Consider the following 115343-nt stretch of genomic DNA (forward strand, 5'->3'; position numbering starts at 1 on the left):
ACCAGACAGCAGGTGACGCCCGCTTCGCGCGCCTCCTGAAAGCTGCGTTCCATCGGGTTGATGCCGTCAATCACGCGCAGCTGCGGCGTGATCGGGTCGGTGTCCTCATTTCCGTCCTCCCCTTCGAAACCGAGGGAATCCTCAAACAAGCCCAGATGCGTGTGCGCATCGACAAGCCCCGGCAAAATCCATCCGCCGTGCACGTCTGTGTGCTCGCCCTCCGGCACATTTTTCATCGACCCCATTCCGGAAATCTTTCCATTTTCCACGGAAATATACCCGTTTTCGATGATTTCTCCCTCCATTGGGACAATTTTCGCATTGCAAAGTATCATTGCTTCTCCTCAAAAACAATTGACATTATCTGGGAATCATGGTACGATATGTTCGGTAGCAGGAAACTGCTATCCATGCACCGTTCATATCTTTATCCCCACAATCCATTCACCCTTCGGCTTGCCGAGGGGTATTTTTTTATCTGTACAAAAAAAGCAGACATGACAATGCCGCTTTCCCGAGATTGCTCTTGGAAACGCGACATTGTTGCTTGCTTTGTGTTAATTATTTACGGCGGCGGGAACCGTTCTTCTTATCCGTATTGCGACGCAGATCCGCCATGCGGCTCTCGCTGTCCTGCATAAAGAGCTTGAGCTTATCCTCAAACGAAGCCGGAGCTTCCTTCGCTGCCTGACGCGGTGCATATCCGCCCGGCTGGCGCTGCTGGAACTTTTTGCCGCCGTTGGAGCTGCCGGCGCGGCGCTGATAGCCGCCGGTGCCGTTGCCATTGGAATGCGTTCCATTCTGGTTGCTGCGGCGGAACGAACGCTGTTCGCCGTTGCTGTTCTGACGCGGCTGTGTTCTCTTAATAGACAGGTTTACGCGGCCATTGTCATCAATTGCTATGACCTTAACCTTGACCTCCTGACCCTCTGTCAAATGGTCGCGGATGTCACTGACATATGACTGATCCACTTCAGAAATATGTACCAAACCGCTCTTGCCTTCCGGCAGCGAAACAAACGCGCCAAACTTTGTGATTCCGGTTACCTTGCCGGAAATGATTTCTCCTACGGCCAACTCCATACTTTTAAACTGTGTCCTCCATATACTTTTGGTTACTGCTCTGAGCTGTCAATAAACACACGCTCGCCGGGCGATGCATATCCCAGTACATCACGGGCAATTTTTGCAATAGCCTCGTCGGTCATGCCTTCATCCAGCGACTTTTTCAGATCCTTGTTGACGGTTTCCTCTTGGCTGATCTGATCGTCCAAAGTGCTTACCTGCTCCCGAAGCTCACGGATTTGAATCTGAAGAGAAATCGGCTTGATAATGGCAATCGCTGCAACGAGGACAAAAGCCAGCTTGAGCAGGATGCCGATTTTTTTGTTTTTGGGCTTGTTCATCCAATCCCTCCTTCAATGATTACGCTTACTATTCTATACCACAACCTGCAAAAAGAAAAGATTTATTTTTATTTTTTACGGTTTTTTTGCAAATTTTCTCGCAGCCAGCCGCGTGTGCGCCCATTTATAAAACCGCCGCACGCCGCGCCCGCCGGTCAATTCCCAAAAAATGCCGCCGATTGCCATGACAATCGGCAAAAATCCGCGCATGCGCTGCTGAAAAATGCCGACAGACAGCACAAACAGCACCGCGCAGCATGCCATGGAAAACAATACATCCAAAAGAAACGTCAGTCCGGCGCCGCGCCGGCGCTGACGAAGCAACCAGCACACATCGTACAGCACGCCGAGCACCAGACCGCACGCACAGGCGGCGAAAATTCCATTCAGCTGTGCGCACACCACACTCTCCTCTGCACCGCTCATTGAAACAGCCTGCGCAAAAATCCGCCGGCTGCGCCGCCGTCATCGTACTCCATGCAGTCAATGCGGCCGGAAATGCGCAGCTCACCGGCATCTAAGTTAAGTTGATCCACATGCAGGTCTCCGCCGCGCACGAACAGTGTCCCCTGTTGTGTCACGATGATAATCTGATTTTCGTCAAAATTGGCAACATCGCTGACACCGGAAACTGAAAGCTTCTTTCTGTCCTGCAAAGAAATCCCATGCGGCAAGCTCTGTTTCTCTGTGGTACTGCGCTCCATATGCCTTTCCTCCTGTCTGTATACACAAAAGCCCCCGACATACTGTATGTGTCGAGGGCTTGCAATATACAGAAATTTAGGGAATCTCTCGATACAGCGCCGAAGCATCGTTTTTGAGCACGTGCTCCGCGATGTTGAGAACTTCTACTTTCAGCGTTCTCTGTCCAAAGGTGATTTCAATGACATCACCGACTTTTACCTGATACGACGCCTTTGCCTGCTTTCCGTTGACCAAAATGCGGTCGTTGTCACATGCTTCGTTTGCGATGGTTCTGCGCTTAATCAAGCGGGAAACCTTCAAATATTTGTCCAGTCTCATGCGTTTACTTTCTCCTTTAACTGTTTTGACGGGCGGAACACCGGAATTTTGGCTGCCGGAATGTTAACCTCCCGTTGGTCAATCGGCAAATGTCCCTTTCTTGCGGCGCGATGGCGCAGTTCCATCACACCAAATCCGGCAATGGTTACCTTTTCCTCTTGCGCCAGCGCATCTGCAATGCAGCCAAACACAGCAGCCGTAACCAAACTCACGTCCTTCTTTCGCAGCCCTGTGCGCTCCGTAACGCGATCAATCAACTCGTTCTTGTTCATCTTTTTTACTCTCTTCCCACAGTGCCAGCATTTCGTTAAGCGTCAAATCTCCGACCTGCTTTCCCTGTGCAGCCGCTCCCGCCTCTACATGGGAGAATCGGTGAATAAACTTTTCCGTTGTGTGGTTGAGTGCTTCTTCCGGATCGGTCTTTGCAAATTTTGCCACTTTTACCGCCGCAAACAGCAAATCGCCGATTTCTTCCGGAAAATCACCGTCTCCCTGCTCGGCACGGCGCACTTCGTCCAGCTCTTCCTGCACTTTGTCCAGTGCGTCATCTACGCTTGCCCACTCAAATCCGACCTTTTCCGCCTTCTTCATGACCTTTTCGGCGCGAATCAGCGCCGGAAGCGTCCGCGCCACACTGTCCATCGTATCGGTTACACTGCGCTGGTGTTTTTCCATCTTTTTGAGATCATCCCAGTTGTTCAAAATATCCTGTGTTGAATGGACTTTTACGTCTTTGAACACGTGCGGATGCCGATAAATCATCTTTTTGCAAATGCCGTCAATGACATCATTGATATCAAAATGTCCTTGTTCTTCTTCTATTGTCGTGTGAAAAACCACCTGAAACAGGACATCTCCCAGTTCCTCTTTGAGCAGCTCGACATCTTCATTGTCAATTGCCTCACAGACCTCATATGTCTCCTCAATGAAGTCGCGGCGAATGCTGTGATGATCTTGCTGGCGATCCCACATACAGCCCTCATCGCTGCGCAGAATCCGCATAACCTGCAGCAAATCCTCAAAATGGTACTGTTCTTTATATTCAAAATCCATGAGATATGATTTCCTTTCCGTTCTATCTTTTTTGCCGCAGCACATGTGCGATAAATCCGAGATTCATCAGCAGCAAAATACCATAGCACACCAGCGTTCCAATTGGAAGCGCCAATATATTGACATTCGGCTGTCCTGCCAGATAGCAGCCCACGGCGAATTTTGCCGAACAGGCTGCTGTCATCGCGTAAACCGACAAATCCGGTCTGCCAAATGCCTGTAAAACAGAGACTGTTACCGTTGACAATCCCACCAGCGGCTCTGCGATGCCCAGCAGACGCAGCAGCGGCGTTGCCGTCTGTATTCCGCGCGGATGAGACGCAAACAAAATCTGCAGCAGCGGCTGCGCCAGTACAAACAGCCCGATTCCGCACGGCACACACACAAGCAGCGTCAACCCCATGGACGACCACAGCAGCTGTTTGGTTTGTTTGGTTCTCTCTTTCGCGTGCGCTGCCGAGAGCACAGGCAGCACACTGACGGACACCGCATTGGACAGCGCCTGCGGCAAATTAAACAGCGTCAGCGCCATGCCGGTATACGCACCATATGCCGCGACGATTTCCTGCACAGAAAATCCCGCTGCCGGCAGCCGCCGATATACCACAGCCATATCCAAGAAGCCGGAAATTGTCATCACGGCCGCTCCCAAGGTAACCGGAATCATAAGCTGTACGAGCTTAGAAAAATCGCTCGACTGTTCGGGCGGATGCCGCAGCATATGAATCACACCGCGCCGCACACGCCATACCAGGTACAATACGGCGAGCAATTCGCCGCAGGTCACGCCGAACACGGCACCTGCCGCTGCACCGGTTATACCATAGCCTGCGCGCAGCAGATACCCTGCCGCAGCCAAACCAACGGTCAGCTTGCCCGTTGCCTCTGCAACCTGCGAGACAGCAGTCGGAACCATATTGCCTGTACCTTGATACCAGCCGCGCAAAACAGCCTCTATCGTCACAAGAAACACAGCCGGTGCAATGGTCAGCAGACACGGCACGGCATCGGTCTGTCCAAAGGCGCGGCATACAGTTGGCGCGGCGCCGGCCAATGCCAGAGACAGCAATGCTGACGTCACGGCAAACACATTTCCGGCACGCACGGCAATCGCCTTTGCCTGCTGCCGCCTGCCGAATGCCAGCGCTTCCGATACCAGATGCGCCTCTGCCGCAGGAATTCCTGCGGCAGAGATGACAAACAGCAGAGAGAAAAACTGCATAGCGAATGCAAACAGCCCCATCCCGCTGTCTCCGATGAGATTGGTCAGAGGAATTTTGAACAGTGCACCGAGTATTTTTACAGTGACACTGGAAACCAGCAGTGCGGCAGCACCGCCGACATAGCTTGCCTTGTTCCGTTTCATGCCCGTCCTCCTATGAGAACAGGGTATGAGCGGTTACGCGACGTTAGAAGCGAATGTTATGGTGTGTGCCTTATAATTGTGCGCCGCAATGGCTGCAAAATGCATCGTCTTTCTTGCACTGCTTGCCGCAGTTCGGGCAAAATACCTCGCTGCGTTCCGCGTGAAGCTGTTCCTGCAGTTCGCTGATTTTTTGAAGCTTCTCGTCAATGAGCTGGAGCTTAATTTGCAGCACCGCCGGATCTTCTTCCTTTCCGAGATGCTCGCTGTGCACCATTTTGCCAATTTCTTTGTACAGAATTTCAACTTCCGTGTTGAGATCAAAAATCTGAAGATTCAGTTTGGTTGCGCTGAGGACACTTGCCGCGGTCTTTCCCGCAGCATCCGCAGCCTTTGCCGCGGTCACACCGGTACGGGCAGACAAAATCTCTGCTGACACCTTTGCTTTTTCGAAAAAGTTGTTCTTGTCCATAGAAATGCTCCTCTCTTATCCGATAAACTCATGCATGATAGAATTGTCCGGAATCAGGCTGAAATCAGAAATTTCTTCAAACTGATCCAGCGCCCGTACCAAGTCTTTCAATCCTGCTTCTATCATCTCCTGATGATACGGTGCTGCGTCCAGCTTGAGCTGGTTCATCAAAACGCAGCCCTCATAAGGCAGATAGGTGTTGACGATAAAATCCGCAGACGGAATATACGGCCGAATATACAGCCGCTCTCCGCGCCGCACAGACCGCCACATGTGAATGGTCTCCGGTATCGGCGCATCGCGGAAGTTTTTATCTCGAATCGCTCGACGCACAAACCGCAGCACATGCGGCGCCAAACGCCAGTCGTTTGCGAGCACCAGCTGCGTTCCCACCGCCATATAGACGGCAATAGAGGATTCGCGCACCTTTTCCATCAGCACATCATTGAGCGCGTGAATGCCCTCTATCACGGCAATTTCGCCCTTTTCCAACCGCACTTCCTTGACCTCGTCCGTCCGTATATGACGCATAAAATCATAGGTCGGCACTTCAATCGTCTCGCCGCGCACCAGCGCCGCCAGATGCTCACTCAGCATGGGCAGATCCATACACAGCGGAGATTCCAAATCATCGTGTCCTTCTTCGTCCTTCGGGACAATGTAGCTGCCTCGGCTCAAGTAGTAATCATCCATCGAGATGGCATACGAACAGATGCCCCGACGTTCAATGGCGTCCCGAATGCGGTGGGAGGTTGTGGTTTTGCCGCTGGAAGACGGGCCGTTCAGCAGCAAAATCGTACGGTCATACCGATTTTCACAAATGCAGTCCGCAATGCTCTCGATGACATTGGTATAACTGCGTTCGGATTCCTCGATAAATGCAGCCGGATCGCGCCGACAGCGCTCGTTAATTTCGTTTATCTTGACGTGAAACATGTATCTTTCCTCAGTCGGGCAAAGCAGTGCTGGATTGTGCCCAATTCAAAATTTCCTGCTTACCGGCATTGATTCGCTGTAATGAAACATTATATTCATACGGGTATTTCGGATTGCTGATGCGGCGGATTTTTCTGCCATCGCTACCCAGCAGCTTGGTCACACCGCCTGCGCCGAGCGAAACAATCGTCTGCAGTTCTTCCATCATGTAGACGTTGTACTTGCATTCGTATCCAATTTTGCACCAGCCGACATTTTCAAAACCGCCCGCCATGAACTTCTGCCGATACAAATAGTATGGCACATATCCCGCTGCGGTCAGCTTTTGAGACGCAATTTCCAGCATCTGCCGCACGTCATCCTGCTTTTGCGCATTGTGCGCGCGGTCATGCTGATCCGCGCCGCGCTTTGCCGCCAAGGTGTGCACGGTGATGTTTTCCGGATTCAGCTCCAGCAGCATATCTATCGTGCGAGCAAAGCTTTCCGGCGTGTCTCCGTCCAAGCCCGCAATGGTGTCCATATTGATGGCGGAGAACCCAACTTCCCGCGCTGTTTGATACCGATCCAGCACATCCTGTGCGCTGTGATGGCGTCCGATGCCTTCGAGCACGGCATCATTCATGGACTGCGGGTTGATGGAAATGCGATCCACGCCGTACTTTTTGAGCACGGTCAGTTTTTCGCGCGTAATAGTATCCGGCCGCCCCGCCTCTACGGTAAATTCTTCCAGTGCGTGCAGATCGAACGCCTGATGCACAGTGCGCAGCAGGCGATCCATCTGTTCCGCCGACAGCGTAGTCGGCGTGCCGCCGCCAATATAAATCGTGACAATGCGCAGGCCCGCCTGTTTGAGAATCTCACCCGTGTGCGCAATTTCTCCGCACAGGGTATCCAAATATGCTTCCATCAGCTTGCCGGCCTTTTCAATGGAATGACTGACAAACGAACAATAGCTGCATCGGGACGGGCAAAACGGAATGCCGATATAAATCGAAATATCGTTGTCACGGATTTTTTCCTTCAAATCCATGGCAACGCCTGCCGAGCGAATCGCCAGCGCGCGCCGTGCCGCCGAGACATGATATGTCTCGGTCATAAGCTTCGCTACCTGTGCCGGCGTATAGCCCTGCTCCATAAAACTGCGGGCAAATTTCGCCGGACGCACACCGGTCAGTGAGCCCCACTCCGGTGCTGTATCCAAAAACGGCACGACCGCCTCAAAAATTGCGCTCTTGAGTGCATGAGTGCGGACGCGCTTGGTCTGCTCGGCATCGTCTGAAATCGGTGCACGTTTTTCCGCGCATATCTGTTTCCCGCCGCGCACGCAGCACACGCGAATGCGGTTTTCCGCACCCGCCTGCTCTACAACAACGCCCAGTGCGTCTGCACCCTCCGGTGCAATGTCCGCGCGCTCCGGAATTTCCGTCGGCAGCAGGTTGAACAGCATTTCTCGAATCGGATGGTCGTTTTCCAGACCCTGCATGGTATAAATCATTGATTCACTGCCTCTGCCATATACGGGTTGTGCTGGCGCTCATGCTCCAATGTAGACAGTCCTTCATGCCCCGGCAAAACACGGTAGTCGCCCGGCATGTCGTGTAGTTTCTTGAGCGAACGCAGCATGTCATTCCAGTTTCCGCCCGGCAGATCGGTTCTGCCGCAGTTTTCGCGGAACAGGGTATCTCCGGTGAACAGCACAGCGTCATCCAAACGAATGACACACGAACCCGGCGTATGTCCCGGCGTGCTGTAATATGTCGCCGTCATGCCGCCGAATGTCACGCTGGTGCCTTCTTCCGCCCAAATATCTGCGCCCGGGAAGTCAAAGCGGCGCATAAGCTGTCTGCCATACGCACCAAACGGCGAGAGCGCCGCATTGGCATCCAGCAAATATTCATCCTTCTTGCTCACAACGACTTGTGCGCCGGTGGCACGCTGAATCGCACCGACCGCAAGAATGTGGTCAAAGTGCGCATGCGTCAGCAGGATATATTTTAATTGCACATGATCTTCCTGTATGGTCTGTATGAGCTGCTCGGCACAGTCGCCCGGATCGACAATGGCGCCCTCGTGCGATTTCTCATCCCAGACAAGATAACAGTTGGTGGCGACATCGCCCACCACAAATTGCTTGATTTGCATAACTTTGTTTCCTCTTATTTCTTTCGCATCAGCTCATCCGTATCCAGCGGAATGGTCACCGGACCATCGTTGAGCAGTTCGACCTTCATATCTGCGCCAAATGCGCCGGTCTGTGTCTCAATGCCGAGACCGCGGCAGCAGCTGACGAAATATTCATACAGCTCATTTGCCTGCTCGCCCTTCGCCGCCTTGATAAAGTTGGGTCGCTTGCCCTTTCGGCAGTCTGCATACAGTGTAAATTGGCTGACAACCAGCAATCTGCCGCCGACATCTGCAAGCGCCAGATTCATTTTATCGTTTTCATCGGTAAAGACGCGCAGACCGGCAATCTTTCTCGCCAGATATAACGCTTCTTCCTGCGTGTCCTCCGGAGCAACGCCGAGAAGGACGAGGAATCCGGTTCCAATTTCACCGGATACCTGTCCGTCAATGGTCACCTTTGCGTGTGTCACACGCTGTAATATGGCTTTCATTGTCGCGTTTGTCCTCCTTACATCGTCTGGCGCGTGACGTTGATGACACCGTGCAGACCGCGCAGTTTTTTGGTCAGTGCGTCCAGCTGTGCCAGACCGGTGACGGCAATCACAATGTTGATGATGCCGTATCCTTCAGACAGCGTTTTGCCATTGAAGTCCTTCACGTTGATGTGATTGTTCGCCAGCATTTGCAGCACATCGTTCATCACACCTGTGCGGTCATTGGTAGAAATCTGAATTGCCGTACTGAAGCGTTCCTTGGATTCTACATGGCTCTCATCCCAATAGACGTTTACCCAACGCTTTTTATCCTCCGGATTGGCATTTTTGACGTTGATGCAGTCTTTGCGGTGTACAGAGACACCAAATCCGCGGGTGACATAGCCGATGATATCATCGCCCGGAACCGGCGTACAGCAGCGGGCAAACTTCACCTTACAGTCAACATCGTCCAGACCTTCCACAATGACACCGGAATCCGAGCGTCCATGCGGAACCGGCCGCGCGTTCAGCGGTTTCTGCTTCTCCTCCTGCTTGCGTGCACGAATGACCTCGTCACGCACCTTGTTGAGAACCTTAGTCACCGTGATGCCGCCATAGCCCAGCGCATTGTACATTTCTTCCAGACTCGGATAGCCGAATTTTTCCAGAACTTTTTCCTGAATTTCCGGTTTCTCTATAAAATGGCTGTACAGCAGGCTGGAGCGCAGCTCCCGCTCCAAGTCCGCACGTCCCTGCTCGATGTTTTCTTCTCGGCACTCTTTCTTAAACCATTGCTTGATTTTGCTGCGCGCTTCCGATGTCTTGACAATTTTCAGCCAGTCGCGCTTCGGGCCATGCGTCTCCTTGGAGGTCAGCACTTCGACCACATCGCCGTTTCTCAGCGTATAGTTGATGGGCGCAATGCGGCCGTTGACCTTACATCCGGTCATGCGGTTGCCGACGGCGGAATGAATGCCATAGGCAAAGTCAATCGGTGTAGCACCGAGCGGCAGGCTGACTGCGTCGCCGCGCGGCGTAAAGACAAACACTTCATCCGCAAACAAATCAACCTTGATGTGTTTGATAAAGTCCTCAGCTTCTGTATCCTGCTGTGCCTCCAGCAGCTGCCGAATCCACGCATACGTCTCCTCGCCGCTGCTCTTTTGCAAGTGCTCCTTATACTTCCAATGCGCCGCAATGCCGTATTCTGCCATCTTGTGCATTTCTTCCGTGCGGATTTGTACTTCAAACGGCACACCGGAACGGCCGATAACCGTTGTGTGCAGCGAGCGATAGCCGTTCGGCTTTGGCGTAGAAATATAGTCTTTAAAACGTCCCGGAATCGGTTTGTACAAATCGTGTACATAGCCCAGCACATTGTAACAGTCCGCCACAGACTCTACGATGACACGAACGGCGCAAATGTCATAAATCTCATTGATGCTCTTGTTTTGTTCGAACATCTTGCGATAAATGCTGTAAATATGCTTTACACGGGCAGAAATCGAATTTTTGATGCCGCTCTCGTCCAGCTTTCCATTAATGGTCTTTTTGATGCGGTTGAGCATTTCTTCCAGCTCCGGACGCTGACGCTCCAAACCATCCACAATTTCCTTGTATCCGACCGGATCGAGATATTTCAGCGACAAATCCTCCAGCTCCCATTTGACGCGCTGCATGCCCAAGCGGTGTGCAATCGGCGCATAAATCTCCATAGTCTCCAGAGACTTGGAGCGCTGTTTTTCCACCTTCATGTACTGCATGGTGCGCATATTGTGCAGGCGGTCTGCCAATTTAATCAAAATAACGCGGATATCCTTCGCCATCGCAATCAGCATCTTGCGCAGATCTTCGACCTGCTCCTGTTCCTTGGAATAGTGCAGCCGGCCCAGTCGTGTGACGCCATTGACCAAATCAGCGACCGATTCGCCGAACTGCTCCTTAATCTGGTCATACCCAAATGCGGTGTCCTCAATGCAGTCATGCAGCAGACCTGCACAAATAGAATCGGTATCCAATCCCATCTCTACAATGATTTCCGCAACAGAGACCGGATGAATAATATATGGATCACCATTTTTCCGCTTCTGTCCATCGTGTGCCTTGTTGGCGCACTCATATGCGCGACGAATTTTATTCACATCCGCATTCGGCGTCTGCTTCTGTACACGCTCTAATAAAAAGTCAATCTTGTTTTGAATATCCATATGATCACTCCCCGGTCAGCCCGACTGCTGTTCAGCCGTGCTTTGTCGTTTTCTATGCCGTAGGGTTGCCAATACCACAGACTTCGTGATATCCGCCTTGCCCTGAAACGGTAAAATTCTGATGTATAACAGGTTGTTTTTGAAATGATAATTTAACAACCGACTTTCGGAAAAGACATCCAGACAGACAAACAGCTTGCCGATGTTTATGAGTTGTCTGGACTCATAAGAAATGCGCCGTGATAATGTATTATATGGTGCCGTCAGCTTTTTGTCCTCTGCCTGTGAAATAATATGCCGCCAAACCGCCACAAGATCCGGACGATTCGGGTACAGTTGATTCACCTGACTGTCGGTCAGGCTCTCACCGTTGATGAAATGAGAATACACCGACAGGAAATAATGGTCGCGTTCCAACTCACAATCGCTCAGCCGAATGTCCTTGAGCATCAGCTGAATCGTCTGCTGATTGCGAAAATGATTGATTTCCAAGCTAAATGCCGCGTCCACAATATCGCCCTGTACAACAGGGCATCCGCCGGAGCCGGTGCCAAACAGCATCGCAGTAAATCGGCGATTTCCTTTCACCAAAGACATTTTGAGATGACGGTCGCTGGAAATCGGTGTGATTTCCTCCACGGTCATTTCCCGTATAGCAAAAATCGGCTCTCGATTGCCCATGCCGTACGGCTCCAAAATGCCCAGCTCTCGAATGGACTCCATGGAAATATCATCCGGCGAAATCAGACAATCGATGTTGATTACCGGCATCAAATCTTCTTCTGTGATATTTTTCTTGGCATACGCGCAAATGCTCTGTTTGAACGCCGGCAGCATGTCTCTGGAAATGGTAAGACCGGCTGCCAGTGCATGACCACCGAATTTTTCCAAATACTGCGAGCTGTCTTCCAGCGCTTCAAAGAGGTTGAAGCCGTTCACCGAGCGTCCGGAGCCCTTTCCTTGGTCTCCGTCCAGCGAAATCAGCACCGTCGGACATCCGTATCGGTCTGAAATGCGGGAGGACACAATGCCAATGACACCGTGATGCCAATTCTCGCCCCACAGGACAATCATGCGGTCTTCCTGCGGATCGTATTCCTTTTGCAGTACCTCATATGCCTGCCGCAAAATCTCATTTTCGGCGTTTTGCCGTTCCTTGTTCTGACAGCACAACAAGGCGGCGATTTCCTGTGCATGGCTCGGGCTGTCCGTCAAAAACAGCTGCGCTGCTTCGTCTGCACACCCCATGCGTCCGGCAGCATTGATGCGCGGCGCCAGCGTAAAGCTGACCACAGATGCGGTCATGCGGCGCGTCTCCACGCCTGCCTCCCGCATCAGCATCCGCAGACCCGGATTGTCCGTCTGCTGCAGCAGCAGCAAACCATATGTGACAATCACGCGGTTTTCTCCCTGCAGCCGCATGACATCCGCAATGGTACCGACCGCCACCAAATCCAGATAGGTTGTCACAACCTGTTCCAGATTTTCCGGTCCTTCCAATGCGCAAACCAACTTAAAAACCACGCCGACACCGGCGAGGTCTTTGAACGGATATGTACTGTCTGTCCGCTTCGGGTTGACAACTGCCGCAGCGTCCGGCAAATCGTCCTTACATTCATGATGGTCTGTTACGACAACTTTTAATCCGATTTCGTTGGCATATGCGATTTCCTCTACCGCCGTAATGCCGGAATCCACGGTGATAACCATCGAAACACCGCTGTCCCTGAGCTTCAGCAGAGCGGGTTTATTCAGACCATATCCCTCGCTCAGGCGATCCGGAATATAATACCTGCACGCGGCGCCCCTGCTCTTCAAATACCGAACGAGGACGCAGGTGGATGTGATGCCGTCCACATCATAGTCACCAAACACGGCAATGTGTTCGCCATTTGCAATTGCATTGTCGATCGCCTCCACCGCAGCGTGCATATCAGGCAGTAGGAACGGATCATGCAGCCCAGACAGATCATGAGCCAAAAAAGTCTGTGCTTTTTCCGGCGTGTCCAATCCCCGCGCACACAGCACGGCTGCCGTCAGCGGAGCATATCCGCACGTCTTGGCCAGACTGCGAATTGCGCCAATATTCGGCCGGGCAATGTTCCATTTTTTCGATTTCATTGCAACTCCTCTTTTTATATTTTAATTCAAGTAATAGTATAACAAAAAAACCGTCCGTTCACAAGATTTCCAAAGCAATTCCACCGCCGCTAGGGAAAATTTACCGTTTCTTCATGAACAGCGCATTTTTCCCTCATAAACGCAAAAAGAGAAGCTGATGTGCTGTCAGCTTCTCTTGTATTCATTGTTCTTGGCTGTCAACCAGATATTTTTTCAAATACTGCCCCGTGTATGACTGTTCGCAAGCGGTAATCTGCTCCGGTGTGCCGGTGCAGACGATGCGTCCGCCGCCATCTCCGCCTTCCGGTCCCAAATCTATGATATGGTCTGCGACCTTAATGACATCCAGATTGTGCTCGATAACTACAACCGTGTTGCCAGCATCCACCAGCTTTTGCAGCACATCCAGCAGACGATGCACATCCGCCGTGTGCAGACCGGTTGTCGGCTCATCGAGAATATACATGGTGCGGCCGGTCGACCGTTTGGATAGCTCTGTGGCGAGCTTGACGCGCTGGCTCTCGCCGCCGGACAATGTCGTTGAGGACTGCCCGATCTTGACATAGCCCAGACCAACCTCCTGCAGTGTCAACAGACGGCGGTGAATCTTTGGCACATTTTCAAAAAATACTGCCGCTTCATCCACTGTCATCTCCAGCACATCAGCAATGTTCTTGCCTTTGTAGCGCACTTCCAATGTCTCTCTGTTGTAGCGCTTTCCCTTGCACACTTCACACGGAACATAGATGTCTGGCAGGAAATGCATTTCAATTTTAATCAGGCCGTCACCGGTACACGCTTCACAGCGTCCGCCTTTGACATTGAACGAAAACCGTCCGGGTCCATATGCGCGCATCTTTGCGTCCTGCGTCTGCGCGAACAGCGCGCGAATATCATTGAACAGACCGGTATACGTCGCCGGATTGGAACGCGGTGTGCGACCAATCGGCGACTGATCAATGGCGATGACCTTGTCCAAATGCTCCAGACCAAGGACTTCATCGAAAGCACCCGGCTTGCATTTTGCACGGTTGAGATCTGCCGCCAGCTTTTTATATAAAATCTCATTGACAAAGGAAGATTTGCCGCTGCCCGACACGCCGGTCACGCAGGTAAACGTGCCGAGCGGAATGGTAAACGTCTGATTTTGCAGATTATTGACGCAGCAACCTGTAAAGGTCAACCACTTGCCGTTCCCTATTCTGCGTTGTTTCGGAACCAAAATTCGACGTTTTCCGCTCAAATATTGACCTGTCACAGATTCTTCGCATGCAAGAAGCCCTTGGACGTCTCCGGCATAGACAATGTTGCCGCCATTCGTTCCCGCGCCGGGGCCGACATCGACAATATAGTCCGCTGCCCGTATGGTGTCCTCATCATGCTCCACGACAAGAAGCGTATTTCCCATATCACGCAAACTCTTAAGGGTGGAGAGCAGCTTGTCGTTGTCTCTCTGGTGCAAGCCAATGGACGGCTCATCCAAGATGTACAGCACACCCATGAGCGCCGAACCGATTTGTGTTGCCAGACGAATGCGCTGACTCTCGCCGCCGGACAGCGTTGCCGAAGCGCGCGCCAGCGTCAAATATCCCAATCCGACGTTGTTCAGAAAACCCAGCCGCGCACACGCTTCTTTGACAATGCGCTGTGCAATCCGGTTTTGCTGCTCGGTCAGATGAAGCTGTTCGAAAAATTCCAATCCCTTGCTCACCGGCTTCTCGCAGAATTCCATGATATTGAGTCCGCCAACTGTGACCGCAAGCAGTTCTTTTTTGAGTCTGCGTCCGCCGCATGCCGGACACGGCGTTTCACGCATAGATTCTTCGATTTCTGCCCGCGCCCACTCCGATGTTGTCTCTTTGTATCGCCGTTCCAGATTTGTGATAATGCCTTCAAACGGCTGTTCCATTTTTCCGCCGGAATACCGTGAGACGCGCAGGGTTAATTTTTCTTCTCCTGTGCCGTACAGCAAGGCATGCACCGCTTGTTCCGACATTTTTTCTACCGGCGTGTCCAACGTAAAATTAAACCGCTTTCCCAACGCATCATAGTACATACGCGCGATAGAGCCTGTGTCGCAGTTTGTCCATCCGCTCGCCTGCACGGCTCCCTTGCGCAGCGACAGCTTGCGATTGGGGATAATGCTGTCTGGGTCAATTTTCATCTGTACGCCCAGACCCGTACACACAGGGCACGCACCATATGGGTTGTTGAACGAGAACATGCGCGGCGTCAGTTCTTCAATGGAAATGCCGCAGTCCTCACACGCATAGTTTTGCGAAAATGACAGCGTTTTGCCGCCCACAATCTCCGCCATAACCAAACCGCCGGTTTGTGCGCAGGCGGTTTCTACTGAATCCGTCAAGCGGCTGCGAATGCCGTCTTTGATTACAATGCGGTCGACAACGATTTCAATATTGTGTTTTTTATTCTTTTCCAGTTTAATTTCTTCCGATAAATCATACAAATTGCCGTCCACACGCACGCGCACATAGCCGCTCTTGCGTGCCTCGGTAAAGATTTTCACATGCTCGCCCTTGCGCTGGCGAACAACCGGCGCCAAAATCTGCAGCTTGGTGCGCGGCGGCAACGCGAGCAGTTGGTCAACGATTTGATCTATCGTTTGCTGCTTGATTTCCTTTCCGCATTTTGGGCAGTGCGGCGTACCCACACGCGCCCAAAGCAATCGCAGGTAATCATAGATTTCTGTGACCGTTCCGACCGTGGAGCGCGGATTCTTGCTCGTGGTTTTTTGGTCAATGGAAATCGCCGGAGACAAGCCTTCGATAAAGTCCACATCCGGTTTGTCCATCTGTCCCAAAAACTGCCGCGCGTAGGAGGACAGCGACTCGACATAGCGCCGCTGTCCCTCGGCATAAATTGTGTCAAACGCCAGAGAGGATTTGCCGCTGCCGGACAGTCCGGTTAAAACCACCAGCTTGTCACGCGGAATCCATACCTCAATATTTTTTAAATTGTGCTCTCGCGCACCTTTTACATGAATTGTTTCCTGCATATGCATCTCCCGCATCAACTCTGCGCTTCCAGCTCACGAATCTGATCGCGCAGATCTGCCGCAAGCTCAAATTCCAACATGGTTGCCGCTTCCTTCATCTGCTTCCGCAGGATGGCAATGCGTTGGAGGCGCTGTGTTTTATCCAATTTCTTTTTGCTGAGCACCGCACCGACCTCAGAAGCCGGTGCGGAAATCTCAATGATATCGCGTACTTGCTTGACGATGGTTTTTGGTACAATCCCGTGTTCTTCGTTAAATTTCTGCTGAATTGCACGGCGGCGCTCGGTCTCTCGAATCGCGCGCTCCATAGACGGGGTGCGCGTATCCGCATACAAAATAACTTCACCGTCTGCATTGCGGGCGGCGCGTCCCATCGTCTGTACCAGCGCGGTTTCCGAGCGCAGAAATCCCTCTTTATCTGCATCGAGAATCGCCACCAGAGAAACTTCCGGCAAATCCAAACCCTCGCGCAGCAGATTGATGCCAACCAGCACATCAAAGACACCCAAGCGCAAATCCCGAATGATTTCCATGCGCTGTATCGTTTTGACATCATGATGCAAATATCGCACACGAATGCCCGCGTTTTCCAAATAATCGGTCAAATCTTCTGCCATTTTAACCGTCAGCGTTGTGACCAGTACGCGCTCTTTTCGCACTGTCCGCGCGTTGATTTCTCCAATCAAATCATCAATCTGCCCTTCAATCGGCCGGACAAAAATTTTCGGGTCGAGCAGTCCGGTCGGACGAATGAGCTGTTCCACAATCTGGCTGGAACGACTCTTTTCAAAGTCGGATGGCGTTGCGCTGACGTAAATCACCTGATGGATGCGCTGCTGAAACTCCGCAAAATTGAGCGGCCGATTATCCAGCGCAGACGGCAAGCGGAATCCGTTGTCAATCAAGCTCTTTTTTCGTGCTTGGTCGCCCGCGTACATCGCTCGCACCTGCGGAATCGTCACGTGCGACTCATCAATAATCATCAAAAAATCCTTTGGAAAATAGTCCATCAGCGTATACGGTGCAGACCCCGGTCCTCTGCCGGACAGCACGCGCGAATAGTTCTCAATACCGCTGCAAAAGCCGATTTCTTCCATCATTTCCATATCATAGCGCGTGCGCTGCTCGATGCGCTGGGCTTCGACAAATTTCTCATTTTCCTTGAACCATGCCACGCGCTGTTCCATTTCTTCGCGGATTTCCTGTATCGCTGTCTGCATTTTGTCTTTCGGCGTGACATAGTGCGATGCCGGATAAATCGCCGCGTGCTGTACCTCACGCATGCGTTCGCCGGTCAGCGGATTGATTTCGCTGATTCGCTCAATTTCATCCCCGAAAAATTCCACACGATATGCAAACGAGTCGGTATATACTGGCCAGATTTCCATGGTATCTCCGCGCACGCGGAAGCGATTGCGTTCAAACGCGATGTCATTGCGCTCGTACTGAATTTCTGTCAGCCGCTTCATGAGCGATTCATATGACACTTCCATACCGGGGCGCAGAGAAATGACCATTTTTTTATAATCAATCGGGTCACCCAGCGAGTAAATGCACGAGACCGATGCGACAATAATCACATCGTTTCTCTCTGCCAATGCGGACGTTGCCGAATGCCGCAGCCGCTCGATTTCTTCATTGATCGCAGAATCTTTTTCGATATAGGTATCCGTCGATGCGATGTATGCCTCTGGCTGATAATAGTCATAGTACGAGACAAAAAATTCGACGGCATTATTCGGAAAAAATTCGCGCAGCTCAGAACACAGCTGTGCCGCCAGTGTCTTGTTGTGCGCCAATACCAGCGTCGGCTTCTGTACCTCTTGAATGATATTCGCCATGGTAAACGTCTTGCCGGAACCGGTGACACCGAGCAGCGTCTGTTCTTCAAACCCCAGCTTGATGCCCTGCGCCAGCTTTTGAATGGCTTCCGGCTGGTCTCCCGCCGGTTTGTATTCCGATACTAATTCAAAATGATCCATCATATTCTCCCGCAGTTTGGTCTGTTTTTTTGGTCTGTTTACCCGTACAGTATATCATACACAATAAAAAAAGTACAGAACAAGCCGAACATTTGTTCTGTACTTATCTATTTACTGCGATGCCAAAGAAATCCACCGTTCTTCTGCAATAATAATATGGTCAACCAGACGGACATCAATGTTTTTTAGCATCTCCCGTATGGTCGATGTCTGCACAATGTCCGCCCGTGACGGGCTGCACATGCCGCGCGGATGATTGTGCGCCAAAACAACGTCTGCGGCATTGTATTGCAGCACGCATTGCAGCAGCTTGCGCATATTAATTTTCACTGCGGTCGCACTGCCTTCCGCAATGTCACAAATGCGAATCAGGCGGCATTGATTATCCAGCAAAACCGCGGACAGCTGCTCTCGCGGCCGTCCAATGTAATATTTGACCAGATATTCTGCGACTTTGTCCGTTGAGTCATATATCGTTCCCTGTATCTTCGATGTCTGATAGCGCCGAAACATCGGCGGAAGCAAATGTAAAAATGCCGCTGTTTTTTCGCCCATTCCCTCTACCCGACACAAATCCGGTGTTTCCGCTTCCAATACATTTGCCAGCGAGCCGAACTCATCGAGCAGCCTGTGCGCAAGCGGATTGACGTCTCCGCGCGGCACGGCATAAAACAGAAGCAACTCCAAAACTTCATGATCTGCAAAATTGTCCAATCCATGTTCCAGAAATCGCGTCCTCATGCGTTCGCGGTGCTTTGCATGCTCTCCTCCCGCCATATGCCTTCCCCCTTGTTAAATCCATACACTCCTGAGCCGAGCAACAGCCGGCTCAATATCTTTCTCTGTAATACCGGCGCTGGAGAGATAAAAATCTGTTTTTTCTTTCTCACTGCCGGTAAACTGATACGATGTCATCGGTGTAATATCAACGCCGACAGTTCGCGCCAATCCACACATCGTTTCCGCATCGCCGCAGCCGGTAATCGAGACAACCACATGCAGTCCCGTGTCATTGGGGCGGACGGATGCACGAGAGCCAAAATGTTCTTCAAACGCCTGCATCATGCGTGCGTTTTTGTGCGCATACAGACGGCGCAGCCGGCGAATCTGTTTTTCCAATCGCCCTTCTTCCATAAACCGTGCCATAGTCAGCTGTTCCATTGTGCTGGATGTCTGATTGTACCGTCCGGCAATCGCCTGATATGTGGGCAAAAGCCGCGGCGGGAGAACCGCATAGCTAATGCGGATAGACGGCGGCAGCAATTTGGAAAACGTGCCAAGATAAATCACATGTTCGCCGGAGTCCATCGCGGACAGCGTTGCCAGCGGCTTGCCGGTATATCGAAGCTCGCCATCGTAGTCATCTTCCCAAACAACAGCATCGTTTCGATTCGCCCATGCCAAAAGCTGTGTCCGTTTTTGATGCGTCAGACTTCTTCCGGACGGAAACGAATGCGACGGCGAAATATACAACATATTGGCCTGCGACTGCTCCAGCTTATCCAAATCAATGCCGGATGCACTGCTCGGAATGGAAACCGTATCATACCCGTGGTCTGTAAAAATGCGCCAGCCTTTGCGAAATCCGGGATTTTCAAATGCAATATGCTGCTGCGTCTTATCAAACATCTCACACAGCACGCCGAGCAAGCTTTGAATGCCCGCACTGATCACCACATGCTGCGCTGTGGTATATACACCGCGGCCGGCGGATAAATACTTAGCGATCTGCTCCCGAAGCACCAGTTCCCCTTGATTTTCTCCATAACCAAGAAACGGCGCACTGTCCATCATCACAGAGCGGGACAACTTGCGCCAAATGTCAAAATCAAACAACGCCGGATCCATGCGGTGTCCGGTAAAGTCAAATTCACATGTATGCACAGTTTGTGCGGGAGCAGCGGCCGGTTTAATGGGCTGGCGGTGCGGGACCTCATTGACATAATATCCGCTCTGCGGCACACAGGTAACCATCCCATCCGCACACAAATGCTCATACGCCGTTTCCACCGTCGTGCGGCTCACGGAGCACTCCTGGGTCATCTGCCGAATGGACGGGAGGCGTGTGCCAACCGCCAACCGGCCGGATTCTATTTCCGCCCGCAGCTGATGATACAGCTGTAAATACAATGGTTCACGCATGATATTCCTTTCCTGCGCGCGGCTCGTGCACAAGCTGCGCTGCCTGCTCCAATACCTGCCGACAGTACGCGTCATCTTTGACGTCAGGGTAACGCAGCGTCGGCTTTGGCTCTCCCTCATGGTGACGCAGAGACTTTCCCATCCAAATGACATCCCGCCATTTGCCGAATTTATACATGCTGTTGTGATATGCACCCATGCGTTCAAACCCCATGGACATATGAAATGCCATGCTGCGTGGATTCGGGCATGTCACGCCGACATAAATGCTATAATATCCCTGATACGCCAGCAAATCAAACAATGCCGAATAGAGCGCTGTTGCGATGCCGCGCCGATGAAATCCCATTTTGGTATAGATAGACGTCTCGCACGACCACTGATACGCAGCGCGTGTGCGGTGCGGAGACGCATAGCCGTATCCGACAATCTGTCCGTCTACCACACAGCACAGCCACGGCGTCTTTGCCGTATATGTCCGGATTCTGCCGACAAATTCCTCTAAGCTCGGCGGATCGTATTCGCTGGTAACGGTTGTATGCAATACATACGGCGCATACAACGCCAGCATTTCTTGTGCATCTGCTTGTGTCGCAGGTCGAATCATGACATTTTTCATGACAGAAACATCCTTACCTGAAAATCTGATATATTTTATTATAGCATCAAATGCCCTGCCAGAAAAGGTTTTTATGGAAGGACTTTTTTTCTTTAAAATAAATTGAACACATCCCCCAAACGTTGTATAATAGAAAAAAGGAGGCGTTGTTATGAATAACCAACTGATTGTTACAATCAGCCGACAATTTGGCAGCAGCGGTCACCAGATCGCAGAGATTCTCGCAAAAGAGCTGCACATGCCGCTGTTTGACAAGGATGACATTGCACAGGCAGCCAAAGATTACGGCATGTACACCAAGGTGATGAGCGAAAATGGTTCTTCGCTGACCAACAGCCTTTTGTTCTCTCTCGCCGCAAATATGTATACATTGGGACAAAACGGTCTGTCCTTTGAACAACAAATCTCGATGGCGGAAGAGGAAACCATGCGCAACCTTGCCAAGGAAGGTCCCTGCATCTTTATCGGACGCGCCGCCGATGCTGTTTTTTCAGATTTTCCGAACCGCGTCAGCTTCTTTGTTCACGCGCCGCTGGATTGGCGTGTGCAGCGCATTATGAAGCAGTACGATTTGACGGAATCCAAAGCCAAGTCTATGATTAAGCAGATGGATCGCAAGCGCGCCTCGTACTACTCTGAACGCACGGATAACACATGGGGCGATGCCAAGAGCTATCATATGTCTATTGACAGCAGTGTGCTGGGGCCAAACGGCACCGCACAGCAAATACTCTCATTCCTCCGCGCCCGCACAAGCAAGTAATCCATAAAACCGCAATATACAGACAAACTCCCATGTTCGGATAAAATCGGAACATGGGAGTTGTTTTGTATCAAGACTGTTTTTCCTTGACCCACGCCTGAATCGCAGGCTGCGCGTCGTCTACATGGCTGCCGTGTACGGCCAGCCCCTTCGTCACTGCGGCGCCGGAGCAAATCTGTGCAATGCTGCGTTCGGTATCACACAATCCGCTGCCTTCATGCGTGCAGAATGGATGAATGGTCTTTCCTTCCCACGAAAACGCCTCCAAAAACGTATACACTGCCATTGGCATATCACCGCAGTAGTTTGGATATCCCAGATAAATTTCGTCATAGGCATCCAAATTCTCCGGCAAGTCTTTTACCGCCGGACGCGCCTTGGTTTGGAAATCCTCTCGCGCCTGTGCCACACAGGTTCGATACTCCGCCGCATACGGCTGTACCTGCTGTATGTGGAACAGGTCTGCGCCGATCTCCTTCGCAATTTCTCGCGCTGCGCGCTCGGTATTTCCCACTTCAATGGACCGATATGCGCCGCCAAAGTAATTCTCATCCGCACGCGAATAAAATGCAACCAATGCTTTCATGTATGATACACTCCTTCTGTTATTCTTCCGCCATATCTCGGTACAGGAACGTGACGATTTGTCCGCGCGTGCACGTCATATTCGGAGAGAATGCCGTTTTGCTGGTACCCGCTGTAATGCCCTGTTCCTGTGCCCAAAGGCTGGCTTTATAGAAATAATCGCTGTTTTTGATGTCCGTAAATGGACTTTTTGTGCTGTTAGGCTCCGGCGAACCGTGCATTCTCCAGAGGAATGTCACAACTTGTCCGCGCGTGCACGTTGTGTCCGGCGAAAACGTCGTCTTGGTGGTTCCCGCTGTAATGCCCTGCTCATACGCCCAGCAAACCGCTTTTTCGAACCAGCTTCCCGCCGGAACATCCGTAAACGGAAGCTTTGTGTCCTTCGGTTCCGGACACCCTGCCGCACGCCACAAGAACGCTGCATTTTGCGCACGGGTACAACCGTTGGCAGGAGAGAACGTAGACATCGTTGTGCCTGCTGTGATGTTGTTCTGTACCGCCCAAATAACCGGTTGATAGAAATAATCCTCTGTTTTGATGTCTGTGAAATACATCGCTGTGATGTTAGCGGCCGGATTGGTCTGCCAGTCCGATGGAGAAACCGCCATCGCCTGTTTGGTTGAAACGGTATCCGGCTTCCAAACCAACGTATCATCTGTTTGCGTTTGATACGCCGCAATGGCACCGTCTACGCCTACATCCGTTCCTGTCACTGCGAACACACCGGATTTGAGAGAAATCGCAGCATCCTCTGCATATATCGCATCCGACACACCTTGTATTTTTGAGCTGTCTACGTGCAGCGCAGAGGAAAAGCACTGCACACCGGCGTCCTGCTCTGCTTGTATCGTCACGTTGTTCAGAATAACCGATGTATTTGTCGATGTGTTTTGGTCAGCAATCTCCAATCCGGCGGCATCTTCTCCTGTCGCGCGAATGGTGCCATTTTGAATGGTAATCTCACGGGCGCCTGCCTGCTCTCCCGTTTGAATCAGCAGTCCAACCTGTGCTTCCGCATCGGATGAAATCGTATGTCCGTGCAAATCCAACGTAAAAGACAAATCGGTACTGTCATTTGAGATATACGCCGCGCCTGTATGAACGCCAACCGGATGAGTTTCATTCTTTCCCAGCACATCCGATTGCAGCACAATCGTCTGACCTGATTTTACAACGCACAATGCTGCATTGAGAGAATCATATGTAACCGAACCAATGCTTGCCGCCGGCTCGATGGCACATACGGCTGCCGAAGCGCCGCAGACGATACAGCTCGCGATAGCGGCCGCGGCAGTTTTCTTGATGAATTGTTTCATTGTTTCCTCCTGTCAGCTGACCAATCGAACACCATATTCGTCGTACTCAATCGGAATCAGTTGGTTCATCTCACTATCGTATAGATAGTAAATATCTTTTTGCGCGTTGTATGCGATGGTGCAAAATGTCGTACCGTCTTTGTCTGCAATCGCAGCAAAGAGATATGCCGTACCATCTACGAGTTTTTCGCTCAATTCTGCATGATCCGCCTGATAGTCCGGATACAAACAGCGCGCATATTCCAGCATGGCGTTGCACTGCGCTTCATCCGCATCCACTTGTGCGGTTTCTTCACGCGGCGCAGCGTCTGCGCGGATGGTCTCCGCGTCAGAAGCTGCCTCATTCGTGAAATACTTCTGCTGATATGCCTTTCCGGACGCATCGGTTTCCGCGGAGTCCGTGTCATTCTCTGTGTTCTCTTTCTGCACCTGCGCGGTCTCGCCTGAGCCTTCCGATGCAGACGGCTTAGGCTCTCTGTCCGGCTGCTGCGCTTCCGGAAGCGAAATGGTCTGCTTGCCGCAGCCGCACAGCAGCAACAGCATCAATCCCAGCATTGCCCACCGTTTCATGCCGCATCCCTCCTCAATGATTGGTAATCATGCTCCAAATCGCATTGACAAATTTCGTATGATATCCCTTGTTTACCATGACACTGTGCGAAGTGACATTGCGCGGGAACTCAAACAGGCAAGCGCTATAGCCTTTTTCCTTCGCGTAACGCGTGACATAGCCTCCGCCAAGGCCGCCCGCCGAATTGTTCGGAAAATATTGATGCATCGTTGCATATACAAAACCGGAACCGCTGGTGTTGGTTAAAATCTGCTGTGTCCAACCGTGAACGTCCATATATACGTTGGTCGACGAGCCCTTTTTGTTGTCAATCAGAGATTTCAATGCGCGCGCTTCCTTCGCCATGAGCGGATTTGGACCGGTATAATTGCGCGCACTGGTGTACTGCTTAAATCCGGTCGGGAAACAGCGGTTCATATCCACGCCGCCCTTGACGAGAGAATCCGACGTATTATAGCGGTAGGTGCTGCATCGGCCTGGACCATTGTTTGTCGTGCCGCTGACAATGCCGTCCGGATTGACATATGGAACCACAGTCACAGACCATCCGCGATTGGTAACCGTCGAAGCATTGGCGGACAGCTTTTCCAGCAGCTGCACGGAAACCCGTACCAATTCATAGCCGTCTCGATTCCAATTATCTTCCCAGCCATGGATGGCAAAGTTCAGAACCATATGCTTTGCGCCCGTGCCGACGGTATACGCATTGAGTGCCCGTCCTTCTGCACTTGTTCCGAAGGTCTCTTTGCGCACGTTTGGCAGAGCGATATTGTCCGGCAGAGTTCCGGAGTTTATCGCCGCCTGATAGCTGTAATACACACCGCGCAGGCCATTTGTATTGTACAATCCAGCTTCTCCCGAAGCCATCTTTGCCGCCGCGGTATAGACATACGCGCCGCCGTCCTTGAGGCTGCCGCTGTCCTCATAGGATGTCACGCCAGAACCAACCGTTGCAATCTGACTCCAGCTGCCGCCATCCGCTTTGCGATAAATAATATAGCCATTGGCTTCGGACACGGTATTCCACTGGAACACCAGTCCCTTTTTGCCCATAGCTACGCTTTTCAGGCTCGGCGCCGCCAGTTTGGGAACCACGCTGACCGCTGCACTGAGGTCTCCGATGTACTGAGAACCATCCGGCAGCGTACAATAGGCCGCAACCGCGTAATAGTATCGCTTGCCCGCCGTCAAACCGGAGTCCTGATAGCCGGTATTGTTCTCCCCGACGGAATTGACATATGTCCACGTGCCATTGGCATCTGTCTTTCGATAAATATGATAGCCATTTGCGCCGGACACCTTTGTCCATGACAAAGAAACGCTGGTAGAGGAATTGCTGGATGCCGTGAGCGTCGGTGCCTCCGGAACAGCTCGCCCAACAATGCCCTGCGGATCATATGTGCCATAGAGGCGGTTTCCGTTTTTCTCGCAGCATGCGCGCACCGTGTATGAGTACGCCTTTCCGCACACCACAGAATGATCTACATAACTGGTCGCATACAGACCGGATGTTTCCGCCATACGGCTCCAGTCCTGCTCTCCTTCCGCCTTGCGAAATACCTCATAGCCGGTTGCGCCGCCCACGGCATTCCAAGAAATCGTCAGACTGTTTGGATCGTTGGATGTGGCTGCCCGCATAACCGGTGTTCCAAGTACAGCGACCGTTGTCGCTGTCACTTCTTGGCTGGCAGCTCCCAGTTTTATCGTCCCGTTTGTCTGTGTATACGCGCGAAGCATATACGTGTATTCCGTCTGCATGACCGTTGTTTTGTCGATGTAGCTGGTTTTTTCTGCCTTTTTGACAATGTGCAGCAGCTCCCATGCATCCTGATTTCGACGATAAATGCGATAACCGCTTGCATCCGGCACAGCGTCCCATGTCAGCTGCACTCCGCCGGTCTCCAATGCGGCTGCCTGCACCTGTGCCGGCGCCTGTATCTGTACATCCTGCTGAGCGATGCTCTCCTGTGCCGGTTCTGTCGCATACACAGGCACAGAACCGCACAGGACGGACAGAGACAGTGCGATGCACGCCGTCCATGTTCTCTTTGTTTTCATTGCAATTCCTCCCTTCTGTTTCCTCTAGTATAACATGGTTCCCCGCACTTGGAAACCCAAAATCCCCCTCTCCGGATATCCAAAAAGATATCCGGAGAGGGGGATAAAAAATCTATTTTTATTCCAGTTCAAACGCGCCGGTGTACAGCTGATAATACACGCCCTTTTGCTCGATGAGCTGGTCATGGGTGCCACGCTCAATGATGCGGCCGTGATCCAGTACCATAATCGCTTCACTGTTGCGGACGGTAGACAACCGATGTGCAATGACGAATACCGTTCTGCCCTTCATCAGATTATCCATACCCGCCTGTACCAGAGCCTCGGTTCGCGTGTCGATGGACGAAGTCGCCTCATCCAGAATCATAACCGGAGGGTCCGCCACAGCGGCACGCGCAATGGAAATCAGCTGGCGCTGTCCCTGCGACAACTGCGCGCCGTTGCCGGTCAGCATTGTCTGATAGCCGTCCGGCAGACGCGTGATAAAGCTGTCCGCATTTGCCAGCTTGGCGGCAGCGATACACTCCTCATCTGTTGCGTCCAATCTGCCGTAACGAATGTTGTCCATCACGGTTCCGGTAAACAAATTGACGTCCTGCAGCACTACGCCGAGCGAACGGCGTAAATCCGGCTTGCAAATCTTTTCGATGTTGATGCCGTCATAGCGAATCTTACCGTCCTGAATGTCATAGAACCGGTTAATCAGGTTGGTAATGGTTGTCTTACCTGCGCCGGTCGCGCCGACAAATGCAATCTTCTGTCCCGGCTTTGCATACAGCGTGACATCATGCAGGACGGTCTTATCCGGCGTGTAGCCAAAATTGACATGTTCCAGACGCACATCGCCCGTCAGCTCTCGATACGAAACCGTTCCGTCCGCACTGTGCGGGTGTTTCCACGCCCACATGCCGGTCGGCTTCTCGCACTCGATGATATTGCCGTCTGCATCCTTCTTTGCGTTGACCAGATGCACATAGCCGTGATCTTCTTCTGCCTTTTGATCAATGAGCTCAAACACACGGCCTGCACCTGCCAAGCCCATGGCAACCATAGACACCTGCATGGATGCCTGACCAATGGTCTGCGACAGCTGACGAGTCATGCTGAGGAATGAAATGATAATGCCCAGTGTCATGGTATCTACACCGGTCAAGCTGATGTTCGGCGCATGCAGAATCACCAGCGTGCCGCCGAGCACGGCGAGCAGTACGTACATCAAATTGCCCAGATTGTTCAAAATCGGCATGAGCACATTGCCGTACTGGTTTGCCTTTTCGCCGTCATGAAACAGCTTTTCATTGAGCTTGACAAAGTCCCGCTTGCTCTCTTCCTCATGGCAGAACACCTGTACAACCTTCTGACCGCTCATAATTTCCTCGACAAAGCCCTCCTCTGTCGCCAGAGAACGCTGCTGTGCCATCATATATTTGGCGCTGGCACCGCCGAACTTTTTGGAAATTGTCAGCATGACACCGATAAATACCAAAACGAGAATGGTCATCCACACACTGAAGTACAGCATCATGCCAAGCATGGCGAGAACCGACAGCACCGACTGCGTGAGCATCGGCAGGCTCTGGCCGATCAGCATACGAATCGCATCGGTATCATTGGTGTAGGTACTCATGATGTCACCGTGCGGATGCGTGTCAAAATACGGAATTGGCAGTGTTTCCATGCCATGAAACATGTCATCGCGAAGATGCTTGAGCGTGCCCTGTGTGACCGTCGCCATGATGCGGTTATATGTAAATGCCGCAAGCACGCCGAGCACATAAAATACAGCCATCGTGAGCAGAATATGGACAAGCAGATTTTGTACCGCTCCCATGCCCGAAGAAATACCCGGTACAATGCATTCATCAATCAATCGCTGTAAAAAAACCGTTGCAATGACAGAAGCCACGGCACTGACGATAATGCACAGCATGACGACAATCAACCGCATCCCATAGTGATCAAACAGGTACCGGAACAGTCTGCCAAACGTTCCCTTTTTTGCAGCAGGTCGTTTGTTTTTCTTTGCATGGTTTGCCATGGTTATGCCTCCTCTCTGCTCTTGGTCTGGGAATCGTACACTTCACGGTAAATGCCGCCGCGTGCCACCAGTTCATCATGCGTGCCCCGCTCGACAATGCAGCCGTCCTCCATTACGAAAATCTGGTCTGCGTCCTCTACCGACGAGATGCGCTGTGCAATGATAATCTTGGTAGTGTCCGGAATTTCCTGCCGGAACGCCTGCCGAATCAGCGCATCGGTCTTGGTATCGACAGCGGAAGTCGAGTCATCCAGAATCAAAATCTTTGGCTTTTTGAGCAGCGCACGGGCAATGCACAGCCGCTGTTTCTGACCGCCGGAAACGTTGCTGCCACCGCGTTCAATATACGTGTCATATTTCTGCGGGAACTGCTGAATAAATTCATCCGCCTGTGCCAAGCGGCATACGCGTTCCAGCTCTGCATCGCTGGCGTTTTTATCGCCCCAGCGCAGGTTTTCTTTGATGGTGCCGGAAAACAGGATATTTTTCTGCAGCACCACAGCAACTTCACTGCGCAGCGACTCCAAATCGTATTCGCGCACATCCGCGCCGCCGACGCGGACGCTGCCCTCCGTGGTGTCATACAAACGGGAAATCAGCTGAATCAGCGATGTCTTGGACGAGCCGGTGCCGCCGATAATACCGATGGTTGCACCGGATGGAATATCAAATGTAATATCGGACAGTGCATATTTTTTGCTTTTGTCCGAATAGCGGAAGGACACGTGATCGAAGGAAATGCTGCCGTCGCGCAGGGTCTTTTTGCCGTTTTCCGGATTTTCCAATACACTTTCATGTTTGAGCACTTCGGTGATACGCTGAACCGGTTCTGCCGCCATCATGCACATGACAAATACCATCGAGAACATCATCATGGATGCCAGAATCTGAACGCCATAGTTGATGAGCGAGGAGAGTTCGCCGGTTGTCAGTGCGCTGCCGTGCGAGGAAATAATGATATTGGCGCCAACCAAGCTGACGAGCAGCATGCAAACATAAATACCAAACATCATAATCGGCGCGTTGAGTGCCAGAATCTTTTCTACGTGTGTAAAATCACGGCGCACGGATTCCGACTGTGCATAAAATTTTTCTCGTGCGTAATCCTCTCGAACAAAGGATTTTACCACACGAATGCCCGCGATATTTTCCTGTACCGACTCATTCATGCGGTCATATTTCTTAAAAATCCGTTTGAAAATCGGAAACACATGCCATGCGATGCCGAGCAGTGCGCCGCCGATAATCGGAATCATCGCCAGAAAAATCAGCGAGATGCGCACACTGATGGACATGCCCATGATGACCGAGAAAATCAGCATAAGCGGCGTTCTGACTGCCACACGGATAATCATTTGATAGGCATTTTGTACATTGGTGACGTCCGTGGTCATACGCGTCACCAAGGAAGACGTGGAAAATGTATCAATATCCGCGAAGGAAAAATCTTGAATTTTGAAAAACAAATCCTGCCGCAAATTTTTTGCAAAGCCGCACGACGCGGTTGCCGCATATTTGCCGGCTAATGCACCGCACAGCAGCGACAGCATTGCCATGCATGCCAGTGCAATGCCATACTTGATGATCGGCGCCATGCTGTTGCCTGTCATATTGTCAATCATGCTTGCCATAACGAGCGGAAGCAGACATTCCAGAACCACTTCCAGCGCGACAAACAGCGGAGACAGCAAGGATTCCCGTTTATACTGCCGGATGCTGCCCATTAACATTTTTATCATGAATGCAATCTCCTTTCTATACCGTTCTTTTGGTTACAAAATTTGACTCAGTCGGCTGAGCAAATGCATGAGCTGTTCACGCTCTTGCTGTCCCAGCGCTTGTTCCAGACGCCGTTCTGTTTTTTGGCGCTCTATTTCCAAACTTTCGCGCGTCTGCTGAGCTTTTTTCGTCACGCAAACAATTTTGTTTCTCCGATTGTTCTCATCCACATGCGAAGTCACAAATCCGGATTTTTCCAGGCGCGATACCAAGCCGACGATTGTCGGGTGAGACACATCCAAGTAGATTTCAATTTCTTTCTGCGTCGCACTGCCGCCGCATGCCTGCACAAAGCTCAGCACGTGCACTTGCGAATAGGTCAGCCCATGTTTGCGAAACACGGCGTCTGCGTTCGCCCGCATCTTGTCACTGATCTGCTTGATGAGATAGCCCAAATCATCCGCGTGCAAACCGCAATCGTTCATTACTTCGCCTCCTAACTGTAGTATGCTACACATTTTAGCACAGTAAATTTTTATTGTCAATAGATGTTTTGCATGAGTATGAAAATCCCGCTGTGCTCCAGCGGGATTTTCCATCAAATGAGTTCCGGCAAAATCGAAGTGCCAATTGTATTTTCCGGCATAGTAAGGTCAAAATTGTCCAAAACAGATGCGCCGATTACGGCGAACGTGGGCTTTTCTTTCAGCCTTCTCCCCTCCTGCATGGATGGAGAATGTGCGAGAAATGGCACGCGCTCCCGCGTATGATCCGTACCGGTGTGCGTCGGGTCATTTCCATGATCCGCAGTCAAAATCAGCAAATCTTCCTTGCGCAGCAATGGCAGCAGCTCGCCCAATTTCTTGTCAAACCGTTCTATTTCCTGCGCATAGCCAACGGGATTTCTCCGATGTCCCCACAGTGCGTCAAAATCTACAAGATTGACAAAGCACAAACCTGTGAAGTCGCGCTGCGTCATCGCAATGGTTTGCTCCATACCGTGCACGGAGCTTTTAGACTTCTGCGCTTCGGTGATGCCTTCTCCAACGAAAATATCGTTGATTTTTCCAATGGAAATTACATCAAATCCGGCATCCTTCAGGACATTGAGCGCTGTGCGTCCGGTGGGTTTGACGGCATAATCGTGCCGATTGCTTGTGCGCACAAATTCGCCGCGCTTTTTGCCGACATACGGACGCGCAATGACACGTCCAACTTTCCACTCGTCACGCATCGTAATTTTTCGCGCAATCTCACAGCAGCGATACAGCTCCTGCAAATCAAAGGTCTCCTCATTGCCGCAGATTTGCAGCACAGAATCCGCAGAGGTATACACAATCATATGCCCTGTGGCAATTTCTTCCTCGCCCAGCTCGTCCAAAATAACCGTGCCGCTTGCGCTCTTATTGCCAATGCACTTATGCCCTGTCTGTCTTTCCAATTCTGCAATCAGCTCCGGCGGAAAACCGGTGTCCGTAAATGTTTTAAACGGAACCGTCGTGCGCAAGCCCATCATTTCCCAATGTCCCGTCATCGTGTCCTTGGCACAGCTCGCTTCCCGCAGGGTCGTATACCGCGCGAGCGGATGCTCGACCGGCGCAACCTGCTTGAGCGGATGCAGATTCGCAAGACCCAGTTTTTGCAAATTTGGAATGGTAAATCGCTCAACGGATGCCGAAATATGTCCCAAAGTGTCTGTTCCGGCATCACCATACTGCGCAGCGTCATCCATCGCTCCCGCTCCGAGCGAATCCAATACAACGACAAAAATGCGACGATATTTTTTCATATCATCGTCTCCTTTCTTATTATCGTGTATTCTTATTGATTCTATTATACGCTGTTTGGAACAATTTCTCCAGAGTTATTTGCCTTGTGCCCGAACTTCCCGATAGTCTCCGAGTGTCATAATCGGAATCGTGATAAGAATCAGCGCAAAGCCTGCAAAATCCTGCACAACAAAGCTCGTATGCAGCAAAAACGCGGAGATAATCACGGATGCCACCGGTTCTACGGAGGACAGCACGCCGCCCACCATACTGCCGACAATGCTGCAGCCGGTCTGATACAAATTAAATGCGAGGATTGTGCCGAATACAATCACAACCGCCATGAGCACAAACAGTTTTACATTGTACTGTACCCCCTGCCTTGTCCATGGGCGGAAAATCAGCAGCATCATACCGCCGCCAATCGTCATACCCCAGCCGACAATACTCATGACGTCAAATTTCTGCATTAGGCGGCGCGGACACAGCGTATAAAATGCAAAGCAGACCGCGCTGATGAGTCCCCACGCCAGACCAATCGGCGGCACGGCCAGCGCCGACAAATCGCCGTGCGTCGCACACAGTGTTGCACCGACAGCGACCAAAATCACGCTGGTCAATTCATACAGCTTGGGCAGTCTCCGACTGTGCACAAGCACGAAAAGCAAAATCACAATCGGACTCATGTACGTCATGACCGTTGCAAACGCGACATTGGTGTACTGAATCGCCGCGTAATAGCTGTATTGGCACATTGCCGTGCCAATCAATGCAAATACCAGCAGCGGAAAAATAGAAGCCTTATCCCGCCAAACCGCACCGATTGGCTTGCCGCACAGCTTGGCAATCGCCAGCACCATAAGGCCCGCCAAAAACATGCGAATCGGCACAAGCCAATCCGCATCAACACCGCAGTCGCGGAATAAAATCTGTCCGCAGGCACCTCCTATCGCCCAGCCCAGTCCGCCGCAAATTGTAATGATATACCCCTTTATCAAGTGCGAATGTGTTGCTTTATCCATTTCTTTACCACCTGCTTTTTGTTTTCGAGCCTCATTATAGCACATCAAGCGGCAATGTTCCATGGCATTTTTATCACCACCCCAAACACCTGAATCTTTGCACACCGATGTCTTATCGCGCTGCACTTATTGAACAAAATGTTATTTTTGTTGAATAACAAGCGTACAAAGATAAAACTTGCATATTGTGTAACAATGTTGTATACTATGTATAGTTTAACCCGCATGTTATGAGATAAAATGTGCAATTATTCCAGAAGATGGTTTTGTGTATCAGAAAAGGAGGAGCCTATGAGTTCATTTGAATCCAGAATTGTGAAGTTTCCATCCAAAAAATATGGATCGGTTGTTCCGATGAAAGCAATCCCGGGGCATTTCGTCACCAATCACTCGCACATCAACTACTACATTGATCTGACAACCATGAAATCACGTCTGAGCGAGGTGAAGCAGTGCGCACATGTACTTGCCCAGCAGTACGCACACATACCGGTTCCGATTGACACCATTGTTTGTCTGGACGGCACGGAAATCATCGGCGCATTCATGGCATCCGAGCTGGAAAGCGCCGGCCACACCATCCATAACGCCCATCAATCCATCTACGTCATCACGCCGGAGCGCACAGCAAACAGTCAGCTGTTCTTCCGCGAAAATGTCGAACCGATGGTACGCGGCAAAAACGTGATTCTGCTTCTGGCATCGGTAACAACCGGTATCAGCATCCGCCGCGGCATCGAGTGCATGGGATACTATGGCGGTCTTATCCGCGGCGTTGCCACCCTGTTCAGCGCTGTCGGTCAGATGGACGGCATTGCTGTCAATACCATTTTCACCAAGGAGGATATTCACGGATACGCTTCGTATGACCGCACTACCTGCCCGTTCTGTCAGAAAAACGTTCCGGTTGAAGCCATTGTCAATTCGTTTGGCTACTCAAAGTTATAAGAAAATTCCAAGCAAAAAGACGTCCATTCGGACGTCTTTTTGCTTGGAATTCGCCATGGCATACAGCACTTATTGTTCCCACAAATCCGAGACAAAGTACAGCAGAGCCGCCCACGTATAGACAGAATAAAACATGCCATGCGCGTCGCGTCCCTGTCGCAGAATTTCTTGTGCTTCCGCCTTGCTCAACAGCACAAATCCGTCAAAACACTCGGAGCCAACCGCACCCGCCTGCGTCAGATGCGATAAATCCTCCGGATGCAGCACAGCGCACACCAGCGCGTTGCTCTCGTCCGTCATGCCCGTCGAGCTGAACAGACACGGATTTACAACATGCATGCTGTCATGTTCCTCTATCGTCAATCCGGTCTCCTCCTGAATCTCCCGCGCGGCCGTCTCCAAAAGAGGCTGTTCGGTCTGCTTGTCCTGCGGGTCTATCAGACCTGCGGGCGGACTGAGCAAAAATTGACCGGTCGGATAACGAAATTCGTATGTCAGCAGCAGCTTCGCCTCTTTGTCCGCCTCTTGCAGCACGACAATGCAGGTCACAGCGTCCGGCAGCATGGTCTTGCACAGTTCTTCCGACTGCAGAGCAACCAGATTTTCTTTGCTGCGGCGCGTCGCGTCAAAGTAGTGTTTTCCCGGCGCATATTGCAAGTCAAACACCTTCAAAAACTTGGTTTCCAGCAATGTCTCCGTGGTCTCTTTTGTAATATTCGGTTTTTCCATACACAATACCTCCTGCCTGAATTTCTGTTTTTATTATAGCAGGAATCGCGCTGCCTGTACACGGACAAGTGCAAAAAGCTGCATCCCGCGCGGAACACAGCTTTTTGCATTGTTAAGTGAAATGAGAATAGGAATAGGTATATAAATTATATAGAAATTAGCAGCAATTCATTGTCATCAGCAGTTCACCGGCTTTGACACTGCTGCCCTCTTGGATGAATACTTCTTCGATGTGACCGCTCATGCGCGCAACGACCGAGGTTTCCATCTTCATCGCTTCGACAACGGCGATTACTTGATTTTCTTCTACCATATCGCCCGCCTTGACGTGCACTTTGGTCACCATACCCGGAATAGATGCGCCAATTTGGCCTCTGTCCTTCGGATCTGCCATAATCACGGCATTGGCGGTGGACTCTGCATTTTTGTCTGGCACAGTGACTTCGCGCCGACTGCCGTTCAGCTCAAAAATTACCTGTCTTGTGCCGTCATCGTTGCGGTCTCCAAGCCCCAGATACTTGATAACCAGCGTTTTACCATCTTCAATGTTAATCTGTGTCGTTTCACCGACCTGCATGCCGTAGAAGAATACATGCGAACCCATGCGCATGAGATATCCATATTCGCGGTCATAGTGCCAAAAATCCTCCAGAACCTTCGGATACAGGCAATATGAGATTACATCACGCATATCCGGGTTGGGATGAAATGCCTCAATCTCCTTACGCACCTGTTCAAAGTCAACCGGTTCCAACAGCTCTCCCGGGCGGCAGGTAATCGGCGTTTCCCCCTTCAACACAACGTTTTGAATATCCTCCGGGAATCCGCATGGCGGCTGACCCATCATCCCCTTAAAGTATGAGACCACGGAATCCGGAAACGTCAGTGATTCACCGCGCGCAACGATATTTTCCGGTGTGAGATCGTTCTGTACCATAAAAATAGCCAAATCTCCGACCATCTTGGAGGACGGTGTGACTTTAATCAAATCGCCCAGCATGTCATTGACGGTCTTGTACATCTCTTTGACCTCTTGGAATCGGCTTCCCAATCCCAGAGAAACAACCTGTGGCTCCAAATTCGTGTACTGACCGCCGGGAATCTCATATCGGTAAATATCCGTCACCGGTGTTTTGAGTCCGCGGTCAAAGTTCTTGTATCGCAGGCGCACATCCGCCCAATAATCCGTCAGCTTTTGCAGCTCATTGAGCTTCAGCCCTGTTTCCCGCGGATTTCCCTGCAAAGCAGCAACAACCGCGTTCATAGACGGCTGAGAGGTCAGGCTGGACATGGACGCAATCGCCGTATCAACAATGTCAACACCGGCTTCCGCCGCCATGAGCAGCGTTGCCACCTGATTGCTCGTCGTATCGTGCGTGTGCAAATGAATCGGCAGGGCAATTTCCTGCTTGAGCGCATGAACCAGCTCTTTTGCCGCATAGGGCTTGAGCAAGCCGGACATGTCTTTGATGGCTATTGCGTGTACGCCGCGCTTTTCCAGTTCCTTTGCCATCTTGACGTAGTAATCCAAAGTGTAGTGATTTCTCGTCTTATCCAGAATATCTCCGGTATAACAAATGGTACCTTCGCAGAATTTATTTTGATTTAATACTTCGTCAATGGCCACGGACATCCCCGGCAGCCAGTTCAGCGAGTCAAACACGCGGAAAATGTCAATGCCGCTCTTTGCACTCTGTTTGATAAATTCCCGCACAACATTATCCGGATAATTTGCGTACCCCACAGCGTTGGAGCCGCGCAGCAGCATCTGGAACGGAATATTCGGAATCTTCTCACGCAGCAAATCCAACCGTTCCCACGGCGATTCATGCAGGAAACGAAATGCCACGTCAAACGTTGCACCGCCCCACATCTCCAACGAAAAACAATCCGCCAAAATATCCGCCGTACCGTCTGCGCCCTTTACCATATCACGGGTTCGCATGCGCGTGGACAGCAACGACTGGTGGGCATCTCGCATGGTCGTATCCGTGATAAGCAGTTTTTTCTGTTCCAACACCCAATTGCTGAGTGCGCGCGGCCCCTGTGCATCTAACAATTGTTTCAAGCCCGGCTTTGGATTGCCGCTTCCTTCGGGGAATCGCGGCGTTTCATACAGCTTTGGGTCTTTGTCCGGCCGGTTCACTTCAATACAGCCAATATATTTCAAAACACGCGTCGCGCGGTCACGGGAACCGACAATATCAAACAGTTCCGGCGTGTCGTCAATGAATTTGGTATGGCATTTGCCCGCCAGAAAGGTCGGATGACTCAAAATATTTGTGACAAACGGAATGTTGGTTTTGACGCCGCGCACACGTACTTCGTTGATGGCACGCAGTGCCTTTCGGCACACGCCGCGGAATGTATTGTCATGACACGTTACTTTGACGAGCAGCGAGTCATAGTACGGAGAAATAACCGTTCCCGTTGTCGCATTGCCGCCATCCAGACGAACACCAAAGCCGCCGCCCGTGCGGTATGCGGTAATTTTTCCGTTGTCCGGTGCAAAGTTATTTGCCGGATCTTCGGTTGTGACGCGGCACTGTACAGCATATCCGTTGATTTTCACATCATCCTGTGTGCGCAGTCCAATCTCCGGATGCGACAGCGGATGTCCTTCTGCAATTAAAATTTGCGCGCGCACCAGATCAATGCCGCTGACCATTTCTGTCACGGTGTGCTCTACCTGAATGCGCGGATTCATCTCGATAAAATAATAGTCGCCGTTTTTATCTACCAGGAATTCCAATGTGCCGGCATTGACATAACCGACGGATTTCGCAATTTTAACGGCATCCTCCCGAATCTGTTTCCGCACGGATTCCTCTACCGCGAATGCCGGCGCGAACTCCACAACCTTCTGATAGCGCCGCTGCAAAGAACAGTCTCGCTCACCGATGTGATAACAATTGCCGTAGTTGTCCGCCAAAATCTGTACTTCGATGTGCTTCGGCTCTACAAGGAACTTTTCGATAAAGATGTCATCGTTGCCGAATGCCTTCAGAGCCTCATTTTTCACCAGTTCAAAAGCCGGTTCGACTTCTTCTGGTGTATTGCAGCGCCGCATGCCGCGGCCACCGCCGCCCGCAGCTGCTTTTAAGATGACCGGAAAGCCGAACGACACCGCTTTCTCCAGCGCATCTTGTGCGTTTTGCAGCGGCTCGGTACATCCCGGAATAATCGGAACGCCCGCCTTGATGGCGATTTCCTTCGCGCTGAGTTTATCACCCACCATGGCGAGGATCTTGCTCGGCGGTCCAATAAATTGAATGCCCGCTTCTTCACACGCCTGTGCAAACGCAGCGTTTTCTGACAAAAAACCATATCCCGGATGAATTGCGTCTACACCGCGTTTTTTCGCAAGTCTGATGATGCCGGAAATGTCCAGATACGCTCCTACCGGACTTTTGTTGACGCCAATTTCATATGCCTCATCTGCATGCGTGCGGAACTGGCTGTTCATATCCTCATGAGAATACATTGCCACCGTGCGCAAGCCAAGATCGTAGCAAGCACGGAAAATACGGATCGCGATTTCACCGCGATTTGCCGCAAGCACCTTCTTGAACGGCTTCTGTGTCACAAGATCACCTCATCTTCATAATTTGTAATTGCTTTTCAGTATACGTTTTTTACAGAAACAATGATCTTCTGTGTCTCGGTTAAATTTTGCAGCAACTCAGACAAACAAAAATCAGATATTCATGCGAAAAATGGAACATTTCACCCATAAAACGGCAAATCGCGCCATGAAAAAAAGCGTATACTAAAAGACAAGAAACGGACAACGGCGGCAACGCCAAACAGAAAGAGGGCTTTATCATGGAAAAGCTGCACACCAGAATGGTTCAGTTCAGCTCCAATAAATTTGGCAACATTGTACCGATTCAAGCCATTCCCGGTCATTTCGTCACGAGTCATTCTCATGTCAATTACTTTATTGATTTGACCATGCTGAAATCCAGCCAAGAGGATGCACAAAAATGTGCACACGCGCTGGCAAACCAGTACAAGGATATAGATTCCATTGATACCATCATTTGTCTGGACGGAACCGGTATTATTGGTGCGTTTCTCTCTGTTGAATTGCAAAAAAAGACACCCGCTTCCGAGCACAAAAAGATTTACGTCATCTGTCCGGAATGTGCAAACAATGGGCAAATGTTCTTTCGAGAAAATGTCGAACCCATGGTGTGCGAGAAAAACGTCATACTCCTCATGGCTACCGTGACGACCGGCATCAGCATTCGCCGCGGCATGGAATGCATTGAGTATTACGGCGGCAATCTCAAAAGCGTATGCACCATATTTAGTGCCGTTGCGGACGTGGACGGTATTGCCGTCCATAATATCTTCACCGCAGACGACATTCCGGGCTACGCATCGTATCAGCGCCGCGACTGTCCGTTTTGCAAAAACAACACGCCGATTGAAGCCTTGGTGAATTCCTACGGATATTCCCAGCTTTGATTTTATACATGTGCTTATACCATCTCCAATTCACACTCTTTCCTATTCTCATGCAGTGCATCTCTTCAGCCAAGCGATGCAGGCACAAGCAAAAACACGCAGGAAGCTTCTCTCCTCCTGCGTGTTTTTGCTGTTTTTATATGCTGATATTATTGCAAATTTTAAATATTTCACCACGTCTCCGTCTGATTCAAATTTTCCTGCAGCTGATGAAAAAACAGACTGCTATGGTATCCATCTGCCGCGGCATGAGAAATCGTGAGCGATGCCGGCAGGGTACATACACCATTGTGTTCGGTATACTTGCCGAACGCGAGAATCGGGAACAATGCCGGATCTGCCTCTCCCGCCGTATACGTGAAATAGCCGGTATAATCCAGCCACGGCACGCAGCTGATGCAGAAAAAATTTATCGGCTGGTTTTCCCGCGCTTTCATTCCATGCCGATTGCCATACTTGCGCATCACATCCAAATATTCCTGATAAAACGCCGAAAAGTCCGGCTGATACTGCATCCAAACATCACTGAATGTCTTGTCGTCCTCGTGAAATATCGTAAAGTTCGGATGAGAGACCTTCCAAATCCCCACACCGCCCTCCGGTGTCAGCATCATTTTCATCTCATCCATCTGATTGACGGTTCGCGAGGCGGCATACAAAAAGCACGGAAAGAAATGCAAGTGTTGTGTTTTTGCAAATGCCGCCAATTTCGTCACATCCATGCGCACCGTCAGCGAGTAGCCGCAGCGAATCTGACGCCGATAATACGCAAAGTGTTCTCGCCTAGGCCACGTGTCCATACGGATTGCCCGATAAGCCGGATAGTTTTGTTCCATGCTGCGTCACCTCTTTGAGTTTTCTTTTATTATATCACATATAAATAGCTATGGCATAGAAGCAAAACGAGTGGTACAATAGAAACCGAAAACAGGAGGAGCATCATGGAACAACTGCTTTTTGAACAAACTGCCCGCGGTGCGGTGCTCAAAAAATATATCGGTCACGCTGCGCACGTCACCGTCCCTGCGCAGGCACATGGAAAGCCAGTCGTGGAGATTGCGGACTACGCGTTTGCAAACCACGAACAATTACAGCGCGTGTCGCTGCCCGCGTGTGTTGAGGACATCGGAAATCACGTTTTTTACAACTGTCACGCGCTGGAACAGCTGCATCTGGCGCACGGCTTACGCTCTGTCGGAGACGGTGCATTTAAAAATTGCCGAAATCTGCACGCGATTTCCGTAAACGGTCTGACTTGGCTCAAAAGTCTCGTGACCGATTTCACCAACGAAATCACTTTGACCATTCACGAGCGTGGTGAAACCATCACCTTACTGTTTCCGGCGTATGACTACGCCTTTCAGGAAATCATTCCGCCGAGAGAATTTCGCTCGGTAACCTATGGCTCCGGTTCGTTTTACCGCATGTGTGTCACACGCAAAGGCATTGATTTTCGTGAATATGACAAGACCTTTTCGCGTGCCGTGCGCGAAGATGCACCGGAAACCGCACAGGACATTGCGTTTTATCGGCTGTTATATCCATATCGCCTGCTGCCAGACGCGCGCGAACAATATATCTCCTACCTGACCAAGCAGGCAGATGCAGTGATATCTCGCCTGCTGGAACAGCGAAATCTGCCGCGCCTGCAGCTCATGCTGGATGAAGAATTGCTGTCCGAATCCGTCGTGTCCTATGCCATCGGCAAGGCTTCCGAACTGGATGAGCCGGAGGCGGTCAGCCTGATGATGGATTATCGGCTCAAGCACTTTGGAAAAAAGAAAAATCGGTTTGCACTATAAAGGAGGCTCGCCCATGAATCCGCTGCACGAACAACTCATACAAATCGGCACGCGCATTCTGTCTCTGTGCCGCAGTGAGCTCTATCTCTCCATGCGGTATCTGGACTTGGCGCTCTCCGCGCTCAGCTATGATTTGAATTTACAGACCCGCACAATTGCGACGGACGGGGTACATCTGTTTTACAATCCGAACTACCTCATTCACAACTACGAGGATGACCCCATCGCGGTCAACCGGATGTATTTACATATCATTCTGCATTGTATTTTCCGCCATATGACGCAGGCGGAACAGCGTGATCCGGAGGACTGGAATCTCGCCTGTGACATCGCAGTGGAATCCATCATAGACTCGCTGGATTACCCCTGTATCCAGCGGCTTATCACCGACCGCAGACAGGAATATTATGACTCGCTGCAGGTGTCTGTTTTGAACGCCGAGCAGGTCTATGACGTACTGACAAAAATGACATACAGTCAAAAAATCGGCATGCGGCGGGAATTTTCCGTGGATGACCATCGCTTTTGGGAGCAATTGCAAGACGATAAACAGCAGCAACAGCCGAGCGGTGACAACCCCGCAGATTCTCCATCCCCTCCCCCGCCGAGCAAAGACGAGGTGGAGCAGACCTGGCAAGACATCAGCCAAAAGACGCAGACATCCATAGAAACCATCCAGCGCGAAGTCAGTCTGATGGCTGGCAATTTGCGGCAGCATCTGCAAATTGAAAACCGCCAGCGATACGACTACCGCGCATTTTTGCGAAAATTTGCCGTGACGCGGGAAGAAGTCCGTGTGGATCCAGACAGCTTTGACTATGGCTTTTACAACTACAGCTTACAGCTGTATCCCAACATGCCGATGCTGGAAGAATTGGAATATCGCGAATGCAAAAAGATTCATGATTTTGTCATCGCGATTGACACCTCCGGCTCCTGCAGCGGCGAATTGGTCAAGAAATTTTTGGAAGAAACCGTCACGATTTTATTGGACGGCAACAGCTTTTTCCGCACGGTCAACGTGCATATCATACAGTGCGACGCAGGCATCCAATCGGATACCAAAATCACCGACCCGCAGCATCTCAATGACATGCTGCAGAACTTTGATGTCAGCGGCAACGGCGATACGGATTTTCGTCCCGTATTTGATTACATCGAACAGCTGCAGCAGCGCGGCGAACTCCTGCAGCTGCAAGGCCTGCTGTTTTTCACGGACGGCGTCGGTGTATACCCGAAAAAGCGCCCGCCGTATGACGCTGCATTTATATTTTTCGACAATTCTTATGCAGAGCATCTTGTCCCGCCATGGGCAATGAAGCTCGTACTAAGTGAATCTGATTTGACAAGAGGCTAATATATTATGAATATTTTGCGTGCAAAACAGGAAATTATCCGAACCGTCCAAGCATATCTGGCAAAGGATGAGGACGGACAATATTTGATTCCGTCCGTGCATCAGCGCCCGATTCTGCTCATGGGCCCTCCGGGCATCGGCAAAACCGCTATCATGGAGCAGGCTGCCAGCGCATGCGGCATCAGCTTGGTTTCGTATACCATCACGCATCACACCCGCCAGAGTGCCATCGGTCTCCCCTATCTGACCAAGCGCCAGTACGGCGGAAAAGAAATGACAATCACCGAGTACACCATGAGCGAGATTATCGCATCTGTACACGATAAAATCGAAGAAACCGGCCTGCAAGAGGGCATTTTGTTTATTGATGAAATCAACTGCGTTTCGGAAACGCTCGCGCCGACTATGCTGCAATTTTTGCAGCGCAAATCTTTTGGCAGTCATCACGTGCCCGCCGGATGGGTCATTGTCGCGGCAGGCAATCCGCCGGAGTATAACAAATCCGTCCGCGATTTCGATGTTGTGACACTTGACCGACTCAAACGCATTGATGTGCGGGAAGATTACGATGTCTGGAAAAAATACGCGTACCGCAGACAAATACATGCGGCTATTCTGTCATATCTAGACATCAAAAAGCAGCACTTCTACACGTTTGAGACGACGGTGGACGGACAAGCATTCGTCACCGCGCGCGGCTGGGAAGATCTCTCCCAGTTTTTGCTGGCGTGTGAAAAGCTGAATTTGCCGATAGATGAATCGGTCATTCTCGAATACATTCAGCATCCGAAAATTGCACGGGATTTTGCCGCATATTATGATTTATTCCAAAAATATCAATCGGATTATCATGTAGAGGAAATTCTCGCGGGAAACCTTCCTGCTTCTGCTATAGAGCGATTACAAGGCGCACCGTTTGATGAGCGCTTGAGCGTGATAGGCATGCTCATTGGCAGACTGACCGTAACATTTTCCGCGTCCTATTATCTGGACATGCAGATTACGACGCTGTTCGAGAGCTTGAAATCCGTCAAGCGCCGGATGGAACAAGATACACTGCCGACCCTGCTGACGCAGGAAGCTGCCCGCGTCAGAGAAAAACTCTCGGCTCGTCAAAAAGCATCCGCGGTCGACCGCCGAGAAGCCGCAGCTATCTTGAAATCCGCACAGGCACTTGAAGCAGACGCGCATATGCTCAGCGCCGAAGCCATTCGTTCCAACGAGGATGGTTTTGCCAAAATTTCCGAACGATTCCAACAGGACGTTGCAGATATGGACGCACAGACAGAACAGGCCTCTGCGATGCTGGAGCACGCCTTTGATTTCTTGACCAAAACATTTGGCAAGAGCCAAGAAATGGTCGTCTTTGTGACCGAGCTCAACACCAATTTCTTCTGCACCTGGTTTATTGGTCAAAACGGCAGCGAAGCATATACGCGCTGCAACAAGGAGCTGATGATCGGCAAGCAAAAGCAAGAGCTGATGGGTGACATCAAAAAAATACACAGTTTTTTGACGGTGTTAGAATAAACCATTTGTCGACAATCTGATGACAGGTTTATTTTATGAACAAGTAAGCAAAACGGACAGCCGTGGCTGTCCGTTCTTTGCTTTACGGAAGAAAATGACAGATCATGATTGCGACAACGATGCCGACCAAAACACCGGCGATAATTTCCGGCAGAGTATGCCCGATTTTTTCTTCCAATTCCTGTTCCATAACCGGCTGCTTGTGTTCCTGCAGGTCTCTGCGGCGCAGCCGATTGAGTGCCTTTGCTTCGCGTCCCGTCTCCAGCCGCACGCCAACAGCATCATACATCACAATAATGGCGAAGAACAATGCCATTGGAAATTCAAACCCATCGGTGCCATAGACAATTGCCGTCGCCGTTGTCAGTCCGACGACGGTTGCCGAATGCGCACTCGGCATGCCTCCGCCACCGGACAGCCGCTTGAACGTAAAAGTTCCCTTCATCACGTCAAGAATGATCTTTGAACCCTGCGCGACAAACCATGCCGCGACAGCGGAAAGCAACACCTTGTTTGTCACCAATCCCATCACGTATTCCATGCAATCCCTCGTATCCTTTGTTATATTTTGTTCACCGGAGAGTATATCACATATCCCCATGATTTTCCATAAAAACCAACAAAATCAACTTTTTCTTAACGCATTGCAGGTTTGTCAAATATATTGGACGGCAAACTCCAAAAAGAATCTCTCCAGAACTCCTTGCTTTTCCCCGCATTCTGTGGTATAAATAAATAGAATATTGATTCTACGGAAAAGCAACGAACGGGAAAAGTACGCAAAGCCCTGCAGCATCAGAGATTGGCAGTCATTGGCTGGAAGCTGCCTGCTGAAATGGATTGCTGAAGTTCGCCCGGGAGCTCCGGTGACCAAAATCACCGGCGGGAGACCCCGTTATCAGTCACAAAGAGCCGGTTTGTACCGGAATTTGGGTGGTACCGCGGAGGTTCCCTGACCTTTCGTCCCTGTTTTTGATAGGGGTGCGAAAGGTTTTTTTAGTGTTATTAAATCTTTCAAGGAGTTGTTTTAACAAATGAAGGAAAAATTAAAGTCCATTCGCGAGCTCGCCGAGCAGGCTATGCAGACCTGTAAGGATTCTCGCGAGCTTGACGCCATTCGCGTCAAATACCTGGGTAAAAAGGGTGAAGTAACTGCGCTGATGAAAAACATGCGCAGCCTGACTCCGGAAGAGCGTCCGGCTTTTGGTCAGATGGTCAACGATCTGCGCGCTGCAATCGAAACCGGTCTGTCCGAGAACAAGGCACGTCTGGAAGAAGCTGCTCTGGCTGCCAAGCTCAAGAGCGAGACCATTGACGTTACCATGCCGGGCGAAGCATTTACCCTTGGCAAGAAGCATCCGCTGAACATCGTTCTCGATGAAGTAAAGGATATCTTTATCGGCATGGGCTTCAACATTGCCGATGGTCCGGAAGTTGAGACCGATTGGTACAACTTTGAAGCGCTGAATATCCCGAAGGATCATCCGGCGCGCGATACACAGGATACCTTCTATATCTCTGACAATATCATTCTGCGCACGCAGACCTCTCCGATGCAGATTCGTGCGATGGAGCACAAAAAGCCGCCGATTCGCATCCTTGCACCGGGCCGCGTATTCCGTTCCGACGCAGTAGACGCAACCCATTCTCCGATGTTCCATCAGATCGAGGGTCTGGTCGTTGACAAGAACATCCGCATGTCCGATCTGAAGGGCATTCTGGAGCAGTTCGCAAAGAAGCTGTACGGCGAAGATACCGTTGTTCGTTTCCGCCCGCACCACTTCCCGTTCACGGAGCCGTCCGCTGAGATGGATATGCAGTGCTTCAAGTGCCATGGTGCCGGCTGCCCGCTGTGCAAAAACGAAGGCTGGATTGAGATTCTCGGCTGTGGCATGGTTCATCCGAAGGTTCTGGAGGTTTGCGGCATTGACCCGAACGAGTACTCCGGCTATGCATTCGGCATCGGTCTGGAGCGTATCGTTATGAGCCGCTATAAGATTACCGATATCCGCATGTTCTATGAAAATGACGTGCGCTTCCTGCACCAGTTTTAATTGATTGCTGGAATATATTTGACTTTTGGAGGAATGAAATCATGAAGCTGCCAATGAGCTGGCTTGCCGAATTTGTAGATATGACCGGAATTTCCAACAAGGAATATGCGGACAAGATGACCATGTCCGGTTCCAAGGTGGAAGAAGTCGTTTATCTCGGCGATGAAATTAAAAATGTAGTTACAGGCAAAATTCTGTCCAACGTACCGCATCCGGACTCTGACCATCTGGTTATCTGTCAGGTAGACGTGGGCAAGGATGAGCCGATTCAGATTGTCACCGGTGCTCCGAACGCAGAGGTCGGCCGTGTTGTTCCGGTTGCTCTGCACAAGTCTTACCTGCCGGGCGGCGTAAAGATTACCAAGGGCAAGCTGCGCGGCGTACCGTCCAACGGTATGATGTGCTCACACGAGGAGCTGGGTCTGACCCTGAATGAAATCCCGTACGGCAATCCGGATGGCCTGCTGCTCATGCCGGAAGGCACACCGGTCGGTGTGGACATCAAGACTCTGGTTGGTCTGGATGAATACGTGACCGACTTCGAAATCACTTCCAACCGTCCGGACTGCCTCAGCGTAATCGGTCTGGCACGCGAGACCGCTGCTACCTTTGAGCGCGAGCTCAAGCTGCACGAGCCGGTTGTCAAGGGCATCGGCGGCAGTATCAACGATGAGCTGTCCGTGGAAGTGGAAGCAACCGATCTGTGCCCGCGCTACACCGCACGTCTGGTGAAGAACATCAAGATTGAGCCTTCGCCGGCTTGGATGCGCGAGCGTCTGCACGCTGCCGGTGTTCGTCCGATCAACAACATTGTTGATATCACAAACTATGTTATGCTGGAATACGGCCAGCCGATGCATGCATTTGACTACTCCTGCCTGAAGGACGGCAAGATTGTCGTTCGCCGCCCGAAAGATGGCGAATGCATCCAGACACTGGACGGTGAAAACCATTCTCTCGACAAGGATATGCTGTGCATCGCAGACGGCACCACTGCTACCGCTGTTGCAGGCGTCATGGGCGGCTATGAGAGTGAAATCACCGAAAAGACCCAGACCGTTGTCTTTGAGTCTGCAAACTTCCACGGCGCAACCGTCCGTATCACAGCACAGAAGCTGGGCATGCGCACCGAAGCTTCCGGCCGTTTTGAGAAGGGTCTGGATCCGCGCATGACCTTGGACGCTGTCAACCGCGCTTGTGAACTGATTGAGATGCTGGGTGCCGGCGAAGTCGTCGACGGTGTGATTGATGTTGATGCAACCAGCGACGAGCACAAGCGTCTGCCGCTGGAGTGCGCAAAGATGAACGCGCTGCTCGGCATTGACCTGAGCCGCGAGGAAATCATCGGATACCTGAATCGTCTGGGCTTTGTCATCGAAGGCGATGAAGTCATCGTTCCGTTCTACCGCACGGATATCGCCCGCATGTGCGATCTGGCGGAGGAAGTTGCCCGCATGTACGGCTATGACAACATTCCGACGACGCAGTTTGGCGGCACCGCTGCCGGCGGTCTGTCCCCGAAGCAGTCCTTTGAGAAGAACATCGGCGTATATGCACGCGCTTGCGGCTTTGACGAGGCACAAAACTTCTCATTCGGCAGCCCAAAGATGTATGACAGCATCGGTCTGCCGGAGGACAGCGAGAAGCGTCTGTCCGTCACCATTCTCAACCCGCTGGGTGAGGATTTCAGCATCATGCGTACCACTTCCCTGCCGTCTATGCTGGAGTGCCTGATGCACAACCTGAACCACAGAAACCCGACTGCAAGCCTGTACGAGGTTGCTACGGTATATCTGCCGGAAATCAAGGATGGCAAGGTAAACGCTGACGTGCTGCCGCAGGAGCCGCATATCCTGACCATGGGCACATACGGCCGCCTGTCCTTCTTCCAGTTCAAGGGCATGCTTGAAAAGATTCTGAGCGAGAGCGGCGTGTCTGACGTCAGCTTCGAGCCGGTAACCGACAACCCGTCTTATCATCCGGGACGCTGCGCAAAGATCCTGACCGGCGAGACCGAGCTGGGCATCTTTGGCACCATTCATCCGGTCATTTCTAAGAATTACGGCGCCGGCAAGAGCGAACTTCTGGCAGCAGAAATCAATCTGGATGTGATGTTCGCACATGCCAACACCGACAAGCTGTATCAGCCGCTGCCGAAGTATCCGGCATCCACCCGCGACATCGCCGTTCTGTGCGATGATTCCATTCCGGTTGCACACATGGAAAAGGCGATCGCAAAGACTGTCGGCGGCATTCTGGAGGCCGTTTCCCTGTTTGACGTATACAAGGGCGATCAGGTTCCGGAAGGCAAAAAGAGCGTGGCTTATTCGATGCGCCTGCGCGGCAGTGACCGCACGCTGACCGATGAAGAGTGCGACAACGCAATGAAGAAGGCAATCGCTGCCCTCGAAAAGCAGTTCGATGCAAAACTTCGTCAGTAAAATATCCTTTACAATCCTTTACAATTTTGATTTTTTGTATTATCATGATAGATAGTTGAAAGGAGGGCTCTGAAATGCTTGATGGAACAAGAAAGTTCAGCATGAAAGAAGAAAGTAATAAGGAAATGAAGCGCGTGCTTCAGACAGTATATGATGCTCTGAAGGAAAATGGCTATAATCCGATCAACCAGATTGTGGGTTATCTGCTCTCCGAGGATCCAACATATATTACGAACTACAACAATGCACGCAGCTTAATTCGCAAGATTGATCGCGATGAGCTGATGCAGGAACTGATTTCCAATTATCTGGATCTGTAATGCAAAACATAAACGCAGGACGGCTTTCCGTCCTGCGTTTTCTGTTTTCACCGCGTTAATTTGTTCGTAATCTTATCCAAAATCATTCGCGATTTTCTTTGTTTTGTGCTGCATATTCAACAAATCATACGGTAATGTGTATAAAAAGTGCAGCATTTTCCGTGCTGTTACACGAGAAGAAAACATTGACAGCACGCGACGTGTGTGCTATACTATAGCCAATGTAACCGAATTGTAATGTGTTAGAGAGTTGATTGTAACCTAGGAAATGCAATTGTAACTTTCTGTTCGCGCCAATGCGGTTGTATGCAAGTCTTTCGTTTGACAGAGATTCTTCAGCGTGTTATACTGGATATATTCTTGCGAATTTTTAATCAAAGGAGAAATACGATATGTCAGCTACCGCTAAGAAAAGTGCAGATGAACAGATTCTGACCTACAAAGGTCATCCACTTATGAGACATAACAACATTATTTATTATGGCAGCATGAGCGACCGTTACATCATCATGATGCAGATCCTTGAAACCAAGAAGGTTAAGGATATGGAAGTAGCAACGAAGGTTGCCGTTCAGCTGCAGCAGACATCCCCAAGCGTGCGTCCGAAGGATCGCATCGTAAAGAAGACCGAAAAGAATGGTCTGTATACAGCTCTGGATATCGCCGTTGTATGGCTGAACCGAGCACTGTCTGCGAAGTAACTATTATTTCGTTAATTTTCAGGAGGATATTTCCATGATACATTCAAAGAAGATGAAGTTTGCAGTAACCACCGCAGCAGCAACTGCAATCGTATGCACTGGTGCGCTGGCCGCAAATGTAACTTCTACCACCGATGTAAACGTTCGTTCCGGCGCAGGTAATTCTTACTCTGTTCTGACGGTTATGAAGTCCGGCACCACCACTGCAAGTCTCGGTAATTCCGGCAAGTGGACCAAGGTAAATGTAAACGGCAAGACCGGTTATGTATACAGCAAGTATCTGACTTCCGGCGGCAATACCTCTTCTACCCCGTCCAACAACGGTTCCCAGAACGTTTCTAAGACCGTTTACATCTCTGCATCTTCTTTGAATGTTCGTTCCGGTGCAGGCACCTCTTACAGTGTCATTGGCAACCTGAAGAAGGGCAACAGCGCTTCTGTTGTAGGCTCCACCAACGGCTGGTACAAGATTAAGTACGGCAGCGGTTACGGCTACATCAGCAGCAAGTACACCACATCCTCCACCCCGACGACGACCACTACCAACATTGCTCCGACAACTTCTACTAACAAGACGGTATACACCACTTGCTCTCTGAATGTTCGTTCCGGCGCAAGCACCTCTTACAGCGTAGTCGGCGTTCTTGGCTCCGGCAAGGCAGCTTCTGTTGTAGGCACCTCCGGCAGCTGGTACAAGATTAAGTACGGCAGCGGTTACGGCTACATCAGCAGCAAGTACACCACGTCCTCTGCTCCGTCCAACGGCGGCGGAAACAACGGCGGTACGGTTACCCCGTCCAACGGCTCCGGTTCTTCCATCGTATCGTATGCTAAGAGCTTCTTGGGCTGCTCTTACGTATATGGCGCTACCGGCCCGCGCAGCTTCGACTGCTCCGGCTTTACCCAGTATGTATACGCACACTTTGGCAAGTCCATCCCGCGTAACTCCGCTGCTCAGTACTCCAGCTCCAAGAAGATTTCCAAGTCCCAGCTGCAGGCAGGCGATTTGATCTTCTTCTCCAACTCCTCTGCAGGCAAGGTTGGTCACGTAGCAATCTACATTGGCGGCGGTCAGATGATTCACGCAGCAAACTCCAAGACCGGTGTATGCATTGACAGCATCAACAGCTCTTACTACACCAACCACTACATTGGCTGCGGTCGTTACTAATACATAATATTTGCATAGAAAGCTGACTGATTGTAATCAGTCAGCTTTTTTTGTATACAGATTTTGTGAATGCTGTACGATGCATTCACTCCCATGTATCGTTTATAATAAATACAAATAGATATCGAAGGTATGCTCTCACCTGCTTTGTGCAGGACACGGAATCGGGTGCAAGTCCCGACGAGTCGGTCACTGTGAAGCCGCCATTGTGCGGATAAGTCAGATACGTGGAGTGCATACGGTACGCCTGCCGAAACCGGGATGTACGGAAAGAAACGGGAGACAGCTTTGCTGATCCCCCGCTATTTTGCGTGCCCTGTTTTGGTCAGGGTGCGCATTTTCTTTTAGGAGGTTGTCTTTGTGTCCCATCACTATTCGTATTTTACACACAAAAAATGTGAATACTTCCCCTGCCATCCAAGTGCAGATCCCGATAATTTCAACTGTCTTTTCTGCTATTGCCCGCTGTATCCGCTGGGCAAGGACTGCGGCGGCACATTTGATTATCTGCCGAACGGTTATAAAGACTGCAGCCGCTGTCTCTACCCGCATAAGCGCGAAAACTATGATGCCATCGTGCAGCGGTATCAGGAAATTTTGGCGGTGATGCACACAGAATCGGAAGACGAAGAAATGGATGAAGCAATATGACTTTACAGCAGCTCAAATACGTCGTGACGACTGCCGACACCGGAACGGTCAGTGAGGCCGCCAAACGGCTATACATCGCTCAGCCGTCTCTCACAGCCTCTATCAAGGAGTTGGAGCACGAGCTTGGCATTACCATCTTCCATCGAACAAACAAAGGCGTGATTGTCTCGGCGGACGGCGAAGAATTTCTCGGCTATGCCCGTCAAATCATGGAACAGACTGCTCTGATGGAAGAACGTTATTTTGGCGCCGCACCGGTCAAGCACCGCTTCTGTGTCTCGACACAGCACTATTCCTTCGCCGTAGAAGCGTTTGTTGCTCTGCTCAGGCAATACGGCGGTGATACCTATGACTTTCGCATTCGAGAGACCAAAACACATGAAATCATCGAGGATGTCTGCCACCTAAAAAGTGAGGTCGGCGTGCTGTATCGCAACCCATTTAACGCAATCGTCATCAACAAGACGCTCAAGGACAATGGTTTGCTTTTCCATACACTCTTTACAGCAAAGGCACACGTCTTTGTCGGCGCAGACAATCCGCTGGCACAACAAACCTCTGCGACATTGGCAGATCTGGCGCCATATCCTCGTTTGTCCTATGAACAGGGCGAGCACAATTCGTTTTATTTTTCCGAGGAAATTCTCAGTACGCTGGACTGTGACAAGGATATTCTGGTTTCTGACCGCGCAACGCTGTTTAACCTGCTCATCGGCTTAAACGGCTACACGATTTGCAGCGGCGTCATCAACGAACAGCTCAACGGCAAAAACATCGTTGCGGTTCCGCTGGATGTCGATGAATATATGGAAATCGGTTACATCACGCACAAGCGCACAACACTCAGCCCCTTCGGCAGGCATTACATCGAGCTTCTCAGGCACTATACCGCGCCGTATGAATCCCAGATATAGGCTGATTCTATAGCAAACCGCTCCCGTTTGATATTTTACAGCAGGCGAGAAATATCGTATACTGCAACCATAGAAAATCAAGCAAAGGAGCATATAATCATGAGCAAGAAATCTATTCCGTTTATTTATGATATGGTCGGCAGCTTTCTGCGTCCGGCAGCCCTCAAGCAGGCACGCGAGGACTTCAAGGCCGGAAAAATCACCCGCGAAGCACTGACACAGGTAGAAAATGAGGAAATCACAAAGCTAGTCGCCAAGGAAAAAGCCGCCGGTTATCACGCCATCACAGACGGCGAATTTCGCCGCAGCTATTGGCATCTGGACTTTATGTGGGGACTCAACGGCATCAAGGAAATCGAGCTGGATCACGGTTACTTCTTTCACGGCGAGGAAACCACACCGGGTTCTATCGAAGTGACCGGCAAAATCAGCGGCGAAAATCATCCGTTTGTCGAGCATTTTAAATTCATGAAGCAGTTCGAAGATGAAAATACCATCGTCAAGCAGACGATGCCTGCACCGGCGCAGCTGCTCGCCGAATTGGATCGCGAAGACAACAGCATCAAGACATCTGCGATTTATCCGAACATGGAGGAGCTGATGCAGGATGTTGCCGCCGCTTACCGCACCGTCATTCAGGAACTGTACGAAGCAGGCTGCCGCAACATTCAGTTTGACGACTGCACCTGGGGTATGTTCTGCGACACCAATTATTGGAACGCCCGCCAGCATGACAATGTATCACTGGAAAGCGAAGCAGAAAAGTATCTGCGCGTCAACAATCTCGCGATGGAAGGCAAACCGGCAGATTTGACCATTGCAACCCATGTATGCCGCGGCAATTATCATTCCACGTATGCTTGCTCCGGTGCATACGATGCTGTCGCACCGTACCTGTTTGCAAACGAAAAGGCAGACGTCTTTTATCTGGAGTTCGATGACGAACGCTCCGGCAGTTTCGAGCCGCTCCGGTACGTGGCACAGGACAAACAGATTGTCCTCGGTCTGATTACCACCAAATCTCCGGTTTTGGAGAACAAAGAGCACATCATTGCCCGCATTCATGAAGCGGCAAAATACATTCCGCTTGACCGGCTGTCCCTCAGCCCGCAGTGCGGCTTTGCCTCCTGCGAAATCGGCAACAAGCTGGTCGATGCCGATCAGTGGAGCAAGCTGGCACTCATCAAGGAAATCGCCGAGGAAGTTTGGGGCTAATAAAAAAACAGCAAAAGAGCGCACAGCAGAGATTTCTCTACTGTGCGCTCTCGCATATTTATTCGGAGTATTCAATTCAGCAAAAGCCGAAGATTATGCCTGCCACTTCCAGTCGCGGACTTCCGGCATATCCAGACCGTACTCGTTGATATACTGCTTGTGCTCAACCAGCTTGTCGCTCATCTTCTGGTACAGATAAGCGCCGCGGTTGCCGAGCTGCGGCAGACGGAGCAGAACGTCCTGAACCAGGTGGAAACGGTCAATGTCGTTCTGTACACGCATATCAAACGGCGTGGTGATGGTGCCCTCTTCCTTGTAGCCGCGAACGTGCAGCTGGCGGTTATGACGGCGATAGGTCAGCTCGTGAATCAGAGTCGGATAACCATGGAATGCGAAGATAATCGGCTTGTCCTTGGTGAACAGCATGTCGTACTCTGCGTCGGACAGGCCGTGCGGATGCTCAGCCTTCGGCTGCAGCTTCATCAGGTCAACAACGTTGATGACGCGAACCTTCAGTTCCGGCAGCTCCTTGCGCAGGATAGATACAGCAGCCAGCGTCTCCAGTGTCGGAGTCTCGCCGCAGCAAGCCATAACAACGTCCGGCTCCTGACCGGCATCGTTGGAAGCCCACTCCCAAACGCCGATACCCTGTGTGCAGTGCTTGACAGCCTGCTCCATGGTCAGCCACTGCGGACGCGGATGCTTGGATGCAACAATAACATTGACATAGTTGCGGCTGCGGATACAATGATCGAAGCAGGACAGCAGGCAGTTTGCATCCGGCGGCAGATACAGGCGAACCACGTCTGCCTTCTTGTTTGCAATGTGGTCAAGGAAGCCCGGATCCTGATGGGTAAAGCCGTTGTGATCCTGCTGCCATACGTTGGAAGCCAGAATCAGGTTCAGGGATGCAATCTTCTGACGCCACGGCAGCTGGTTGCAAACCTTCAGCCACTTTGCGTGCTGTGCTGCCATCGAGTCGATGATGCGGATGAATGCTTCATAGCTTGCGAAGAAGCCATGACGACCGGTCAGCAGGTAGCCTTCCAGCCAGCCCTCGCACATATGCTCGGACAGCATGGAATCCATGATGCGGCCGTCCTTTGCGAGGAACTCATCGGTCGGCAGAGTCTCTGCATTCCAATCGCGGTTGGTTGCTTCAAACGCAGCATTCAGACGGTTGGAAGCGGTCTCATCCGGACCAAATACGCGGAAGTTGCGGCTGTCCTCGTTGAGCTTCAGGATATCACGGACAAACTTGCCCATCTCGATCATGTCCTGACCCTCGGTAGCGCCCGGCTGACCAACTGGGAATGCGTAGTCGCGGAAGTCCGGCAGACGCAGGTCACGCAGCAGCAGACCGCCGTTTGCATGCGGGTTTGCACCGATTCTGTGGTCGCCCTTCGGTGCCAGCTCACGCAGTTCCGGAATCAGACGGCCGTTCTCATCGAACAGCTCCTCTGCATGATAGCTCTCCAGCCAATTCTTCAGAATTTCCAGATGCTCCGGCTTGTCCATCATGATCGGAACCTGATGTGCACGGAAGCTGTTTTCGATCATGTTGCCGTCTACTTCCTTCGGACCGGTCCAGCCCTTCGGGGTGCGCAGAACGATCATCGGCCAGATCGGACGGGTTGCATCGCCGGTCTCGCGTGCATGCTTCTGGATGCCCTTGATCTCCTCAATAACGGTATCCAGAGTCTCTGCCATCTTGCGATGCATAGTCATCGGATCGTCGCCCTCTACGAAGTACGGCTTCCAGCCGCAGCCCTCGAAGTACTTCTGCAGCTCTTCATGAGAGATTCTGGAGAAGATGGTCGGGTTTGCGATCTTGTAGCCGTTCAGGTGCAGAATCGGAAGAACTGCGCCGTCGGTAATCGGATTCAGGAACTTGTTGGACTGCCAAGAGGTTGCCAGCGGGCCGGTCTCTGCCTCGCCGTCGCCTACGGTGACAGCGGCAATCAAATCCGGATTGTCATATACTGCGCCAAATGCGTGCGCGATGGAGTAACCCAGCTCGCCGCCCTCATTGATGGAACCCGGGGTCTCCGGAGCAACATGGCTTGCGATGCCGCCCGGGAAGGAAAACTGCTTGAATAGGTGCTTCATGCCCTCCAAGTCCTCGCTTACGTTCGGGTAAACTTCGCTGTAGGTGCCTTCCAGATAGGTGTTTGCAACAAAGAAGTTGCCGCCATGTCCCGGACCGGACAGCAGAATCATGTCCAGATCATACCGCTTGATTACGCGGTTCAGGTGTACATATACAAAGTTCTGGCCAGGTACAGTACCCCAGTGGCCTACAATCTTCTTCTTAATCTGCTCCATTGTCAGCGGCTCGCGCAGCAACGGGTTGTCCAGCAGGTACAGCTGGCCGGCAGCCAGATAGTTGGTTGCACGCCAGTACGCATTCATCTTGCGCAGCAGTTCGTCTGTCAGCGGTCCTTTTTCTTCGCAGACCGGCTTCATGTTTTCGCTCATGAGTCAGACTCCTTTCGTTTTGTATAAATTAATCTATAAGACTTTCCCTATCCGACATTGTACGACATCAGAGGAAATGAAGGCAAGTTTTGAAAGTTAAAAAAGTAACGAAAAAGGTAATCTTATTTTTACCCGTTTTGTCGACAATTAACCATTTGTTACTTGCAGGTTCAAAAATACAAAAAAGCGTGCAAGTTTTCACATGAAATTGAGCACATTTCCAATATATAACAGAAAAAAGTATGTATATTCCTGCTCTATTCTGTGTATGCAGTCTGTTAAAAAATGTACAATGTGTAACAACTCGCATGCAAAGACCCCGCCATGCAGCTGGATGGCGGGGTTGGAAATGCTATACTATGTTTTTACTTCGCGTAAAATTCATCGACAGCGTTAAAGAACGCATCAATATTGTCCCAGCTGGACATCGGCGGGATATCGCAGCCGGAAGAAATCACAAAGTTCGGATACTTGCAGCACTTCTCCATGACGGACAGCGTTGCTTCACGAACAGATTCCGGTGTGCCGTTGCGGAACTGACCGGCAGGGTCAACGTTGCCCATGCAGATGACATCGGACGGAACCTTGGACATGATTTCCTCCATGTCAACCGCATTGCCGAAGTGATAGGCGTTGGCATTGGCACTCAGAATAGAATCCAGCGTGACATTTGCCGTGTTGCCGCAGTTGTGGTAGATAACAGCGAAATTCTCATCGCGTACTGCTTCGATAATGCGCTTGCAGTAATCGCCGGAGAATTCAACAGCCAGCGACGGGGACAGCAGACCTGCGAGCGGCTCTGCGATAACCACGCCGTTTGCGCCGATTGCCTTGTATGCCTTGATGTACTTGATGATAAACTCGGTGGACTTTTCCAGCACAACATGCGCCATATCCGGCTCATCGTAGCAATAAATCAGCGAAGAAGTAACGTCCATCAGGCGGCCAGCCAGAGAGAACGGACCGATGACGCCTGCAAAGACCGGGCGGTCGGTAATCAGCTCCATCGCCTTCTCAATGGCATCAATGTAAATCTGCGTGCGGCCTGCACCGATTTCCGGTACTTCCAAAGCTTCTGCCGCTTCCATGCGCTCATCTTCGTCAATTTCCGTGTCGAGAACCGGACCAACTACCGTCGGAACTTCGTCGTCAGCGACGCGAATTGGCGCACCAAAGCATTCTGCTTCCACAGACAAATCCATCAGAGATACCGCGCCGCCGGCATTCGGTGTGCAGTCGGCAACAGCCTTCATACCCTTTGCCTGCAAATCGCTGTCGTTAATCAATTCTTTTACCGTAATACCCATCAACTGGATGGACGGGAAAGACAGTACCGGCAGTGCCTTTTTTACCGGAGCTTCCAACAGCTCCTTGGTCCACTGATCCATATTCATTTTCATAATCATATTTCTCCTTCGCTCTAGGTCTTGTTGTATTTTGTGGTATCTTTTCTCTCTGGTATAAGAATACCATATTCCAAATTTTCAGTATTGTACTCCATTTCCCTATCCGGGGCTATTTTTGTATAATATTACTCAAACGCGCACTGGCGCCTGTTTAAAAATTGTAAACAGCCATGCCCGCACCAATTTGGCGCGAGCATGGCTGCTGTTTCAGCGACTGGATTCTGCTTTTTTTATTTCATCTGCTGTTCATACGCTTCAATCATCTGCTTGACCATCTGACCGCCGATAGAACCCGCCTGACGCGCTGTCAGATCTCCATTGTATCCATCCTTCAGGTCGATGCCAACCTCGCGGGCTGCTTCCATCTTGAAACGATCCATTGCGGCCTTTGCTTCCGGTACATTCAGCTTGTTCGAATTGCGGTTCATATCATTCTCTCCTTTGTTTGTCCGATCTCTGTGCTAACAGTATATGAAATCTCGCACATTCTATGCAGCAAACGACACGGTTTGCAATAGCAGTTTATGCCTGATTCGTCAAATGTCGCCCCATTATCCAGATTCCTTCCTGTTTTTTTATGAACTATGCTGGTATTCGCCAAATTTGTACAGTTTTCTTTGAATCATGCGGCAATGTCCGCTATAATAAAGAGAGATGTTATGAACATCGCTTGATTTTAAATTTTCATCGGGAGGCTGTACGAACTATGTCTTGTGTATCCGTACCAAAGATCTTGATGCCAAAGGACGGCATCGACTTGAAGAAATGGGCTGTTGTCGCTTGTGACCAGTATACTTCTCAGAAAGAGTATTGGGCTGAGACCGACCACATCGTCGGTGATGCACCGTCCACCCTGCGCCTGACGCTTCCGGAAGTTTATCTGGAGGACGCCGATGTAGCAGACCGTATTGCAAACATCAACGAAACCATGAAGCAGTATCTGTCTGACGGCACGCTGACCGAGCTGCCTGCCGGTTTTATTCTGACCGAGCGCTATTCCGGCGGTACATCTCCGCGCCGCGGTCTGGTCGCTGCCATTGATCTGGAGTGCTATGAATACACAGCCGGCTCCCGTTCTCTCGTTCGCCCGACCGAGAAAACCGTTGTTGAGCGCATTCCGCCGCGTCTTGCTGTCCGCAAAAACGCTTCTATCGAAGTTCCGCACATCATGCTGCTCATTGACGACCCGAACCGCACCGTCATCGAGCCGATGTTCGAAAAGACCGATGCCCTGCAGAAGGTCTATGACACAGATCTGATGCAGAACGGCGGCCATATCAACGGTTGGTTTATTCCGGAAGGCGAGCTGACCGATCACCTGATTGCAGAGATGGAGAAACTCAACGACCGGAAAACATTCAATGAGAAATACCGCCTGACCAAGGATCTGCCGCTGCTGCCGTTTGCTGTCGGCGACGGCAACCATTCGATGGCAACGGCAAAGGCATACTGGGAGGACGTCAAAAAGACGCTGACGCCGGAGGAACGGGAAAATCATCCGGCACGCTATGCACTGTGCGAAATCGTCAACATCCATGACGAGAGCCTGCTCATCGAGCCGATTCACCGCGTGATGTTCCATGTCGATCCGGAGGATCTGCTGCACGCCGCTGTAAACTTCTATTCGAAGAACGGCAGCCAGTGTATTTTCTCGGATGAGAAGGCCGCTGCCGATCCGGAAAATCATACGGTTCGCTACTGCTTCGGCGGCAAAACCGGTACCATGACCGTCATCCGACCGAAGTGGGGTATTCCGCTCGGCACTCTGCAGGCATTTCTGGATGATTATCTGGAACAGCACAGCGAGGCAAAAATCGACTACATTCACGGCGAAGATGTCGTATCCAAGCTGGGCAATGAAGCGGGCAACATGGGCTTCTTTCTGCCGGACATCGAAAAGAACGATCTGTTCCGCGGCGTCATCATTGACGGCGTTTTGCCGCGCAAGACCTTCTCGATGGGTGAAGCACATGAAAAGCGCTATTATATGGAATCCAAGATGATTGTCAAGTAACTGCGTCATTTTCTTTCGGGACTGTCCACACAGGGCAGTCCCGTTTTTTGTCCCAAATCAGCATCGCTTTCCCGTTTTCAACACGGCAAAACGAAAAGATGCCGGAAAATATAAATTTTTTCTGCGGCGAAAAACAGCAGGATACTATCATGTACGCCGCATCATCCTGTATCTCTATCTCTGACTCACGCAGCACACAGCGAAAACAGGCATCGTGACTGAAAAATACTCGCTTTTGGGGCGGCTGCGTGTCCGCGACATATTGCTCTGGCAGCGCGGGCCAGTATCCCAGCGAGGATAAATACTGCTTGCTCATCGTGCGGTCAATCGTCAACCCATCCCCGTCCGGCTGTGCAACGCCAATGAGCAGCGGCTGTGCGTCATCTCGCATTCCCCACACGCGCAGCACTTCCCCGTATTTCGGCAGCGCACCGGCCGCGCAAAAGCGAACGGTTGTCTCTGTCTGTGAAAGCTGCATTTCTCCCCAATGCGCTTGCTGTCGACTGATTTCCATATGCTAAAAAAATCCCCCTGCACAGCATATGCTGCACAGGGGGAAAATCATACATGCGGTCAATGTTTTATGTAAGCATTGACCTTTTTCTCAGTCTTTTGCGTTGAGACCAAAACTCACGGCTAATGCGCGATCTACTTCATCCATATGCGAGGCGTCCAGCGTTCCCATTTTTTCCCGCAGTCTGCGTTTGTCCAGCGTGCGAATCTGTTCGGTTAAAATCACAGAATCTCGCGTCAGGCCAAACGTGCGGGCACCGAGAGAAATATGTGTCGGCATTTTCGCTTTGTTGACCTGCGAGGTAATCGCCGCCGCGATAACGGTCGGACTGTATCGGTTTCCGACGTTGTTCTGTATAATCAAAACCGGCCGCATACCGCCCTGTTCACTGCCGACTACCGGCGACAAATCCGCATAATAAATATCGCCGCGTTTGACATGATGCTCCAAAACAATCACACTCCGTAGGAAAGATTTCAGGCGTTTTTCCTGATACTGTTACTTTCCCCAGCAATCCGGTTATTTAATCATGCACCGTAAGAATATTTTCTCTTTGTCTCATTGTATGCGTTATGCGCCGAGATAGATACGCGGCACGCGCTTGCTGATATCGCAGGTGACCTCATAGGAAATCGTACCCGCTGCCGCCGCAAGTGTATCCGCCGTAATCGGACAATCGCCAAATACGGTCACTTCATCGCCGCGTTTCACATCCATTCCCGTGACATCCGCCCACGCCATATCCATACAGATGCGTCCGACGGTCGGCACGACCTTGTCCTGTATGACAACCGAAATGTGATTGCTTGCCACGCGCGGATAGCCATCCGCGTAACCAATGGTAAATACAGCCACACGCATCGGCTTGTCCGCCGTGAATGTGCGACCGTAGCCAATAGAATCCCCCGCCGGAATATCGCGCACCTGTGCCACACGAGCCTTCACGGTCATAACCGGCTTGAGCGGAACGGTTTTCTTGGTATCTGCGTCCGGATAATAGCCATATAAAATAATGCCGGCACGCACCATATTAAACGCGCCTTCCCGATACAAATCCGTTGTAAAGGTCTGTGTGTGCTGCAAAATAGCGGCGCTGTTGGAACAATGGCGGTACATGAGATTGATACCGTGCTTTTCCAGCTCCAGACACATATCTACGAACCGGCGGTACTGCAGTTCGGTAAATTCTTCGCCGCCGTTGACATCGGCAACTGCAAAGTGCGTAAATGCACCTTCCGCTTCCAATCCCGGCAGAGAAATCGCCTGCAAAATCTCCTGTACATTTTCCTTTGTAGAACGCGTTTCAAAGCCAATGCGCGTCATGCCAGTGTTCAGCGCAATATGTACCCGAATCGGCTTTCCAGCCGCCTGTGCTGCCGCAGAAAACGCCTTCGCCGTGTCGGTATCGCACAGCGCTGCCGCGATGTCATATTCCGCCAGCAGTGCGGCATCCGCATCCCCCACATAGCCCAGTACCAAAATCGGAAGCGTAAAGCCCGCCTCGCGCAGCTCTACGCCCTCTCCAATCGTTGCCACGGCAAAAAAATCCGCGCCCGCATCGCGGAGCACCGTTGCCGCCTGTACGGCGCCGTGTCCGTAAGCATCCGCCTTCACGACGCCGAGTACCTTTGCCTCCGGCATAATTGCCTTTACGTGGTCACGAATCTGTGTAAAGTTGTATCTCAAATTATCTAAGTTGATTTCTGCCCAGCATCTGCCGGTTTCGTTTGTTGTTGCCATGATTGCCTTTCCCACTTTCCTTCACGGCTGCAAGGCACAGTGCTGTACCGTACAGTCCATGATTTGTTTTCCATTCGTATATATATGAGCCTCCGTCAGCGCAAAGCTGTCCGGCTGCAAATATACTTCTTTGACGGCGGTTCCCTCTTCGCCTGTATCTTCATAGCGAAGAGCAATGCGTCCGTTTTCCTGCCACACCTGCTTGGGCACACCCGTCTGCAGGTCATGCAGCAAATATGTTGTGACATCCGCCGGTGTCAGTCCCTTTTTGTCCGGCATCGCGGTCTCCAGCTCGGCATCGTCATAGCAAAAGACATAGTCTTCTCCCGCAATGACCGCTCGGATGCCCGCTACAGATTCCGGCTTTTGAATTTCCAACTCGGCTGTATTCGTGTCTTTGTGATACGTGTATTGGATTTGATACTCCATCGCGTATTCATCCAAATTCGATGTGATGTTTGAGATCAATTCGATGGTCTGCGCACCACGATATGCCTCCTGCACAGCCGCTGCCAATTGGGTCGGGTCGCTGACGGCACAACAGCCGCACAGCAGCGACACAACAAGCAGGCTGCTCCAAATCCGTTTCAAGCGGTGTTACCACTCCCTGGAGTTGAGCGGTTTGAGTACCCGTGGAATATACCGCAGCATATCCGTCGGCGTCATGCCAAATTCTCCGATGTCGTTGGCGCACAAATCGCCCGCCCGACTGTGAATATATGCGCCGCAGGCAGCCGCCGCGAGCGGGTCCAGCCCCTGTCCCAACAGAGACAGAATGATGCCGGACAGGACATCTCCGCTCCCGCCCTTTGCCATGCCCGGATTGCCGTGCACGTTTTGATACAGCGCACCGTGCGGGTCTGCAATAATCGTCCGATGTCCCTTGAGCAGCAGCACACAGCGGTGCTTTCCGGCAAAGGCGGATGCCATTGCCTCCCGATGTTCCGTCGACGGAACATCACAGATGCGCGCAAATTCATGCGAATGCGGAGTCAAAATCACAGGGTACTTTGCTTTCTCCACTACATCTATATGTCCTGCCAGTGCATTTATGCCATCTGCGTCAAGAACCAGCGGGCATTCTGCCTGTTCGATGATGGTTTGTACCGCCTGTGTCACACCCTCGCTGATACCGAGACCCGGTCCTGCCAAAATCGCCGCACGGCGCTGCAGCGGCGGCAGACAATCCGCTGTAATCTTTCCATCTGCATCGGTTTTCAGCGGTATAAACGTCGGCTCATTGAGCTTTGCCGCCAAAATCGGATAAATACAGGACGGCAGTGCCAGCGTGACGATGCCGGAGCCGGTGCGCACAGCTGCCTGCGCCGCAAAAAACGGAGCGCCGATGTAATCCCGACAGCCGCAAACGGCAAGCACACGGCCATAGGTATTCTTATCGCTCTCCGGCTCGCGCGGGTGCATATGCTGCGCGAGATATTCCCAATCAATCGTTTTCATGTGTTGTCTCCTGTGCATCGCCCAGTAAAATTGCCGTTGCCGTGGCATATTCCCGACAGTGCGAGATGCTGAGCAGGAAATTCCCCTGCGGCTTGTGCACCTGCGGCGCACCCAATGCATCGTGTGTAATCTCGATGTCTTTCAAGTTCAGTCCACGCTGAAACCCTGTGCCAAGTGCCTTGGCAACCGCTTCTTTGGCGCAAAACAGACCGGCAGCGGATTCCGCTTTGTTTTTCGCTTTGGTCTCCAACCACGCTTGCTCCTGCGGTGTAAACGTGTGACTGACAAATCGTTCGCGCTGAATGGCGCGCCGAATGCGTTCGATTTCGATGATGTCGGTTCCCAATCCTATCACGGTTTCCCCTCCAATCCTTTCTTATTTTATCACCTTTTATTTAGTTTGTCTGCATCACCCTGAGAGAGATTTCAAATTTTTTCAAATAAATTTAAAAAAATTGAAAAATTATTGTTGACACAACGCAAATTCCCTGCTATAATAACAAACGTTGCAGCGAAGAGATGCAGCGAAAAAATCGAGGTGTGGCTCAGTTTGGTAGAGCGCTGCGTTCGGGACGCAGAGGCCGTGGGTTCAAGTCCCGCCACCTCGACCATCTTTTTCTTTCAATTACATATCGAGGTGTGGCTCAGTTTGGTAGAGCGCTGCGTTCGGGACGCAGAGGCCGTGGGTTCAAGTCCCGCCACCTCGACCATCTTTTTCTTTCAATTACATATCGAGGTGTGGCTCAGTTTGGTAGAGCGCTGCGTTCGGGACGCAGAGGCCGTGGGTTCAAGTCCCGCCACCTCGACCATCTTTTTCTTTCAATTACATATCGAGGTGTGGCTCAGTTTGGTAGAGCGCTGCGTTCGGGACGCAGAGGCCGTGGGTTCAAGTCCCGCCACCTCGACCATCTTTTACAGAGCAGGATTTCTGCTCTGTTTTTTTGTTGCCGTCAGCCGCCCGTTTCATTCTTCCCCGCCGCTATTGAAAATTCTCCGGATATATGATATGATTCCAAAAGATATCATTTGGAAAGGAATCTCTCATTTATGACTGATAAGAACTTTAGCATCACTTTGGGCGAGTACAAAGGCATCAAGCGTGCACCGATTACCGCCGATGTAACGAACGATGAAGTACAGGCTGCCATCAAGCAGGAACAGGAGCAGCGCGCCAAGATGCATGACGTAGAGCGTCCGGCACAGCTGGGCGATACCGCCGTTATCGACTTTGCAGGCTTCCTCGGTGACGAGCAGTTCGAGGGCGGCACGTCTGAGAACTATTCTCTGGCTCTCGGCTCCAACACCTTTATTCCGGGCTTTGAGGAGCAGCTGGTAGGCACCAGCGCCGGTGACGAAGTAGACGTCAACGTAACGTTTCCGGAAAACTATCCGGCAGGCAATCTGGCCGGTCAGCCGGTTGTGTTCAAGTGCAAGGTACACAAGGTACAGGAGCGCAAGCTGCCGGAGCTGAACGACCTGTTCGGCAAGATGTACGGCTTTGCAAACTACAAGGAATTTGAGCAGAACGTACACGATGCGCTGGTACAGCAGAAGGAGCAGGCAGCTCGTTCGCAGGTACAGAATGCTCTGCTGGAGCAGATTGTTGCAAACTCCGAAATCGACCTGTCCGACGAATTTGTAAACGCATTTATTGAGCAGATGCTCGCAACGGTTACGCAGGATCTGGCGCGTCAGGGCGCTTCTATGGAGCAGTATCTGGCATACCGCAACATCACTGACGAGCAGCTGCGCGCAGAGATGCGCCCGCAGGCTGAGGCTACCGGTAAGGCATCCGCCGTTCTTGCTTCGATTGCTCAGCAGGAAGGCATTGTCATCACCGACGAGGACGTTGACAACGACGTTCGCCGCATGGCTATGATGTACCAGATGGACTATGACAAGCTCGCCGGCACCATGGACGAGGCTGCACGCGAGAGCGTTCGCAACAGTCTGGAAATTTCCAAGGCTCTGCAGCTGGTTTTTGATGCTTCCATCGAAGAGTAATTACAGATACGCTGTAAGAGGACGTCTGTCACGGCGTCCTCTTTTCTCTGCACACAACGGGAGGTTGTTTTTATGCTGCGTATGATCGCATTGGATTTGGACGGCACGCTGCTGCGCTCGGACAAGACACTCTCTGCACGCACCAGACAGGTTTTAGAGTCCTATATTGCAAAGGGCACGCATGTCGTCGTGGCGAGCGGCCGTTCCTATGATTCGCTGCCGCAAGAGGTACTCTCCGTCTCCGGCATAGATTACGCCATCACATCCAATGGTGTGGTGATCTGCCACCGTCCGACCGGCGAAAAACTGTTTTATTCCCCGCTCAAGCCCGCGTGTACACAGCAGCTGCTCTCCCTCATTCAAACGCATCATGCCGAGTTTGAAGTGTTTTTAGACGGCGTGCCGTATGCGGATGCAGCGTTCGTGGCGCACCCCACCGCATACGGCTTGCCGGACGCTGCGACACAGTACATTCAGTCGACACGCAAGCCGATTAAAAACCTGCTCTCATTTACACAGGAGCACATACAGGAATTAGACTGCTTGGATTTTATCACCATTGACCAGCAAAAGCGAAAACTTTTGTCGCAGCAGCTCGAGCAAATTTCGGGGATTTACGTGACATCCTCCGTCCCGCACCTGCTGGAAATTTCCGATGCATCCGCCGGAAAAGGTCCTGCGCTGCGGCGTTTAGCCCAGTATCTAAACATTCCGCGCGAACAAATCGCCGCATTCGGCAACGAAGAAAATGATTTGGATATGATCGAGTTTGCCGGTGTCGGCGTTGCCGTCGCCAACAGTCCGGCACATGTGCGTGATTGCGCAAATTTTGTCACGGGAAGCAATGATGAGGACGGCGTTGCAGATTTTTTAGAACGGTATTTGACACAGCAGTAAAAAAAAAAGTCTCGTTTGGTTTTCACCAAAACGAGACTTTTTTTTATAATTTTTCTTACGCTTCAAACGCCTGCTTGATGCTGTTGTAATGCAGGAACTTATCCTGCTCAGCCAGCTTTTTGATTGTGTCCAAATCGGCAAACTGGAAGCCCATGGCCTCCGCCGTCTGAATATGCACATCTTCTTCCTTGACGTCCATCTCGAAGCGATAGATGTCTACAAAATAGTTGTCGCCCTCGTCCGGATTGATGCGCTGATATGAGAACAAATAACCGCCGTCTGCGCCTGTGACATCTAAACCGGTCTCTTCCCAGATTTCGCGCTGAATTGCCTGTGCGGAGGTCTCTCCTGCCATTACGCCGCCGCCGGAAACTTCCCATGCGCCCGGCGCCCATGCCTTGGTCATCACACGCTGGGTAATCAAAAACTTGCCGTCCGGCCGGCGAATGACGCCGAGCACCGTCAAATGAAATTCTCCCGGCTTCATGTGCCAGTCGTTCTTTTTCATTGTTCGTCCGGTCGGCTGTTTATTTTCATCATAAATGTCCCATAATTCCATAATTTGGCACTCCTGTTCTGTTTTTCCCGTAAAGATACCTTTTTATTATACGTCTGTTCAGGAAAATCAGCAAGTATAATTCGCAAAAAATCCCAAAAAACGCGAAGGGTACGCTTATCCTGTATACTTTGCATAATTTTAGCATATGATCATCGGAATTTCCTTGACATTTTGACAAAACAGAAGTATAATAAACACAAGTCAAAAGGTTACTGGATATGACATATCCGGCAGCCAAATCAGGAGGTGTTCCTATGTATCCTATCATCACTATCAGCCGTGAGTTCGGCAGCGGCGGTCATTCCATTGGTCAGGCTGTTGCAAAAGAGCTTGGCATTCCGTTTTATGACAGTGTTATCGTTGAGGAAGCTGCAAAAAAGAGCGGCTACTCTACGGATACCGTCGTAGAAGATGGAGAATACACAACGCTCTCTCAGACATGGTTCAGCTCTAACGCAGCATACAATGTCAATTACCTGTCTCCGCAGGATAAAATATTTGAGGCTCAGCGCAATGTGATTCTCGACTTGGCAGAAAAGGGTCCGTGCGTTATCGTCGGACGCTGTGCCGATTACATTCTCGACACCGCCAATATTCCGGCTCTCAACGTGTTCATTCACGCGAACATGGAATACCGCAAGGCGCATGTATTGGAGCGCTACGGCAAGACCAACGTGCCGATTGAAAAGCGTCTGCGCAAGAAGGACAAAGGCCGCAAGACCTACTATCGGTACTATACCGACCGCGAATGGGGTCAGTCCAACTATTATCACATCAGCCTTGACGCCAGCTATCTGGGCGAGCTGACCTGTGTGGACATCATCACCTCTGCCGCTCGCAGAAAGAATGAAAACAAGTAACTGCATACACAGCAGTGGCATCTGTCTTTTGAGACAGATGCCACTTTTTTATCTTTTTTTACCCGGATTGCAAATTTGCATTGCTCCAACGGACATGAAGGCAAACGATGGAAAAATCGCTGTCACGGCATATGATGCCAAGACGCTGGAAAGCTATCAGATTAAGGGCACAACCGAGTACATCACGGAAGGTGCAATTGTAGATACCTTTAAGAACTGTAATTCACTTTGCATTTGTTCCACTTTTTCCTATACTAAAACAGAGACTCCCTCTGGATGCTATGTATCCGGAGGGAGTCTCTGTTTTATGGGAATATTTTGAAAAAGCAAACCGATTATTTATCTGGCATTTTGCACGATTGGATATGTATTGGACGTAATGTCCACATTTTTGTTATAACGCGTGGTATAAATCTGCCGCCGCCCCAGATAAATCTGCTTTTTTCGAATGGCCTGCGGAATAATCAAGCTTTGACCGTCCAGCGGTTCATACACTTTTTCGTTCTTTTCTCCGATGACATCGCTCGGCACGACCTCATCCATTTGAATACAGGCGTTGTTCAAAAAATTGATGCGCGTCTCCTCATCGCACATGACCACCGCATCACTGACCTGCTCCAGCGCATGCTCGAACATATCGCACTGTGCATCGCGCGTCGCCGTCCGAAAGACAACCAGCCGGCAGTTTGCCGGCAAATCCTCCGCGGATGGCGCAGGACACCGATTTTCTCTATCAGTGACTATCATTCACTGACTTTCAGTCATTATACCTCTTTTTTCTTCGAATTGCAATATTTTTTTGCAGCCTACGATTTTTGCAGGCTGCGAAGCGCTGTGCGGCTGACAACGACATACGCCGTCAGCACCATGGTTCCGGTTAAAACCCATGAAATCGGATAAACGCTGAACAGAATCGGTAAAACATGATGCGCAGGCACAACGGTATTGACCCAAATCACACGGAAAACACAGGTGCCGAACACCGTGAGCAGCGCCGGCGTCAGCGAGTGCCCGTATCCGCGCAGAACCGAGCCGCTGATCTCATATGAGCATGCCAGACATTGCAGCAGCAAGACAGTCTGCATGCGCTGCGCCGCAGAGGCTGCCGCTGCGGCATCCGTTGTGAACAGTCCAATCCACAAATCCCGCCCCAGATAAAAGAATACATCCAGTGCCAGACAGATGAATACGCCGCACAGCATGCAGATGCGGAACACACGCTTGCATCGTTCCGCCTTTCCCGCACCATAGTTCTGGCTTGTAAACGTGACAGCGGCGGAATTAAATCCCATAAATGCAAAGCAGGTGATGTATTCAAAGTTCATCGAAATAGCAGAGCCTGCGACAACGGCAGAACCAAATGTATTGACCGCAGCCTGAATACACACGTTGGAAAAAGAAAAGACCATGCCCTGCACGCCCGCCGGAATGCCGATGCGCAAAATTGTCCGCAGCACGCTCCCATGCACGGCAAGTTTTTTCGGATGAAATCGAATCTCCTCCGCTTCATGCATGAGAAAGTACAGTACCATCATGCAGCTGACGACATTGGCAAGTACGGTTGCCAGTGCAACGCCTGCCACGCTGAGATGGAAGCCAACGACAAACACAACATTGAGTCCGGCATTGATACAGCCGGAGACAATCAGGCAATACAGCGGGCGTTTGGTGTCTCCTTTGCTCCGCAAAATGGCGGCGGCAAAATTATATGTCATGATAAACGGCATGCCAAAACAATACACACGCAGATAGATAACCGCCAAGTCCAGCACATTTTCCGGTGTAGAAAGCAGCTGCAGCAGCGGCCGCGCAATGGCAATGCCGCACACCATCAGCAGCAAACCGCTGCATATCGCCAGCAGCATCGTTGTGTGCACAACGTCCGGTATGCGTTCGCGCTTGCCCTTTCCGATGTAATTTGCTATGACAACATTGCTGCCGACGGAAATGCCGACAAACAAATTGATAAACAGGGATACCACAGAGGTGTTGGCGCCTACCGCCGCCAAGGCTTCGCTGCTGGCAAATCGTCCCACCACAGCTGCATCCACCGAATTAAACAACTGCTGCAGCATACTTCCCGCCGCAAGTGGCAGGGCAAACAGCAAAATTTTATCCCACATCGAGCCGGATATCATGTCGATGCCGGTTTGTTTTTTAGATTTCATGTTAATAGATAAGCTTCTTTCTCATTTTATTCTGTTCCAGTATAGCATACACGTGTTCTTTTGACCAGACAAAAGAAAAGCAGCCGCTGTCTATACGACAGCAGCTGCTTTCCAAAGATATTGGTGATTTTTATTATGCACGTAATTTAAGAAAGCTGCTGCATGACCCAATCCAAATCATTGGTTGTCTTGAGCTTTTCCAGAACTTCTTCATCTTCCAGCATATTGCAAATCTTTGCCAGAAGATCCATGTGTTCATTGCCGATACCAGCGATACCGAATACCAGCTGCGCTTTTTCCTTTCCGAAATCGACGCCGTCCGGATACTGCAGGAATACAATGCCGGTTTTCTTTACGGTGCCCTTCGCCTGACTGGTACCGTGCGGAATGGCAACGCCCATGCCCATATATGTTGTGATAAGTTTTTCACGCTCCTGCATCGCCGGAATATAGCTCTCATCAACATAGCCGAGCTGAACGAGCAATTCACCTGCTGCCTGAATGGCTTCCTCTTTGGATACCGATGTCTGATTCAGGCGCACGCCTTCCCGACAGATGACTTGTTTTCCCGTAATCGGAGATGGTGTCTGTTGTTCTTCCCGCTGCGGTGCAGCAGCGTCTACCTTCTGCAGCATTTCATACAGCGCATCCAGTGCCGGATCTGCCAAGAAATTTTCAATCGTGACCAGCTTTGCCTGCGGCGCACACTTCTGTGCGCGCTCTGCCAGCGTTGCCTGTACAACAGCAATGTTGCAGTCTGCCGGAATATTGTCAACAGAGGTATTGCTTACTTTGATATCCGGACGAACGCCCTTTAAGCGATTTCTAAACTTGGTTGCGCCCATAGCAGAAGAGCCCATGCCTGCATCACAGGCGAAGATAATCTTCTGTACATCGGCTGCGCTACCGATTTCCGCCGGAGCAGCCTGCCCCTTGGATTCCGCCTTCATTGCAGCCATCTGATTCTGCGCATCTTCCAGATTCTTTCCGCCCGCCATTCTGACGATCGGAGAAGCGATTGCAAACGAAATACCGGCTGCCAGCAATACGCCAATGATAACCTTCCACAGATCGCTGGTCGGCGTCATCATCAGGAATGCAATAATAGAACCAGGAGATGCCGGACCTACCAGACCGCAGTTTGTCATGCTGAACCAGAAAATCGCTGCCATGTTGCCAACAATCGGCGCGATGATAACCAGCGGGTTCATCAGGATGTACGGGAAGTAAATCTCATGAATGCCGCCGAGCAGATGAATGATGACGGCGCCCGGTGCGGACTGCTTGGTTTTTGCGTCCTTGCAGAAAAACATGTATGCGAGCAGAATGCCAAGTCCGGGACCCGGATTTGCTTCCAGCATGTACATGATAGACTTTCCGGTCTCCGCTGCGTCAGCTGTTGCCAGCGGAGTGAAAATGCCATGATTGATGGCGTTGTTGAGGAACAGTACCTTTGCCGGCTCAATAAAAATTGCAACCAGCGGCAAAACACTGTGAGAAACCAGAATGTGTACACCGGCTGCGAGCACAGTCAAAATAACGCTCATGACCGGACCGACAACTGCATATCCCAAGATGGCGAGAATCATGCCGATAATGCCAGCCGAGAAGTTGTTAATCAACATCTCGAAGCCTGCCGGTATGCCGGTATATGTCCTTCCATCTTTTCGTCAAACTTCTTGATGCAGAAGCCGCCGAGCGGGCCCATCACCATGGCTGCCATCAGCATCGTAATGGACGTATCACTCATAATTGCGCCGATGACGGCAATGGCACCAACAACGCGGCCTCTGTCGCCGCCGACCATCTTGCCGCCAGTCGATGCAATCAGAATAGGAATCAAATACGTCAGCATAGGGGAAACCATGCTGTTGAGCTGCTTGTTTGGAATCCAGCCTGTATCAATAAACAGTGCTGCGAGGAAACCGAACGCAATCAGCGCTCCAATATTCGGCATAACCATGCCGGATAGAAATTTACCAAATTTTTGTACCCTATTTTTCATGTCAGACCTCTCTTATCCTGTACAGCGGGACAATAAACGGTACAATTGTAGGTTATAAAACAGGAATCCGATGCCGTTCACATTCCGCCAGAACGTCCTGCGGAAGATGCCCATCGGAAATCACCAGATCGACATCCGCCATCGAGCAAATGGAATAGCTCCTCTTCACGCCTACCTTGGAGGAATCCATCAAAACGATGACCTGATCCGCCTGCTTCATCGCCGTGCGCTTGAGCAGGGCTTCTTCGATGCTGCCGCAGGTAAAGCCCGCCTGCAGCGTATATCCTGTGATGCCTAAAAATGTCTGGTGAAAATTAACGTGCTCCAGCTCTTGAATCGCCATCGTACCATACGTGCTGATACTATACCGATTGAGCCGGCCGCCCGGCAGCATGATGACTGGTTTTTCCAAGCCTGCCAACTCGGTGGCACAGCTGAGTCCGGTCGTATAGATGAGGTTGGATTGATCCGGAAACAGCCGTGCCAGCTCGGTTGTTGTGCTGCCGGAGTCCAGAAAAATTGCGGTATCCGGCTGAATCAGCCGCAATGCCTTTTGGGCAATTTCCTGTTTCTCCTGAATATTACGAATGGCTCTCCGATTAAAAAAGTCATCCGTATTGATAACCAATTGTACAGATTTTGCTCCGCCATGGATTCTTACTATCTGCTTTGCTTCGTCCAATGCTTTCAAATCGGTGCGAAGCGTCATTTCCGAAACGTTCGGGAAATGCTCTTTGATTGTAGAAAAGCTCACAGTGCCCTTTTGGTTGATGAGCGCCGCGATCGCATTTCTGCGTCTTTCCATTGTATCCATATGTATTCTCCTTTCAGCCTGCATTCACCGAAAGAAGAATTTCAGCAGAGTTTATTCTTCCTCGATGAAGTTTGCCAGCAGGTATTCCTCTGCCTCCGGGCACCACAGACCCTTGTGCGCATCCACAATGTCAGCCAGTGCGGTATAGCGCGCATCGCCAAGCTCCTCGCCTCTCTTGCGCAGATCCTCCAGCGCGATCAGCGGCATGGTCAGATGCGTATAAATCAGCTTCTTGCCGCCCGGGATTTTCGGCAGGTTCAGTGTTGTCTCTGCCGCAGCGTTCAGACCGCCAATATGTGTTACCATAACCGCCGGATTGATGCGCTTGGCAGCGGTCAGCTCCAGCGATTCAATCATATCTGCGGTATTGCCGCCAGTCGTGCCCATGACATGGGTAGAGTTGTAGTGTACATCGTAAAAATTCATGGTTGCGCTGAACTTCTTGTCGGTCGGGCCGGCAAAGAAATTCAAGCAGCCGTCTCTGCCCAGAATGTCGCTGCACTGCTGTACAACGGCTGCAACCGGCGCGTAGCAGAATACATCGTCATAGCCTGCGCCGTCCGTGATGTCACGCAGCACTGCAACCGGATCGTCATACTTTCCAGTGTTGACGAAGTGCAAATCAATGCCCATTTTCTTATACTCCGCCACCGGAAACAGCTCTTCCGCGCGATCCAGACGCTCCTGATTGACGTCAGCCACAACAACACGGGACGGGCGGACATCACGATGCAGTGCATAGGTCAGAGCGCCCAGACCCATTGGGCCGGCACCTGCCATGATTGCCAGATTGCCGCCTTCTTTGATGCCCATTTCGTGCTTGTACACGCCCATATGCGTGTGATATGCCGCATGAAAGGCACCAATGCTGCAGGACATCGGCTCTGCCAGCGATGCTTCATAGTATGCGCGTCCCTTGTACTCCAGCAGGCATCCCAGCTCCATGACCTCAGCCGGAATGACACAGTACGTCGTATCGCCGCCAAAGAACTCATACGAGTATCCCGGGCTCCACATGGTTCCCTTGTAGTTCAGCGCCGGCTGAAGCGTGAACTTCATGCCCGGCTTAAACTTGTCTTGATGGTTCTTGCCAACCTGAACAATGTCACCCGCAAACTCATGTCCCATGATTGCCGGATGCTCTGCGACATCCTCATGTACACGCTTGTGGTCTGTACCCAGTATAGCACACTTATACGTAGACATACAGATGCTGTCGGATACTACTTTGACGAGAATCTCGTCATCGGTAATCTCCGGAAGCTCAAATTCCTCCAGTCGCAGGTCGTTTGCCGCATGCAGTCTTACGCCTCTTGCTTTCATAGCAAAAACTCCTTTCGTTATTGTTTCAAAACCGAGTGTTTGTATTTCAATAGTTTATGCTTCTATAATATTCGCATTTCGCCCAAATGTCAATGCGTTTTTCACCGAAAATCTGCACAATTTTTCGATTAAATTTTTGGTATAAAAGCTAGTTACTTTTGAAACAACAGTTTTTGTGCAAAGCAAAGGCATCCATGCGCAAACCTTTTTTACACATGGATGCCTTTTTTTCGATGGACTTGTCAGTCGATTAAACTTCTACCATCTTTTCATTCCAAGCCATATCCCAGAACATGTATTCATACTGGCTGCACACATAAACAATGTGCTCCAAATTCTGAATCTGCTGTTCGGTATAGCCCTCGGTCAGACGGTCCACCATATCAATCATCAGCTGGTTGGAGGAACGGTATCCATCCGAAATGTACATATTCACCCATTCTCCGTAGAATTCCTGCTCCGTAGCGCCCGGGAACTTCTCCATAAAGTCACCGATGAGCTTATAGCTCCAAGAGCAGGACAGCACTGCCGCCATCAGCTCGCCGAGTCCCTCCTTTTCTGCAATCGCGATCATATAGTTGGTATACGAATCAGTCACAATGCTCGGCTTTGCCTGTGCAATCATTTCCTGCGAAATGTTCAGGCGGCGCAGATAGTCCTGATGCAGCGCATTTTCCGTGTCCAGCGTTGCGGCAATCAGACCGGAGAACAGACGCATATCGCTCTCATTTTTTGCTTTGAGAACGCCCAGCGCAAAAACCTTTGCGTACTGCATCAGGTACAGATGATCCTGAATCATAAAGAACTGGAATTTTTCCAGCGGCAGCGTGCCGTCTGCAAGACCCTTTACAAACGGATGCTCATTGTACTTATCCCACAAATCAATAATGCTGTTATACAAACGTTCCGATACTTTCATATGATAACTCCTTTTCCTTGTTTACAAACATATCATGCCTGCCGCCATGAGTCCAATGCAAAGCACGGCAAAGCAAATATCTCCTGCACGAACCCGCGTTGTGATGGCAAACGTGCGGCTTCCATCGCCGTCAAATCCTTTGGATTCCATTGCCATCGCAACGTTTTCTGACCAGCGAATGCCGTTGACCAATGTATTAAACAGCGGGCCAATCGGCAGCAAGCCGGTGCGTTTCTTTCTTGCGCGATACGCAAGATTTACCTCATCCCATTCGCGGCGCAGCGTCGGGATAAGATTGACTGCCGCCAGCACGCCATATGCAAACTTCGGCTTGACGTGCGCCTGATGCATGAGCGACATAATAAATTCTTTTTGGTCTGTAGAAAGCGCGAACACCATACCCATACCGACATAGGCGAGAATGCGCGTGCTGAGCAGCAGCGCAGAGTCCATCGAAGCCACGTCATAAATAGACGCCGACTGTGCCGCACTCTTGCCATAGGACATGCCGGAGACAAATACGGCGCCAGCCAACAGAATAACCGGCACAAACGTCTTGACAAGCGAGGACAATTTGCAGTCGGACAACAGCAGCAATGCCAGCAGAGCCGCAATCAACACCGCCAAATTCAGCTTCCACGAGCTGGTCAGCGCCATCAAAATGCCGCACACCAAAATTGTGACAACCTTGATAAACGGATTGATTTTTTCCAAAACGGTCGGTCTCATTTGCTTCCGTCCTCCCGTATCAGTTTTTTTCCGCACATCTGGTAGCGAACGTCTGCATACGCCTCTGCCAGTCCGCGGTCATGCGTCGTCATAATGACAGTCAAACCGTCTTCCTTGACGCGCGCACAAACCTGATCCATCAGCGCGCGTGCCGAACGATAATCCTGTCCATATGTCGGTTCATCAAGCAGCAGCAGTTTTTGTCCGCCCGCCAGCACAGACAGCACAGCCAGTCTGCGCTGCTGTCCCTGACTGAGCATATACGGAGAAAACTTTTGATACTTGCGCAGCCCGCAGGTATCCAGCATGTCCAGTGCCCGCTGCTTGATTTGTTCCGGTGTTTCGCCGGCGTATCGGCGGCTCAGTCCATCCGCCACTTCTTCCGTCACGTTTTGCGTGATAAACTGATTGGATGGGTTCTGAAACGCGATGCCGACCTCATCGAAACACCCTTTTTGGTCAATAGAGCGCAGTTCGCGCACATATCCGTTTTCTACAATGACAATATCTCCCAGATAGTCGCGCTGCTTCAAAAACGTCATCATCAATGATGTTTTTCCGCAGCCGCTCGGTCCCAAAATTGCCGTAATGCAGCCATCCGGAAATATCGCATCCCCTTCGAACAGCAAACTATCCTGTTCCGCGACATTTCCTCTCAGACGGCGGCGTTTTTTCGGCTTTTGCGGAATTTCCGGCATGGTCACACGACTGAGACGCAGACCGTCCTCCGTTGATTTGACAACAAGCGGCGCTTTGCGCGTTTCCTGCCAAATGCCCGGATAGGCGACTCCCTGTTCCCGAAACAGTGGGCGCGCCTGCTCCAGTTCTTCCGCTGTCTGCGCTTCACAAAGTACTCGTCCGCCTTCGCCGAGCAGCAGAAAGCGATCCGCCGTATCCATCCAGTGATCCGCCATGTGGTCAATTGCTACGATTGTTTTGCCCTGTTCCCGACACATCCTGCGCAGCAATTTCATCATTTCCTGTACCGCATCCGGATCCAAATTAGCGAATGGTTCATCCAGCAAAATACACGACGCATCGAGCAGATGAATGCACGTCAGAACAGCACGCTGTTTTTCTCCGCCGGACAGGCTGAACAGCTTCCGATCCAGCAAATGCTCTGTTCCCATCACGCGTGCAGACAACTGTGCGCGCTCGCGCATGCGTTCCGCCGGCACACGGATATTTTCCATGCAAAAATATAGTTCCTCGCGCAGCGTTGCCATGCAGAACTGCAGATCCGGATTTTGGAACATCATAGAAATTTTCTCGGCGCGGTCACTCGGATTCAGCTCTTTCAGTGGTGTGCCGAACAGCTCAATCGAGCCTTTCGTCAAAAAGCCGCCGTTTTCCGGCAGCAATCCGCACAGAACTGCCGCCAGTGTGCTCTTTCCGCAGCCGCTGCTTCCCATCAGGACAGTGACTTCTCCCGCCGGAATGGTCAGCGATACGTTGTCAATCACCGGTTTGGATTTTTCAAAATAGCGAAACGTCAGGTTTTCACATACAATCGCAGCCTGTTTCATGAATTATTCCACTTCCTCCGGAAGATTCTGTTTCATGCCCAGTGCATAGCCGCGCAATACACCAGCCTTTGCCAGACCGTCGCCAATCAGCTTGGATACGACACCGGTAAAGAGTATCGAGCTGACAACGCGAATTGCCAGTGCTGCAATCAGAATCGGCAGTGCATATGCGCTGTAACCGTATGCGAAATATTCCGGAACGATAAACGTAAATACCGCACAAATAATCGAGCTGAGAATCATCGAAGACCAGCCGAACTTCTTATAACGGAAGATCGCAAAGCCGATCTCGCAACCCAGACCCTGACAAAAACCGGTAACCAGCGTCATCGGACCAAACATGCCGCCCATCATAACTTCAATGACTGCTGCCAGCATTTCTGCGATGATACCGACGCCGCGCTTCTGAATCACGTAGGTTGCAAAGGTTGCAGCCATAAACCAGATGCCATAAATAAACTGGTAGCCAAGTGCGCCCAGACCCATCGGCGTCAACGCCGCCGTCAGAGCGGCGCCCACGTAATCAGCACCCAAAAACAGGAACGAGAACAGGACGCCCACGATGGCAACCATCAAAATGTCTTTTAACTTCCACTTCATATCCATAATATATCTTGCTTACTCCCTGAATAAAATGATTTAATATGTGCCTTCCACTGCAAACGCGTGATTCATCGGACCACTGCCCTTGCCGAGATCCAGCATCGCCGCCAATGCGCCAGAAATATATCTCTTCGCGCAATCCACGGCGTCATCTAAATTCATGCCCTTTGCGAGATTGGATGCAATCGCGCTGGAAAGCGTGCAGCCAGTGCCGTGGGTGTTCGGGTTGTCGATGCGCTTTCCCTTGAACCACTGATAGCCGCCGTCTCGATACAGCAGATCGTTGGCGTCATTCATATTGTGTCCGCCCTTGCACAGTACCGCGCAGTGATAGGTCTCGCTAATCCATTTTGCCGCTGCAATCATATCCTCGGCGCTGGTGATCTTCTTGCCGAACAGCACTTCCGTCTCCGGAATATTCGGCGTGATGACAGTCGCCTTCGGAATCAGCTGCGTTTTCAACGTCTCAATGGCCTCATCGCTGATGAGCTTTGCGCCGCTTGTCGCAACCATAACCGGATCGACAACGACATTTTTGAGCTGATAGGTTTCAATGGTATCCGCGATGACTTGAATGAGTCCGCTGGAGGAAACCATGCCGATTTTTACGGCATCCGGCCAAATGTCCTCAATCACATCGGTCAGCTGTTCCCGCAAAAAGTCCGGAGTTACCTCCATGATACCTGTTACGCCGGTGGTATTCTGTGCAGTCAATGCGGTGATGGCGCTCATGGCATATACGCCATTGGCGGTCATCGTTTTAATGTCTGCTTGAATTCCAGCGCCTCCGCAGGAATCACTTCCTGCGATTGTCAATGCTGTTTTCATTGTGAACTTGTCTCCTTTCACAGTCATTGATTTTGTATAGCGGCGGAAGGTGGTGCCCCCAATCGACCGCTTAAAAACGAAACGACAAGATTTTTTCAAAAAAAAACGCATTCGGTAACCCGATGCGCAAGTCAAAAAAACATCTTCCTACGTTGGCATTATCCAAATCAGGTTAAGGGTCAAGGCTTTCGCCTACTCTCAGCCTGCTCGCACAAGCTCCCCCGTTTCGTTCAATTTATTATATTCTCTTTGTCTCTTTCCGTCAAGAAAAAACTGTTGCCCGAAGGCAACAGTTTTTTTGTTCCCGCTATTCCGGCAAATGCTGCCGCACAATATTGGCATAGCATTGCAGCAAATCGCGCTCCAGACGCTGTGCAAACGCCGATTTTTCTCCACGCTGCATGTCCTGCAAATATTCTCTGCCGCGCAGCAATGCCGCACACGCTCTGTGCATCAGATACGCCGCCGCGCCCGTTGCATCCTTCTCCGGCACGAGCAGCACAAGACAGCCTTCGACAGCATCCTGCCCGTTCCACGCATACGGCATGTTTACCTGTAAGTATCCCATGCAGCAGTGTTTGACATATTCCGACTGACAGCAGAGAAACAACCTTCGATACGGCTGCAAATAGCTGTCCGCCTGATGCACCTGATGCACAAGCTGCTGCTCCAGCTGATTTGCCGCAATATCGTCCGAAATCATCATGCGCGCAGCATAATACGCCAACTCCTCCACATGCTGGATGCTTGGAATTTGATGCCACGGAATTTCTTCCGTCAGGCGCAGCATTTCATCACTGAATCGTGCAATAAATGCCGCATCTTTCCGCTGCGCCATGGGATGCTGCGCCGCCCGTATCTCCTGCTTTCGCTGAATCGCCATCGTCAGCGCCGCATCAATGCGGGTAAAATCCCGCCGATTGAGCAGCGTACTGACACGCACCACCGGATACGAAAGTGACAAATCAATGGTGGAAACAATCAAGTCAATGCCTTCACGCCGCAGCTGCCGTGTGTCAATGTCGATCGCGCTGACGATACGGTGCACAGCAATCCGAGGAAATCGGCGCGTAATTTCTGCCGCCAAGTGACTGGCGCCGCTCATGCCGACCGGACACACGACCACGGCGGAGATATTTTGCGATTTCTCCTGCATCCGCTCCATGGCCGCGCCCAAATGCATCGCAATATACGCACATTCTTCCGGCGGAACGCTGTCTATCTCTAAAATTTCCTTCAATACCGCGCAAGCATTGTCTGCCGCTGCATATAAAGTAGGATACAGCTCTATCATTTCCTGCGTCAGCGGGTTTTCAATCGGACTTCCCAGCCGCAGACGGCTGCATGTCGCTTGCAAATGGCTGTAAAGTCCTTCTAACAGCTGTTCATCCGCCTCAAAATGCAGCTGCAATTCGCGCTGTGCCGCACCGATGATGCGCTGCGCCAAATACAGCCGGTGCAGCTCTCCCGTCGCTGATGCAGCGAGATTTTGTTTCGGCATGGTGTCGCTGTTTGCAAAATACATGGCCAAAAATCCGATTTCCGCGGCATCCGGTGCAATCTCACTGTGTTCCCGCAGCATATCCGTCACATGCTCCGCCATAGCATATTCCGGAAGCCGTTGCAGTCGTTCCAGTTCTTCCCGCTCCAACTGCAGCGGATACCCCTGACGAATGCGCCGAAGCATCAGCCCCGCACACAGATATACGCGCAGAAAGCCTTCGTCTGTCAGGCAAATCTCCTGATAGCTTTGCGCCCGTCGCAAAATAGACAGCAGGCTGAGCTGTTCTTCCCGCGAAAGAACACGAAACAGCATCGGCGGCTCATTGCGCTCCGGCGCAGAGAAATAGATCATCACTGCATCTGCATGAAACGCCGCAATGTGTTCGATGCGCGCGCGCCGCCAATTTTTCTCTGTGCTTTCAATATATAAGCCTACACCGGTTTGTACATGCAGCGTGATTTGATACCGTGCCAGCCAATTCCGCACCCATGGCAGCTGCTTCTCCACGGCATCTCTGGAACAAAACAGCCGCTCGCTGATCTGTTCGATGGACAACACCCGTTTTGCATCGAGCAGCAGCTCCAACAGTTCCGCTTGCTGCGACAGGCTTTCCTGTCCGTGCACATTTCCCTGCAGTTCCAACAACAGATCGCGCTTGGCCTTCTCACTCGATTCCAGAAAAATACCGCTGCCCGCGCGGGACTGCATGAGACAATTCCGCGCTTTCATCCAGTCGCGCACTTCCGGAAGCGCTCGCTGGATGGTTCGCTTGCTCAAATGCATTTGTTCGGACAATTCCGCCAATGTGAGCGGGCATCCTGCCGGCTGTTCCAGCAGCAGAATGCTCAATTGTTTCGCTCGCTGTGACAGCTCCATGTTCTTCCCACCTTTCTTCCCGCCACCCTGTTTGTTAAATTATTGACAAATCCTGATGGCTTCGTGATTATTTGCAAGAAAGATACCACATTTTCTCAATTTTGTCCAGAATTGACGGAAATTTTTCTTTTGTTATTTTTTTAACAAATCATCTCATTTTTCTCCCGTGTGCTGTGTATATTCTACATGTACCACTTGCTTTACGCCGCTATTTCTCGATATTTTGCACATGTTTTTGCCGTGTCCACATGCATGACGCCAAATTTCCGCCAGAAATCCACTTGTTTCACCCCTGTTTTGACGTCATACTTGTAGTCACAAAAGATAAATCAACAAAAACAAACTACCAAAGAAAGAGGTGCCAATCCAAATGATTACCATTGAACATACAGTGTCCGAGTCGGTATTCGTTCATGCACAGGTTGCTGCGGAGCTGACACAGAAAATTAAGCCGTTATCTTCTACCGTTCGTCTGGTAAAGGACAACGCATCCGTTGACGCCAACAGCATCTTGTCCATCATCGGCATGGCCATCAAGGGCGGAGATCATATTTCCTTCGTCCTCTCCGGCGACAGCGAAAAGCAGGACGCAAAAACGCTCTCTGCATATCTCAGCGAAAAGCTGTAAATTTAGCCTAACCATTTCACTATATCATCATACTCACTCACACGAATGCTGCGGCGAATAGCCGCAGCACCGATTCCCCAAAGGAGGAACCATCATGCCAGAGAACAAAACGAGAGTTGCTGTTCTGGTGCAGAACGAATTGAATCTCGATCTCAACGAGGTTTTTCATGACGCCGTCGCACAGGGCGCAGAAATTGTCAATACGCCGCTGTATCACACGCAGGACGTGCAGGAAGTAATCGCCGCAGCCAAGGGCTTTGATTATGTCGTAGCGGGACGCGAACCGTGGAACGCGGAAGTGCTCTCCGCCTGTGCCGACCATTTGAAGGGCATCGCTCGTTTTGGCGCTGGCTTCGAGACCGTCGATCTGGAAAAAGCCACTGAACTTGGCATCGCCGTGTGCAACGCACCAGGCGTCAATTCCAAGGCGGTCGCAGAACAGGCACTCGCCCTGACACTTGCGATTCTGCGCAAGATTACTATTTATGACCGCAGCCTGCGCGCGGATGGCGTCACGGCAAAGATGTCTCAGACGCTGGAAGGCACGGTTGCACTGCTCGGCTTCGGCAATATCGGCTGTGAATTTGCCAAGCTGCTCAGCGTATTCCCGGTCAAGGTCATTGCGTATGACCCGTATCCGAATTATCAGGCTGCCAACGCGCTGGGTGTAGAAATCGTCGATTTGGAAACCGCCGTGCGCACCGCTGATATTATCAGTCTGCATCTGCCCGCAGTCAAGACCATGAAGGACTTTATCTGCAAGGACGTCATTGATTTGATGAAGGACGGCGTGTATATTATCAACACGAGCCGCGGCTACGTCGTCAACGAACATGATTTGGCAGACGCGCTGCGCTCCGGCAAAATCGCCGGTGCTGCGCTGGACGCTTTCAAGGTAGAGCCGTTTGATCCGGATTCCGAGCTGAAAACGCTGCCAAATGTCGTTCTGACACCGCATTCCGCCGCTGTTTCTACGCAGGCTGTGCGCATGGTATTCAACCACTGTGCCGGTGTCATCGCATCATACATGCGCGGCGATCAGCCTCGCAGCCTGCTCAATCCGGAGTACGCAAAACATCGTTAACATTCACACAAGATTTATACCAGCATAAAAAGGAGAATACATGATGAACAAGGTAAAAGTTGGCGTCGTAGGTTACGGTACCATTGGTCAGCGTCTGGCTGACGGTGTTGTCCGCATGGGAGATATGGAACTCGTCGGTGTTGCAAACCGCACACCAAATCTGGGCGTGCGTGCCCTCAAGGAAAAGGGCATGCCGTATGACCTGTATATGTCTGACCCGAAGTACGCAGATGCTTATGCAGAAGCCGGCATTCCGGTATGCGGCACCATGGAGGATCTCGCAGAAAAGTGTGACATTCTGCTCGATGCAACTCCGGCGGGCGTTGGCGCAGAAAACAAGAAGCTGTTTGAGCGCATGGGCAAGCCGTGCATCTTCCAGGGCGGCGAAAAGAACGACGTCGCTGACGTATTCTTCCACGGTTATGCAAACTACGAAAAGGGTCTGGATAAGCAGTTCCTCAAGCTGACTTCCTGCAATACCACCGGTTTGATTCGTGCCGTTGACTGCCTTGACCGCAACTGCGGCGGTATCGAGCGCGTAGCTATCACCATCATTCGCCGTGTTGCCGATCCGGGTGACTATCATCGCGGACTGACCAATGCACTGAAGATTGACAAGGCTCCTTCGCATCAGGCTGTGGATCTGATGACCATTATGCCGCACGTAGAAGCAACCGGCATTCTGGTTCACACGCCGGTAACACACGGTCACATCATTACCATTACCGCACAGGGCAAACAGAAAATCACCAAGGAACAGGCACTTGAGGCATTCAAGACCCATGACCGCATCCGCGTTGTTCGTATCGCAGACGGTTTCCTCGGCAATGCATCCATGTTCAAGTATGCACGTGACCTCGGCAACCCGCGCGGCGACATGTATGAAATCGGCCTGTGGGAAGAATCTATCGTAGAATACGGCGATCAGATTATGTTCGCGATCTATATCCCGCAGGAAGCTGTCACCATTCCGGAAACACTGGACGGTGTACGCGCCGCGCTGCACATGCAGGATACCATGGAAGAAGCAACCGCTAAGACGAATGAATATCTGGGGATGGCAAAATGGAAATAAAAATGAACGCCCTGCGCGGGCTTGATATTGTAGGCAAGAAAATCCTATTCCGTCCGGACATCAATTCTCCGATTGATCCGGTCACCAAGAAGATTGTCAACGAAAACCGTTTGAAGAAAAATGCCGTCACGCTGAAATATATGCTGGAAAACGGCGCCGCTGTCGCCCTGATTGCACATCAGGGTGACACGCAGGACTATCAAAACTTGATTCCGCTTGAAGAACACGCAGAAAAGCTGTCCGATCTGACCGGCTATCCGGTGCATTACATTGACGATGTCTGCGGTCCTGCCGCGATTGAAGCAGTCAAGAATCTGCCGGCCGGCGAGGCAATCATCCTCGGAAATTTGCGTTATCTCGGTGAAGAACTGTCTACATTCTCTAACTTTGTCAAGCTGAAGCCGGAAGAAATGGGAAATGTATGGCATATCCGCAAACTCTCTCCGCTGTTCGATTTATATGTCAACGACGCATTCTCTGCCGCGCACCGCGACGCTCCGTCTATGGTTGGATTCCCGCACTTCTTACCGGCAGCTGCTGGTTTCCAGTTCTTTGATGAATATGCCGCACTGGCATCCGTCAAGGACGGCGCACAGCATCCGTGTATGTTTGTGCTCGGCGGCGCAAAGATTTCCGATGCCTTTGGCATGATGGAATCTGTGCTCAAGAACGGTACAGCGGATAAAATCCTGACCACCGGTGTCACCGGTATCATCATGCACATCGCAAACGGTGTGACGTTTGGCGAACCGCAGATGAAGTTCCTGCGTGACCGAGACATGCTGAGTTTTGTAGACGCCGCAAAAAAATATCTGACCGAATATCCGGATCGCTTTGAACTGCCGCGTGATCTCGCATATAATAAGGACGGCGCGCGCGTGGAATGCACTATTGACAATCTGCCGCAGGATGCGCAGTTTATCGACATCGGTGCCCAGACAATCGCAGATTATCAGGCTCTGCTGGCATCCGCAAAGACCATTTTCGCCAATGGCCCTGCCGGCATCTATGAGCAGGACGGGTTCGACGTCGGTACACGCGGAATCTGGGGCGGCATTGCTGACAGCGACGCTTATTCCGTCATTGGCGGCGGTGACACCGTATCCAGCGCAACCAAGTTTATTGATCTGACAAAGATCAGCTACGTCTGCACCGCAGGCGGTGCCATGGTTCGTTTTATGAGCGGCAAGAAGCTTCCGCTGATTGCAGCCATGGAACAGGCTTACGAGCGACAGAAACTGTAAGCCGTACAAATTTTCGCCTATTCTCTATTCTTACTCTATTCCACATCTCCACAGTGCCTGCATCGGGCACTGTGGATAACATCAAGCAAAACGGCTATTCTCTCCACACCTCATGTACGAAGACACACTTTCTAATATTTACTTTCTCACATGCCGTTTTCTTTTCCCTGTGTTCTGCGATTTATAGGACACAGGGATTTTTTCTTCTTGACAGGAAAGCCATCGCCGTATACACTGTGAATATAGCCATCGCTGATGTTTGCTGCGGCTGCGGACGCCGTCCGTACCTGTAGCATCAATGCAGTAATCTTGGGCATTGTGTCCCTTGCGTACTGCAACAGAGCGATGGCTTTTTCTTTGTCCCAATAGAAAATGCAGTAGAGCGACTACCCCTTGCACAGAAATCATAAACATTCCAAATTGTAAAAACAGGAACAAAGATTCCGACAAGGATGAGAATGATTTTTTTGACATAGAATTCAGCAAGTGATATACTGTATTAAGAAGGAGGGGCTTTCGTTCCTTCCGGGTCGCTTGATTACTTGTCCTGTGGTGGGAAGAGTTCATCAGCGACCTTTTTAATTGTTTCGATAATCCCCTCAGCAATTACTGCTTTGAATTTCAATCCACGCACCCCATGCGGGGTGCGACTCAAATAAATCATATCGTTCCCCCAAAACAGGTATAAGAAAACCACGGTGCATGTGCATCGTGGTTTTGGTTAAAACTCCCGAAATTCAATAGAGATCGCGCCATTATTTATTTTCCATATTGCAAACAAAAACTTTACATGTGGAAATTTACTTTCCAGTTTTTCATTATTGATTGATGACTTCTTCCAAAACTTTTCAAACGCTGTTGCATTATCAAGAGGAACAAGCCAACCACTAAAATCTTCGCCTTCCATTTCAGTAGTTTCAAAATCTCGCCCTTCTCCTGCAAACCCAAAAAATACACAGCCGCTTCTACCAGCAGTATCTTGAACCAGTTGCCAGAAACGATTAAATTTTTGACTTTCTTGCGTTTTTAACCCGAGCATTTGTTACTCCTCCTTTCAGAATAGTTACAAATTCGCCAGAGGAACTTTCAACGACAATGTCATCTCCCTTTACATATTTCAATCCACGCACCCCATGCGGGGTGCGACTCACATACTTTGTCACAGCACTTTTCATTCAAAATTTCAATCCACGCACCCCGTGAAGGGTGCGGCAAACCAGTTTGGCATTCTATCTTTCCCTCACTTTTATTTTTATTATATCACACTCGCCTCCAATCCACTTTATTTTTTCATTTTATCCGTTATAATAAAAAGGAACAGAACTTTTTTAGAAAGAAAGGATGGATTCTCATGCAACCAACAGTTCAGGAATTGCTGTCATCCGCACAGGAAATCAAACAGGAAATTCTTGCAGACCGCCGAACCATTCATCAAAACCCGGAAGTCGGCACACATCTTCCTGCAACCAAGGCTTATGTGATGAAACGGCTTATCGAGTTGGGCTATGAACCGCAGGAACTATGTGAGAGCGGCATTGTCGCGACCATCACCGGAAAAGACACCGGACGCTGTATGCTTCTCCGTGCAGATATGGATGCTTTGCGCATACAGGAACAGACCGGCTTGCCTTTTCAATCCGAAAACGGTTCTATGCACGCCTGCGGACACGATATGCACACAGCGATGCTGTTGGGCGCAGCCAAGCTGCTTCGCAACTATCAAAAGCAGATAAATGGCACTGTCAAGCTGGTCTTTCAGCCGGATGAAGAAGGATTCACCGGTGCCAAATCCATGCTGCAGGCAGGTGTGTTAAACAATCCTAAGCCGCAAATCGGTTTGGCGCTGCATGTCAATTCCGGCACACCATCCGGTCTGATTCTGTGCGGACGCGGCACATTTATGGCAGGCTGTACGCTGTTTTGCATTGCCGTTCACGGCGTTGGCTGTCACGGTGCCATGCCGGAAACCGGCGTGGACCCGCTTAATATCGCCGCTCACATTTACCTGTCTCTGCAAGAGCTGATTAGCCGAGAAATTTCGGCAAAACAGCCTGCTGTCGTAACCATCGGACACATGCAGGGCGGACAGGCTCCCAATATCATCCCGCAGAGCGCCATCTTAGAAGGCACGATTCGCACCTTTGACCGAGACCTTACCGCGCGCATCATGCAGCGCATAGAGGCCATCGCCAAGTGCACCGCGCAAGCATTTCGCGGCAGTGCAGAGGTAACTGAACTTGCGTCCGCTCCCCCGCTTGTAAATGATCCGGATTTGGTCAACCAGATGGCAGATTTCGCCCAACAGCTTGTCGGCGAACAGGCCGTATATCGTTTGGATGAAGGCGGCATGGGCTCGGAAGATTTTGCCTCGTACACATACGAACTGCCGTGTGCGTATCTGCTCTTGGGCGCCGGTACACCAAATGAAAATCCGCTGTACGGCAAGCCCATGCACAATGAAAAAGTTGTGTTCAATGAGGATGTTCTCCCGCTGGGCGCAGCCCTGCACACATGGTGCGCGCTGAACTGGCTATCTCAGTAAATACAAAAAATCCGGCATTTCTGCCGGATTTTTTCGCATATCAAACGCTGAAACGTCTATCGCTGTTGTATGATTGCTTTATTCATACAGCGCATGATACAGTTTCAAAAACTTCTCATCGCGCTCCTTGGTTGCCTGCTGCGCTTTATCGCCAGAATAATCATAAAATCCCGCACCGCTTTTCACGCCGTATTCTCCGGCATCATAATGCTGCTTCATCAGCTCCGGCACGTCTCCGGAATTGCACAAATCCTTCATCAAATAGCTGCTGATGTGATAAAATGTGTCTAATCCACCAAAATCAGAAACTTCCAGCGGTCCCAAGCAGGCATATCGGAATCCAAGCCCGTATTTCATGACATCGTCAATGCCCTCCTTTGAAATCACACCACTCTGCACCAGATCCAGTGCTTCGCGCAAAACAGCAAACTGTAAGCGGTTCGCCACGAATCCCGGCACATCCCGATGAACGACAACCGGTTTCTTGTTGATTTTCAAGCTCAAATCATAAATCGTCTGTGCGGTATTATCGTCTGTCGCGTCACCTTTGATAATTTCAATGAGTGGAATCAGATGCGGCGGATTAAACCAGTGCATACCGATAAACCGATGCGCACCGCGCACAGACTGCGCCAAGATGTTAATGGACAGTCCTGAGGTATTGGTGGCAATGATCGTAGACGGTTTTACCACTTGTGAGATTTTTTCATAAAACGCCTGTTTGATCGGCAGGTTTTCCGCCAAATTTTCTACCACCAAGTCACAGGACGAAAAACAGTCCCACTCCGTTGTATACGAGAGTGCCCCGAGCAAGCGCTGTGCCTGTGTCTGCGTCATCGTCCCCACCTGCACCAAAGTCTGCACATTGTCCTGTATCCGCTGTTTCGCCTTGTTCAGCGTCACTTCTCGATGATTATATATCACAACGTTGTCGTAGTATCCCGCAAAAATCTGCGCCATAGAAGAACCCATCGTGCCGGCACCCGCCACAACAATTGATTGTATATTCATATCGTATTCCTCACTTTCTATGTGTATCGTATCACAAAATATCGGCACGCACAAGAAAAAAGCCTGCCTGCTCCCGAAGGAACAGGCAGGCTTTTTTAGGGAAAGGATTCACTTAATAGGAAAAGAATCATGTATTTCTAACAGATACCAGTATCTGTTAGAAGCTATCGTTAGGATGCCAGATTGTTCAGCATCACTGCAGTCTGTGCGCGTGTTGTGTTGCCGCGCGGGTTGAGCAGAAGCGTTCCGTCCGACTGCTTATCGCCGGAAATCACGTGATTCTGTACTGTCCAAGTGACAGCCGGTGTTGCCCAGCCGGAAACGGTATTGGCATCGACAAAGTCCAGTGTGCCGGATGCTGCCGGTGTGCCTGCTTCTGCATATAGGAACTGTGCCAGCTGCTCACGGGTAACTGCTTCGTTCGGTGCAAACTTCTTGTTGCCCATGCCGCTTGCTACGCCGTTTTCGGCAGCCCACTGAACAGCATCATAAAACCATGCGTCCTTGTCTACATCGGCAAATGCCTGTGTGTCGCTGTGTGCCGGTCTGCCTGCGCGGTTGTACAGAATCTGTGCAACCTGTGCGCGGGAAAGCTGTGCGTCCGGTGCAAAAATCTTATCCGACATGCCAAGCATCGTGCCTGCTTCCCGTGCTGCATATACAGCATCCGTGTACCAAGTATCAGCCGGCACGTCCGTGTAGTCACCGTCAAATACAGAACCGGTCAGGGTAACGCCTTCGGTTGCTCCGAATACGCTGCGCTGGGTCTTAGAACCGGTAAAATCACAGTTCTTAAAGGTCAGGTTCTTGCACTTAGACAGGCTGTCTGCTGCGGTGCTGCCGGTCATGCTGACATTTTCCATGGTCAGACCGTCAACATTGGTCATCTGGAAATTCTGTTCACTGCCGACAAAGCTGGAATTGCGAATGGTGAAATCGGAAATGTAGCAATCCGGTGTGCCCGGCTCTACGGTGCAGGAGCTTGCAATGCTGCTGACGTCAAAGCCATTGAGCTGCAGTGCGTACTTGCCGCCCTTGCCTGCTTCATCGGCTGCGTTGACGGATACATTTTCAAACAGCACATTCTTGAACTGCGGGATGTATGCCTTATAGTTGACGCCGAAAGCTTCCATGCGCTTGACTTCGTTCTTGATGTCATAGTTGAGATCAACCAGAATAACCGGCTTGGTGCTCTTTACCATCTTGACATGGTCGTTGCGATAGTACACATTTTCAATCGTGCCGCCGCGGATGTAGTTGGTCTTAAAGCGGTATGCTGCTTCCAGATCGTCACTGTTCATCTCGTTGCTCTCGGAGAAAATGTTCTTGACGCCAGCGGTAATTTCCGAACCGATGGTTACGCCGCCGTGGCCGTCAACAAATGTGTTGTTCTCCAGCACGATGTTAAAGCTCGGGCGGTTGATGCGCAGACCATCGCCGTTTCTGCCGGACTTGATTGCCATGCAGTCATCACCAACATCAATCGAGTTGTTGCGGATAACCATATTACTGGTGCATTCCGGATCACAGCCGTCGTTGTTGTGCAGATGGCTGTTGATAGAAACGCCGTCTACCAAAACGGTATCACACAGAACCGGATTGATTTCCCACATCGGAGAATTCTTAATAGAAACGCCTTCAATCAGGACATTCTGGCAGTTGTACGGCTGAATGAAGTTCGGACGAAGGAAGCCGTCATCTGCACCGCTCCACTCTTCGTGCTCGGACTCACCGTACTGGCGCTCAGCAACCGGAACATCGGTCTGACCCTGACCATACAGCTTGTTGACTGCCGCATTCTGTGCCTCGACGGTCGTGCCGTTTGCATAGGTGCGCTTTTTCTTCCACTGCTGCCATACCATGGTCTCCGGATGCTCGCCGTCGCCAACACTTGCCTGACCGTCCAACGTGCCTTCACCGGTCAGCGCGATGTTCTTCTTGCCGTATGCGTAAATCAGCGGAGAATAGTTCATCAGCTCTACGCTCTCAAAACGGGTCAGAGTCAAGCCCTGCTCGTCTACCGTGTCGCCATAAACTTCCTTCATCAGATCGCCGCAGTACAGGCTGGTATCCGTGGTGAACTTCAGCGTCGCATTCTTTTCAATGCACAGATTGACATTGTCTTCCAGATGAATCGGTGCGGTATAGAATACCTGACCGTCTGCCGCCGGAACGACAACTGTGCCGCCGCCGGCTTCGCTGACTGCCTTGATTGCTGCATAAATCGCCTTGGTGTTGGTCTTTGCCAGCTCCGCTTCTGCCTTTGCGTCTGCGTCAGACTTTTTGTATGTGCCTTCCACAATGTCAAAAACAGCGTGCGGCTGTGCGCCATAGTCCACGATGCTCACCTTGCGCTGTGCAAAGATGGCACGCATAGCTGCAACCGACGTGTCAACATGACTGCTGATTTTGTCTGCATACTGCCACGCTGTCGCAGAATCGGCAAATGCCGTTGTGTCATTCAGATTCAATCCGTCTGCCACCTGATAGGTCAGCAGAGAATCACTCTGGGTGTTGTCCGCAGCGAGTGCCGGAACTGCCATGCTGCCGGCCATAACCGCCATGCTCAGCACGCCTGCGATACACTTTCGAACGCTCGATGTGATATTCTTTTTCATAATTTTCTCTCCATCTCTGTCTCTTTTTACGGGCGGCAGACTCCTACCCCGCCGCCCGCCGGAAAAAAGAAGATAAATTGGGTTATCTTTGTACTCTGCCGGAGCCGTCACCGCCTGCCAGCTTTTCGACTTCTGCCACGGTCACACGGTTGTAGTCGCCTTCTACAGAATGCTTGAGTGCAGAAGCTGCAACAGCAAACTCTACAGCAGCCTGTGTGGACTTTCCGTTCATCAGCGCATAAATCAGACCGCCGCCAAAGCTGTCGCCGCCGCCAACGCGGTCGGTAATGCGCAGATGGTATTCCTTCGAGAAGCAATAGTTCTCTCCGTCATACAGCATTGCTGCCCAGTCGTTGTCGCTCGCCGAAATGGATGTGCGCAGCGTGATGGCAACCTTTTCAAAGCCAAACTTGTCAGCCAGCTGCTTTGCTACAGACTTATAGCCTTCCTTGTTGAGCTTGCCGCCGTAAATATCCGTGTTTTCTGCCTCAATGCCGAATACGTCCTTTGCATCCTCCTCGTTGGAGATGCAAACATCAACGTACTGGCACAGATCGGTCATTGCTGCACGTGCTTCGTCACGGGTCCACAGCTTACCGCGATAGTTCAGGTCGCAGGAAATCTTGACGCCGCGCTCCTTGGCTGCCTTGCACGCATCACGGCAGATTTCCACAACATTTGCACCCAGTGCCGGTGTGATGCCGGTAAAATGGAACCACTCTGCGCCGTCGAAGATTTCATCCCAGTTGAAATCAGAAGCAGATGCCTCCTGAATCGAAGAATGTGCGCGGTCATAAATGCATACAGAGCCGCGCTGCGAAGCACCTTTCTCCAAGAAATAGATGCCAACGCGGTCGCCGCCGCGGACAATCTTAGAGGTGTCTACGCCAAAGTAACGCAGGCTGTTTACAGCTGCCTGACCGATTGCATGCTCCGGCAGCTTGGTGACAAACGATACATCCATGCCGTAGTTTGCCAGCGATACAGCGACATTTGCTTCACCGCCGCCGAAGGTTGCCTGCATCTGATCATTCTGAAAAAAACGATAATATCCGTTTGGAGCAAGGCGAAGCATCAGTTCACCGAAAGTTACTACCTTAGCCATTATGCACGTGCCTCCTTTACAATTTCGCGGGACTGCTTGCACAGATCTGTGATTTCATCCCACTTCTGGTTGTCGATAAGCGTTGCAGATACCATGTAAGAACCGCCGCATGCCGCGATGATCGGGCTGCTCAGATATTCCTTCAGGTTCTTCAGGGACACGCCGCCGGTCGGCATAACCTTGAACTGCGGGAACGGAGCACTCATTGCCTTGATCTTTGCCAGACCGCCGGACTGCTCAGCCGGGAAGAATTTCAGCACTTCCAGACCATACTTCAGTGCGGTGTGGTAATCGGACGGTGTCGTGCAGCCCGGATAAATTGCAATCTTCTTTTCCTGCGCGTACTTCACCAGATCTTCATCCATACCCGGCGTTACAATGAACTGTGCGCCGGCTTCGATGGCTTCATCAATCTGTGCCGCGGTGGTTACCGTGCCTGCGCCGACAATCATGTCCGGACAGGTTTCCTTCATCACCTTGATGGCGAGCGGTGCACCTGCTGCGCGGAACGTCACTTCTGCTACCGGTACGCCGCCTGCGCACAGTGCCTTTGCCAGCGGCGCCGCATCGCGCTCCGGATTATTCAGCTTGATAACAGGTACAACACCAATCTCGGAAATTGCTTGATTCATTGTATTCATTTGATATAACCTCCAAATCATCATACACGTGAACCTCCGTGAAATCGAGAAAAAATCGTTTTCTCCACACCGGCCGTCCCACTCATAGCCGGTGCGGTTGGACTTTTACTCACTTGGTCTCTAACGGAAATTCAAAGTAATTTACAGCATTGTTATACGAAATACCCTTGACGATTGCGCCAAGCTTGTTCATGTTCTTCGGATACTCACCGTTTTCTACCCAGCTGCCCAAAAGCTCGCACAGAATGCGGCGGAAGTACTCATGTCTCGGATAAGACAGGAAGCTTCTCGAATCGGTCAGCATACCGATAAAGTTGCCCAGCAGACCCAGATTTGCAAGAGAAGTCATCTGCTTCATCATGCCGGTCTTGTTGTCATTGAACCACCAAGCACTGCCCTGCTGAATCTTGCCAACGGCATCTGAATTCTGGAAGCAGCCCAGGATCGTGCCGATTGCCTCATCATCGTTCGGGTTCAAGCTGTAAATAATGGTCTTTGGCAGCTTGCCTGTCTCATTCAGTGCATTCAGGAAATCTGCGGTCTGGCTGGACGGTGCATAGTTGTTGATGCAGTCATAGCCGGTATCCGGACCCAGCTTGTTGTACATGCCGGTGTTGTTGTCGCGCTTACAGCCGTAATGCAGCTGCATTGCCCAGCCGAGGCGCGCGTACTCTGCGCCGACTGCCAGCATAAACGCCGTCTTGAACTTCAGCTCGTCCTCACGGGTGATGGTCTCGCCCGCCAGACGCTTGGAGAAGATCGCTTCAATTTCCTCCTCGCTTGCCGGAACATACATGACATATTCCAATGCATGATCGGATGCACGGCAGCCCATGGAATCAAAGAATGCCATGCGCTTGCACAGTGCTTCCTTTAGATCCGCAAACGAAGCAATCTTCATTTCGGCAGCTTCACCCAGCGTTGCCAGATAATCGAGATATTCCGGCTTTTCCAGATTCATTGCCTTGTCCGGACGCCATGCCGGCAGAACCTTTACATCAAAGCTGTCATCTGCCGCGATGACCTTGTGCCACTTGAGATCATCCGCCGGATCGTCCGTCGTACAAATCAGCGTAACGCCGGACTGACGAATCAGATTGCGCACACTCATTTCCGGCTGCTTCAGCTTCTCATTGCACAGATTCCAAACTTCTTCTGCCGTATCTGCGCCGAGCACACCGTGATAGCCAAAGTAACGCTGCAGCTCCAGATGACTCCAATGGAACAGCGGGTTGCCGATTGCCTTGTCCAGAGTTTCTGCCCATTTCTGGAACTTTTCTCTGTCAGAAGCGCCGCCGGTGATGTAGTATTCGTCTACGCCGTTGGAACGCATCTGACGCCACTTGTAGTGGTCACCACCCAGCCAAACCTGGGTGATGTTTTCAAACTGTCTGTCCTCCGCAATTTCCTGCGGGTTGATATGGCAGTGATAGTCTAAAATCGGTGTTTTCTCTGCATAAGTATGAAACAGTTCCTGCGCCGTTTCCGTGCTCAGCAGAAATTCAGAATCCATAAATGCTTTCATTGTTTATAATCGTCCTTTCTTTTATACGTAACCCATCAAGCTCGGCAGCCACAGAGACAGCTGCGGGATGTAGGTAACAAGCAGAAGTACAATGAAGATTGCTGCGAAATAAACCAGCAGCTGACGGATGACCGTCTCGATTTTGACGCCGCCGACCTTTACGCCAACGAACAGCGTCGTGCCAACCGGCGGGGTGATGGTGCCAATGCAAAGGTTGAAGATCATCATGATGCCGAAATGGATCATGTTCATGCCCAGTGCTTCGCAGATCGGCAGGAAGATCGGGGTGAAAATCAGAACTGCCGGAGTCATGTCCATAAAGGTACCAACAACCAACAGAATGATGTTGATGAGCAGGAGGATGACAATTTTGCTGCTGCTGATTGCCAGCATGCCAGCGGAAACTGCTTCCGGAATGTTGGTGAACGCCATAACCCAAGACATGATGCCAGATACACCAATCAGGAAGATGATGATGCCGGTCATTTCTGCACTCTCGATGAAAATCTTCGGCAGATCCTTGAGCTTAATCGACTTGTAGAATACCAGAGAGAGAATCAGGCTGTATACCACAGCAACGACAGAACCTTCGGTTGCGGTGAATACGCCGGCGATGATGCCGCCAATTACAATGATAATCAGCAGCAGGCACGGGAGCGCCTGAAGGAAAATCTTAAATGCCTCAGCAGCCGTGTACTTTGCGGTGCTGCGATAGCCGCGCTTCTTTGCCATGAAGTATACCACTGCCATACAAGCGAGACCCCACAGAATGCCCGGGATGTAGCCTGCCATGAACAGTGCTGCAACCGATGCGCCGCCGGATACCAGAGAGAAGGTAATCATAACGTTGCTCGGCGGAATCAGCAGACCCGTCGGAGCGGTTGCTACGTTTACTGCTGCGGAGAAGCTCGGGTCGTAGCCCTCTTCCTTCTCGATCGGGCCGATGATTGAGCCCATTGCGGATGCTGCGGCGGTACCGGAACCGGAAATTGCGCCGAACAGCATGTTTGCCAGAACATTGGTCTGTGCCAAAGCGCCCGGCGTGCGGCCGGTGATAACCTTAGCGAGATTGATAATACGGATGGCGATGCCGCCCTTGTTCATAATGTTGCCCGCTAGAATAAAGAATGGAATCGCAAGCAGGCTAAAGACGGAAATGCCGGAAAAGATTCGCTGTGCACCGGTCAAAACTGCAACATCAAAGTCCATGATAGGCAGGATGGCACATACGGAGGAAACGCCAAGTGCAACGGCGATCGGTACGCCGGCAATCAGCATGATAATCAGCGTGATTAAAATAATCAAGCCGCATAAAATAGCAGTACTCATTGTTTATTTCTCCTTTCTATGTGTCACTCTTTGACTTCGCGGGTTTCCCGCTCCGTGCCGTGCCACAGGTCAATGATATTCAGAATACCATAGACGAAAATCAGGACGCCGGAAATCGGCAGAATCGCATAAACGATGCCCATCGGGATGCCCAGAGAAGCCGTGCTCTGGGTCATTGTCAGCTTCATGATGGATACACCGCCGAAAATCATGATACAGCCTACCATTGCCATAACAAGCAGTTCAATGACGATTTCCAGTACTTTTCTCGGTGTTCCCTCAATCTTGTCTGCGAGGAAGCCCATGCGCATGTGGTCGCGCTTGCCGAATACATAAGCAGCCGCAAGCAGTGCCATCCAGGTAAAACTGTATGTCAGCAGCTCTTCGGAAACGGTACTCGGGCTGTTGAAAAAGTAGCGTGTTACGATCTGATACGTGCCAACGCATACCATGAAGGCGAAAACAATACCACACGCATAGCTCAGGACGGTGTCAATGCCCTTTCGAATTGATGTAAGCGCTTTCATTTAATCGTCACCTTTCCCCTCATATTTTGCGTTGAACGTCTGGATGTGCTCATACAGATCCTTGATGTCCGGATTGTCTGCCAGCATTTCCTTCTGTACGTCCTTGACAGCTTCCTTGAACGGCTGTACATCAACGTCTACAAAGGTAACGCCCATATCTTCCTGTGCAATCTTCTTTGCCTGCTCTACCTGCTTGCTCCACTCTTCACGCTCTACCTCGGTGGACAGTGCAGCAGCTTCCTTAAATACCTTCATCTCGTCGTCGGACAGAGAATTCAGGAACTTCAGGTTGCCAACCAACACGTCCGGCACCATCTGATGACGGTTGTAGGAGTAGTACTTGGCTACTTCGCCGTGCTTGTTGTTGGTCAGTGCCAGCTCGTTGTTCTCTGCGCCGTCGATAACGCCCTGCTGAATGGCGGTGTATACTTCGCCGAAGCTCATCGGAGAAGCAGCTGCGCCGAAGGCATTCGCCATCTTGATGCTTGCCGGGCTTTCTTGTACGCGGATCTTCAGACCCTTCAGGTCTGCCGGTGTCTCGATCTTCTTCTTTGCGTAGAAGCTGCGGGAACCAACATCGTACCAAGTCAGGACACGGAAGCCGGCTTCATCGGTGGATTCATATATCTTGTCCATATAATCGGTATCCATCATCGCTGCATGATACGCTTCCTCGGAAGTGAACAGATACGGCATGCTGAATACTTCATATACATCAGCGAAATTTTCAAGGTTTGGGGTGCCAACCAGTGTAAAGTCAATGGCACCGGTCTGTGTCAGCTCGATTGCTTTTTTCTGCGAACCGAGCAGTTCGTTCGGATAAATCTGAACCTCATATTTATCTCCGAGGTTCTCTTCTACATACTCTTTAAACTTCAGAAGTCCCAGATGCTCCGGATGTGTTTCTGACTGAGAGTGTGCAATTCGAATAATCTTTTTCCCATCTCCCACGGAGCTGCAGCCTGTGAGTGCAAGACAGCTTACGCTGAACATGCACAGGCACAGCACGAGGGCAATCCATTTTTTCATACGTCTCATTTGGCGGATTTCTCCTTCCCATTTTTACAAAAGCTTAAAAATCTGTGGTTTCCCTTCGAACCAGAAAACCATTGGCGTATACTTTGCTGCGTATCTCTCGATTTTTTAAGCGAAGCATCATAGAATCAATGATAATCTTGCAAAGGCGTTCGCCACGGCTGTCGACAGTGGATAATTCCGGGTCACAGCAGACAGAGAGCTCAGAATTGTTGTATCCAATGATACTGATGTCGCGCGGTACGGACAAGTTGCGCTTTTTTGCGTACTTGAGCGCGCCGATTGCCAGACCGTCTTCTGTTGCAAAGACTGCGTCAAACATCAAATCATTTCGCGAAAGAAGCAAATCACGGACGCGATCAATCCGGTTTTCTGCATATACGCACAACTTTTCGTTTACCGGCATGCCGGCATCACGAAGTGCCTGTTGATATCCTTTCAGCTTTTGATTGGCACTGTACGAATGCGAATCACTCAGAAACAGAATGTCTTCTTTTCCTGTTTGAATCAGCTCCGTCACTGCCATGTGTGCCGCTTGGAAATCATTGCACAAGGCGCAATAAATATTTTCTCCGCGGATACAGCCATTCATCATAAAGACCGGCACCTGCTTTGCCGCTTCCCGAATGTACTCTACCTTCTCGGAATCCTCATCATCCTCTGCATAGCTGGAACCGATGAGCACCAGTGCGTCAATTCTCTTCTGAAGAATGGAATTGACGGCGACCCGCCGCTCTTCGTCATCATAGCCGCTGCAGTACAGGATGCAGTCATAACCGTACTCCTTGAGGTTTTGCTCCAAATAAGCGACCGCCCTCGCCATATAGGCATCTGCCACGTTCGGGCACATGAGTCCGACCGTTTTCATAGAGTCCAAACCCAAGCCCCGCGCGAATACATTCGGTGTGTAGTTGTTTTCCTCCATCACCTTGCGTACACGCCGCTTGGTCTTTTCACTGACCATTGGACTGTCGTTTACCACTCTTGATACAGTAGCAATGGAAACGCCTGCGAGTTCTGCGATATCGTAAATATTCATTGTCAAAACCTCCGGAAATCGTTATGTAAGCTCTTACAACATCAAGTTTACACGGTTTGGTCACACATGGCAATGCACGTTTTTGCCAATAACATTCGGATTTTTTTGTATGCATTTCACAAAAACCATATTCCAAAAGAGAAATTTCAAAAAACGGGTTGACATTTTCCGGCAGCAAGCGTATCTTGAATGTAAGCTCTTACAAAACCGGAATTCGCAGACACACAACCCACATTTCGAAGAAACCGTAACTTTTCTAAAACGTTTATATCCCATACATATTATATACTGTTTTTGCAGTCTACGGCTTTCTCAGCAAAGAGGAGAGATACTCATCTTGAAAACATATTTAAAAATCCATCCGGATGACCTCGTTGCCGTCGCGCTGGCTCCGCTTTCTGCCGGAACCGTTGTCGAGATTCAAGACCAGACGGTAACATTAAAAGAGGACATCCCGCAGGGACACAAATTCGCACTTGCCGATATCCGTGCCGGAAAGCCTGTTATCAAGTATGGTTCTCCAATCGGAGTTGCAAAAGAGGACATCCCATGCGGTGCATGGGTACACACACACAATATAAAGACAGGTCTGGGGGATCTTCTTACGTACACCTACGAGTCAAACGGCATGCCGGTGACCCCGACGAATGAACTGTATTTTCAGGGCTATCGTCGCGCGGACGGCAAGGTTGGTGTTCGCAACGAGATCTGGATTATTCCGACGGTCGGCTGCGTGAACAATGTTGCCGGCGCCATTGAGCGCCGCGCACAGGCACTGAAGACCGACAACATCGACAGCATCGCCGCCTTCCCGCATCCGTATGGCTGCTCTCAGATGGGCGACGATCAGGAAAACACCAGAAAGATTCTCGCAGATTTGATTCAGCATCCGAACGCCGGCGGCGTACTTGTCTTGGGTCTCGGCTGTGAAAACAGCAACATCGACGTACTCAAGCCGTACATCGGCGACTATGATGAAAAGCGCGTCAAGTTCCTCGTCTGTCAGGAGTCTGAGGACGAAGTGGAAGATGCACTCAAGCTCATCGAGGAGCTGGTTCAGTATGCAGACGGCTTCACGCGTGAACCGATCAGCTGCAGCGAACTGGTGATCGGCATGAAGTGCGGCGGTTCGGACGGTCTGTCCGGCATCACTGCCAATCCGACTGTCGGCGGCTTTTCCGACCTGCTCATCTCCAAGGGCGGCACCACCATCCTGACCGAAGTGCCGGAAATGTTCGGCGCAGAGACCATTCTGATGAATCGCTGTGAAAATGAAAAGATTTTTTCCGAAACCGTCGATCTCATCAACGATTTCAAGAACTATTTCAAGCGTCACGACCAGACAATCTACGAGAATCCATCTCCCGGCAATAAAAAGGGCGGCATCTCCACACTGGAGGACAAGTCCTTGGGCTGCACACAGAAGTCTGGCAGTGCACCGGTTGTAGACGTTCTGCCGTATGGCGAGCGGGTAAAGACGCACGGTCTCAATCTGCTCAGCGCACCAGGCAACGACTTGGTTGCTTCTACTGCACTGGCTGCTGCCGGCGCGCACATCGTATTGTTCACTACAGGCCGCGGCACCCCATTCGCCTCCCCTGTTCCGACTATGAAAATCTCCAGTAACTCCGCGCTGGCATCCAAGAAAAACAACTGGATTGACTTTAACTGCGGCGTGCTGACAGAGGACACAACGTTGGAGCAGCTCAGTGAACAGCTGTTTGACTATGTATTGGAAGTTGCTTCCGGCAGTCCGGTAAAATCCGAACAGGCTGGATTCCACGACATGGCAATCTTTAAGCAGGGCGTTACTCTGTAAAAAAGTAGTAAGAAAAATAGAAAGAGAGGAAATTATTATGAACCATCTGTCTTATGAGACTTTAAAGCAATCTGGATATGACGGATATGTGCTGAAAGATGCACCGGAACGCATTTTGCAGTTCGGCGAAGGCAATTTCATGCGTGCATTCGTAGATTACTTCATTGATATGATGAACGAACACGCAGGCTTCAACTCCAAAGTTGTTCTGGTGCAGCCGATTGCCACCCCACCGGGAGCATTTGATCTGGCAAAGGTCATCAACGATCAGGACGGTCTGTACACGCTGTATCTCCGCGGCTTTGAGAACGGCGAAGAAATTAACCAGAAGCGCGTCATTTCCTGCGTGAGCCGCTGCCTGAACAGCTATGCGGATTATGAGGCTGTTATGGCATGTGCGGATAATCCGGAGCTGCGTTTCATCACCTGCAACACCACCGAGGCCGGTATCGCTTATGATGAATCCTGCCAGTTCACCGAAACGCCTCCGTCCACCTATCCGGCCAAGCTGACGCAGTTCCTGTATCGCCGCTTCCAGAAGTTCGGCACGCAGCCGGGCAAGGGATTTATCATCCTCGCCTGCGAGCTGATTGACGATAACGGCAAGGAACTGGAAAAGTGCGTTCTGCGCTACGCTCGTCAGTGGAATCTGGGCGACGATTTCATCGCATGGATTGAAAAGGAAAACACCTTCTGCTCCACGCTGGTAGACCGCATCGTAACTGGTTATCCGCGTGCAGAAGCTGACAAGATTAACGAAGAAAACGGCTATATCGATCAGGTTCTGGACACCGGCGAAATCTTTGGCTTCTGGGTCATCGAGGGTCCGCAGTCCATTCATGACGAAATCCCGTTTGCAAAAGCTGGTCTGCCGGTTCTGATTACCGACAACCACAAGCCATACAAGCAGCGCAAGGTTCGCATCCTCAACGGTGCACATACTTCCATGGTACTCGGTGCGTACTTGGCTGGTCAGGACATTGTCCGCGACTGCATGCACGATGATGTCATCTGTGGTTTTATGAACAAGACCATCTATGACGAAATCATTCCGACACTGACTCTGCCGGAAGATGAATTGAAGGACTTTGCACACGCTGTTACCGAGCGTTTCAAGAACCCGTTTATTGACCATGCTCTGCTGGCAATCTCGCTGAATTCCACATCCAAGTGGAAGGCTCGCGTCATGCCGTCCTTCCTCGGTTATGTAAAGAACACAGGCACCCTGCCGAAGTGCATCACCGCTTCGTTTGCCTTCTACATTGCTTTCTATCATGGTTCCCGCCTGGAAAACGAGGGTCTGATCGGCAAGCGTGCCAAGGGCAATGAGTATACCATCAAGGATGACCAGAGCATTCTGGAATTCTATGAGGCACACAAGGATGACAACAACGCAGCACTGGCACACGCTGTCATGACCAACACCGATTTCTGGGGTCAGGATCTGACAGAAGTTCCAGGCTTCGAGCAGGCTGTTGTTGCTTACCTTGACGAGATTGATGCCAAGGGAACCTACGAAGTGATGAAGGAACTGCTGTAATCATCCGTTCTCTGACCGTCACACTTCTCACAATTTCACTCAATTTTACTAATACCTACCTTATTTTTTAACTTTCCTCATTGAGCCCCATGCGGTCGATTTTCTTTCCTCCGGCCGCATGGGGAACACACCAAACCGGTATTATTCATATCTTACAGATACCATCTATTTTTCATTTTCCTTATTGTATTTCTACCGTGCGAGCGGATTCCTTTCCCCGTTCGCACGGCGGAAATACCACAAGGTATGCATCCAATTTTCACTATACCTACCTTATTTTTTAACTCTCCTTATTGAGCCCCATGCGGCTGACTTCCTTTCTCCGGCCGCATGGGGGAACACACATCAAATTGCTAACATCCATATCTAATTCTCTTATTCAAAAGTCCGCAGCCATATTCTCCTTTGGCTGCGGACTTTGTTATATGCTATTTTATTGTTCTTCCGGATCAAGCAAATCTGCTTCCCACTCCGTGCGAATGCGCTGATACAAACTGTTCCAGCTCTGGGACTCGCGGATATTGGATATTTTAATTTTATCCTGTTTATCGGTAATCGTCCATGCACGGAATACTTTTGGCGGTTTGAGGTACAAGGCGGTTTCTTTGGTGCGTTTTGATGTAATCGGCAGCGTTTTCACGGAAGTCTTGTGCGCATATGGATAAAACACAATGCCATCCGCTTGATATTGTCCTGACTCTATGCCGCAAAAGGCGACCGCATGCGGTTCCAATGCAGCTTTATTTTCTTCCACACACAGATCAACCGCCTGCATCAACGCGTTCTCTTGCTGCCGTGCTCCGCGTAAAATCTCCTGCGTCTGCTCTCCCTCCAAATTCCAAGAAAAGGATTTTTCCGAGGCGAAATAAGCTGCATAATCCGAAGTCTGGAACATCTTGACAAGCACTGCAATCAGCTCCGGCAGATAATACCAAATGTGTCGCTGTGCGGCGTCAAATGCCATGCCCAGAAAATGCAGTTTTTTTGTCTTTTCATCCCGTTCCACGCGCGCCAAGATGTTTTTTTCTTTCAAACACAGAAAAAATATATCGTTTTCTCCGCCGTGGCAATCGGCTCGCGTCAGCAGCTCGCGCAGTCCTGCACGCTCTTTATCCTGCATCCAAATAATTTCAGATTTGGAATCAAAGCGGAAGAAGCTTCCTTCTGCTTGCTTGGTCATGGTGCTTCCCTCCATCCCTGTTCTTCCATATAATCGCGCAGCGTCTGCGCAGCCTGCTGCATTTTTTTGACCGGATATCCGTTTTGCGTCATCGCAATGTATTCACTGCGCACCATGCTCTGCTTTCCATGCTTGCAGTCTACTGCTTCCATCCACGCCTGTCTTTCCGTCTTTTCGATATGACAGATAATCTTATACTCCTGCTGCCTCTGTGCCGGCTGCCAGACCGTTCTCCCGTGATATGTCAGCGGCTGTGCGAGCTGGATGCCGTTTTGTCCGATTGTAAAGCAGCAAATGGTATCTGATTTTGCAATCATATCGCGCGGCGATACGATTCCGGACAAGGTATCCGGCACAAAATCCATGACAGACTGTATCGCTTGTTCCGGTGTCAGCATGGCAACGTGTTCATCCTGTATAACCTGTGTGTACCAGCTGTCCGGCTTATTCCACAGTCCTGTCGCAAGCGTGATTACAGTTTCCCATTCTCTGCGCATGTCGGCACACGAACCGTACAAGCCCTCTGCGCACCGAATATCTCTGCCGTACTGATCCTGCTGTCCTGTCAGCAAAATGCGGAACAGCAGCACATCCTTTGCCGTCACGACAGCATAGACGGTTGGATTGATGCTGCCATTTTGTGCTTCCAATCGCTTTTGACGAAAGCACTGCATGGCCTGCTCTGACATCTGCGGAAGCGGCGCCATGTTTCGGTAGTCCGAAAACTTTGTTCGGCTGTTAAACACCGTATACCATTTCATAGATTCGCGTCCCTTCTCTCACAAGTGAAACCATGATTTGACCTTGGATTTGACATCACGCATCGTGGTAATCAAATCGTCTTGATTGCGCAACTCCGGCGCGTTTTCATATGAACGCTCAAAAAACGGATTGGAGCGTTCGTGCAGAATATAGCTGCCATTGGGTGCATTGAGCAGGTGTTCAAGATGATCCTGCAAATACTGCGCGGTTTCCCGATACAGCTTCCATTTGGCTTCCTGTTCCTTGCGGCTGATTTTGTCCACAGCGGCGCGCTGTTCCCGATTGAGCTCCTCTGTTCTGTGTGTTTCTGCGCTGTCATCTATTTTATTCGTCGCGCGGTACTGTAATTCAGACATTAAGCCGTACAAAAACGCCAAATCAAATCCATACGGCTGCATGCCGCAATTGGGATCAAGTGAGGACTCATATCTGCCAAAATCCTCCCGCCGCGTATAGGAATTTCCATTGCCGCAGGCAGACGTCGGCACAATGGCGAACGGCCAATTGTTTTGCTCACACACGCGCACAATGGGGCTAAATACCGTTGCGGCACGCGCCATCAATCCTTGGAAATCATCTGCCGCAAGTTGTTCCGGTATCAAATTGGAATCACATTTTGTCAGCATCAGAATGACCGTGCGCTGCCGCCGCGTAAATTCGCTGTCTTCGGTTTCCACATAGCTCATGAAAATATCGTCAATATCTCTGGCAAGCGCTTCCTCAATCTTGTCCAACGAGCCATTCGGCCCAGCCTGTTCGGAAAGAATGTTGGCATCTGCCAGCAGCATCAAAACATCCGAGCTTAAAATTGCGTTCATGAGATTTTCTGCATTCATTCTGCGCTCATAGTCGACATCATCGCGCATACCGCTCGCGATGGTCTTTACAATGCCGCCCGCATAGTCGCGGATTGGCGCGTTCAAAATCGGCCATGTCGGCAGTCCCTGCCGATAGCCGACACACAGCGCAAGCGGCAGCTCCCACACGCCTTCTGTGCCGGAGCAGGTAAACTGATCCCGCGTTTCCGGCGCATAATTGCGAATGAAATGTGTATTTTGCAGCTTTTCCTGTACGGTTTTTCCGGTTGCTGTCAAGTAGACCTTGTGATCGGATTTATCTCGCTCCATCATATAAAAAAGCGATTTGCATGCGTGCGTCTTACCTGTACCGGACAGACCCAGCATCGTAAATGTAATACTGCTCATTGTTTATCCCCTTTGCGTTGTCACGTTCTATGCTGTGCGAGAAAATTCACGTTATATTTCTCCACATCAGAAAAGTTTGCCTGTGCCTCCGCTGTAGTCGATACAGTAGGATGATACCAGCTTTTTTGCAGGAAATATTCCTGTATTGAAGGATTGGAGGCAAAATCATAGCCATTTTTCGCATAAATTTCGTTGATTGCCAGCTGAATGGTTTCTTGATCCATTCCCGCAACATCTTTTTCTGTCAGCCTGCGGACGCCGGACGCAGGCAAAACATACCGTTTGCTTCCCAATTGCAAGCTGGGCAGTTCCGGCAAATCAGGCAAATCCGGCATCAGCTCCTTCCAGTAGGCTTGTACGCCGGGCAGTCCGTCGGATACATCGTATCCATAGGCAAGCTGTGCTGCGCCGAGTTTCTGATTCCAATTGCTGATGCGCGGCACAGCCTGTAATCCAATCGACAGCGCAACCGCCGCGATGACGCACAACAGAACATGCAGATTGCGCCGATTTTTCTGTTTGCGCAGCGGCACATCATATGTTGTGACAATCAAATCGCCGCTAACAAGATTGCGATAGGTTCTAACCTTTTTCTCTCGGTCATCCCGCATCAGCATGACATTTTCCGTATCATCCAGCAGCATCTGCGAAAAATTTTCCGGCGCAATGGCAAAGCGTTCCCACAAAATATCTTTGCGTTTCCAGCTTCCAAAATTCTGATATGCCTTGTACAGCATCAGATACAGCAGGATAACAAACAGCCACGAACCATACGTTTGCACCAGAGCATAAATCCAGTGATATTTGATTCCCAGCCAAGCAATGCCGTCAAAGCAAAGCGCCGCAATTCCCAAAGAGGCACAGAGGCGCACCACATGCGCCAGCAGTTTTCTTATATATGTTGACCCCACGGAATACCAAATTCTCCTTTCTGCTTCTTTTACCCCGAGTTTTATGTGAGAATTGTCGTTTTTATTGTATCACGGCACTATAATATTGTCTATGGTTCTAATTCTGAAAAAAGCGTGAACTTTCTGTCATCAAATCGTAATATGCAACGACTTCTGTTTCCATCGTGTGCATTTTTTAATCTTTTCGGTTTTTCCGCTGCGCATATATCTATTGCGCGGATTGTGTGCTATAATAAACGAATGTTCGATTTGATTGTACGAAAGGAGCGCCGTTTTATGAAAGAGCGTCAACGATTGTTCGGCCGCATCAACGGCATTTTTGTCATGCTGTGTGTCCCGCTCAGCATCGCGCTTGCTGTATATTATTTATTTACTGTCAATCTACCGCACTGTCTGCTGTCTCTGCTGACTGTATTTTGGCTGACAGTTCCCTATTTGATTGGGCGCATCCATCCGTTTCGCCCGAGTCATTTGATGCTGTTCGCGTATTACGTTCTCATTCTGACTGCTTATATTTTGGGTCAGGTATTGTCCTGCAACATCCGTTATCCAATTTACAACCTTCTTGTGCACGGCTACGGCGGCTTGTTTTTCTGTCTGCTGGCGACTGCTATTTTCTGTTTTCACACCCAGACACGATACGGCGCAGTCAAGTATTTCTTTTGTTTGACGTTTTGCATCTGCTTTTCTCTTGCGGTCTTTGTTCTCTTGGAGCTTGGACAAATTTTCTGCTTTGCATATATCGCGCACACGCAGTATGTTTTGCAGACCTTTTTGCTGCATGTCTTATTTTGGCTTCTCGGCATTGCCGGATTCGTTATCCTGACGGCATGCAAGCGATTCAAACAAATTCATACCTATCCATTGTATACATACGAAGATTTTTGCGTGCTCAACATCAAATCCTCCGTTGAAATTGTTTCGCGGCGCTGACAGCACAAAGCCCAACCATTGACAGAAAATGGTTGGGCTTTTTTGTTTACCACTGTTCCTTTGGATATTGCAGCTTCCAATCCTTTCGCAGTTTGGTCATGATGTCCATGACGTCCTTGGAATACGGCAGCTGCATCGCGGAAGCATCTGCGTTTTGCACGGCGTCCTCCATATCCGTCATTTCATAATAGAGTGCCTGTCTGCTTTCTCCGCAGGTGATTTCCGTTCGCTTGCCGGTCTCTGCATCAACAAATACCGCCCGATCCGCTCTTGGAAATTCCATGATTTCAATATAGCCTGTTTCACAGCTAATCATGGCGCGTTTGGGCTGCTTGGAATGCATCGACAATGCAACGGCTGCCATTTGACCGGATGGATTTTGCAGCAAAATCGCTGCCTGTTCGTCAGAGCCGGTCGGGGATGATTTCCACTGACTGATGATTTGATTTGGCTGTTCGTCCATAAAGCTGCGCACGACAGACAGCGCATACACGCCGATATCCAGCATCGCACCGCCAGCCAGATTCAAATTGAAAAAGCGATTTTCCATGTTGTATTCTTTGAAGCTGCCAAAGTTTACTGTAATCATTTGGACTTTTCCAAATTCTCCGCCGCGAACCATATCCCACAGCTTTTTGTACAGCGGCATATGCCAAATTGTCATCGCTTCTGCCAAAATCAAATGATTTTGCTCGGCAAGCTGTATCATTTCATCCAGTTCTCGGCTGTTCAGCGTGATAGACTTTTCCACAAGCAGATGCTTGCCATGTTCCAGTGCCTGTTTCATAAACGCATAATGTGTGTTGTGCGGGCTGGTGATATAAATAATATCTACCTGTTCATCCGTGAACATGTCATCTATGCAGTCGTAAACCTTGTGGACACCGTATGTTTCAGCGAATTTCACGGCTTTTTCATGCGTGCGATTGCCGACGGCATACAGGGATTTTCCCATTTTTTGCAATGCTTGCGCCATCTCATTGGCAATGACGCCTATTCCGAGAACAGCCCAATTGAGAGAGTGATTCATAAACAGTTCTCCTTTTGATGATCTATTTCTGCAAGTTTGCGGCGAACAGTGCGGCGCCGATAGCACCGGCATATCGATTGAGCGGGGAAGTATAAACCGTTCGTTTTAATTTTTCTCCCAGTGCTCGTTGAATGTATTCGCACTCACACAGACCGCCAGTTAGGCAGACCATATTGGTTCCAAGTTCTAATTTGGCGCATTGTCCGGCGACTTTATCAACAATAGAATCGACAATGCCATATGCGATATTTTCCTTCGATTCACCTTTTCCAATCAAGCTAATCACTTCGGATTCTGCAAATACTGTACACATAGAACTAATTGTTATACCGCTTCCGCGTTCTGCGAGTGCACATAAATCGTTAGGGCGAAGGGAGAGAGAATTTGCCATAACCTCTAAAAATCGCCCTGTGCCAGCGGAACATTTATCATTCATAATAAAATGCTCGACTCTGCCATCTTGTGTGAGAATTACTTTTGTGTCTTGCCCGCCAATATCAATGACGACTAGATTATCATTGTGATGCAGCCAGACCGCACCTTTGGCATGACAGCTGATTTCTGTCACCGTCTTATCTGCATACGAAACAGAATTTCGTCCATATCCTGTGGCAACCCAAGGACTTGTTTTTCCATCAAAGCCTTGCGCCTGTACAAGATCGAGCATTTCTTGTGCGATTTCTATGCTGCTCCAACCGGTTGGTTTGACAGCATGATATACTAATTCTTGATTGGTATCTAATACAGCGACCTTGGCACTGGTAGAACCAATATCAATTCCGATAGAATACTGCATCTCTTTCTCCTAGCAAAAACGATTTCTTTTTGGATTGATTTGATTTTCCAAAGGAACAATGGCGTGATACGCAGCATGATTTTTTTCTATGCATTGCTTGGCGCGTTCTAAATCTTCCGGTTTTAATAAGATAGACATGCCGCAGCCCAATTCTCCTTGTATGCATCTGGGAGCAGGCGAGATGCGAGACGGGATATTTTCTGCCCGCAGATAGCTTTGCAGCTCCATACCTTGCGTGTAGTTTTCAAACAGAATATAATAATTAATCTGTTTTTGTTTTTCCATAATCATTCGTTCCTTATAGATGGGATTGACCTGCCATTTCTGACAGGTCAATAGAGATGGATTTATCCGAGCATTTCCACAAATGCTTCAATTCTTGTGCGCAGCTGTTCTGCATCGGCATCATCATAGTCCGTCTCGATGCCAAGAACCGGAATACCAGCTTCCTTGAGTGCTGCCTCTACCGTATATCCTTCCGTGTCATACAGACAACAGAACTTCAGATTGACGTCAATGACGCCGTCTACATGATATTCCTTTGCCAGACGGAGAATATCATCAATTCTGCCGGTGTTCGGCGTGAAGCAAGCACAGTTGATGCCCATATAGCGTTCAGCCAAAGCCCGATACTGTTCTTCCAAAGTTTCTTTGCTTTCGTCGACCAGCCGTTCAAAATATCGCGTGCCTGTGCAGGTCTCTTCACATACGACAGCGGCACCGCTGGTTTCGATAATATGATGTAGCTTCCAGTTTGGAATGGCCATCGGTGTTCCGGTTACCATAATACGCTTGGTTCCGGCAGGGAAGACGGAAACACCGTCTGCAATGCGCTGTTCCAATTCATCTGCCAGACGATTTGCCATCTGTGCACAGCGAACCGGATCATCAAAAAAGGCAATCTGCATCATGAGCAGAGCATCCTTGCCGCTGATGGGAAGTTTTTCTGCTTTTCGTGCTTCATATACACGAGCGAGTGCCTTGCGCTTTTCATTGACGATATGAATCGCATGGTTGAGATTTTCCGGCTCAATAGTGTTGCCGGTCATCTTTTCTACAACGGCAGCAAAATCTGCAATTTCTTCTGCCCATTTTTTGATGTCCTTTTCGCGCTTCATCTGCGGCATGTCCATGACATGCATCGGAACATCTTTGCCGAGAATTTCCCATGCTTTTTTCTTGCCATCGCAAGTGGTCTCACCAACATACATATCTGCAATGCGGAAGAAGGGGCAAGTGCGATCCAGTCGAGCACCGACAGATGCCTTAATCAGCGGACATGTGCTCTTTGGAAGCACCTTTTCACCGCCGGATACCCAGAACTGCGAACCGCCGCACAGACCGGTAACAATACCGTTTGCCGCGAGAACAACCTCATCCGGCACATATACACAGAACGTACCAAATACCTTCTGTCCCTTTTTCTGTGCTTCAATCAGCTCCGCAGGACGAATGCCGTGAATATCTGCCACAACCATATCCCAGAAATCCATCGCTGCCGGACGGTTTTCCTGAGACAGATATACATCTCCGAAGGCCGTTGGCAGCACCTGACATAGTGCGTCATGATTTTCCAAATCCATACCGAGTTCTTTCCACATTTCAACGTAATTTGCCATGCTTATCTCTCCTTTGAAACAAAGAGAACCCGCATTCCCAAAGAATACGAGTTCTCAAGTAGTCACTTCTTCGTTCTTATCATAACATAGGGAATGAAAGATGTCAATTCTTGTCAGATGGTTTTGATGCTTTTATTATACCGGAAAAAAGGGAAGTTCTTTCACTTCCTCACCATCAACAGGCACAGGAAAATTGAACACGATCTTCTTTATCCAGCTTCCGTCTTTCCTTTTCTCCGGGAACATCTCAATTCGCTCGATAAAGGCTTTCATAAACTCTTTCTGTTCCGCTTCTGTTGTGGAATGGTAGACTTCATCAAATGCCAGCAACAAGCGATAGACATTATTTTTGCAGTAGTAATAATACCGTTCATAGAAACCTCCTAGTTGTTATTACAATGCTTTTTTTGGACAGGCTTTGACGCATTCCATGCAGAGAATGCATTCTGTTCCGTTTTTTCGTTTTCTTGTATTGTCTGTGACGTCTACATCCATCGGACAGACCTGTCTGCATTTTCCGCAGGATACGCATTTTTCTTTGTCGCATGTCACGCGAATCAACGAAAAATAACTCATCGGTTTGAGAAACACGGTAATCGGACAAATATATTTGCAAAACGCCCGATTATCGTGCAATGCAAACGCCAGCGCAATGCCGACAGCATAATATGCGATATTTCCGGCGATAAACAGCCAAAACATGATGCGTTCGAGATTTCCGACATGACAGAGAAACAGACCCGCGACCAAAAGCAGCGAGGCGATAAACGTCAGATAGCGAACAAACCCGAGCTTTTTTCGCGGTGCGTGCGGCTGCCGAAACGGCAAAAAATCCAGCACCATCGCTGTCCAGCAGGCATAGCCGCACCAGCCTCTGCCGAAAAGCAACGGTCCGAAAATTTTGGCAACGGCATAGTGGATGGTTGCGGCTTCAAAGACACCGGTAAACAAATAATACCAGAAGCCTTCTATTTGCATGTTTTCCTGACAAATCAGCCCCAGATATACCAGCATATACGTGCCAATGAGCAGCTGCGAAACGCGCCGCGCGTGGGGATGCCGCCGCGCAAATAAAAGCAGGGCAATCGCCAGCGATGTGCCGATGTAGCTGAAATTCAAAAGATAAAATAAATTGTCCTTGGCTTGCCAGAGCACCACCGCAACGGTCTCAAAGATGAGCCAAAGTAAAATAGGAAAAACTGTCTTTTTCATGAAAAAACCTCAGATGCAGCATCACATATGTTCCCGCACGGGAAAACCGGACTTTCCGCAAGGCTTTCCTGATGATAGCAGCCTCGCAAAAAGTCCGGAAATCCGCCGCTTTTTGGCATTTATTTTTTTGACAGCAGACAGACCGCCTCCGCGCGGGTCAGGGAGCTGTCAGTCGTTACTTCTGCGTCACCTTGCCATTCTCATACAGCCACTTGGTGACATTGCCCTTGGAATCCGTCACACGGATATAGAACTTGGTAATTTCCGTGTCGCTGGTAAAGCTCGTGCCGGTGAGATAATGTTTTCCATCGTCGGAATACTCCACCTTATCAATATCCACGCCGGTACCGGTTGCGGTGATGCGTGCCTCCCACGTTGTGGTCGTCGGGCGGTTCCACCACCACCAGCCGCCACCGCCGGAGGTGCGCTTGGTTACGGTCGCGCTGACCGAAACGCTGGCATTGTCCGGATCCAGTGCGCCGCAAACCGTGCACGCACCGTTTTCATAGGTGCAGTCGCCGGTCTCGGTCGCGCCGCAGATCGTGCAGGTTCTTGTGTGCTTGCCATCTTCCGCAGGCGTCCACTTGCCGAAGCTGTGCTCCGTGGATTCCATTGCGTCATACAGCTTCACATCCGCGTTCGTGTCCGACTTGGAAATCGACAGGTCTGTTCCGTCACCGACGAGATACCAGTTGGTCACCTTGGTGCTCGGACGGCCCCACCAGCCCCAGCCGGAGCTTGTCTTTTCTTCCGTCTTCGTGTAGAACTTCGCGTCATACTTCCAAACATACGCCGTGTCACGCAGAACCAGCTTGCCGTTGTCAAAGGACAGGTACTTGCCGTCGGCATTCTGAATCGACCAGCCCGCCTTGTCATCTACCCACGCGAAGGTAAACGTGCCGTAGCTCTTGCCGTGGATGCGCATTTCGTGCGCGCCGTTGGAAATCTTCACTTCCTTGCCGCCCTTGCAGATCTTCGGCTTTTCCTTGCAGATGACATTTGCGTTCAGCAGCGGGGTATTTTCCTCGCCAATGTTCTTCTTCAGCGCATCCCAATCCTCCTGTGTGCCGCCGTAATATACGGTTGCCAGAGCTTCACAATCATAAAAAGCACGATCTCCAATGCTCGTCACACTCTTTGGAATGGTTACTTCCGTCAGGTTGTTGCAACCCTGAAAAGCACCCACTCCAATGCTCGTCACACCTTCCGGAATCGTCACTTCCGTCAGGCTGCTGCAATACGCAAAAGCAAATTCTCTAATGCTCGTCACACCTTCCGAAATCGTTGCTTCCGTCAGGCTGCTGCAACTATCAAAAGCACCATCTCCAATGCTCGTCACACTCTTTGGAATCGTCACTTCCGTCAGGCTTCTGTAATACGCAAAAGCATTATCTCCAATCTCCGTTACCGGCTTCCCGCCCAGCTCGGCGGGAATGTCCACCTTGCTGTCCGAGCCGAAGTAACGAACAAGGGTCGCCGCGTCATCCGAAGCTTGATAAACCATATCGCCGGACAGATTGCATTCGTATAGCCTAAAACAAGCCTCTCTTGGGTTTAACTCCTCATTACCTTTTTGGATAGCAATATTCGCCCATTCGTTCTCTGTGCCTTCATAACATATAAATCGAATCAAGTTCGAAGTTGCATTCTGGAAAGCATCCTCTCCAATTGCCTTGATGGTTTTCGGGATATAGATATTAACTATATTTTTATATCCTTCAAACGCCTTCTCGCCAATTGCCGTGACCGGCTTGCCGCCCAGCTCCGACGGGATGACAATGTTCTTCGCCGAACCGGTGTAGCCGGTAATCGTCGCTTCGTCACCCGTTACGGTGTACTCGAAGCCGTTGGACTCCTGAATGGCGCAGATGACATTTGCGCTCAGCAGCGGGTCATTATCACTGCCTATGTTCTTCTTCAGCGCATCCCAATCCTTCTGTGTGCCGCCGTAATATACGGTTGCCAAAGCTTCACACTCGGAAAAAGCAAAGGATTCAATGCTCGTCACACTCTTTGGAATCGTTACTTCCGTCAGGCTGCCGCAACTCTGAAAAGCACTCTCTCCAATGCTCGTCACACCTTCCGGAATGATTGCTTTTGTCAGGCTGCCGCAACTCCGAAAAGCAAACGCTCTAATGCTCGTCACACTCTTTGGAATCGTCACTTCCGGCAGGCTGCTGTAATACGCAAAAGCCCATTCTCCAATCTCCGTTACCGGCTTCCCGCCCAGCTCGGCGGGAATGTCCACCTTGCTGTCCGAGCCGAAGTAACGAACAAGGGTCGCCGCGTCATCCGAAGCCTGATAAACCATATCGCCGGACAGATTGCATTCGTATAGCCTAAACCAAGCCACATCGTCAAACTCTCTTGGGTTTAACTCCTCATTACCTTTTTGGATAGCAATATTCGCCCATTCGTTCTCTGTGCCTTCATAACATATAAATCGAATCAAGTTCGAAGTTGCATTCTGGAAAGCATCCTCTCCAATTGCCTTGATGGTTTTCGGGATATAGATATTAACCATATTTTTATATCCTTCAAACGCCTTATCCGCAATTGCCGTGACCGGCTTGCCGCCCAGCTCCGACGGGATGACAATGTTCTTCGCCGAACCAGTGTAGCCGGTAATCGTCGCTTCGTCACCCGTTACGGTGTATGCAAAGCCGTTGGACTCCTGAATGGCGCAGATGATATTTGCGTTCAGCAGCGGGGTATTTTCCTCGCCAATGTTCTTCTCCAGCGCATCCCAATCCTCCTGTGTGCCGCCGTAATATACGGTTGCCAAAGCTCCACAATCATAAAAAGCCATCTCTCCAATGCTCGTCACACTCTTTGGAATGGTTACTTCCGTCAGGCTGCTGCAAAAACCAAAAGCACCAACTCCAATCTCCGTTACCGGTTTACCGCCCAGCTCGGCGGGAATGTCCACCTTGCTGTCCGCGCCGAAGTAACGAACAAGAGTCGCCGCGTTATCCGAAGCCTGATAAACCATATCGCCGGACAGATTGCATTCGTATGGCCTAGCCGAAGGAGGATCACCCTCCAAATACTTTGGGTCTAACTGCTCATTACCTTTTTGGATAGCGATATTCGCCCATTCGTTCTTTGTGCCTTCATAACATATAAATCGAAACTCATCCGAAATAACTGTTCCCCAGAAAGCATCCTCTCCAATTTTCTTGATGGTTTTCGGGATATAGATATTCGGCGTTTTATATCCGTAAAACGCCTTATCCGCAATTGCCGTGACCGGCTTGCCGCCCAGCTCCGACGGGATGACAAGGTTCTTTGCCGAACCGGTGTAGCCGGTAATCGTCGCTTCGTCGCCCGTTACGGTGTATGCAAAGCCGTTGGACTCCTGAATGGCGCAGATAATTTCTGCCTTCAGCAGCGGGTCATTATCACTGCCAATCGAAATCTTACCCCAGTCTGTCTGCGAGCCGCCGTAATATACGGTTTTCAGAGCATCACAGTTGTAAAAAGCAGAATCTCCAATGCTCGTCACACTCTTTGGAATCGTCACTTTCGTCAGACTGCTGCAATTCCGAAAAGCACTATCTCCAATGCTCGTCACACCTTCCGGAATCGTTACTTCCGTCAGGCTGTCGCAATGTGCAAAAGCAAATCTCCCAATCTCCGTTACCGGCTTGCCACCCAGCTCCGACGGGATGACAAGGCTCTTCGCCGAACCGGTGTAGCCGGTAATCGTCGCTTCGTCGCCCGTTACGGTGTATTCAAAGCCGTTTTCCGCGTTGGCTGTCTGCTGTTCGTTGTTCGTGTCGTCCTGTGCGTTGACCTGTGCGCAGTCCGTCAGCGGTGCTCCCTCTGCGCCGCACACGGCACAATCCATGTTGCGGGTTTCCTCCGTACACGCCGCGGTGCAGGTACACGCGGCAGACTGCACGTTGGTCTCTGTCTCTGCCGCCAGCGCCGGTGTCACCGTGCCCAGCGTCATGGTCAGCGCAAGTAAACTACTGCATACTTGTTTTTTCATAACCTTCCTCCCAATTGTTTTGTCGTGGATAGCGGCTGTACGTCACCGCCACCTGTGTCCCCTGGCTGCTTTTGGCTGTGTCAATCACCTCCTGCTGATTTGAAAATCATAACCTGAAACATCTGCCGCTCTGGCGTCCTTGCGCAAAGGGAGCTTCGGGCGGGATTGTACGCTTGCGTCAACAATTTACATGATTCAATTATACATTATTTTGGTCGGAATGTACAGAAAATATTTCCTCGGCGCGCAATTTTTTAACACTATATATAACCAGCGCAAATTAGAATTTCTATTTCTGCTGCCATATCATTTCAAATCTCCATTCATACTATTCCGGAAAGCACGAAGCACCCGCCGTGATTGGCAGGTGCTTCGCTCCTTTTTTTCCTGATTCGTGCATTTATCCGTTATTCTTCTTGCATCAAGCATTACCGCAGTCTGCCAGATAAGCATGTTACAATTCAGATATTCCTTTTACTTGCTATCCCTGATACCGGATTCTTTCAACCAGCGTTTCCTTTTTCAGATTACTGCTTAAAACGAGGGAAAGCACAATTTGTAGAACACCAACCAGAAGAATCATAACAAGAATCGGGATAAGAGGAACGTGATAAACGTTCATTCCAA

The 115343-nt window shown here is 50.6% G+C and carries 106 protein-coding genes, 4 tRNA genes, 1 riboswitch and 1 other annotated feature (2 of these 112 only partly in view); of the genes, 30 read left to right on the top strand and 80 right to left on the bottom strand.

Going from position 1 to position 115343, the window contains the following annotated elements; genetic code table 11:
- The 21 genes from KQI75_RS02380 to KQI75_RS02480 all read right to left on the bottom strand — a co-directional run.
- Positions 1–335, bottom strand: partial view of an amidohydrolase gene (locus tag KQI75_RS02380; protein WP_216469077.1) — the 5' end (the start) only. The gene continues 808 nt to the left of window position 1, outside the view; only the first 335 of its 1143 coding nucleotides appear in the window; its start codon is at positions 333–335; its stop codon lies off the left edge, out of view.
- Positions 336–561: 226 nt separating this feature from the next.
- A complete protein-coding gene (locus KQI75_RS02385) occupies positions 562–1083 on the bottom strand; it encodes a S1 RNA-binding domain-containing protein (protein ID WP_216469078.1) in 522 nt (173 codons plus the stop codon).
- A 32-nt stretch (positions 1084–1115) separates the two neighbouring features.
- Complete coding sequence (locus KQI75_RS02390) at positions 1116–1406, bottom strand: FtsB family cell division protein (protein WP_216469079.1); 291 nt, start codon at positions 1404–1406, stop codon at positions 1116–1118.
- Between the two features lie 75 nt (positions 1407–1481).
- On the bottom strand, positions 1482–1832 hold the full coding sequence (yabQ, locus tag KQI75_RS02395) for a spore cortex biosynthesis protein YabQ (RefSeq protein ID WP_216469080.1): 351 nt from the start codon (positions 1830–1832) through the stop codon (positions 1482–1484).
- Positions 1829–2110, bottom strand: a complete 282-nt coding sequence (yabP, locus tag KQI75_RS02400; protein ID WP_216469081.1) for a sporulation protein YabP — start codon at positions 2108–2110, stop codon at positions 1829–1831. The genes yabQ and yabP overlap by 4 nt, the downstream gene beginning before the upstream one ends.
- Before the next feature lie 76 nt (positions 2111–2186).
- On the bottom strand, positions 2187–2429 hold the full coding sequence (locus KQI75_RS02405) for an RNA-binding S4 domain-containing protein (RefSeq protein ID WP_216469082.1): 243 nt from the start codon (positions 2427–2429) through the stop codon (positions 2187–2189).
- On the bottom strand, positions 2426–2701 hold the full coding sequence (locus KQI75_RS02410) for an HU family DNA-binding protein (protein ID WP_216469083.1): 276 nt from the start codon (positions 2699–2701) through the stop codon (positions 2426–2428). Before KQI75_RS02410 ends, KQI75_RS02405 begins: the two co-directional genes overlap by 4 nt.
- Positions 2679–3482 carry a nucleoside triphosphate pyrophosphohydrolase gene (mazG, locus tag KQI75_RS02415; protein ID WP_216469084.1) on the bottom strand — a complete coding sequence of 268 codons (804 nt, stop codon included), beginning with the start codon at positions 3480–3482 and terminating at the stop codon, positions 2679–2681. Before mazG ends, KQI75_RS02410 begins: the two co-directional genes overlap by 23 nt.
- A 22-nt stretch (positions 3483–3504) precedes the next feature.
- The gene (locus KQI75_RS02420) at positions 3505–4848 is read right to left on the bottom strand and encodes a putative polysaccharide biosynthesis protein (RefSeq protein ID WP_216469085.1); all 1344 of its coding nucleotides are present in this window, start codon (positions 4846–4848) and stop codon (positions 3505–3507) included.
- Positions 4849–4918: 70 nt separating this feature from the next.
- Complete coding sequence (locus KQI75_RS02425; protein WP_216469086.1) at positions 4919–5317, bottom strand: zinc ribbon domain-containing protein; 399 nt, start codon at positions 5315–5317, stop codon at positions 4919–4921.
- Between the two features lie 15 nt (positions 5318–5332).
- Positions 5333–6253: a uridine kinase family protein gene (locus tag KQI75_RS02430; RefSeq protein ID WP_216469087.1), complete on the bottom strand. Its 921-nt coding sequence runs from the start codon at positions 6251–6253 to the stop codon at positions 5333–5335.
- A 10-nt stretch (positions 6254–6263) separates the two neighbouring features.
- On the bottom strand, positions 6264–7748 hold the full coding sequence (hemZ, locus tag KQI75_RS02435) for a coproporphyrinogen dehydrogenase HemZ (RefSeq protein WP_216469088.1): 1485 nt from the start codon (positions 7746–7748) through the stop codon (positions 6264–6266).
- Entirely contained in the window at positions 7745–8395 is a 651-nt protein-coding gene (locus KQI75_RS02440) for an MBL fold metallo-hydrolase (protein WP_216469089.1), read from the bottom strand. Before KQI75_RS02440 ends, hemZ begins: the two co-directional genes overlap by 4 nt.
- Before the next feature lie 14 nt (positions 8396–8409).
- Positions 8410–8868 carry a D-aminoacyl-tRNA deacylase gene (gene dtd / locus KQI75_RS02445; RefSeq protein ID WP_216469090.1) on the bottom strand — a complete coding sequence of 153 codons (459 nt, stop codon included), beginning with the start codon at positions 8866–8868 and terminating at the stop codon, positions 8410–8412.
- 17 nt (positions 8869–8885) lie between these two features.
- Positions 8886–11060, bottom strand: a complete 2175-nt coding sequence (locus tag KQI75_RS02450) for a RelA/SpoT family protein (protein WP_216469091.1) — start codon at positions 11058–11060, stop codon at positions 8886–8888.
- Positions 11061–11075: 15 nt separating this feature from the next.
- The gene (gene recJ / locus KQI75_RS02455) at positions 11076–13181 is read right to left on the bottom strand and encodes a single-stranded-DNA-specific exonuclease RecJ (protein WP_216469092.1); all 2106 of its coding nucleotides are present in this window, start codon (positions 13179–13181) and stop codon (positions 11076–11078) included.
- Positions 13182–13362: 181 nt separating this feature from the next.
- Positions 13363–16197: an excinuclease ABC subunit UvrA gene (gene uvrA / locus KQI75_RS02460; RefSeq protein WP_216469093.1), complete on the bottom strand. Its 2835-nt coding sequence runs from the start codon at positions 16195–16197 to the stop codon at positions 13363–13365.
- A 14-nt stretch (positions 16198–16211) separates the two neighbouring features.
- Positions 16212–18179 (bottom strand): excinuclease ABC subunit UvrB, encoded by a 1968-nt coding sequence (uvrB, locus tag KQI75_RS02465; protein ID WP_281416168.1) that lies wholly within the window; start codon positions 18177–18179, stop codon positions 16212–16214.
- A 111-nt stretch (positions 18180–18290) separates the two neighbouring features.
- Entirely contained in the window at positions 18291–18956 is a 666-nt protein-coding gene (locus tag KQI75_RS02470) for a JAB domain-containing protein (RefSeq protein WP_216469095.1), read from the bottom strand.
- A gap of 15 nt (positions 18957–18971) precedes the next feature.
- Positions 18972–20321 carry a MocR-like pyridoxine biosynthesis transcription factor PdxR gene (gene pdxR, locus KQI75_RS02475; protein WP_216469096.1) on the bottom strand — a complete coding sequence of 450 codons (1350 nt, stop codon included), beginning with the start codon at positions 20319–20321 and terminating at the stop codon, positions 18972–18974.
- A complete protein-coding gene (locus KQI75_RS02480) occupies positions 20314–20940 on the bottom strand; it encodes a GNAT family N-acetyltransferase (protein WP_216469097.1) in 627 nt (208 codons plus the stop codon). The genes pdxR and KQI75_RS02480 overlap by 8 nt, the downstream gene beginning before the upstream one ends.
- Before the next feature lie 151 nt (positions 20941–21091).
- On the opposite strand from KQI75_RS02480, the gene KQI75_RS02485 reads away from it, so the two are divergent.
- A complete protein-coding gene (locus tag KQI75_RS02485) occupies positions 21092–21703 on the top strand; it encodes a cytidylate kinase-like family protein (protein ID WP_216469098.1) in 612 nt (203 codons plus the stop codon).
- 70 nt (positions 21704–21773) lie between these two features.
- On the opposite strand, the gene KQI75_RS02490 is transcribed toward KQI75_RS02485, so the two are convergent.
- The 9 genes from KQI75_RS02490 to KQI75_RS02530 all read right to left on the bottom strand — a co-directional run bounded on the left by KQI75_RS02490 (position 21774) and on the right by KQI75_RS02530 (position 32781).
- Entirely contained in the window at positions 21774–22289 is a 516-nt protein-coding gene (locus tag KQI75_RS02490) for a flavodoxin (RefSeq protein ID WP_216469099.1), read from the bottom strand.
- A 19-nt stretch (positions 22290–22308) separates the two neighbouring features.
- Complete coding sequence (locus KQI75_RS02495; RefSeq protein WP_216469100.1) at positions 22309–23604, bottom strand: S-layer homology domain-containing protein; 1296 nt, start codon at positions 23602–23604, stop codon at positions 22309–22311.
- Between the two features lie 12 nt (positions 23605–23616).
- On the bottom strand, positions 23617–24174 hold the full coding sequence (locus tag KQI75_RS02500; RefSeq protein WP_216469101.1) for a hypothetical protein: 558 nt from the start codon (positions 24172–24174) through the stop codon (positions 23617–23619).
- 13 nt (positions 24175–24187) lie between these two features.
- Positions 24188–26233 carry a M14 family zinc carboxypeptidase gene (locus KQI75_RS02505; protein WP_216469102.1) on the bottom strand — a complete coding sequence of 682 codons (2046 nt, stop codon included), beginning with the start codon at positions 26231–26233 and terminating at the stop codon, positions 24188–24190.
- Positions 26234–26351: 118 nt separating this feature from the next.
- Positions 26352–28271, bottom strand: coding sequence for an ABC transporter ATP-binding protein (locus tag KQI75_RS02510; protein ID WP_216469103.1), 1920 nt, complete (start codon positions 28269–28271; stop codon positions 26352–26354).
- Between the two features lie 2 nt (positions 28272–28273).
- Positions 28274–30010 (bottom strand): ABC transporter ATP-binding protein, encoded by a 1737-nt coding sequence (locus KQI75_RS02515; RefSeq protein WP_216469104.1) that lies wholly within the window; start codon positions 30008–30010, stop codon positions 28274–28276.
- Positions 30011–30043: 33 nt separating this feature from the next.
- A complete protein-coding gene (locus KQI75_RS02520) occupies positions 30044–30475 on the bottom strand; it encodes a MarR family winged helix-turn-helix transcriptional regulator (protein ID WP_216469105.1) in 432 nt (143 codons plus the stop codon).
- Positions 30476–30588: 113 nt separating this feature from the next.
- Positions 30589–31779 carry a phosphopentomutase gene (locus KQI75_RS02525; protein ID WP_216469106.1) on the bottom strand — a complete coding sequence of 397 codons (1191 nt, stop codon included), beginning with the start codon at positions 31777–31779 and terminating at the stop codon, positions 30589–30591.
- A gap of 75 nt (positions 31780–31854) precedes the next feature.
- A complete protein-coding gene (locus KQI75_RS02530) occupies positions 31855–32781 on the bottom strand; it encodes a DMT family transporter (RefSeq protein ID WP_216469107.1) in 927 nt (308 codons plus the stop codon).
- A gap of 291 nt (positions 32782–33072) precedes the next feature.
- Here KQI75_RS02530 and KQI75_RS02535 point away from each other — a divergent pair, with 291 nt between their 5' ends.
- Positions 33073–33729 (top strand): phosphoribosyltransferase, encoded by a 657-nt coding sequence (locus KQI75_RS02535; protein WP_216469108.1) that lies wholly within the window; start codon positions 33073–33075, stop codon positions 33727–33729.
- Between the two features lie 69 nt (positions 33730–33798).
- Here KQI75_RS02535 and KQI75_RS02540 read toward each other — a convergent pair whose 3' ends face one another.
- Both KQI75_RS02540 and KQI75_RS02545 read right to left on the bottom strand, forming a co-directional pair.
- The gene (locus KQI75_RS02540; protein ID WP_216469109.1) at positions 33799–34458 is read right to left on the bottom strand and encodes an NUDIX hydrolase; all 660 of its coding nucleotides are present in this window, start codon (positions 34456–34458) and stop codon (positions 33799–33801) included.
- Positions 34459–34615: 157 nt separating this feature from the next.
- Positions 34616–38044 (bottom strand): pyruvate carboxylase, encoded by a 3429-nt coding sequence (locus tag KQI75_RS02545; RefSeq protein ID WP_216469110.1) that lies wholly within the window; start codon positions 38042–38044, stop codon positions 34616–34618.
- 239 nt (positions 38045–38283) lie between these two features.
- On the opposite strand from KQI75_RS02545, the gene KQI75_RS02550 reads away from it, so the two are divergent.
- Positions 38284–38931: a type I phosphoribosyltransferase gene (locus KQI75_RS02550; RefSeq protein ID WP_216469111.1), complete on the top strand. Its 648-nt coding sequence runs from the start codon at positions 38284–38286 to the stop codon at positions 38929–38931.
- Positions 38932–39101: 170 nt separating this feature from the next.
- Here KQI75_RS02550 and KQI75_RS02555 read toward each other — a convergent pair whose 3' ends face one another.
- Positions 39102–39767, bottom strand: a complete 666-nt coding sequence (locus tag KQI75_RS02555) for a CatA-like O-acetyltransferase (protein ID WP_216469112.1) — start codon at positions 39765–39767, stop codon at positions 39102–39104.
- A gap of 105 nt (positions 39768–39872) precedes the next feature.
- On the opposite strand from KQI75_RS02555, the gene KQI75_RS02560 reads away from it, so the two are divergent.
- Genes KQI75_RS02560 through KQI75_RS02570 form a run of 3 tightly spaced genes read left to right on the top strand, consistent with a single transcriptional unit; the run spans position 39873 to position 43620 of the window.
- The gene (locus tag KQI75_RS02560; protein ID WP_216469113.1) at positions 39873–40733 is read left to right on the top strand and encodes a leucine-rich repeat protein; all 861 of its coding nucleotides are present in this window, start codon (positions 39873–39875) and stop codon (positions 40731–40733) included.
- A gap of 13 nt (positions 40734–40746) precedes the next feature.
- On the top strand, positions 40747–42090 hold the full coding sequence (locus KQI75_RS02565; protein WP_216469114.1) for a vWA domain-containing protein: 1344 nt from the start codon (positions 40747–40749) through the stop codon (positions 42088–42090).
- 6 nt (positions 42091–42096) lie between these two features.
- Positions 42097–43620: an ATP-binding protein gene (locus KQI75_RS02570; RefSeq protein WP_216469115.1), complete on the top strand. Its 1524-nt coding sequence runs from the start codon at positions 42097–42099 to the stop codon at positions 43618–43620.
- A gap of 82 nt (positions 43621–43702) precedes the next feature.
- On the opposite strand, the gene KQI75_RS02575 is transcribed toward KQI75_RS02570, so the two are convergent.
- On the bottom strand, positions 43703–44161 hold the full coding sequence (locus KQI75_RS02575; protein WP_216469116.1) for a divergent PAP2 family protein: 459 nt from the start codon (positions 44159–44161) through the stop codon (positions 43703–43705).
- Between the two features lie 212 nt (positions 44162–44373).
- Positions 44374–44591 (top strand) — a binding site (T-box leader).
- A 63-nt stretch (positions 44592–44654) separates the two neighbouring features.
- Between KQI75_RS02575 and pheS the strand changes: the two genes are divergently transcribed.
- From pheS to KQI75_RS02615, 8 genes are all read left to right on the top strand, one after another.
- The gene (gene pheS / locus KQI75_RS02580) at positions 44655–45674 is read left to right on the top strand and encodes a phenylalanine--tRNA ligase subunit alpha (RefSeq protein ID WP_216469117.1); all 1020 of its coding nucleotides are present in this window, start codon (positions 44655–44657) and stop codon (positions 45672–45674) included.
- A 41-nt stretch (positions 45675–45715) separates the two neighbouring features.
- The gene (gene pheT, locus KQI75_RS02585; RefSeq protein ID WP_216469118.1) at positions 45716–48115 is read left to right on the top strand and encodes a phenylalanine--tRNA ligase subunit beta; all 2400 of its coding nucleotides are present in this window, start codon (positions 45716–45718) and stop codon (positions 48113–48115) included.
- Positions 48116–48189: 74 nt separating this feature from the next.
- Positions 48190–48435 carry an IreB family regulatory phosphoprotein gene (locus KQI75_RS02590; protein ID WP_216469119.1) on the top strand — a complete coding sequence of 82 codons (246 nt, stop codon included), beginning with the start codon at positions 48190–48192 and terminating at the stop codon, positions 48433–48435.
- 392 nt (positions 48436–48827) lie between these two features.
- Complete coding sequence (locus KQI75_RS02595) at positions 48828–49136, top strand: hypothetical protein (protein ID WP_216469120.1); 309 nt, start codon at positions 48828–48830, stop codon at positions 49134–49136.
- Between the two features lie 34 nt (positions 49137–49170).
- Positions 49171–50307, top strand: a complete 1137-nt coding sequence (locus KQI75_RS02600; RefSeq protein ID WP_216469121.1) for a C40 family peptidase — start codon at positions 49171–49173, stop codon at positions 50305–50307.
- Between the two features lie 360 nt (positions 50308–50667).
- Positions 50668–50958 carry a cysteine-rich small domain-containing protein gene (locus KQI75_RS02605; protein ID WP_216469122.1) on the top strand — a complete coding sequence of 97 codons (291 nt, stop codon included), beginning with the start codon at positions 50668–50670 and terminating at the stop codon, positions 50956–50958.
- The gene (locus KQI75_RS02610) at positions 50955–51872 is read left to right on the top strand and encodes a LysR family transcriptional regulator (protein ID WP_216469123.1); all 918 of its coding nucleotides are present in this window, start codon (positions 50955–50957) and stop codon (positions 51870–51872) included. Before KQI75_RS02605 ends, KQI75_RS02610 begins: the two co-directional genes overlap by 4 nt.
- Positions 51873–51971: 99 nt before the next feature.
- Positions 51972–53087: a 5-methyltetrahydropteroyltriglutamate--homocysteine S-methyltransferase gene (locus KQI75_RS02615; RefSeq protein WP_216469124.1), complete on the top strand. Its 1116-nt coding sequence runs from the start codon at positions 51972–51974 to the stop codon at positions 53085–53087.
- A gap of 93 nt (positions 53088–53180) precedes the next feature.
- Here the strand turns inward: KQI75_RS02615 and KQI75_RS02620 are convergent, their stop codons facing one another.
- The 3 genes from KQI75_RS02620 to KQI75_RS02630 all read right to left on the bottom strand — a co-directional run bounded on the left by KQI75_RS02620 (position 53181) and on the right by KQI75_RS02630 (position 57399).
- Complete coding sequence (locus KQI75_RS02620; protein WP_216469313.1) at positions 53181–55553, bottom strand: phosphoketolase family protein; 2373 nt, start codon at positions 55551–55553, stop codon at positions 53181–53183.
- 377 nt (positions 55554–55930) lie between these two features.
- The gene (locus KQI75_RS02625) at positions 55931–56965 is read right to left on the bottom strand and encodes a uroporphyrinogen decarboxylase family protein (RefSeq protein WP_216469125.1); all 1035 of its coding nucleotides are present in this window, start codon (positions 56963–56965) and stop codon (positions 55931–55933) included.
- A gap of 236 nt (positions 56966–57201) precedes the next feature.
- On the bottom strand, positions 57202–57399 hold the full coding sequence (locus tag KQI75_RS02630) for an alpha/beta-type small acid-soluble spore protein (RefSeq protein WP_216469126.1): 198 nt from the start codon (positions 57397–57399) through the stop codon (positions 57202–57204).
- 278 nt (positions 57400–57677) lie between these two features.
- Between KQI75_RS02630 and KQI75_RS02635 the strand changes: the two genes are divergently transcribed.
- Entirely contained in the window at positions 57678–58985 is a 1308-nt protein-coding gene (locus KQI75_RS02635; RefSeq protein ID WP_216469127.1) for a DUF1015 domain-containing protein, read from the top strand.
- Here the strand turns inward: KQI75_RS02635 and KQI75_RS02640 are convergent.
- The 6 genes from KQI75_RS02640 to acpS form a co-directional block, all read right to left on the bottom strand.
- Positions 58978–59499: a hypothetical protein gene (locus tag KQI75_RS02640; RefSeq protein WP_216469128.1), complete on the bottom strand. Its 522-nt coding sequence runs from the start codon at positions 59497–59499 to the stop codon at positions 58978–58980. The genes KQI75_RS02635 and KQI75_RS02640 overlap by 8 nt on opposite strands.
- Positions 59500–59589: 90 nt before the next feature.
- Positions 59590–59949, bottom strand: a complete 360-nt coding sequence (locus tag KQI75_RS02645) for a type II toxin-antitoxin system PemK/MazF family toxin (protein WP_216469129.1) — start codon at positions 59947–59949, stop codon at positions 59590–59592.
- A gap of 120 nt (positions 59950–60069) precedes the next feature.
- Positions 60070–61239, bottom strand: a complete 1170-nt coding sequence (alr, locus tag KQI75_RS02650) for an alanine racemase (RefSeq protein WP_216469130.1) — start codon at positions 61237–61239, stop codon at positions 60070–60072.
- A gap of 21 nt (positions 61240–61260) precedes the next feature.
- Positions 61261–61830 carry a hypothetical protein gene (locus tag KQI75_RS02655; RefSeq protein ID WP_216469131.1) on the bottom strand — a complete coding sequence of 190 codons (570 nt, stop codon included), beginning with the start codon at positions 61828–61830 and terminating at the stop codon, positions 61261–61263.
- 6 nt (positions 61831–61836) lie between these two features.
- Complete coding sequence (locus KQI75_RS02660) at positions 61837–62697, bottom strand: NAD(P)H-hydrate dehydratase (RefSeq protein ID WP_216469132.1); 861 nt, start codon at positions 62695–62697, stop codon at positions 61837–61839.
- A complete protein-coding gene (acpS, locus tag KQI75_RS02665) occupies positions 62684–63052 on the bottom strand; it encodes a holo-ACP synthase (protein WP_216469133.1) in 369 nt (122 codons plus the stop codon). The genes KQI75_RS02660 and acpS overlap by 14 nt, the downstream gene beginning before the upstream one ends.
- Before the next feature lie 179 nt (positions 63053–63231).
- On the opposite strand from acpS, the gene KQI75_RS02670 reads away from it, so the two are divergent.
- From KQI75_RS02670 to KQI75_RS02695, 6 genes are all read left to right on the top strand, one after another.
- A tRNA-Pro gene (locus KQI75_RS02670) sits at positions 63232–63308 on the top strand.
- Positions 63309–63330: 22 nt separating this feature from the next.
- Positions 63331–63407: transfer RNA gene (locus KQI75_RS02675), tRNA-Pro, on the top strand.
- Positions 63408–63429: 22 nt separating this feature from the next.
- Positions 63430–63506, top strand: a tRNA-Pro gene (locus tag KQI75_RS02680).
- A gap of 22 nt (positions 63507–63528) precedes the next feature.
- Positions 63529–63605, top strand: a tRNA-Pro gene (locus tag KQI75_RS02685).
- A 139-nt stretch (positions 63606–63744) separates the two neighbouring features.
- Complete coding sequence (gene tig / locus KQI75_RS02690) at positions 63745–64701, top strand: trigger factor (RefSeq protein ID WP_216469134.1); 957 nt, start codon at positions 63745–63747, stop codon at positions 64699–64701.
- A 72-nt stretch (positions 64702–64773) separates the two neighbouring features.
- Positions 64774–65598, top strand: a complete 825-nt coding sequence (locus KQI75_RS02695) for a Cof-type HAD-IIB family hydrolase (RefSeq protein WP_216469135.1) — start codon at positions 64774–64776, stop codon at positions 65596–65598.
- Positions 65599–65653: 55 nt separating this feature from the next.
- Here KQI75_RS02695 and KQI75_RS02700 read toward each other — a convergent pair whose 3' ends face one another.
- Positions 65654–66157, bottom strand: a complete 504-nt coding sequence (locus KQI75_RS02700) for an NUDIX hydrolase (protein ID WP_216469136.1) — start codon at positions 66155–66157, stop codon at positions 65654–65656.
- Positions 66158–66411: 254 nt separating this feature from the next.
- On the opposite strand from KQI75_RS02700, the gene KQI75_RS02705 reads away from it, so the two are divergent.
- Entirely contained in the window at positions 66412–67017 is a 606-nt protein-coding gene (locus KQI75_RS02705) for a cytidylate kinase-like family protein (RefSeq protein ID WP_216469137.1), read from the top strand.
- A 339-nt stretch (positions 67018–67356) separates the two neighbouring features.
- Here the strand turns inward: KQI75_RS02705 and KQI75_RS02710 are convergent, their stop codons facing one another.
- The 12 genes from KQI75_RS02710 to KQI75_RS02760 form a co-directional block, all read right to left on the bottom strand.
- Positions 67357–67764, bottom strand: coding sequence for a hypothetical protein (locus tag KQI75_RS02710; protein WP_216469138.1), 408 nt, complete (start codon positions 67762–67764; stop codon positions 67357–67359).
- Positions 67765–67823: 59 nt separating this feature from the next.
- Positions 67824–69185, bottom strand: coding sequence for an MATE family efflux transporter (locus KQI75_RS02715; protein WP_216469139.1), 1362 nt, complete (start codon positions 69183–69185; stop codon positions 67824–67826).
- Between the two features lie 146 nt (positions 69186–69331).
- Positions 69332–70810, bottom strand: coding sequence for a PTS sugar transporter subunit IIA (locus tag KQI75_RS02720; protein WP_330655469.1), 1479 nt, complete (start codon positions 70808–70810; stop codon positions 69332–69334).
- On the bottom strand, positions 70804–71190 hold the full coding sequence (locus tag KQI75_RS13750; RefSeq protein ID WP_330655470.1) for a hypothetical protein: 387 nt from the start codon (positions 71188–71190) through the stop codon (positions 70804–70806). The genes KQI75_RS02720 and KQI75_RS13750 overlap by 7 nt, the downstream gene beginning before the upstream one ends.
- Positions 71191–71242: 52 nt before the next feature.
- Positions 71243–72004 (bottom strand): DeoR/GlpR family DNA-binding transcription regulator, encoded by a 762-nt coding sequence (locus KQI75_RS02725; RefSeq protein ID WP_216469140.1) that lies wholly within the window; start codon positions 72002–72004, stop codon positions 71243–71245.
- A gap of 51 nt (positions 72005–72055) precedes the next feature.
- Positions 72056–73327 (bottom strand): zinc-binding dehydrogenase, encoded by a 1272-nt coding sequence (locus tag KQI75_RS02730; RefSeq protein WP_216469141.1) that lies wholly within the window; start codon positions 73325–73327, stop codon positions 72056–72058.
- A gap of 250 nt (positions 73328–73577) precedes the next feature.
- On the bottom strand, positions 73578–74246 hold the full coding sequence (gene tenA / locus KQI75_RS02735) for a thiaminase II (protein ID WP_216469142.1): 669 nt from the start codon (positions 74244–74246) through the stop codon (positions 73578–73580).
- A gap of 21 nt (positions 74247–74267) precedes the next feature.
- The gene (locus KQI75_RS02740; RefSeq protein ID WP_216469143.1) at positions 74268–74975 is read right to left on the bottom strand and encodes an energy-coupling factor transporter transmembrane component T; all 708 of its coding nucleotides are present in this window, start codon (positions 74973–74975) and stop codon (positions 74268–74270) included.
- The gene (locus KQI75_RS02745; RefSeq protein ID WP_216469144.1) at positions 74972–76501 is read right to left on the bottom strand and encodes an ABC transporter ATP-binding protein; all 1530 of its coding nucleotides are present in this window, start codon (positions 76499–76501) and stop codon (positions 74972–74974) included. The genes KQI75_RS02740 and KQI75_RS02745 overlap by 4 nt, the downstream gene beginning before the upstream one ends.
- A gap of 3 nt (positions 76502–76504) precedes the next feature.
- Positions 76505–77107 (bottom strand): ECF transporter S component, encoded by a 603-nt coding sequence (locus tag KQI75_RS02750; protein ID WP_216469145.1) that lies wholly within the window; start codon positions 77105–77107, stop codon positions 76505–76507.
- A gap of 33 nt (positions 77108–77140) precedes the next feature.
- Positions 77141–77932, bottom strand: a complete 792-nt coding sequence (gene thiD / locus KQI75_RS02755; protein WP_216469146.1) for a bifunctional hydroxymethylpyrimidine kinase/phosphomethylpyrimidine kinase — start codon at positions 77930–77932, stop codon at positions 77141–77143.
- Between the two features lie 127 nt (positions 77933–78059).
- Positions 78060–78165: riboswitch (TPP riboswitch) on the bottom strand.
- Positions 78166–78239: 74 nt separating this feature from the next.
- On the bottom strand, positions 78240–80312 hold the full coding sequence (locus KQI75_RS02760; RefSeq protein ID WP_216469147.1) for a BglG family transcription antiterminator: 2073 nt from the start codon (positions 80310–80312) through the stop codon (positions 78240–78242).
- Between the two features lie 370 nt (positions 80313–80682).
- Here KQI75_RS02760 and KQI75_RS02765 point away from each other — a divergent pair, with 370 nt between their 5' ends.
- The 4 genes from KQI75_RS02765 to KQI75_RS02780 all read left to right on the top strand — a co-directional run bounded on the left by KQI75_RS02765 (position 80683) and on the right by KQI75_RS02780 (position 84343).
- Positions 80683–80940 (top strand): HPr family phosphocarrier protein, encoded by a 258-nt coding sequence (locus KQI75_RS02765; RefSeq protein ID WP_216469148.1) that lies wholly within the window; start codon positions 80683–80685, stop codon positions 80938–80940.
- A gap of 94 nt (positions 80941–81034) precedes the next feature.
- A complete protein-coding gene (locus KQI75_RS02770; protein WP_216469149.1) occupies positions 81035–82024 on the top strand; it encodes an NAD(P)-dependent oxidoreductase in 990 nt (329 codons plus the stop codon).
- A 43-nt stretch (positions 82025–82067) separates the two neighbouring features.
- The gene (locus KQI75_RS02775; RefSeq protein WP_216469150.1) at positions 82068–83099 is read left to right on the top strand and encodes a type II glyceraldehyde-3-phosphate dehydrogenase; all 1032 of its coding nucleotides are present in this window, start codon (positions 82068–82070) and stop codon (positions 83097–83099) included.
- On the top strand, positions 83090–84343 hold the full coding sequence (locus KQI75_RS02780; RefSeq protein WP_216469151.1) for a phosphoglycerate kinase: 1254 nt from the start codon (positions 83090–83092) through the stop codon (positions 84341–84343). Before KQI75_RS02775 ends, KQI75_RS02780 begins: the two co-directional genes overlap by 10 nt.
- Before the next feature lie 146 nt (positions 84344–84489).
- Here KQI75_RS02780 and KQI75_RS02785 read toward each other — a convergent pair whose 3' ends face one another.
- The 3 genes from KQI75_RS02785 to KQI75_RS02790 all read right to left on the bottom strand — a co-directional run bounded on the left by KQI75_RS02785 (position 84490) and on the right by KQI75_RS02790 (position 85382).
- Positions 84490–84660, bottom strand: coding sequence for a hypothetical protein (locus KQI75_RS02785; RefSeq protein WP_216469152.1), 171 nt, complete (start codon positions 84658–84660; stop codon positions 84490–84492).
- A 221-nt stretch (positions 84661–84881) separates the two neighbouring features.
- A complete protein-coding gene (locus tag KQI75_RS13685; protein WP_281416169.1) occupies positions 84882–85007 on the bottom strand; it encodes a hypothetical protein in 126 nt (41 codons plus the stop codon).
- Positions 85008–85064: 57 nt separating this feature from the next.
- On the bottom strand, positions 85065–85382 hold the full coding sequence (locus KQI75_RS02790) for a hypothetical protein (protein ID WP_216469153.1): 318 nt from the start codon (positions 85380–85382) through the stop codon (positions 85065–85067).
- A gap of 312 nt (positions 85383–85694) precedes the next feature.
- Here KQI75_RS02790 and KQI75_RS02795 point away from each other — a divergent pair, with 312 nt between their 5' ends.
- Positions 85695–86885 (top strand): M20 metallopeptidase family protein, encoded by a 1191-nt coding sequence (locus tag KQI75_RS02795; protein ID WP_216469154.1) that lies wholly within the window; start codon positions 85695–85697, stop codon positions 86883–86885.
- Positions 86886–86963: 78 nt separating this feature from the next.
- On the opposite strand, the gene KQI75_RS02800 is transcribed toward KQI75_RS02795, so the two are convergent.
- From KQI75_RS02800 to KQI75_RS02840, 9 genes are all read right to left on the bottom strand, one after another.
- Positions 86964–87896: a 3-hydroxyacyl-CoA dehydrogenase family protein gene (locus KQI75_RS02800; protein WP_216469155.1), complete on the bottom strand. Its 933-nt coding sequence runs from the start codon at positions 87894–87896 to the stop codon at positions 86964–86966.
- A gap of 170 nt (positions 87897–88066) precedes the next feature.
- Positions 88067–90514 carry an S-layer homology domain-containing protein gene (locus KQI75_RS02805; protein WP_216469156.1) on the bottom strand — a complete coding sequence of 816 codons (2448 nt, stop codon included), beginning with the start codon at positions 90512–90514 and terminating at the stop codon, positions 88067–88069.
- Positions 90515–90596: 82 nt separating this feature from the next.
- A complete protein-coding gene (locus KQI75_RS02810; RefSeq protein ID WP_216469157.1) occupies positions 90597–91619 on the bottom strand; it encodes a sugar kinase in 1023 nt (340 codons plus the stop codon).
- A complete protein-coding gene (gene eda / locus KQI75_RS02815; RefSeq protein ID WP_216469158.1) occupies positions 91619–92260 on the bottom strand; it encodes a bifunctional 4-hydroxy-2-oxoglutarate aldolase/2-dehydro-3-deoxy-phosphogluconate aldolase in 642 nt (213 codons plus the stop codon). The genes KQI75_RS02810 and eda overlap by 1 nt, the downstream gene beginning before the upstream one ends.
- A 109-nt stretch (positions 92261–92369) precedes the next feature.
- Complete coding sequence (gene uxaC, locus KQI75_RS02820; protein ID WP_216469159.1) at positions 92370–93785, bottom strand: glucuronate isomerase; 1416 nt, start codon at positions 93783–93785, stop codon at positions 92370–92372.
- A 21-nt stretch (positions 93786–93806) separates the two neighbouring features.
- Positions 93807–95114, bottom strand: coding sequence for a TRAP transporter large permease (locus tag KQI75_RS02825; protein ID WP_216469160.1), 1308 nt, complete (start codon positions 95112–95114; stop codon positions 93807–93809).
- Positions 95115–95137: 23 nt separating this feature from the next.
- On the bottom strand, positions 95138–95641 hold the full coding sequence (locus KQI75_RS02830) for a TRAP transporter small permease (protein ID WP_216469161.1): 504 nt from the start codon (positions 95639–95641) through the stop codon (positions 95138–95140).
- Entirely contained in the window at positions 95642–96679 is a 1038-nt protein-coding gene (locus KQI75_RS02835) for a TRAP transporter substrate-binding protein (RefSeq protein ID WP_216469162.1), read from the bottom strand.
- A 34-nt stretch (positions 96680–96713) separates the two neighbouring features.
- Positions 96714–97715, bottom strand: coding sequence for a LacI family DNA-binding transcriptional regulator (locus KQI75_RS02840; RefSeq protein WP_216469163.1), 1002 nt, complete (start codon positions 97713–97715; stop codon positions 96714–96716).
- A 337-nt stretch (positions 97716–98052) separates the two neighbouring features.
- Between KQI75_RS02840 and KQI75_RS02845 the strand changes: the two genes are divergently transcribed.
- Together KQI75_RS02845 and KQI75_RS02850 are read left to right on the top strand one after the other, a co-directional pair.
- Entirely contained in the window at positions 98053–99534 is a 1482-nt protein-coding gene (locus KQI75_RS02845) for a UxaA family hydrolase (RefSeq protein ID WP_246566317.1), read from the top strand.
- A gap of 37 nt (positions 99535–99571) precedes the next feature.
- Positions 99572–101074 (top strand): tagaturonate reductase, encoded by a 1503-nt coding sequence (locus KQI75_RS02850; RefSeq protein ID WP_216469165.1) that lies wholly within the window; start codon positions 99572–99574, stop codon positions 101072–101074.
- A gap of 433 nt (positions 101075–101507) precedes the next feature.
- Here KQI75_RS02850 and KQI75_RS02855 read toward each other — a convergent pair whose 3' ends face one another.
- From KQI75_RS02855 to KQI75_RS13755, 4 genes are read right to left on the bottom strand one after another with little or no spacing between them, the layout of a single operon-like run.
- The gene (locus KQI75_RS02855; protein WP_216469166.1) at positions 101508–102254 is read right to left on the bottom strand and encodes a hypothetical protein; all 747 of its coding nucleotides are present in this window, start codon (positions 102252–102254) and stop codon (positions 101508–101510) included.
- Complete coding sequence (locus tag KQI75_RS02860) at positions 102251–103015, bottom strand: hypothetical protein (RefSeq protein ID WP_216469167.1); 765 nt, start codon at positions 103013–103015, stop codon at positions 102251–102253. Before KQI75_RS02860 ends, KQI75_RS02855 begins: the two co-directional genes overlap by 4 nt.
- Before the next feature lie 18 nt (positions 103016–103033).
- Positions 103034–104221 (bottom strand): hypothetical protein, encoded by a 1188-nt coding sequence (locus tag KQI75_RS02865; RefSeq protein WP_216469168.1) that lies wholly within the window; start codon positions 104219–104221, stop codon positions 103034–103036.
- Between the two features lie 20 nt (positions 104222–104241).
- A complete protein-coding gene (locus tag KQI75_RS13755; RefSeq protein ID WP_216469169.1) occupies positions 104242–105132 on the bottom strand; it encodes a YARHG domain-containing protein in 891 nt (296 codons plus the stop codon).
- Between the two features lie 276 nt (positions 105133–105408).
- On the opposite strand from KQI75_RS13755, the gene KQI75_RS02875 reads away from it, so the two are divergent.
- Positions 105409–106065, top strand: a complete 657-nt coding sequence (locus KQI75_RS02875) for a hypothetical protein (RefSeq protein ID WP_216469170.1) — start codon at positions 105409–105411, stop codon at positions 106063–106065.
- Positions 106066–106111: 46 nt separating this feature from the next.
- Here the strand turns inward: KQI75_RS02875 and KQI75_RS02880 are convergent, their stop codons facing one another.
- The 8 genes from KQI75_RS02880 to KQI75_RS02915 all read right to left on the bottom strand — a co-directional run.
- The gene (locus KQI75_RS02880; RefSeq protein WP_216469171.1) at positions 106112–107095 is read right to left on the bottom strand and encodes a Gfo/Idh/MocA family protein; all 984 of its coding nucleotides are present in this window, start codon (positions 107093–107095) and stop codon (positions 106112–106114) included.
- Between the two features lie 22 nt (positions 107096–107117).
- Entirely contained in the window at positions 107118–107891 is a 774-nt protein-coding gene (locus KQI75_RS02885) for an acyl-CoA dehydratase activase (RefSeq protein ID WP_216469172.1), read from the bottom strand.
- 9 nt (positions 107892–107900) lie between these two features.
- Positions 107901–108176, bottom strand: coding sequence for a DUF3343 domain-containing protein (locus KQI75_RS02890; protein WP_216469173.1), 276 nt, complete (start codon positions 108174–108176; stop codon positions 107901–107903).
- A gap of 62 nt (positions 108177–108238) precedes the next feature.
- Positions 108239–109510 (bottom strand): double-cubane-cluster-containing anaerobic reductase, encoded by a 1272-nt coding sequence (locus KQI75_RS02895; RefSeq protein WP_216469174.1) that lies wholly within the window; start codon positions 109508–109510, stop codon positions 108239–108241.
- A gap of 135 nt (positions 109511–109645) precedes the next feature.
- A complete protein-coding gene (locus KQI75_RS02900) occupies positions 109646–109843 on the bottom strand; it encodes a hypothetical protein (protein ID WP_281416170.1) in 198 nt (65 codons plus the stop codon).
- A gap of 60 nt (positions 109844–109903) precedes the next feature.
- Positions 109904–110722, bottom strand: coding sequence for a 4Fe-4S binding protein (locus tag KQI75_RS02905; protein WP_216469175.1), 819 nt, complete (start codon positions 110720–110722; stop codon positions 109904–109906).
- 175 nt (positions 110723–110897) lie between these two features.
- Positions 110898–114716, bottom strand: coding sequence for a leucine-rich repeat domain-containing protein (locus tag KQI75_RS02910; protein WP_216469176.1), 3819 nt, complete (start codon positions 114714–114716; stop codon positions 110898–110900).
- A gap of 481 nt (positions 114717–115197) precedes the next feature.
- Positions 115198–115343: the 3' portion of an ABC transporter permease gene (locus KQI75_RS02915; protein WP_216469177.1), read on the bottom strand. The gene runs 2284 nt beyond the window's last position; the window shows 146 of its 2430 coding nt (coding positions 2285–2430); its start codon lies off the right edge, out of view; its stop codon occupies positions 115198–115200.

Origin of the sequence: Butyricicoccus intestinisimiae (assembly GCF_018918345.1) — a bacterium.
Lineage (GTDB): Bacteria > Bacillota > Clostridia > Oscillospirales > Butyricicoccaceae > Butyricicoccus_A > Butyricicoccus_A intestinisimiae.

Bases quoted from the DNA above. Each gene is read 5' to 3' on its own strand.
- KQI75_RS02505 (WP_216469102.1), bottom strand. From the start codon at position 26,233: ATGAAAACAAAGAGAACATGGACGGCGTGCATCGCACTGTCTCTGTCC.
- KQI75_RS02620 (WP_216469313.1), bottom strand. From the start codon at position 55,553: ATGAAGCCGGTCTGCGAAGAAAAAGGACCGCTGACAGACGAACTGCTG.
- KQI75_RS02875 (WP_216469170.1), top strand. From the start codon at position 105,409: ATGAAAGAGCGTCAACGATTGTTCGGCCGCATCAACGGCATTTTTGTC.
- KQI75_RS02640 (WP_216469128.1), bottom strand. From the start codon at position 59,499: ATGGAAATCAGTCGACAGCAAGCGCATTGGGGAGAAATGCAGCTTTCA.
- pheS (WP_216469117.1), top strand. From the start codon at position 44,655: ATGAAGGAAAAATTAAAGTCCATTCGCGAGCTCGCCGAGCAGGCTATG.
- KQI75_RS02540 (WP_216469109.1), bottom strand. From the start codon at position 34,458: ATGGAAAAACCGAATATTACAAAAGAGACCACGGAGACATTGCTGGAA.
- KQI75_RS13750 (WP_330655470.1), bottom strand. From the start codon at position 71,190: ATGAAAAATAGGGTACAAAAATTTGGTAAATTTCTATCCGGCATGGTT.
- KQI75_RS02470 (WP_216469095.1), bottom strand. From the start codon at position 18,956: ATGGCGGGAGGAGAGCATGCAAAGCACCGCGAACGCATGAGGACGCGA.
- KQI75_RS02570 (WP_216469115.1), top strand. From the start codon at position 42,097: ATGAATATTTTGCGTGCAAAACAGGAAATTATCCGAACCGTCCAAGCA.
- KQI75_RS02745 (WP_216469144.1), bottom strand. From the start codon at position 76,501: ATGAAACAGGCTGCGATTGTATGTGAAAACCTGACGTTTCGCTATTTT.
- KQI75_RS02555 (WP_216469112.1), bottom strand. From the start codon at position 39,767: ATGGAACAAAACTATCCGGCTTATCGGGCAATCCGTATGGACACGTGG.
- KQI75_RS02550 (WP_216469111.1), top strand. From the start codon at position 38,284: ATGGAAAAGCTGCACACCAGAATGGTTCAGTTCAGCTCCAATAAATTT.
- KQI75_RS02905 (WP_216469175.1), bottom strand. From the start codon at position 110,722: ATGAAAAAGACAGTTTTTCCTATTTTACTTTGGCTCATCTTTGAGACC.
- KQI75_RS02520 (WP_216469105.1), bottom strand. From the start codon at position 30,475: ATGAACGATTGCGGTTTGCACGCGGATGATTTGGGCTATCTCATCAAG.
- KQI75_RS02790 (WP_216469153.1), bottom strand. From the start codon at position 85,382: ATGCTCGGGTTAAAAACGCAAGAAAGTCAAAAATTTAATCGTTTCTGG.
- yabP (WP_216469081.1), bottom strand. From the start codon at position 2,110: ATGGAGCGCAGTACCACAGAGAAACAGAGCTTGCCGCATGGGATTTCT.
- KQI75_RS02860 (WP_216469167.1), bottom strand. From the start codon at position 103,015: ATGAAATGGTATACGGTGTTTAACAGCCGAACAAAGTTTTCGGACTAC.
- recJ (WP_216469092.1), bottom strand. From the start codon at position 13,181: ATGAAATCGAAAAAATGGAACATTGCCCGGCCGAATATTGGCGCAATT.
- KQI75_RS02390 (WP_216469079.1), bottom strand. From the start codon at position 1,406: ATGAACAAGCCCAAAAACAAAAAAATCGGCATCCTGCTCAAGCTGGCT.
- KQI75_RS02705 (WP_216469137.1), top strand. From the start codon at position 66,412: ATGTATCCTATCATCACTATCAGCCGTGAGTTCGGCAGCGGCGGTCAT.
- pdxR (WP_216469096.1), bottom strand. From the start codon at position 20,321: ATGCGTGAACCATTGTATTTACAGCTGTATCATCAGCTGCGGGCGGAA.
- KQI75_RS02740 (WP_216469143.1), bottom strand. From the start codon at position 74,975: ATGAGACCGACCGTTTTGGAAAAAATCAATCCGTTTATCAAGGTTGTC.
- KQI75_RS02405 (WP_216469082.1), bottom strand. From the start codon at position 2,429: ATGAGACTGGACAAATATTTGAAGGTTTCCCGCTTGATTAAGCGCAGA.
- KQI75_RS02420 (WP_216469085.1), bottom strand. From the start codon at position 4,848: ATGAAACGGAACAAGGCAAGCTATGTCGGCGGTGCTGCCGCACTGCTG.
- KQI75_RS02530 (WP_216469107.1), bottom strand. From the start codon at position 32,781: ATGGATAAAGCAACACATTCGCACTTGATAAAGGGGTATATCATTACA.
- KQI75_RS02515 (WP_216469104.1), bottom strand. From the start codon at position 30,010: ATGATAAAAATGTTAATGGGCAGCATCCGGCAGTATAAACGGGAATCC.
- KQI75_RS02630 (WP_216469126.1), bottom strand. From the start codon at position 57,399: ATGAACCGCAATTCGAACAAGCTGAATGTACCGGAAGCAAAGGCCGCA.
- KQI75_RS02485 (WP_216469098.1), top strand. From the start codon at position 21,092: ATGAATAACCAACTGATTGTTACAATCAGCCGACAATTTGGCAGCAGC.
- mazG (WP_216469084.1), bottom strand. From the start codon at position 3,482: ATGGATTTTGAATATAAAGAACAGTACCATTTTGAGGATTTGCTGCAG.
- uvrB (WP_281416168.1), bottom strand. From the start codon at position 18,179: ATGGATCATTTTGAATTAGTATCGGAATACAAACCGGCGGGAGACCAG.
- KQI75_RS02700 (WP_216469136.1), bottom strand. From the start codon at position 66,157: ATGGAATTATGGGACATTTATGATGAAAATAAACAGCCGACCGGACGA.
- KQI75_RS02835 (WP_216469162.1), bottom strand. From the start codon at position 96,679: ATGAGACGTATGAAAAAATGGATTGCCCTCGTGCTGTGCCTGTGCATG.
- pheT (WP_216469118.1), top strand. From the start codon at position 45,716: ATGAAGCTGCCAATGAGCTGGCTTGCCGAATTTGTAGATATGACCGGA.
- KQI75_RS02760 (WP_216469147.1), bottom strand. From the start codon at position 80,312: ATGGAGCTGTCACAGCGAGCGAAACAATTGAGCATTCTGCTGCTGGAA.
- dtd (WP_216469090.1), bottom strand. From the start codon at position 8,868: ATGAAAGCCATATTACAGCGTGTGACACACGCAAAGGTGACCATTGAC.
- KQI75_RS02410 (WP_216469083.1), bottom strand. From the start codon at position 2,701: ATGAACAAGAACGAGTTGATTGATCGCGTTACGGAGCGCACAGGGCTG.
- KQI75_RS02910 (WP_216469176.1), bottom strand. From the start codon at position 114,716: ATGAAAAAACAAGTATGCAGTAGTTTACTTGCGCTGACCATGACGCTG.
- KQI75_RS02595 (WP_216469120.1), top strand. From the start codon at position 48,828: ATGTCAGCTACCGCTAAGAAAAGTGCAGATGAACAGATTCTGACCTAC.
- KQI75_RS02880 (WP_216469171.1), bottom strand. From the start codon at position 107,095: ATGAATCACTCTCTCAATTGGGCTGTTCTCGGAATAGGCGTCATTGCC.
- yabQ (WP_216469080.1), bottom strand. From the start codon at position 1,832: ATGAGCGGTGCAGAGGAGAGTGTGGTGTGCGCACAGCTGAATGGAATT.
- KQI75_RS02600 (WP_216469121.1), top strand. From the start codon at position 49,171: ATGATACATTCAAAGAAGATGAAGTTTGCAGTAACCACCGCAGCAGCA.
- thiD (WP_216469146.1), bottom strand. From the start codon at position 77,932: ATGAAAACAGCATTGACAATCGCAGGAAGTGATTCCTGCGGAGGCGCT.
- KQI75_RS02890 (WP_216469173.1), bottom strand. From the start codon at position 108,176: ATGGAAAAACAAAAACAGATTAATTATTATATTCTGTTTGAAAACTAC.
- KQI75_RS02885 (WP_216469172.1), bottom strand. From the start codon at position 107,891: ATGCAGTATTCTATCGGAATTGATATTGGTTCTACCAGTGCCAAGGTC.
- KQI75_RS02775 (WP_216469150.1), top strand. From the start codon at position 82,068: ATGAACAAGGTAAAAGTTGGCGTCGTAGGTTACGGTACCATTGGTCAG.
- KQI75_RS02810 (WP_216469157.1), bottom strand. From the start codon at position 91,619: ATGGCTAAGGTAGTAACTTTCGGTGAACTGATGCTTCGCCTTGCTCCA.
- KQI75_RS02730 (WP_216469141.1), bottom strand. From the start codon at position 73,327: ATGAAAGCAAGAGGCGTAAGACTGCATGCGGCAAACGACCTGCGACTG.
- KQI75_RS02660 (WP_216469132.1), bottom strand. From the start codon at position 62,697: ATGAAAACGATTGATTGGGAATATCTCGCGCAGCATATGCACCCGCGC.
- KQI75_RS02490 (WP_216469099.1), bottom strand. From the start codon at position 22,289: ATGAAAGCATTGGTTGCATTTTATTCGCGTGCGGATGAGAATTACTTT.
- KQI75_RS02850 (WP_216469165.1), top strand. From the start codon at position 99,572: ATGAACCATCTGTCTTATGAGACTTTAAAGCAATCTGGATATGACGGA.
- KQI75_RS02385 (WP_216469078.1), bottom strand. From the start codon at position 1,083: ATGGAGTTGGCCGTAGGAGAAATCATTTCCGGCAAGGTAACCGGAATC.
- KQI75_RS02615 (WP_216469124.1), top strand. From the start codon at position 51,972: ATGAGCAAGAAATCTATTCCGTTTATTTATGATATGGTCGGCAGCTTT.
- KQI75_RS02480 (WP_216469097.1), bottom strand. From the start codon at position 20,940: ATGAAAAATGTCATGATTCGACCTGCGACACAAGCAGATGCACAAGAA.
- KQI75_RS02750 (WP_216469145.1), bottom strand. From the start codon at position 77,107: ATGGATATGAAGTGGAAGTTAAAAGACATTTTGATGGTTGCCATCGTG.
- KQI75_RS02895 (WP_216469174.1), bottom strand. From the start codon at position 109,510: ATGGCAAATTACGTTGAAATGTGGAAAGAACTCGGTATGGATTTGGAA.
- KQI75_RS02840 (WP_216469163.1), bottom strand. From the start codon at position 97,715: ATGAATATTTACGATATCGCAGAACTCGCAGGCGTTTCCATTGCTACT.
- KQI75_RS02780 (WP_216469151.1), top strand. From the start codon at position 83,090: ATGGAAATAAAAATGAACGCCCTGCGCGGGCTTGATATTGTAGGCAAG.
- hemZ (WP_216469088.1), bottom strand. From the start codon at position 7,748: ATGATTTATACCATGCAGGGTCTGGAAAACGACCATCCGATTCGAGAA.
- KQI75_RS13685 (WP_281416169.1), bottom strand. From the start codon at position 85,007: ATGATTTATTTGAGTCGCACCCCGCATGGGGTGCGTGGATTGAAATTC.
- tenA (WP_216469142.1), bottom strand. From the start codon at position 74,246: ATGAAAGTATCGGAACGTTTGTATAACAGCATTATTGATTTGTGGGAT.
- KQI75_RS02725 (WP_216469140.1), bottom strand. From the start codon at position 72,004: ATGGATACAATGGAAAGACGCAGAAATGCGATCGCGGCGCTCATCAAC.
- KQI75_RS02785 (WP_216469152.1), bottom strand. From the start codon at position 84,660: ATGCCCAAGATTACTGCATTGATGCTACAGGTACGGACGGCGTCCGCA.
- KQI75_RS02425 (WP_216469086.1), bottom strand. From the start codon at position 5,317: ATGGACAAGAACAACTTTTTCGAAAAAGCAAAGGTGTCAGCAGAGATT.
- KQI75_RS02830 (WP_216469161.1), bottom strand. From the start codon at position 95,641: ATGAAAGCGCTTACATCAATTCGAAAGGGCATTGACACCGTCCTGAGC.
- KQI75_RS02865 (WP_216469168.1), bottom strand. From the start codon at position 104,221: ATGAGCAGTATTACATTTACGATGCTGGGTCTGTCCGGTACAGGTAAG.
- KQI75_RS02825 (WP_216469160.1), bottom strand. From the start codon at position 95,114: ATGAGTACTGCTATTTTATGCGGCTTGATTATTTTAATCACGCTGATT.
- KQI75_RS02695 (WP_216469135.1), top strand. From the start codon at position 64,774: ATGCTGCGTATGATCGCATTGGATTTGGACGGCACGCTGCTGCGCTCG.
- KQI75_RS02510 (WP_216469103.1), bottom strand. From the start codon at position 28,271: ATGGCAAACCATGCAAAGAAAAACAAACGACCTGCTGCAAAAAAGGGA.
- KQI75_RS02800 (WP_216469155.1), bottom strand. From the start codon at position 87,896: ATGAATATACAATCAATTGTTGTGGCGGGTGCCGGCACGATGGGTTCT.
- KQI75_RS02430 (WP_216469087.1), bottom strand. From the start codon at position 6,253: ATGTTTCACGTCAAGATAAACGAAATTAACGAGCGCTGTCGGCGCGAT.
- KQI75_RS02635 (WP_216469127.1), top strand. From the start codon at position 57,678: ATGTCTTGTGTATCCGTACCAAAGATCTTGATGCCAAAGGACGGCATC.
- KQI75_RS02565 (WP_216469114.1), top strand. From the start codon at position 40,747: ATGAATCCGCTGCACGAACAACTCATACAAATCGGCACGCGCATTCTG.
- KQI75_RS02440 (WP_216469089.1), bottom strand. From the start codon at position 8,395: ATGCAAATCAAGCAATTTGTGGTGGGCGATGTCGCCACCAACTGTTAT.
- KQI75_RS02525 (WP_216469106.1), bottom strand. From the start codon at position 31,779: ATGAAAAAATATCGTCGCATTTTTGTCGTTGTATTGGATTCGCTCGGA.
- KQI75_RS02560 (WP_216469113.1), top strand. From the start codon at position 39,873: ATGGAACAACTGCTTTTTGAACAAACTGCCCGCGGTGCGGTGCTCAAA.
- KQI75_RS02710 (WP_216469138.1), bottom strand. From the start codon at position 67,764: ATGATAGTCACTGATAGAGAAAATCGGTGTCCTGCGCCATCCGCGGAG.
- alr (WP_216469130.1), bottom strand. From the start codon at position 61,239: ATGGCAACAACAAACGAAACCGGCAGATGCTGGGCAGAAATCAACTTA.
- uvrA (WP_216469093.1), bottom strand. From the start codon at position 16,197: ATGCAGGAAACAATTCATGTAAAAGGTGCGCGAGAGCACAATTTAAAA.
- uxaC (WP_216469159.1), bottom strand. From the start codon at position 93,785: ATGAAAGCATTTATGGATTCTGAATTTCTGCTGAGCACGGAAACGGCG.
- KQI75_RS02450 (WP_216469091.1), bottom strand. From the start codon at position 11,060: ATGGATATTCAAAACAAGATTGACTTTTTATTAGAGCGTGTACAGAAG.
- KQI75_RS02535 (WP_216469108.1), top strand. From the start codon at position 33,073: ATGAGTTCATTTGAATCCAGAATTGTGAAGTTTCCATCCAAAAAATAT.
- KQI75_RS02805 (WP_216469156.1), bottom strand. From the start codon at position 90,514: ATGAAAAAGAATATCACATCGAGCGTTCGAAAGTGTATCGCAGGCGTG.
- KQI75_RS02610 (WP_216469123.1), top strand. From the start codon at position 50,955: ATGACTTTACAGCAGCTCAAATACGTCGTGACGACTGCCGACACCGGA.
- KQI75_RS02625 (WP_216469125.1), bottom strand. From the start codon at position 56,965: ATGAAAATGAATATGGATCAGTGGACCAAGGAGCTGTTGGAAGCTCCG.
- KQI75_RS02495 (WP_216469100.1), bottom strand. From the start codon at position 23,604: ATGAAACAATTCATCAAGAAAACTGCCGCGGCCGCTATCGCGAGCTGT.
- KQI75_RS02500 (WP_216469101.1), bottom strand. From the start codon at position 24,174: ATGAAACGGTGGGCAATGCTGGGATTGATGCTGTTGCTGCTGTGCGGC.
- KQI75_RS02720 (WP_330655469.1), bottom strand. From the start codon at position 70,810: ATGTTGATTAACAACTTCTCGGCTGGCATTATCGGCATGATTCTCGCC.
- KQI75_RS02855 (WP_216469166.1), bottom strand. From the start codon at position 102,254: ATGACCAAGCAAGCAGAAGGAAGCTTCTTCCGCTTTGATTCCAAATCT.
- KQI75_RS02765 (WP_216469148.1), top strand. From the start codon at position 80,683: ATGATTACCATTGAACATACAGTGTCCGAGTCGGTATTCGTTCATGCA.
- KQI75_RS02795 (WP_216469154.1), top strand. From the start codon at position 85,695: ATGCAACCAACAGTTCAGGAATTGCTGTCATCCGCACAGGAAATCAAA.
- tig (WP_216469134.1), top strand. From the start codon at position 63,745: ATGACTGATAAGAACTTTAGCATCACTTTGGGCGAGTACAAAGGCATC.
- KQI75_RS02575 (WP_216469116.1), bottom strand. From the start codon at position 44,161: ATGGAATACGTGATGGGATTGGTGACAAACAAGGTGTTGCTTTCCGCT.
- eda (WP_216469158.1), bottom strand. From the start codon at position 92,260: ATGAATACAATGAATCAAGCAATTTCCGAGATTGGTGTTGTACCTGTT.
- KQI75_RS02715 (WP_216469139.1), bottom strand. From the start codon at position 69,185: ATGAAATCTAAAAAACAAACCGGCATCGACATGATATCCGGCTCGATG.
- KQI75_RS02590 (WP_216469119.1), top strand. From the start codon at position 48,190: ATGCTTGATGGAACAAGAAAGTTCAGCATGAAAGAAGAAAGTAATAAG.
- KQI75_RS02770 (WP_216469149.1), top strand. From the start codon at position 81,035: ATGCCAGAGAACAAAACGAGAGTTGCTGTTCTGGTGCAGAACGAATTG.